99 protein-coding genes and 1 pseudogene (1 of these 100 only partly in view) are annotated in these 114,285 nt (G+C 73.0%); 60 read left to right on the top strand and 40 right to left on the bottom strand.

The window, feature by feature from the left end; genetic code table 11:
* Window positions 1-918 carry the 5' portion of an AraC family transcriptional regulator gene (locus IE272_RS12185; RefSeq protein ID WP_057666798.1) on the bottom strand. 93 nt of this gene lie to the left of the window's left edge, so 918 of the gene's 1,011 nt are visible here — the first part of the coding sequence; the start codon lies at window positions 916-918; its stop codon lies off the left edge, out of view.
* A 71-nt stretch (window positions 919-989) separates the two neighbouring features.
* On the bottom strand, window positions 990-1,367 hold the full coding sequence (locus tag IE272_RS12180) for a nuclear transport factor 2 family protein (RefSeq protein ID WP_024757633.1): 378 nt from the start codon (window positions 1,365-1,367) through the stop codon (window positions 990-992).
* A 191-nt stretch (window positions 1,368-1,558) separates the two neighbouring features.
* Here IE272_RS12180 and IE272_RS12175 point away from each other — a divergent pair, with 191 nt between their 5' ends.
* The gene (locus IE272_RS12175) at window positions 1,559-2,491 is read left to right on the top strand and encodes a Rossmann-fold NAD(P)-binding domain-containing protein (protein ID WP_050359124.1); all 933 of its coding nucleotides are present in this window, start codon (window positions 1,559-1,561) and stop codon (window positions 2,489-2,491) included.
* Window positions 2,492-2,608: 117 nt separating this feature from the next.
* Window positions 2,609-3,571, top strand: coding sequence for a LysR family transcriptional regulator (locus IE272_RS12170; protein WP_056705876.1), 963 nt, complete (start codon window positions 2,609-2,611; stop codon window positions 3,569-3,571).
* 61 nt (window positions 3,572-3,632) lie between these two features.
* Here the strand turns inward: IE272_RS12170 and IE272_RS12165 are convergent, their stop codons facing one another.
* On the bottom strand, window positions 3,633-3,938 hold the full coding sequence (locus IE272_RS12165) for a 4a-hydroxytetrahydrobiopterin dehydratase (protein WP_190006839.1): 306 nt from the start codon (window positions 3,936-3,938) through the stop codon (window positions 3,633-3,635).
* Between the two features lie 101 nt (window positions 3,939-4,039).
* Between IE272_RS12165 and IE272_RS12160 the strand changes: the two genes are divergently transcribed.
* Window positions 4,040-4,867, top strand: a complete 828-nt coding sequence (locus tag IE272_RS12160; protein WP_190006838.1) for a helix-turn-helix domain-containing protein — start codon at window positions 4,040-4,042, stop codon at window positions 4,865-4,867.
* A gap of 62 nt (window positions 4,868-4,929) precedes the next feature.
* Here the strand turns inward: IE272_RS12160 and secD are convergent, their stop codons facing one another.
* The 4 genes from secD to ligA form a co-directional block, all read right to left on the bottom strand.
* A complete protein-coding gene (secD, locus tag IE272_RS12155; protein WP_190006837.1) occupies window positions 4,930-7,305 on the bottom strand; it encodes a protein translocase subunit SecD in 2,376 nt (791 codons plus the stop codon).
* Between the two features lie 35 nt (window positions 7,306-7,340).
* Window positions 7,341-7,997, bottom strand: a complete 657-nt coding sequence (locus IE272_RS12150; protein WP_229897285.1) for a hypothetical protein — start codon at window positions 7,995-7,997, stop codon at window positions 7,341-7,343.
* Entirely contained in the window at window positions 7,991-8,707 is a 717-nt protein-coding gene (locus tag IE272_RS12145) for a rod shape-determining protein (protein WP_050359118.1), read from the bottom strand. The genes IE272_RS12150 and IE272_RS12145 overlap by 7 nt, the downstream gene beginning before the upstream one ends.
* 627 nt (window positions 8,708-9,334) lie before the next feature.
* Complete coding sequence (gene ligA / locus IE272_RS12140; protein WP_179890803.1) at window positions 9,335-11,461, bottom strand: NAD-dependent DNA ligase LigA; 2,127 nt, start codon at window positions 11,459-11,461, stop codon at window positions 9,335-9,337.
* Between the two features lie 217 nt (window positions 11,462-11,678).
* Here ligA and IE272_RS12135 point away from each other — a divergent pair, with 217 nt between their 5' ends.
* From IE272_RS12135 to IE272_RS12125, 3 genes are all read left to right on the top strand, one after another.
* Entirely contained in the window at window positions 11,679-12,617 is a 939-nt protein-coding gene (locus tag IE272_RS12135; RefSeq protein WP_190006836.1) for a DUF1996 domain-containing protein, read from the top strand.
* Between the two features lie 93 nt (window positions 12,618-12,710).
* Window positions 12,711-13,376, top strand: coding sequence for a DUF305 domain-containing protein (locus IE272_RS12130; protein WP_373304173.1), 666 nt, complete (start codon window positions 12,711-12,713; stop codon window positions 13,374-13,376).
* A gap of 34 nt (window positions 13,377-13,410) precedes the next feature.
* The gene (locus IE272_RS12125; protein WP_047179693.1) at window positions 13,411-14,463 is read left to right on the top strand and encodes a LacI family DNA-binding transcriptional regulator; all 1,053 of its coding nucleotides are present in this window, start codon (window positions 13,411-13,413) and stop codon (window positions 14,461-14,463) included.
* A 166-nt stretch (window positions 14,464-14,629) separates the two neighbouring features.
* On the opposite strand, the gene IE272_RS12120 is transcribed toward IE272_RS12125, so the two are convergent.
* Window positions 14,630-16,807 carry a phage holin family protein gene (locus IE272_RS12120; RefSeq protein ID WP_190006834.1) on the bottom strand — a complete coding sequence of 726 codons (2,178 nt, stop codon included), beginning with the start codon at window positions 16,805-16,807 and terminating at the stop codon, window positions 14,630-14,632.
* 297 nt (window positions 16,808-17,104) lie between these two features.
* Here IE272_RS12120 and IE272_RS12115 point away from each other — a divergent pair, with 297 nt between their 5' ends.
* Together IE272_RS12115 and IE272_RS12110 are read left to right on the top strand one after the other, a co-directional pair.
* A complete protein-coding gene (locus IE272_RS12115; RefSeq protein ID WP_190006833.1) occupies window positions 17,105-17,881 on the top strand; it encodes an MBL fold metallo-hydrolase in 777 nt (258 codons plus the stop codon).
* On the top strand, window positions 17,878-18,528 hold the full coding sequence (locus IE272_RS12110) for a DedA family protein (RefSeq protein ID WP_050359109.1): 651 nt from the start codon (window positions 17,878-17,880) through the stop codon (window positions 18,526-18,528). Before IE272_RS12115 ends, IE272_RS12110 begins: the two co-directional genes overlap by 4 nt.
* An 81-nt stretch (window positions 18,529-18,609) precedes the next feature.
* Here IE272_RS12110 and IE272_RS12105 read toward each other — a convergent pair whose 3' ends face one another.
* Complete coding sequence (locus IE272_RS12105; protein WP_190006832.1) at window positions 18,610-19,842, bottom strand: aminotransferase class I/II-fold pyridoxal phosphate-dependent enzyme; 1,233 nt, start codon at window positions 19,840-19,842, stop codon at window positions 18,610-18,612.
* Window positions 19,843-20,149: 307 nt separating this feature from the next.
* On the opposite strand from IE272_RS12105, the gene IE272_RS12100 reads away from it, so the two are divergent.
* The 3 genes from IE272_RS12100 to IE272_RS12090 all read left to right on the top strand — a co-directional run bounded on the left by IE272_RS12100 (window position 20,150) and on the right by IE272_RS12090 (window position 23,118).
* A complete protein-coding gene (locus tag IE272_RS12100) occupies window positions 20,150-21,670 on the top strand; it encodes a bifunctional phosphatase PAP2/diacylglycerol kinase family protein (RefSeq protein ID WP_078961266.1) in 1,521 nt (506 codons plus the stop codon).
* Window positions 21,671-21,800: 130 nt separating this feature from the next.
* Window positions 21,801-22,610, top strand: a complete 810-nt coding sequence (locus tag IE272_RS12095) for a class I SAM-dependent methyltransferase (protein WP_190006831.1) — start codon at window positions 21,801-21,803, stop codon at window positions 22,608-22,610.
* A gap of 154 nt (window positions 22,611-22,764) precedes the next feature.
* Window positions 22,765-23,118: a VOC family protein gene (locus IE272_RS12090; protein WP_030588922.1), complete on the top strand. Its 354-nt coding sequence runs from the start codon at window positions 22,765-22,767 to the stop codon at window positions 23,116-23,118.
* A gap of 27 nt (window positions 23,119-23,145) precedes the next feature.
* On the opposite strand, the gene IE272_RS12085 is transcribed toward IE272_RS12090, so the two are convergent.
* The 7 genes from IE272_RS12085 to IE272_RS12055 all read right to left on the bottom strand — a co-directional run bounded on the left by IE272_RS12085 (window position 23,146) and on the right by IE272_RS12055 (window position 32,798).
* Window positions 23,146-25,131, bottom strand: a complete 1,986-nt coding sequence (locus IE272_RS12085) for a DUF5107 domain-containing protein (protein ID WP_190006830.1) — start codon at window positions 25,129-25,131, stop codon at window positions 23,146-23,148.
* A gap of 169 nt (window positions 25,132-25,300) precedes the next feature.
* Window positions 25,301-25,540, bottom strand: coding sequence for a LapA family protein (locus IE272_RS12080; protein WP_050359104.1), 240 nt, complete (start codon window positions 25,538-25,540; stop codon window positions 25,301-25,303).
* 140 nt (window positions 25,541-25,680) lie between these two features.
* The gene (locus IE272_RS12075; protein ID WP_190006829.1) at window positions 25,681-27,438 is read right to left on the bottom strand and encodes a CocE/NonD family hydrolase; all 1,758 of its coding nucleotides are present in this window, start codon (window positions 27,436-27,438) and stop codon (window positions 25,681-25,683) included.
* 178 nt (window positions 27,439-27,616) lie between these two features.
* A complete protein-coding gene (locus IE272_RS12070) occupies window positions 27,617-28,579 on the bottom strand; it encodes a S66 peptidase family protein (RefSeq protein WP_190006828.1) in 963 nt (320 codons plus the stop codon).
* Window positions 28,576-30,591, bottom strand: a complete 2,016-nt coding sequence (locus IE272_RS12065) for a S9 family peptidase (RefSeq protein ID WP_098892734.1) — start codon at window positions 30,589-30,591, stop codon at window positions 28,576-28,578. Before IE272_RS12065 ends, IE272_RS12070 begins: the two co-directional genes overlap by 4 nt.
* Window positions 30,592-30,628: 37 nt before the next feature.
* Window positions 30,629-31,972: a M20/M25/M40 family metallo-hydrolase gene (locus IE272_RS12060; RefSeq protein ID WP_050359100.1), complete on the bottom strand. Its 1,344-nt coding sequence runs from the start codon at window positions 31,970-31,972 to the stop codon at window positions 30,629-30,631.
* Entirely contained in the window at window positions 31,965-32,798 is an 834-nt protein-coding gene (locus tag IE272_RS12055; RefSeq protein WP_057666770.1) for a M55 family metallopeptidase, read from the bottom strand. The genes IE272_RS12060 and IE272_RS12055 overlap by 8 nt, the downstream gene beginning before the upstream one ends.
* A gap of 267 nt (window positions 32,799-33,065) precedes the next feature.
* On the opposite strand from IE272_RS12055, the gene IE272_RS12050 reads away from it, so the two are divergent.
* The gene (locus IE272_RS12050; RefSeq protein WP_190006827.1) at window positions 33,066-34,538 is read left to right on the top strand and encodes an alpha/beta hydrolase; all 1,473 of its coding nucleotides are present in this window, start codon (window positions 33,066-33,068) and stop codon (window positions 34,536-34,538) included.
* Between the two features lie 129 nt (window positions 34,539-34,667).
* On the top strand, window positions 34,668-36,350 hold the full coding sequence (locus IE272_RS12045) for a purine-cytosine permease family protein (RefSeq protein ID WP_190006826.1): 1,683 nt from the start codon (window positions 34,668-34,670) through the stop codon (window positions 36,348-36,350).
* A gap of 6 nt (window positions 36,351-36,356) precedes the next feature.
* On the opposite strand, the gene IE272_RS12040 is transcribed toward IE272_RS12045, so the two are convergent.
* A complete protein-coding gene (locus IE272_RS12040) occupies window positions 36,357-37,361 on the bottom strand; it encodes an aldo/keto reductase (RefSeq protein WP_050359095.1) in 1,005 nt (334 codons plus the stop codon).
* Between the two features lie 130 nt (window positions 37,362-37,491).
* On the opposite strand from IE272_RS12040, the gene IE272_RS12035 reads away from it, so the two are divergent.
* Entirely contained in the window at window positions 37,492-38,397 is a 906-nt protein-coding gene (locus tag IE272_RS12035) for a LysR family transcriptional regulator (RefSeq protein WP_057666763.1), read from the top strand.
* A gap of 94 nt (window positions 38,398-38,491) precedes the next feature.
* Here the strand turns inward: IE272_RS12035 and IE272_RS12030 are convergent, their stop codons facing one another.
* The 4 genes from IE272_RS12030 to IE272_RS12015 all read right to left on the bottom strand — a co-directional run bounded on the left by IE272_RS12030 (window position 38,492) and on the right by IE272_RS12015 (window position 42,778).
* Entirely contained in the window at window positions 38,492-40,963 is a 2,472-nt protein-coding gene (locus IE272_RS12030) for an MFS transporter (RefSeq protein ID WP_050359092.1), read from the bottom strand.
* 242 nt (window positions 40,964-41,205) lie between these two features.
* Window positions 41,206-41,649 (bottom strand): SRPBCC family protein, encoded by a 444-nt coding sequence (locus IE272_RS12025; RefSeq protein ID WP_007459791.1) that lies wholly within the window; start codon window positions 41,647-41,649, stop codon window positions 41,206-41,208.
* 106 nt (window positions 41,650-41,755) lie between these two features.
* Complete coding sequence (locus IE272_RS12020) at window positions 41,756-41,899, bottom strand: hypothetical protein (RefSeq protein ID WP_157875702.1); 144 nt, start codon at window positions 41,897-41,899, stop codon at window positions 41,756-41,758.
* 486 nt (window positions 41,900-42,385) lie between these two features.
* Window positions 42,386-42,778, bottom strand: a complete 393-nt coding sequence (locus tag IE272_RS12015; protein ID WP_050359091.1) for a VOC family protein — start codon at window positions 42,776-42,778, stop codon at window positions 42,386-42,388.
* A 133-nt stretch (window positions 42,779-42,911) separates the two neighbouring features.
* On the opposite strand from IE272_RS12015, the gene IE272_RS12010 reads away from it, so the two are divergent.
* On the top strand, window positions 42,912-43,949 hold the full coding sequence (locus IE272_RS12010) for an Rv2578c family radical SAM protein (RefSeq protein WP_190006825.1): 1,038 nt from the start codon (window positions 42,912-42,914) through the stop codon (window positions 43,947-43,949).
* A 155-nt stretch (window positions 43,950-44,104) separates the two neighbouring features.
* Complete coding sequence (locus tag IE272_RS12005) at window positions 44,105-45,691, top strand: alpha/beta hydrolase (RefSeq protein ID WP_190006824.1); 1,587 nt, start codon at window positions 44,105-44,107, stop codon at window positions 45,689-45,691.
* A gap of 86 nt (window positions 45,692-45,777) precedes the next feature.
* Here IE272_RS12005 and IE272_RS12000 read toward each other — a convergent pair whose 3' ends face one another.
* Window positions 45,778-46,350: an adenylosuccinate lyase gene (locus IE272_RS12000; protein WP_250571355.1), complete on the bottom strand. Its 573-nt coding sequence runs from the start codon at window positions 46,348-46,350 to the stop codon at window positions 45,778-45,780.
* 357 nt (window positions 46,351-46,707) lie between these two features.
* Between IE272_RS12000 and IE272_RS11995 the strand changes: the two genes are divergently transcribed.
* The 10 genes from IE272_RS11995 to pssA all read left to right on the top strand — a co-directional run bounded on the left by IE272_RS11995 (window position 46,708) and on the right by pssA (window position 58,397).
* Window positions 46,708-48,489, top strand: a complete 1,782-nt coding sequence (locus tag IE272_RS11995; protein ID WP_190006823.1) for a 3-hydroxyacyl-CoA dehydrogenase family protein — start codon at window positions 46,708-46,710, stop codon at window positions 48,487-48,489.
* A gap of 91 nt (window positions 48,490-48,580) precedes the next feature.
* Complete coding sequence (locus IE272_RS11990) at window positions 48,581-49,399, top strand: TetR family transcriptional regulator (protein ID WP_050359086.1); 819 nt, start codon at window positions 48,581-48,583, stop codon at window positions 49,397-49,399.
* A 76-nt stretch (window positions 49,400-49,475) separates the two neighbouring features.
* Window positions 49,476-50,273 (top strand): GNAT family N-acetyltransferase, encoded by a 798-nt coding sequence (locus IE272_RS11985; protein ID WP_057666754.1) that lies wholly within the window; start codon window positions 49,476-49,478, stop codon window positions 50,271-50,273.
* Between the two features lie 354 nt (window positions 50,274-50,627).
* Window positions 50,628-51,965 carry a crotonyl-CoA carboxylase/reductase gene (ccrA, locus tag IE272_RS11980; protein ID WP_050359083.1) on the top strand — a complete coding sequence of 446 codons (1,338 nt, stop codon included), beginning with the start codon at window positions 50,628-50,630 and terminating at the stop codon, window positions 51,963-51,965.
* A 9-nt stretch (window positions 51,966-51,974) separates the two neighbouring features.
* Entirely contained in the window at window positions 51,975-53,987 is a 2,013-nt protein-coding gene (locus IE272_RS11975) for an ethylmalonyl-CoA mutase (protein WP_050359082.1), read from the top strand.
* Entirely contained in the window at window positions 53,984-54,958 is a 975-nt protein-coding gene (locus tag IE272_RS11970) for an HpcH/HpaI aldolase/citrate lyase family protein (RefSeq protein ID WP_050359081.1), read from the top strand. Before IE272_RS11975 ends, IE272_RS11970 begins: the two co-directional genes overlap by 4 nt.
* A gap of 2 nt (window positions 54,959-54,960) precedes the next feature.
* A complete protein-coding gene (locus IE272_RS11965; RefSeq protein ID WP_010058362.1) occupies window positions 54,961-55,464 on the top strand; it encodes a MaoC family dehydratase in 504 nt (167 codons plus the stop codon).
* Between the two features lie 49 nt (window positions 55,465-55,513).
* Window positions 55,514-56,719: an acyl-CoA dehydrogenase family protein gene (locus IE272_RS11960; RefSeq protein ID WP_050359080.1), complete on the top strand. Its 1,206-nt coding sequence runs from the start codon at window positions 55,514-55,516 to the stop codon at window positions 56,717-56,719.
* 180 nt (window positions 56,720-56,899) lie between these two features.
* A complete protein-coding gene (locus tag IE272_RS11955; protein WP_050359079.1) occupies window positions 56,900-57,547 on the top strand; it encodes a phosphatidylserine decarboxylase in 648 nt (215 codons plus the stop codon).
* Window positions 57,534-58,397 (top strand): CDP-diacylglycerol--serine O-phosphatidyltransferase, encoded by an 864-nt coding sequence (gene pssA, locus IE272_RS11950; protein WP_250571356.1) that lies wholly within the window; start codon window positions 57,534-57,536, stop codon window positions 58,395-58,397. Before IE272_RS11955 ends, pssA begins: the two co-directional genes overlap by 14 nt.
* Before the next feature lie 116 nt (window positions 58,398-58,513).
* Here pssA and IE272_RS11945 read toward each other — a convergent pair whose 3' ends face one another.
* The 3 genes from IE272_RS11945 to IE272_RS11935 are packed head-to-tail and all read right to left on the bottom strand — an operon-like array spanning window position 58,514 to window position 61,089.
* Window positions 58,514-59,266 (bottom strand): PIG-L deacetylase family protein, encoded by a 753-nt coding sequence (locus IE272_RS11945; RefSeq protein WP_190006822.1) that lies wholly within the window; start codon window positions 59,264-59,266, stop codon window positions 58,514-58,516.
* A 42-nt stretch (window positions 59,267-59,308) separates the two neighbouring features.
* Complete coding sequence (locus IE272_RS11940) at window positions 59,309-59,929, bottom strand: DUF1796 family putative cysteine peptidase (RefSeq protein ID WP_050359077.1); 621 nt, start codon at window positions 59,927-59,929, stop codon at window positions 59,309-59,311.
* Between the two features lie 11 nt (window positions 59,930-59,940).
* Window positions 59,941-61,089, bottom strand: a complete 1,149-nt coding sequence (locus tag IE272_RS11935; RefSeq protein WP_050359075.1) for a class I SAM-dependent methyltransferase — start codon at window positions 61,087-61,089, stop codon at window positions 59,941-59,943.
* A gap of 430 nt (window positions 61,090-61,519) precedes the next feature.
* On the opposite strand from IE272_RS11935, the gene IE272_RS11930 reads away from it, so the two are divergent.
* A complete protein-coding gene (locus tag IE272_RS11930; protein ID WP_056706141.1) occupies window positions 61,520-62,368 on the top strand; it encodes a hypothetical protein in 849 nt (282 codons plus the stop codon).
* Between the two features lie 31 nt (window positions 62,369-62,399).
* Window positions 62,400-64,601, top strand: a complete 2,202-nt coding sequence (locus IE272_RS11925) for a bifunctional serine/threonine-protein kinase/ABC transporter substrate-binding protein (protein ID WP_190006821.1) — start codon at window positions 62,400-62,402, stop codon at window positions 64,599-64,601.
* A gap of 33 nt (window positions 64,602-64,634) precedes the next feature.
* Here IE272_RS11925 and IE272_RS11920 read toward each other — a convergent pair whose 3' ends face one another.
* The 5 genes from IE272_RS11920 to IE272_RS11900 are packed head-to-tail and all read right to left on the bottom strand — an operon-like array spanning window position 64,635 to window position 69,513.
* Window positions 64,635-65,888, bottom strand: a complete 1,254-nt coding sequence (locus tag IE272_RS11920; RefSeq protein ID WP_056705937.1) for an ABC transporter substrate-binding protein — start codon at window positions 65,886-65,888, stop codon at window positions 64,635-64,637.
* On the bottom strand, window positions 65,885-67,039 hold the full coding sequence (locus IE272_RS11915) for a branched-chain amino acid ABC transporter permease (protein WP_190006820.1): 1,155 nt from the start codon (window positions 67,037-67,039) through the stop codon (window positions 65,885-65,887). The genes IE272_RS11920 and IE272_RS11915 overlap by 4 nt, the downstream gene beginning before the upstream one ends.
* Window positions 67,032-67,922 carry a branched-chain amino acid ABC transporter permease gene (locus tag IE272_RS11910; RefSeq protein ID WP_056705940.1) on the bottom strand — a complete coding sequence of 297 codons (891 nt, stop codon included), beginning with the start codon at window positions 67,920-67,922 and terminating at the stop codon, window positions 67,032-67,034. Before IE272_RS11910 ends, IE272_RS11915 begins: the two co-directional genes overlap by 8 nt.
* Window positions 67,919-68,719: an ABC transporter ATP-binding protein gene (locus IE272_RS11905; RefSeq protein WP_050359286.1), complete on the bottom strand. Its 801-nt coding sequence runs from the start codon at window positions 68,717-68,719 to the stop codon at window positions 67,919-67,921. The genes IE272_RS11910 and IE272_RS11905 overlap by 4 nt, the downstream gene beginning before the upstream one ends.
* Window positions 68,716-69,513 carry an ABC transporter ATP-binding protein gene (locus tag IE272_RS11900; RefSeq protein WP_050359070.1) on the bottom strand — a complete coding sequence of 266 codons (798 nt, stop codon included), beginning with the start codon at window positions 69,511-69,513 and terminating at the stop codon, window positions 68,716-68,718. The genes IE272_RS11905 and IE272_RS11900 overlap by 4 nt, the downstream gene beginning before the upstream one ends.
* 262 nt (window positions 69,514-69,775) lie before the next feature.
* Between IE272_RS11900 and IE272_RS11895 the strand changes: the two genes are divergently transcribed.
* Window positions 69,776-70,495, top strand: a complete 720-nt coding sequence (locus tag IE272_RS11895; RefSeq protein ID WP_056705943.1) for a PucR family transcriptional regulator — start codon at window positions 69,776-69,778, stop codon at window positions 70,493-70,495.
* Between the two features lie 370 nt (window positions 70,496-70,865).
* On the opposite strand, the gene IE272_RS11890 is transcribed toward IE272_RS11895, so the two are convergent.
* Window positions 70,866-71,984, bottom strand: a complete 1,119-nt coding sequence (locus tag IE272_RS11890) for a glycerate kinase (protein ID WP_050359067.1) — start codon at window positions 71,982-71,984, stop codon at window positions 70,866-70,868.
* Between the two features lie 138 nt (window positions 71,985-72,122).
* On the opposite strand from IE272_RS11890, the gene IE272_RS11885 reads away from it, so the two are divergent.
* The gene (locus tag IE272_RS11885) at window positions 72,123-72,620 is read left to right on the top strand and encodes an NUDIX domain-containing protein (protein WP_190006819.1); all 498 of its coding nucleotides are present in this window, start codon (window positions 72,123-72,125) and stop codon (window positions 72,618-72,620) included.
* Between the two features lie 92 nt (window positions 72,621-72,712).
* Here IE272_RS11885 and IE272_RS11880 read toward each other — a convergent pair whose 3' ends face one another.
* On the bottom strand, window positions 72,713-72,913 hold the full coding sequence (locus IE272_RS11880) for a type II toxin-antitoxin system VapB family antitoxin (protein ID WP_056705946.1): 201 nt from the start codon (window positions 72,911-72,913) through the stop codon (window positions 72,713-72,715).
* 174 nt (window positions 72,914-73,087) lie between these two features.
* Between IE272_RS11880 and IE272_RS11875 the strand changes: the two genes are divergently transcribed.
* From IE272_RS11875 to IE272_RS11845, 7 genes are all read left to right on the top strand, one after another.
* A complete protein-coding gene (locus IE272_RS11875) occupies window positions 73,088-73,870 on the top strand; it encodes a CoA transferase subunit A (RefSeq protein WP_050359064.1) in 783 nt (260 codons plus the stop codon).
* A 1-nt stretch (window position 73,871) separates the two neighbouring features.
* Window positions 73,872-74,525 carry a 3-oxoacid CoA-transferase subunit B gene (locus IE272_RS11870; RefSeq protein WP_056705954.1) on the top strand — a complete coding sequence of 218 codons (654 nt, stop codon included), beginning with the start codon at window positions 73,872-73,874 and terminating at the stop codon, window positions 74,523-74,525.
* Between the two features lie 203 nt (window positions 74,526-74,728).
* Window positions 74,729-76,039: an extracellular catalytic domain type 1 short-chain-length polyhydroxyalkanoate depolymerase gene (locus IE272_RS11865; protein WP_079045464.1), complete on the top strand. Its 1,311-nt coding sequence runs from the start codon at window positions 74,729-74,731 to the stop codon at window positions 76,037-76,039.
* A gap of 27 nt (window positions 76,040-76,066) precedes the next feature.
* On the top strand, window positions 76,067-77,536 hold the full coding sequence (locus IE272_RS11860) for a 3-hydroxybutyrate oligomer hydrolase family protein (RefSeq protein WP_229897284.1): 1,470 nt from the start codon (window positions 76,067-76,069) through the stop codon (window positions 77,534-77,536).
* Window positions 77,537-77,643: 107 nt separating this feature from the next.
* Complete coding sequence (locus tag IE272_RS11855) at window positions 77,644-78,441, top strand: 3-hydroxybutyrate dehydrogenase (protein ID WP_190006818.1); 798 nt, start codon at window positions 77,644-77,646, stop codon at window positions 78,439-78,441.
* A 155-nt stretch (window positions 78,442-78,596) separates the two neighbouring features.
* On the top strand, window positions 78,597-79,982 hold the full coding sequence (locus tag IE272_RS11850; RefSeq protein ID WP_190006817.1) for an MFS transporter: 1,386 nt from the start codon (window positions 78,597-78,599) through the stop codon (window positions 79,980-79,982).
* A gap of 114 nt (window positions 79,983-80,096) precedes the next feature.
* Window positions 80,097-82,001 carry a helix-turn-helix domain-containing protein gene (locus IE272_RS11845; RefSeq protein WP_057666735.1) on the top strand — a complete coding sequence of 635 codons (1,905 nt, stop codon included), beginning with the start codon at window positions 80,097-80,099 and terminating at the stop codon, window positions 81,999-82,001.
* 28 nt (window positions 82,002-82,029) lie between these two features.
* Here IE272_RS11845 and IE272_RS11840 read toward each other — a convergent pair whose 3' ends face one another.
* A complete protein-coding gene (locus IE272_RS11840; RefSeq protein ID WP_050359058.1) occupies window positions 82,030-82,434 on the bottom strand; it encodes a (2Fe-2S) ferredoxin domain-containing protein in 405 nt (134 codons plus the stop codon).
* Between the two features lie 366 nt (window positions 82,435-82,800).
* On the opposite strand from IE272_RS11840, the gene IE272_RS11835 reads away from it, so the two are divergent.
* Complete coding sequence (locus tag IE272_RS11835) at window positions 82,801-83,385, top strand: TMEM165/GDT1 family protein (protein ID WP_007456650.1); 585 nt, start codon at window positions 82,801-82,803, stop codon at window positions 83,383-83,385.
* A gap of 49 nt (window positions 83,386-83,434) precedes the next feature.
* Here IE272_RS11835 and IE272_RS11830 read toward each other — a convergent pair whose 3' ends face one another.
* The 5 genes from IE272_RS11830 to IE272_RS11810 all read right to left on the bottom strand — a co-directional run bounded on the left by IE272_RS11830 (window position 83,435) and on the right by IE272_RS11810 (window position 88,521).
* Window positions 83,435-83,971, bottom strand: a complete 537-nt coding sequence (locus tag IE272_RS11830; protein WP_098893100.1) for a methylated-DNA--[protein]-cysteine S-methyltransferase — start codon at window positions 83,969-83,971, stop codon at window positions 83,435-83,437.
* A 30-nt stretch (window positions 83,972-84,001) separates the two neighbouring features.
* Entirely contained in the window at window positions 84,002-85,474 is a 1,473-nt protein-coding gene (locus IE272_RS11825; protein ID WP_190006816.1) for an AlkA N-terminal domain-containing protein, read from the bottom strand.
* Window positions 85,475-85,584: 110 nt separating this feature from the next.
* The gene (locus IE272_RS11820) at window positions 85,585-86,118 is read right to left on the bottom strand and encodes an O-acetyl-ADP-ribose deacetylase (protein WP_073959651.1); all 534 of its coding nucleotides are present in this window, start codon (window positions 86,116-86,118) and stop codon (window positions 85,585-85,587) included.
* Window positions 86,119-86,163: 45 nt separating this feature from the next.
* Window positions 86,164-87,579, bottom strand: a complete 1,416-nt coding sequence (locus IE272_RS11815; RefSeq protein ID WP_056705972.1) for a phytoene desaturase family protein — start codon at window positions 87,577-87,579, stop codon at window positions 86,164-86,166.
* A 96-nt stretch (window positions 87,580-87,675) separates the two neighbouring features.
* Entirely contained in the window at window positions 87,676-88,521 is an 846-nt protein-coding gene (locus tag IE272_RS11810; RefSeq protein WP_190006815.1) for an inositol monophosphatase family protein, read from the bottom strand.
* A gap of 786 nt (window positions 88,522-89,307) precedes the next feature.
* Between IE272_RS11810 and IE272_RS11805 the strand changes: the two genes are divergently transcribed.
* From IE272_RS11805 to IE272_RS11705, 21 genes are all read left to right on the top strand, one after another.
* The gene (locus IE272_RS11805) at window positions 89,308-89,928 is read left to right on the top strand and encodes a response regulator transcription factor (RefSeq protein ID WP_050359052.1); all 621 of its coding nucleotides are present in this window, start codon (window positions 89,308-89,310) and stop codon (window positions 89,926-89,928) included.
* Entirely contained in the window at window positions 89,925-90,713 is a 789-nt protein-coding gene (locus tag IE272_RS11800; protein ID WP_056705980.1) for an enoyl-CoA hydratase/isomerase family protein, read from the top strand. The genes IE272_RS11805 and IE272_RS11800 overlap by 4 nt, the downstream gene beginning before the upstream one ends.
* Before the next feature lie 216 nt (window positions 90,714-90,929).
* Entirely contained in the window at window positions 90,930-91,886 is a 957-nt protein-coding gene (locus tag IE272_RS11795; protein WP_098893097.1) for an ABC transporter ATP-binding protein, read from the top strand.
* Window positions 91,887-91,959: 73 nt separating this feature from the next.
* Entirely contained in the window at window positions 91,960-92,766 is an 807-nt protein-coding gene (locus IE272_RS11790) for an efflux permease Rv1217c-related protein (RefSeq protein ID WP_190006814.1), read from the top strand.
* Window positions 92,767-92,966: 200 nt separating this feature from the next.
* Window positions 92,967-94,259, top strand: a complete 1,293-nt coding sequence (locus IE272_RS11785; RefSeq protein ID WP_190006813.1) for a beta-ketoacyl-[acyl-carrier-protein] synthase family protein — start codon at window positions 92,967-92,969, stop codon at window positions 94,257-94,259.
* Entirely contained in the window at window positions 94,256-96,031 is a 1,776-nt protein-coding gene (locus IE272_RS11780; RefSeq protein WP_190006812.1) for a CoA-transferase, read from the top strand. The genes IE272_RS11785 and IE272_RS11780 overlap by 4 nt, the downstream gene beginning before the upstream one ends.
* Window positions 96,028-97,071 carry a ketoacyl-ACP synthase III gene (locus IE272_RS11775; RefSeq protein WP_007456626.1) on the top strand — a complete coding sequence of 348 codons (1,044 nt, stop codon included), beginning with the start codon at window positions 96,028-96,030 and terminating at the stop codon, window positions 97,069-97,071. Before IE272_RS11780 ends, IE272_RS11775 begins: the two co-directional genes overlap by 4 nt.
* A gap of 65 nt (window positions 97,072-97,136) precedes the next feature.
* On the top strand, window positions 97,137-98,105 hold the full coding sequence (locus IE272_RS11770) for a ketoacyl-ACP synthase III (RefSeq protein WP_057666722.1): 969 nt from the start codon (window positions 97,137-97,139) through the stop codon (window positions 98,103-98,105).
* A gap of 16 nt (window positions 98,106-98,121) precedes the next feature.
* On the top strand, window positions 98,122-99,009 hold the full coding sequence (locus tag IE272_RS11765) for an SDR family NAD(P)-dependent oxidoreductase (protein ID WP_229897283.1): 888 nt from the start codon (window positions 98,122-98,124) through the stop codon (window positions 99,007-99,009).
* Window positions 99,006-99,830 (top strand): SDR family NAD(P)-dependent oxidoreductase, encoded by an 825-nt coding sequence (locus IE272_RS11760; protein ID WP_057666718.1) that lies wholly within the window; start codon window positions 99,006-99,008, stop codon window positions 99,828-99,830. The genes IE272_RS11765 and IE272_RS11760 overlap by 4 nt, the downstream gene beginning before the upstream one ends.
* Window positions 99,827-101,215 (top strand): beta-ketoacyl-[acyl-carrier-protein] synthase family protein, encoded by a 1,389-nt coding sequence (locus IE272_RS11755; protein WP_050359043.1) that lies wholly within the window; start codon window positions 99,827-99,829, stop codon window positions 101,213-101,215. Before IE272_RS11760 ends, IE272_RS11755 begins: the two co-directional genes overlap by 4 nt.
* Entirely contained in the window at window positions 101,205-102,485 is a 1,281-nt protein-coding gene (locus tag IE272_RS11750) for a beta-ketoacyl synthase (RefSeq protein WP_057668583.1), read from the top strand. Before IE272_RS11755 ends, IE272_RS11750 begins: the two co-directional genes overlap by 11 nt.
* Complete coding sequence (locus IE272_RS11745) at window positions 102,482-104,083, top strand: SDR family NAD(P)-dependent oxidoreductase (RefSeq protein WP_190006811.1); 1,602 nt, start codon at window positions 102,482-102,484, stop codon at window positions 104,081-104,083. Before IE272_RS11750 ends, IE272_RS11745 begins: the two co-directional genes overlap by 4 nt.
* Window positions 104,080-104,895 carry an SDR family oxidoreductase gene (locus tag IE272_RS11740; protein ID WP_190006810.1) on the top strand — a complete coding sequence of 272 codons (816 nt, stop codon included), beginning with the start codon at window positions 104,080-104,082 and terminating at the stop codon, window positions 104,893-104,895. The genes IE272_RS11745 and IE272_RS11740 overlap by 4 nt, the downstream gene beginning before the upstream one ends.
* The gene (locus IE272_RS11735; protein ID WP_190006809.1) at window positions 104,895-106,604 is read left to right on the top strand and encodes a CocE/NonD family hydrolase; all 1,710 of its coding nucleotides are present in this window, start codon (window positions 104,895-104,897) and stop codon (window positions 106,602-106,604) included. The genes IE272_RS11740 and IE272_RS11735 overlap by 1 nt, the downstream gene beginning before the upstream one ends.
* A complete protein-coding gene (locus tag IE272_RS11730) occupies window positions 106,601-108,268 on the top strand; it encodes an ATP-dependent acyl-CoA ligase (protein ID WP_190006808.1) in 1,668 nt (555 codons plus the stop codon). The genes IE272_RS11735 and IE272_RS11730 overlap by 4 nt, the downstream gene beginning before the upstream one ends.
* Entirely contained in the window at window positions 108,265-109,158 is an 894-nt protein-coding gene (locus IE272_RS11725) for an enoyl-CoA hydratase/isomerase family protein (protein WP_057666699.1), read from the top strand. The genes IE272_RS11730 and IE272_RS11725 overlap by 4 nt, the downstream gene beginning before the upstream one ends.
* Window positions 109,159-109,363: 205 nt before the next feature.
* Window positions 109,364-110,203 carry an alpha/beta fold hydrolase gene (locus IE272_RS11720; RefSeq protein WP_190006807.1) on the top strand — a complete coding sequence of 280 codons (840 nt, stop codon included), beginning with the start codon at window positions 109,364-109,366 and terminating at the stop codon, window positions 110,201-110,203.
* A gap of 15 nt (window positions 110,204-110,218) precedes the next feature.
* Complete coding sequence (locus IE272_RS11715) at window positions 110,219-110,725, top strand: GbsR/MarR family transcriptional regulator (RefSeq protein ID WP_050357425.1); 507 nt, start codon at window positions 110,219-110,221, stop codon at window positions 110,723-110,725.
* A gap of 98 nt (window positions 110,726-110,823) precedes the next feature.
* Window positions 110,824-111,867, top strand: coding sequence for an amidohydrolase family protein (locus tag IE272_RS11710; protein WP_229897282.1), 1,044 nt, complete (start codon window positions 110,824-110,826; stop codon window positions 111,865-111,867).
* Window positions 111,868-112,051: 184 nt separating this feature from the next.
* Window positions 112,052-112,747: a type 1 glutamine amidotransferase domain-containing protein gene (locus IE272_RS11705; RefSeq protein WP_050357813.1), complete on the top strand. Its 696-nt coding sequence runs from the start codon at window positions 112,052-112,054 to the stop codon at window positions 112,745-112,747.
* 40 nt (window positions 112,748-112,787) lie between these two features.
* Here IE272_RS11705 and IE272_RS11700 read toward each other — a convergent pair whose 3' ends face one another.
* Both IE272_RS11700 and IE272_RS11695 read right to left on the bottom strand, forming a co-directional pair.
* Window positions 112,788-113,156: a Zn-ribbon domain-containing OB-fold protein gene (locus IE272_RS11700; RefSeq protein WP_007456597.1), complete on the bottom strand. Its 369-nt coding sequence runs from the start codon at window positions 113,154-113,156 to the stop codon at window positions 112,788-112,790.
* Window positions 113,157-113,281: 125 nt separating this feature from the next.
* Window positions 113,282-113,974, bottom strand: a complete 693-nt coding sequence (locus IE272_RS11695; protein WP_057666696.1) for a TetR family transcriptional regulator — start codon at window positions 113,972-113,974, stop codon at window positions 113,282-113,284.
* A gap of 169 nt (window positions 113,975-114,143) precedes the next feature.
* Here IE272_RS11695 and IE272_RS11690 point away from each other — a divergent pair.
* Window positions 114,144-114,285: pseudogene (locus IE272_RS11690) on the top strand (electron transfer flavoprotein subunit beta); the annotation flags it as partial.

The following is a 114,285-nucleotide window of genomic DNA, read 5'->3' as shown; positions in this document are numbered from 1 at the left end:
TTCCTGCGGGCTGACGCCCCTGACCCGCTTGAACGCGGCGCTGAAGGCGAAGGGGGTGCTGTAGCCGACCTTCCGGGCCACGGCCTCCACGGTGGCGTCGCTCTCGCGCAGCAGGTCGGCCGCGACGTCGAGCCGCCAACCGGTCAGGTACGCCATCGGCGGCTCCCCGACCAGCTCGGTGAACCGGCGGGCGAGACCGGCCCGGGACACCCCGGCGCGGGCGGCGAGCGAGGCGACGGTCCAGGGGTGCGCCGGGTCGTGGCGGAGCAGCCGCAGCGCCGCGCCCACGACCGGGTCGCCCATCGCGCGGTACCAGCCGGGGGCGTCGGCCCCGGGCCGGGCGAACCAGGCGCGGAGCACGGCGATGAGCAGCAGGTCCAGCAGTCGGTCCAGGACCACGCGCTGGCCCGGCTCGTCCTGGGCGATCTCCGCGTCGAGCAGGTCCAGCAGCGGCCGGGTCCGCGTGTCGGCGGGGACCGTGAGCAGCGGGGGCAGGGCGTCCAGCAGACGGCGGCTGATCTCGCCGTCCAGCAGATAGGTGCCGACCAGGACCGCCGTGGCGCCGCCGGCCGCGTTCCCCCACGTCCGTACGTTCAGCACCATGTCCTGGGAGAGCGGCCGGCCGTGCAGCGTGGTGCAGACGCCGCCGGGACCGATGAGCGCGTGGGCTGTCGTCCCGGGTGCGTCGGCGACGGTGTACGGATCGGGGCCGCGGGCCACCGCGATGTCCCCGGGGCCGAGCCGGACCGGTTCGCCTCCGCCGGACGGGACGATGAAGGCCGTGCCGCGCCGGACCGACATGAGGCAGATCGGGGCCCGGTCCTCGATCCGTACCGCCCAGGGCGGCTCCATCACCATGCGGAGCAGAAACGCGCCCCGGGCGCGCGGTCCGTCCAGGAGTCCGGCGAGAGCGTCCATGGCCGCCAGCCTAGTGCTGTGACCGCACGGGTCGCCGGGTTGGTCGTCGTGGCGGTTGGCTGTGCGGTGACTCAGGAGGCGGACGGCTCGATCTCCCCCGCGAAGACGATGACCTGGTCGATGAGGCTCCGCCGCAGATGGACGACGTCCGTTCCCGCCAGGCGGGGGCCTCCGTCCGGCGTCGTGAAGACCCACTGGTACCGGGCCCACTCGTCCGGCATGTCCACCGCCGAACAGCGCACCATCGTGCCGGTCCCCGCGGGGTGGCGCCGGATGTCCAGCACGAACCGCTCGACCGCCTCGATCCCCTCACTGCGGCCCAACGGCCCCCAGAAGACCACGTCCGAGGTCAGGGCCTGGGAGAGCAGCGCAGTCACATAGCTGTCGTCCGAGGCGTTGAACGCGGAGATGAACGTGTCGATCGCGGACCGCGCGGTCTCTTCCTGCATGCACCAGTAATACCACTCGCCTCGCGGACCGTGCTCGTCCCGTGAACCCTCTCCCGACCACGGTGAATCATCCCGGTCACAGCACCGGTCACAGCACTGGCCGCGTTGCCGCGTGACCGCGTGGACGGAGAAGTAGGCGCCTGAGTCTTTGGAGCATGTCCGGGCGGTCGCGGTCCCGGGAGTCTGGAGTCATGACGGAGAACGCGTTCACACGACGAGACAACGACAACGGCGAAAGCAACGGCGAGGACGGCGGACGGGGCGTGGGACGGATGACGGAGCGGGGAGCGGGAGTGGCCGGGGGGACGGTTCTGGTGACGAGCGGCACGGGCAAGACCGGCCGCCGGGTGGTGGAGCGGCTGACGGCCCTCGGGGTGCCGGTCCGCTCGGGTTCACGCACCGGCGAGGTGCCGTTCGACTGGCAGGACGCATCGGGCTGGGCGGCGGCGCTGCGCGGGGCCCGGGCCGCCTATGTGGCGTACTACCCGGACCTGGCGGCGCCCGGGGCGGCGGAGGCCATGGCCGCCTTCGGGCGGACCGCCGAGGCGTGCGGGGTGCGCAGGGTGGTGCTGCTGTCGGGGCGCGGCGAACCGCGGGCGGTCGTCGCCGAGGAGGCGCTGCGCGGGGCCGCCGGGACGGTGGAGGTCACGGTCGTCCGGTCGGCGTTCTTCGCACAGAACTTCAACGAGGGCGCGCTGCTGGACGGCGTGCTCGGCGGCGAGGTGGTGTTCCCCGCGGGCACGACGGCGGAACCGTTCCTGGACCTCGACGACCTGGCCGACGTGGTGGTGGCCGCGCTGACCGGGGACGGGCACGCGGGGGCGGTGTACGAGCTGACGGGCCCCCGGAGCCTGACGTTCGCGGAGGCGGCCGGGGAGCTGGGCCGGGCGGCGGGCCGGCCGGTGCGGTACGTGCCGGTGACGGGACCCGTGTACGCGTCGCTGCTGGAGGAGTTCGGGGTGTCCGGACCGGAGGCGGGATTCCTGGCCGAGCTGTTCGCGACGCTGCTGGACGGTCACAACACGGCGACGACGGACGATGTGAAGCGGGTCCTGGGACGGGAGCCGAAGGACTTCTCCGCCTTCGCCCGCGAGGCCGCCGGGGACGGCGCCTGGCACGGCTGAACCGGAACGCCGTACCCCGCCCGCCCGGCCCGGCGGAGTACAACCCGCATACACCGACCGAACGGTAGGCGGAGCACACATATTGCCGGGGTGCCCTCGGGCCCATAACTTGCCCTTATGGAGCTCGAGTTGCGCCATCTGCGAACGGTCCGTGCCATTGCCGACACGGGCAGCCTCACCAAGGCCGCCGCCACACTGGGGCTTGCCCAGCCTGCCCTCAGCGCTCAGCTGCGGCGGATCGAAAAGGCCCTGGGCGGCGTGCTCTTCGACCGCGACCACACCGGAGCGCGGGCCACCCCGCTCGGCGAACTGGTGTTGGAGCGGGCCCGGGTGGTGCTGCCGGCGGTCAGTGAACTCCAGGCGGAAGCAGTGCGGTTCGCCAATGCCACGGGGTCGCTGGACCGGTTCCGGCTGGGTGGCACGCACGGTCCGCTGCTGGGCGGTCTGGTGGACCGGATGGCCGCCGCGCACCCGTCGGTGCCGGTGTCGACGTACACCTCGTGGTCGGTGGCCGAGATCGCCTCGCTGGTGATCGACGGCCGGCTGGACTTCGCGCTGATCGGGACGTGCGGCGAGAGTCCGCCGCCGCTGGCGGACCGGCTGGTCTGGGAGGTCGTCGGGGTGGACCCGGTCTTCGTGATGCTGCCGGAGGGCCACGCCCTGGCCGGTGAGGCGGAGCTGGACCTGGCCGCGCTCGCGGACGAGTGCTGGGCGGACGTGCCCGGCGACGGCTGCTTCGCCGACTGCTTCACCGCGGCCTGCGCGCGGTCGGGCTTCACCCCGGTGTCGGTGTACGAGACGGACACCTCCTCCGTCGTCCATCTGGTGCAGGTGGGACGGGCGATAGGGCTGTGCCGGGCGACGTTCCCACCGGCGCCCGGCCTGGTGACCAGACCGCTGGCCGGCGCGCCGCTCAGCTGGCGTCATCTGGTGGGCTGGCACCCGCACTCCCCCGCCGCGGACGCCGCGGCGAGGACGGTGGCAGGAGCGACCCGCGCGGCCTACGCGGAGGCGGTGTCGCGCAGCCCGAGCTACGCGCGGTGGCTCGGCGCGCACCCGAGGTTCGGCACGGTGGCCTGAGCCCGGGCGGTTCCGGGCCGCCCGCCGCGGCGCGGCCCCGCGGGCGGTTCGGGCCGCCGGACTACTCGGCTCCGTGAGCCGGGGCGGCGGACGCCACCCGGGCGGCGAGCGCGAGGTCCTTCTCGGTGACCGCGCCTCCCGCGTCGTGCGTGTGGACGGAGAGGGCCACCGTGTTGTACCCGAGCATCAGGTCGGAGTGATGGTTCAGCTCGTCCTGGATCCGCGCGATGTGGACCGTCAGCGCGGCGGCGGCGAAGTGGGAGGGCAGCCGGAAGGTCCGGGTGATCCGGTCTCCTTCCAGCGCCCAGCCGGGCAGGCTCTCCAGCCGGCGGTCGATCTCGGTCGGCGACAGCGGTTCTGCGCTCATGGAACGGCTCCCGTGGGTCTCGGTGGATCGGAGCATGCGTCAACATCGGGCCGGGGCGGCCCGTACCGGCCCCGGCCCGCCGGTGACGTTACGGTCTTGGCATGACGACTGTCTTGCCCGACACGGGAGTAGGGCCGCTGCTGCGGGACTGGCGGGAACAGCGGCGTATCAGCCAGTTGGAGCTGGCCCTGCGCGCGGACTCCTCGGCCCGCCACATCTCGTTCATCGAGACGGGCCGCGCCAGGCCCAGCGAGGACATGGTCCTGCGGCTGGCCGAACAGCTGGACGTCCCGGTCCGTGAACGCAACGCCCTCCTGGTGGTCGCCGGTTACGCGCCCCGCTACGCGCAGACCCCGCTCGACGACCCCGCGATGGCCTCCCTCCGCGAGAGCATCGACCGGCTGCTCACGGCGTACGAGCCGTATCCGGCGCTCGTGGTGGACGGCACCTACGGGGTGGTGGCGGCCAATCGGGGGATCGCCCTGCTGCTGGAAGGGGTGCCGGAGAAGCTGCTGACCCCGCCGGTGAACGCCATGCGGCTCACCCTCCACCCGGAGGGGCTCGCCCCGCGCATCGTGAATCTCCCGGAGTGGCGGGCGGACCTGCTGGCGCAGATGGACCGCCAGATCGCCCTCGTACGCTCGCCGGAGCTGCGTGCGCTGTACGACGAGGTGGCCGGCTACCCGGTCCCCGCACGGGCGGGCGGCGCGGACCGCGCCGCCGGGTCCGACGGTACGGGGCCGGAGCGCGCCGCCGCGTTCGCGCTGCCGATGCTGCTCGAACACGGGGGCCGGGTCCTGTCCTTCGTGTCGTCGATCGCGACGTTCAACACGCCGATGGACGTGACGGTGGCCGAGCTGGCCATCGAGACGTTCCTCCCCGCCGACCGGGAGACGGCCGCCTATCTGCACGCCCACGTCCCGTCCTGAACCCGGCCCCGGCGCCACGACCCGCCGGGCGGCCGGTCGTGGCGCCGGAGCGCGGGATCACCTCAGACGCGCGCTCCGTTGTCGAGCGGGTCGCGCCGGGACGCACCCTGGCGCCCGCGCGCCGAGCCCTTCCCCTTCCGCTTCCCGGGGGCGGGCGGCGGGGTCTTGGCGTTCCGCTCCAGGAGGATGGCCCCGGGCACGGCGGTGAACACCGAGGACCAGGTGCCGACGCAGATGCCGATGAGCAGGGCGAGCGCGAAGTCGGCCAGCGAATCGCCGCCGAGCACCGCGAGGGCGGCCAGGATGAACAGGGCGCCCATCCCGGTGTTCACCGTGCGCGGAACGGTCTGGAGCACGGCCCGGCGGGCGATGGTGTCCAGCGGTGTCCGCCGGTTCGCCCCCCACAGCTCCCGTACCCGGTCGAAGACCACCACCGAGTCGTTGACCGAGTAGCCGATGACGGTGAGCAGGGCGGCCAGGAAGATGCCGTCCACCGGCCGCCCCAGCCAGGCGAAGGCCCCGACCACGAGGATCACGTCGTGCACCATGGCCCCGACGGAGGCCACGGCGAACGTCCAGCGGAACCGGACCGCCAGATAGGCCAGCTGCACGGCCACCGCGACCCCCAGGGCGATCAGGGCGTTGCGCCGCAGTTCGTCGCCGAGACTCGGGCCGATCAGCTCGTCCCGTACCTTCGTCGTCTCACCGCCCTCCTCGGCGAGGGCCGTCCGCAGGGCGTGTTCGCCGTCGTTGTCGAGCTTCCCGGTGCGTACGGACAGGTCGCCGTCCCCGGCCGTGGTGACCTCGGCGTCGCCGAACCCCGCGGCGGCGAGCGTGTCCCGGGCCGTCTCGACGTCGACCGGCCGGCTGGTGGAGTACTCCACCAGCCGGCCCCCGGTGAACTCCACGCCCAGATCGATCCCGCGCACCACGATCCCGGACACCGCGACGGCGACCAGAGCCACCGAGACGACGAGCCAGCGGACCGGTTTCCGGAAGAGCTGCGGGTCCTTGCGGACCAGCCAGGTCCGTACGGCGCCGGGGCGCGCGATGCCGTTCACGCTCCGGTAGTCGCTGACGAAGCGGGTGCTCGCGGCGATCTCGGTGAGCGCGCGGGCGATGACCAGCGCGGAGAACATCGAGGCGATGACCCCGATGGCGAGCGTCACGCCGAAGCCCTTGACCGGACCCGAGCCCAGGAAGAAGAGCAGTCCGGCCGCGATCAGCGTGGTCGCGTTGGAGTCGGCGACCGCGCTCCACGCCTTCGTGAACCCGGTGGTCAGCGCGGAGCGCAGGGAGCGTTTCGGCCGTTCGGCGCACTCCTCCCTGGCCCGTTCGAAGACAAGGACGTTCGCGTCGACCGCCATCCCGATCGCGAGAACGAAACCGGCCAGCCCGGGGAGCGTCAGCGTGACGCCGAGGGCGACGAGAGCGGCGTAGGAGATCACCCCGTACGCGCCCAGCGCCACGGCGGCCAGCGCGCCGAAGAGGCGGTAGACGATGGTGATGAAGAGTGCGGTGGCGGCCGCGCCGATGAGGGCGGCCCGGGCGCTCGCGTCGATGGCCGCCGCGCCGAGCGTCGGGCCGACGGTCCGCTGCTCGACGATCTCGACGGGCACGGGCAGGGCCCCGCCCTTGATGAGCAGCGCCAGGTCACGCGCTTCGTCCGCGCTGAACGAGCCGGTGATCTGGGTGGCCCCGGACGGGAGTCCGACCTTGCAGCCGACCGAGGGGTCGACCTGCGGCGAGGAGATGACCTTCTCGTCGAGGACGATGGCGACCCTCCGGCGATCGTCCCCGGCGGGGTGGCAGGCGGCCTCGCCGGTCAACCGCTTCCAGTCCTGGCCGGCGTCCTTGCGGAATTCGAGCGAGACGCTCCAGCCCGCTCCCCCCTGCGCGTCGAAGCCCGCGGTGGCGTCCTCGACGCCCGCGCCGGAGAGCCGGGCGGGGCCGAGGGCGAGGGCGCGGCCCTGCTCGTCGGAGAGGGTCAGCCCGTCGGGGTCGGCGGTGGAACCGGGATCGGCGGTGGGGCTCGGGTCGGCGGTGGGATCGGAGCCCGAGGGCTTCTCGTCCGGCTCCTCGACCGCCGGGCCCTCGACCGCGTGGAAGGTGAGCTGAGCCGTCCGGCCGATCACTTCGGCGGCCTGGCGCGGATCCTGGACGTCGGGCAGTTCGACGATGATCCGGTCCTCGCCGGACCGGGTCAGGGTCGGCTCGGAGACGCCCAGCGAGTCGATGCGCTGCCGCAGCACCTCCAGGGTGCGGTCGGTGGTCTCCCGGTCCGCCTCGACGGTGGCGGTGTCCCGGGCCTGGAGCACGATACGGGTGCCGCCCTGGAGATCGAGGCCGAGTCTGGGCGACATGGTCAAGCTGATGTAGACGGATACGAGCAGCACGGCGACAGCCAGAACCGCTCGCACCGCGGTGGCGCGAGTCATGGAAATCCTCCGGTGGGGCGCCGAGCGCCCTCACCTCAGTGAGGACGCTGCGCCGGATCGGCAGAACAGGACGGATGACCGGTCGTGGGACCGGTGGTCCTGCCCGGAGGCCCCCGTACGCCGGGGAGCGCGCCCCTGCGGCTGCCGGGTGCGTCGAAGGAGTTCGCGGCGACGTGCGGGACGCCGCCACGCGGCTCGGCCGGCCCCGGCGGGGCGGGCGTCAGCGCGTCGTGCGGCGGCGGTGGCGCGTGAAGGAGCAGGTACGCCCGGCCGGTGCCCGCCCGGGGAGCCTGCGCCGGATCGGCCGCCGCCCTGGGCTGCTCGTGTCCGGCCTGCGCCACCGCTCCCGTGCCCGGGTCGGCCCCGACCCCGCTCGCGCGGTCCGGCCCCCCGCGCTCGGGTCCGGTGGCGTGCCCGGCGCGGTGCCGGAAGTCGTGTCCGGTGCTGTGCCGGGCATGGTGCCGGGAGTCACGCCCGGCGTGGTGCCCGGCGCTGTGGGTCTGCGGTGCGGCGGGGGCCTGGGCGGCGGCGGTGACGGCGGGCGCGAGGCTCCGGGACGTCGGGGCGGACGCGGCTGCGGTCGCCGAGGCGGCGCCGCCGACCAGGGTGAGGACGGTGAGGACCAGCGTGGCGAGCAGGCACCGCACCCGGGATCCGTACGGCCGGGACGGTCCCGGGTACGGCGTCACCACGGTCGGCCGGATTGCTCGGACGACGCCGTCCGATGGCGGAGCACGGAGCTGAGGATCTGTCCGGCACCGCGGACGACCGTGGTCGACGGGTCGTCGGCCAGGCGCACCCGGGTGCCGAGGCAGCGGGCGATGCGATCGGTGACGTCGGCGCGCAGCGCACCGCCGCCCGCGAGCACGGGGCCCTTGCGCAGGGCTCCGCGGATCGCGCCATGGCGGTCGTGCCGCCACATGGACGTGATCATGTCGAGCACCGTGCGGACGAGGACGGCCGGCAGCTTCGCCGGATCGAGGCGGTCGAGGTCGTCGAGCCCGCTCTCGGCCTGCCGGGCGTCGGCGACCAGCCCGTTGACGAGGAGCGTGACCTCGGTCAGCTCGGCTCCCATGTCGACGACGAGAAGAGGGCCCGTCTCCCTCGGTCCGGCGTACGCGGCGGCGGCCCGGGCGCTGCTGAGGACCACGACGCGCGTCGTCCCGAGCCCGGCGAGCAGAGCGCGCGCGGCGCTGCGGTGTTCGGCCCCGGCGAGTACGGGGTGGCTGAGAACGATCACGCTGTCGCTGCGGTCGGGGCCCAGGGCGGCGTCGGCGATGCGGCCGAGCACCCGGCCGCAGGACTCGGGGTCGACGATCCGCCCGCGCCGGACCGGCCGCTCGTCGCCGCCGTGGGGACCGGAGCCGGGGAACGGGTCGAGAACCAGTCCCCGTCCGGGCACCCAGGCCCGGGTGCGGGAGCTGCCCAGGTCCAGGGCCAGTCCCCGGGCGGCCGGGGCAACTCCCTGGGCGCCCGGTGCGACCTGGTGCTGGTGGTAGGCCCGGAGGCCCCCGTGGGAACGCCCCGCCCCGAATGCCCCGGCACCGCTCCCGTCACGAAGCGGTCCGGGGCCCTTCCCCCATGGGCCCGCACCCGGGCGGAGCGGCCCTCGCCACTCGCCGGGCGCGGAAGTGAGCGGGCCGCGAACGGCCGGGACCGGAGGGGTCGGGAGAGCAGTGGCCGGGAGAACAGTGGTCAGGAGATCCGTGGTCAGGGCAGGAACGGCCGGGGCGGGTTGCGCTCCGCCAGGTCCGCCGGAAACACCGACTCCGCCAGTAACGGGGAACCTTCGGCCCGGGCCGGCCTCCCCGGCGGACGACGGGGGGACGGCGCGACCCGGTCGCTGTCCGTCGTGCACAGAACGCATCGTCCCTCACCCCCGGCCGGCCATCGCAGCCGCCCACGCACCCGTCGGCCCACTGATAGCGAGGCACGACCGAGCCCTCACTATGCAATACGGGGTGGTGGAACGCCACTTCCTCGCTGATTCACAGGCGCACCATCGCGGCGCGCACCGCAGGCGACCGGCTCAGCCCTCCTCCCCCGCCGCCAGGAAGGCGCCGACCAGCTCCGCGAACTCCTCCGGCACCGCGATCCGGACCCCCAGGTCCTCCGCCTTGGTGCGCTTGGATCCGGCCTTCTCGCCGGCGACCAGCAGACTCGTGCGCTTGGAGACGCTGGAGGACGACTTGCCGCCCGCACGCTCGATCAGCTCGTTCATCTGGTTGCGCGACAGCTTCTCCAGCGCTCCCGACATCGCGCCCGTGACCACCACGGTCATCCCGGCCAGGGGCAGCGCGGAGCCGGTTCCGGCATCGCCACCGGCCTCCGCGTCCGGGCCGGCCGCCTCCTCCGTCCCGGGCTCCGGGGGCGGGGTCGCGCCCGGCTCCGTCATCGTCACCCCGGCCGCGACGAGCTTGTCGATCAGCGGCGCCAGCTCCACCAGCTCGGCGACCACCGCGGCCGCCTTCTCCTTGCCGATGCCGTCGACCCGCTGGAGCGTCTCGGCGTCGGCGGCGACGATCCGGTCCATCGTGGCGAAATACCGCGCGATGCGGCGCGACATGGAGCGCCCCGTGCCCCGTACGCCCAGGGCGCAGAAGACCCGGGACAGCGGCCGGGTCCGGGCGGTGTCGATGGCCGCCAGGAGATTGTCCGTGGAGGTCTCGCCCATCCGGTCGAGGGCGAGCAACTGCTCCCGCTCCAGCGTGAAGAGGTCCGCGAAGTCCGCGACGAGGCCCGCGTCGACGAGCTGGACGACCCGGGTGGAGCCGAGGCCCTCGATGTCGAGCTGATCGCGCCCCGCCGCATACGAGACGGAGGCGACGAGACGGCAGTCACGGCCCCGGGTGCAGCGCCAGCGCTGCTCGCTCGTGTCGATGTCGGAGCCGCACTGCGGGCAGCTCTCGGGGAAGGCGATGGGCGTCTCGTCGCCGGTGCGCAGGTGCACCACGGGGGCCTCGATGCGCGGGATGATGTCGCCGGCCTTGTAGACCATGACCTGGTCCCCCAGCCGCAGGTCGCGGCGGGTGATGTCGGCCGGGTTGTGCAGGGTGGCGTATCCGACGGTGGAGCCGTCGATCTCCACGGGCTCCAGAACGGCGCGCGGCGCGATGATGCCCGTGCGCCCGACGTTCCACTCGACGGCCAGCAGGCGGGTGATCTTCTCCACGGCGGGCAGCTTGTAGGCGATGGCCCAGCGGGGCGCGCGGGTGCCGGAGCCGGCCTCGCGCTGGTCGGCCGCGAGGTCGGCCTTGATCACGATCCCGTCGATGCCGAACGGCAGCGAGGCGCGCAGGGAACCTATCCCGTCCACCCGCGCCTGGACCTCCTCGACCGTGGTAGCCCGGAGCGGCGCGACGTCGGTGCCCGCGGCCGTGTGCACGCCGAGGCCGGCGACGTACGCCAGGACCTCGCTGTGGGGCAGTTCGGCGAGGGTCCCGGCGAGCTCCCCGGAATCGGGCAGCGGCAGCGCGCCGTAGGCGAAGAAGGTCGTCTCCACCCGGTAGGCGCGGTCCTTGGCGCGCAGGGTGCCCGCCGCCCCGTTGCGCGGGTTGGCGAAGGGGGCGCCGCCGTGTTCCGTACGGGTCGCGTTGCCCCGGTCGAACTGCTCGTTCGTCATGAGGATCTCGCCGCGCACCTCGATGGTGACCGGGGCGGCCAGCCGCTCCGGCAGGCCGACGACGGCGCCCGCCGCGTGCGAGACGTCCTCACCGGCCGTGCCGTCGCCCCGGGTGATGAGGCGCTCGAACCGGCCGTTCCGGTAGCGCGCGGCGACCGCCAGGCCGTCGAGCTTCGGCTCCACGCTCCACGCGGTCACCGGCCGGCCGATCCGCCGCTCCAGCGACGCGGTCCAGGTCACGAACTGCTCCGCCGAGAACACGTTGTCCAGGGAGAGCATGGGCACCGTGTGCGGCACGTCGCCGACGGCGGCCCCGCCCGCGACCTTGCCCGTCGGCGAGGCGGCGAGCACCTCCTCCGGGTGGTCCGCCTCGTACGCGGCTATGCCGCGGGCCAGCCGGTCGTAGGCGTCGTCGTCCAGCGCGCTCTCGCCCGTGGCGTAGTACGCGGCGGCGGCGACGGAGGCCTCTTCCACCGCGGCGGCATAGGCGGCGGCATCGGCGAGCACAGCAGCTGAGTTCGTCATGGCCACCATTCTTCCGCCCACCACTGACAACGGCCCCGGTTCCCCTCCTGCCCCGATCACGGGAGAGCGCTCTCCTGAGTGACGCCCCCAACTTGCCGTCGATCAGGCTTATTTGTTGAGGGCGCGCGCTCTCTTGACATGCACAGGAGGCAATTCTACGTTCCCCTGGAGAGAGCGCTCTCTCGCTTGATCAAGGAATCCCCCCACTTCTCCGGACAGGAGTGCCGTGCTCTTCCGTCATCGACGCAACCCCGACCACCGCCGCCAACGATCCCTGCCGTCCTGGCGGTACAGAATCGCCGGACTCGCCGCGGCCGCCCTCGCCCTCTCCTTCCTCCAGGCCAATGTGGGCAACGCGGCGGCCGAGCGGGCCGCCGCCGAAACCGCGCCGAAGGCCGCCGCGGACGTGGTGCGGGTGGCCGAGTTCCTCGCGGAATGCCCCTACACCCACCGGGCCCCCGACGACCCGATCGTCTTCCCCGGGCTGCCGGGCGCCTCCCACATGCACAGCTTCTTCGGCAACGACACCACCCACGCCGGCTCCGACCTGGCCTCCCTGGAACGGGGCCGTACGTCGTGCGCCCCCGAGACCGACCTGTCGTCGTACTGGGTGCCCACCCTCTACGACGGCGACAAGGAGGTGGAGCCCACCGGGACCACCTTCTACTACCTGGGCGAAGGCGTGAGCGACGACGTCATCCGCCGGATCCAGCCCTTCCCCAAGGGCCTGCGCATCGTGGCGGGAAACGCGAAGGCGACCGGCCCGCAGGACAACACGATCGCCCGCTGGTCGTGCCTGCACGCCGGTGAGGTGAACCCCTCGCAGAACTTCGTGCACTGTCCGCCCGGCACGATGATGGAGTCCTACCTGGACTTCCCGCAGTGCTGGAACGGCACGGACCTCGACTCGGCCGACCACAAGAGCCACATGGCCTACCCGGTGGCCGGGAACTGCCCGTCCACCCACCCGGTGCCGGTGCCCAAGCTCCGGCAGGTGCTGCGCTACCCGGTGAACGGCGACCCGGCCCGCTTCCGGCTGGCATCCGGGCCCGGCTACACGATGCACGGCGACTTCTTCAACGTATGGCCGGAGGAGCAGATGGCACAGCGCGTCCGCGACTGCATCAACGCGATCGTCAAGTGCGGCTTCGACGGCAGGCCCTGATTGGCCGTCACCGTCGCCCGACACCACGTCCGCCCCGGGGCCCGGCTCCGGGGCGGACGCCCCTTCCCCGTACGAGGACACCTCATGCGCCCCATGAACCTCCCGCCGCTCCACCGGGCCGCCGCCCTCGGTCCGCTGGCCGCACTGGGGCTCGGCGGCGTGGCCGGCTGCTCGTCGGCGGATTCCGCGCCCCGCACCGCGGAGGTGCGGAAGTCCGCCCCGGACGTCTCCCCCGCGCCGTCCGGCACCGCGTCCGCCACATCCACATCCACCTCCACCTCCACCTCCACCTCCACCTCCACCTCCACCGACATCGGCTGGGTCCAGCTGATGACCCCCATGAACCAGCAGGCGGTGAAGCTCCTGACGCTCGCCGCCGAGCGGGCCGCCGAACCGCGGGTGCGCGCCTTCGCCGTTCGGCTGCGCACCGGGCACGAGGCCGAACTCAACCGTCTGCGGCCCCTGTTGACCCGCATGGGGCTGCCCCTCACCGATGTGCACGCGGGTCACGACATGCCCGGCATGGTGACCGAACAGGACCTGGAGGCCGCCCACGCCGCCGAGGGACCCGCGCTCGACCGGCTCGTCCTCGCGCGGATCCGGGACCATCTGCGCCAGTCCGCGGAGGTGTCGCGTTCCGAGATAACCGCGGGCGGCCGGGCGGACGCCCGTGAACTGGCACGCGCCCTCGTGACGGCGCGCGAGGGCTTCCTCGCCGAGCTGGAACGGCTGCCGGGCGCGGTGCGGGCCCTCGGCTGAACGGGGCGGCCGGCCTGCGGGTATAAAGGGCTGCATGACAGCCGAAGTGCCGCAGCCCGTACGCCCCGCGACCTTGGAGGACGTGGCGGCCGTGGCCGGTGTGTCACGGGCGACGGTGTCCCGGGTGATCAACGGGGCGACCACCGTGGACCCCGCCCTGCGCACCGTGGTCGAGGAGGCGGTGGCGACCACCGGTTACGTGCCCAACCGGGCCGCCCGCTCGCTGGTGACCCGGCGCACCGACTCGGTGGCCCTGGTGGTCTCGGAGCGGGAACGTCGGCCGATGTCCGAGCCGTTCGTCGGCAGGATGTTCTCGGACCCGTACTTCGGGCGGGTCGTCAGCGGGCTGCTGGAGGTGCTGCGCCCGGCGGGCATCCAGATGGTCGTGATGCTGGCCGACGACGAGGCGTCCCGGGGCCAGTTGCTCTCCTACCTGCGCCACGGCCATGTCGACGGGGTCGTGCTGATCACCACGCACGCCGACGACCCGCTGCCCGGGCTGCTCCAGGAGACCCGGATGCCCGCCGTCCTCGCGGGCCGTCCCCACCGCCCGTCCCCGCTGGCCTATGTGGAGGTGGACCAGCACGCCGGGGCGCGGCTGGCGGCCGATCACCTGGCCTCGCTGGGGCGACGGCGCATCGGCACCATCTCGGGACCCCAGGACATGCCCGCGGGGCAGGTGCGGCTGACCGGTTTCCTGGAGGCCGTCGCCGCCCACGGCATCGACGACGTGGCCTGCGCCGAGGGGGACTTCACCCATCTGGGCGGGGCCGCGGCGATGCGGCGGCTGCTGGCGGACCGCCCCGACCTCGACGGGGTGTTCATCGCCTCCGACCTGATGGCCCTGGGCGCGCTCCCGGTCCTGCTCCGGGCCGGGCGCGACGTGCCGTCCGACGTGGCGGTGGTCGGCTTCGACGACAGCAGCGCGGCGGCCGCCTGCGACCCGCCCCTGACCACGGTCCGGCAGCCGGTGGAGGAGATGGCGGCGGAGATGGCCCGGCTGCTGCTGAAGCAGATCGGCGAACCGCGCGGCCCCTCGCCCTCCGTGCTCTTCCCGCCGACGCTGGTACGGCGGCAGTCGGCCTGATCCGCGGGACGGCCCGACCGGGAAGCGACCTGTCGGGGATGGGCCTGACCGGCTGCCGGCCCGCTCGCGGAGGACCATCTACCGGAGGACGATCTGCCGGAGGGCGATCTGCCGGAGAGCGATCCGCCGGAGGACGGCCGCCTGCCGGAGGACGGCCGCCTGCCGGTCAGGTCGTCGTGCCCGGCGCTTCCGGCACCGGGGCATCGCCCGGGAACGGCTCGTCCGCCAGGCCGGCCCCGCCGAAGCCCTCGGCCCGCACCGGTACCTGGGGCCCGGAGGACTCCTGGAGCCAGCGGGTCAGCACCCGGTGCACCGCCTCGGCGCCCACCAGCCCGCCGCCGGGCGGCACGGGTGCGCCCTCCGCGGTCTCGGCGGCCACGATGTCGAGCGGGTCCGTCAGTCCGCGCGGCCAGAGCAGGAACGGCCGGGACTGTTCGCCGCCGAGGCCGCCGTGCGAACCGATCTGCTCCTCGAAGGCGTGCACGGTCCCGGTGGCGGGGTCGTAACTGGAGTTGACCATCACGTCGGCGACGTGCGGGAAGGTGTCGGTGCGCCGTACGGCGGATGCCGCCCCGACGCCGAAGACCGCGAGCGGGCCCTCGCCGTCGGCCAGGTCGGCGACGGGCACTTCGGCCCCGCCGGGCCCGAGCACCACGGAGCCGCGCTCGCCGCAGCGGACGAGGAGGAAGCCGATCCCCGGGTGGTTGGCGAGCGTGGAGAGCAGCGCCGGATGGCGGCGCTCGATCTGTTCGCGGGAGGCGCGGCCCTCGATGTCGGGGAAGGAGATCAGCCCGAGGTTGCCGGAGGCCAGCACGATCGGGTCGGAGAGCTTGGCCGGGTGCTCGGCCTCCTGTCCCTCGACGGGGCGGTGCAGTGCGATCCGCACCGCGTCGCGGGCCTCGGAGGCGCTGCGGGTGCGCTGGGCCCGGCGGGGCACGGGCAGCCCGCAGCCCGCCCGGACGAGGTCCTTGAGCGTGAGCCCGTACTTTCCCGCGAACGTCTCGCCGGGGCTCTGGCCGTGGTCGGAGAGAAGCACGATCCGGTAGGTGCGCGGGGTGTGGTCGGCGATCTTGGCGATCAGGGCGAGGGAGCGGTCGAGGCGTACGAGGACCTTCTCGGCGTCGCGGCTGTGGGGTCCCGAGTGGTGGGCGACCTCGTCGTAGGCGACGAGGTCGGCGTAGACGGCGGTGCGTCCGGCGAACATGTCGCCGAGGACGGCGGCGGCGACCACGTCGCGCTCCACGACGGTGGCGAAGGCGCGGATGAACGGGTAGAGCCCGCCGCGCTTGATCCGCGGGGTGACCTTCCGGGCGCGGGCCCGGGTCGACTGGCCGATCTCGCGGAGGACCTCGGCGACGAAGGAGAGGGCTGTCCGGGTGGCGTTGGCCGGGTCGGAGAAGTAGGCGAAGTATCCGGCGCGGGAGCGGCGGCCCTTGCCGCGCCGGGCGGCCATGGAGAGCACCAGGGCGAGCTGTCCGGCTCCGCCGCTGAAGAGGTTGCCCCGGCTCGCGCCGTCGACGGTGAGCAGACCGCCGTCGCGGGTGCGCTCGATGGCCCGGCGCTGCATTTCGAGGGCGCTCGCGGGGCGGCTGGAGACCATGACGGTGCGGGTCTCCTTCTCGTACCAGCGGAACGCGGGCACGTCGTGGTTGCTGCCGTGCAGGATGGCGAGCTGGCTGGCGCCGGTCTGGCTGGACCAGTCGGTGCGCCAGGGGGTGAGCCGGTGCCCGGAGGAGTCGGCGAGCCAGCCGGCGACGGTCGGCATGAGCCCGTCGGCCGCGGCCTTCACCAGGACGTCGTGGCCGACCCCGTCGAGCTGGAGGAAGACGGTGCCGGGCGGTCCGTCGCGGCCCGGTTCCGGCGGGCCCGGCGAGCGGCCGCGCCGGCGGCGCCGGTCGGCGAGCCGGGACAGCCTGCGGCGGTAGGCCTCGTCGTCGCGGACGGCGAGGGCGGTGGAGGTGGCGGAGGCGACGGCGGACATCACGGCGGCGACGACGACCGCCGTCTCCGGGTTGGCATCGCCGCGCCCGTCCGGGATGAGGCGCAGCGCGATCAGCAGCAGCGAGCCGTTGAGGAAGAAGACCAGGGCGCCCAGGACGAGCGCGGGCACGATGAGCAGGGCCCGCACGAGGACGGGCCAGACCAGGGCCGACAGGAGGCCGAAGGCGCCCGCGCCCCAGGCGGCGGTGAAGGCCGTCTTGGTGACGGTGTCGCCGTCGTCGGCCTCCAGCTGGAAGTCGGGCAGGGCTCCGGCCAGCGCGAGCATCGTGAGGGTGGACACCGCCCAGACCGCGATCACCCGCATCAGGGCTCTGCCCGCCGTACGCCACTTCCCGTCACCCACGCCGGTCCACCTCACGCCCTCTCCGCCCCCGGGCCCCGTCCGTCCCGGGCCCGCCCTTCAGCTTTTCACAGCGCCGACGCCGGTCAGCGGCTTCGGCCGACCGTGCGAAGGGCGGCGGGACGGTACGGGGGGCGCATAGGCTCGTACCGGCAGCGCACCCGGGCACGGGCCGCGCGGGCCGCCGTACCGGGACCCGGAATCACGGGACCCGGAATCACGGGTTACGGATCACGGATCACGGATTACGGATCACGCGTCAGCGTGTGACGAGGATCGCGCGAGGAGGCCGAGGCGCCGGTGGAGGTCACCTGGTGGGGTCATGCCACCTGCACGATCGAGGACTCGGGGGTGCGGGTTCTGACCGACCCCCTGTTCGTACGGCGCTTCGCGCATCTGCGCCGCCGCCGGGGCGAGGTGCCGCCGCCCCGGGCCGCCGTCGCCGAGGTGGTGCTGGTCTCCCATCTGCACTCCGACCATCTGCATCTGCCGTCGCTGGCCCGGCTGGCTCCCGGGAGCCGGCTGATCGTGCCGAGCGGCGCGGTGGCGGCCGTGCCGGGACTGCGGATGCTGCGGCGGATGCGGCAGCTGCACATCACCGAGGTGGGGCCGGGCGACACGGTGCGGGTCGGCGAGGTGCGGGTGCGGGCGGTCCCCGCCCTGCACGACGGGCGGCGGCTGCCGGTCGGGCCGCACCGTGTGCCGGCCCTCGGCTATGTGGTCGAGGGCGAGGCGCGGACGTACTTCGCCGGGGACACCGGCCTCTTCGACGGGATGGCCGACGCGGTGGGGCCGGTGGACGTGGCGCTGCTGCCGGTGGGCGGCTGGGGACCCTACCTGGGGCACAGCCATCTGGACCCGGCCCGTGCCGCCGAGGCGCTGACCCGTCTCGCGCCGAGGTGCGCGGTGCCGGTGCACTACGGCACGTACTGGCCGATCGGTCTGGACGGGGTGCGCCCGCACGAGTTCCACTCACCGGGCGACGAGTTCGTACGGTACGCGGCGAAGCGGGCGCCCGAGGTGACGGTGCATCTGCTGGGGCACGGCGAACGCGTCAGGCCGGAGGCCGGCCGGTGATCCAGGAGATCCAGCAGGTGGTGCGGGAACTGCCCACCGAGTCGACCCAGCAGGCGGTCGGCTATCCGACCCTGTTCGCCCTGGTGGCGCTGGGGTCCTTGGTGCCGGTGGTGCCGACGGGGGCGCTGGTGAGTTCGGCGGCGGTGGTGGCCTTCCACCAGACGTCGCCGCTCACGCTGCTCTTCGTCTTCCTGACGGCGGCGGCCGCCGCGTTCCTCGGGGACGTCTGCCTGTACTGGCTGGGACAGCGCGGGGTCCGGTCGAAGAACGGCTCGAAGTGGCTGGAGGCCATCACCCGCAGGGCCGCGCCGGAGCGGCTGGCCCAGGCACAGGAGAAGCTGGCCGAGCACGGCGGGACGGTGCTGGTGCTGTCCCGTCTGGTGCCGGCCGGGCGGATCCCGGTCATGCTGGCGTGTCTGCTGGGCAGGATGCCGTTGCGGCAGTTCGCCAGGGGCGACGTTCCGGCCTGCCTCGCCTGGGCGGCGACGTACCAGTTGATCGGCATCCTGGGCGGTTCGCTGTTCCCGGAGCCGTGGCAGGGAGTGGTCGCGGCGGTCGCCCTGACGCTGCTGATCAGCGGGGCTCCGGCCGTGTGGCGCAGGCTGCGGTCGCGGTTCGGCCACGGGACGGGCGACGCGACGGGTTGAACGTTTTGCCACCGTCCGGGGGCGGCATGACGCGACGCGTACGGACCGCGCCCGGCATCTCCGGCTGCTCCCCGGCCGCACTCAGCGCAGTGCGCCGAACACCGCCGCGAAACCGTCCAGCGCCCGCGCCACATGTGCGAGCTCCAGGGGCTTCGCGGCGGCGAGGGACTCCGCCTGCTGCTGCGGCGTGGCCCCCAGCAGCGGTCCGGTGCCCAGGCGTACGCGCAGGGCGCCCAGCTCGTCCCCGAAGCGGTGTCCGCCCGGGGCGGGTGCGCCGAGCCGCTCGGTGAGGTACTCCTCCAGCTCCATGGAGTCCGTCACGCCCAGCTCCGCGAGCCGTGGGCGCAGTGGGCCCAGGTCGGCGTAGAGGTGGCGGCCCGCCTGCGGGGGGCGGGCCAGCGCGCCGGAGCCGAGGACCGCGCGGTGGGCGCCGGCGGCGACCTCGGCCTGGAGCGCCGCGGCCCGCCGGATCCGGTCGCGTACGGAATCCGGCTCCCGCAGTGCGTGGGCGGCCGCGTGGGCGACGGGAGCCGCGACGTGGGCGCCGAGCGCGGTGAGGATGTCCAGGGTGCGGGCATGCCGGACGGTGGCCCGGGCGGTGTCCGGGAAGCGGGCGACGGCGACCGGCCAGGCGGCCGGTACGAGGGCCCCGGACAGGTCGCTGATCACCGTGACGTCGTCCGGGCACATCTCGGCGGGGCTGAGCAGGACGGTGTCCCTCGGCCGGTGCACGGTGTCGCGCCAGGTCTCGTCGCTGATGATGTGCAGCCCTTCGCCGACCGCCGCCTCGCAGGCCTCGCGGACCAGTTCGGGCGGGGCGACGGTGGCCGTGGGGTCGTCCACGACGGACAGCAGCAGCAGCTTCGGCCGGCCGCCCTCCGCGCGGACCCGGCGGACGGTCTCCAGCAGAGCGTACGGGTCGGGCACGCCGCCGCATTCGGCCGGGGTCGGCACGTGGTAGGCGGGACGGCCGAGCAGCCGGGCCTGCGGCATCCAGGCGGCCGGGCAGGGGCGCGGCATGAGGACGTCGCCGCCGTGTGCGCCGATCAGGGCCAGGAGGAGCGGCTGGGCGCCGGGGGCGGCGGCGATGCCGCCCGCCGTGCCGTGCAGTCCGCGCCGGTCCCAGTAGCCGCGGGCCGCCTCGCGCAGCACCGCGCCTCCGCCGGGGGGTTCCGGGCGGGTCCGGTCGGCGGCGGCGGCGAGGACGGCGGCCAGTTCGGGGAGGACCGGGAGGCCGGGGTCGGGGGCGGGCGGCCCGTAGCGGACGGGGCCGTGGTCCTCGTGCGCGGGTGCGTGCTCCTCGGTCCCGTGCATCCGGCCCTCCTCCGCCACTCTGCGCTCCGCGTCCCCGGCGTGTCCGCCGCGCCGCCCGGACCGGCGGCACCTGCTCCGGGCCCGGGTTTCGCCGGCTTCGTTCTCCGGGCCGACGGCCACCGGCTTCTCCGGCCGACGGCCACTGGTCTTCTTTATACGGAGGTTCCCGGCGGCTCGCCCGCCCAGTCGCGCGCCCGCGCCGGGGGGCCTCGCCGCGTGGGCTGTTCCGCCGGTCGGTGGCGACGCGTGGCCAGGGTCTCAGCGCGCCTGCTGGTTCAGCGTGGCCCGGCCGGGTATTCGCTGATCCATGTCCTCACCGAGAACCTCATCCGCCACTGTCAAGACCACGGCTCCCGCCGTCGCCCGGTTGCGCGGCTGGCTGCAGGAGCAGGACCTGGCCGTCTTCCGGAGTGTCGCGGACCGGCACTGGCCGGGCGCCGATCCGCTGCTGCCGAGGCTGAGCCGGAGCGCCAACCACGGGCTGCTCTGGTTCGGGGCGGCGGCCGGGATCGCGGCGCTGGGCAGCAGTGCGCGCTCGCGCCGGGCCGCGCTGCGCGGGGTGGCGTCCCTCGCCGTGGCCTCGGCGGCGATCAACACGGTCGGCAAGGGCGCGGTGCGCCGCGAGCGGCCGATAGCGGACCTGGTGCCGGTGGTGCGGCAGCTCAAGCGCCAGCCGATCACCACCTCCTTCCCCTCGGGCCACGCGGCGTCGGCGGCGGCCTTCGCCACCGGGGTGGCCCTGGAGTCCAAGGGCTGGGGCGCGGTGGTGGCCCCGGTCGCGGTGGCCGTGGCCGCCTCACGCGTCTACACCGGGGTCCACTATCCGAGCGATGTGCTGGCGGGTGCGGCGCTCGGCATAGGAGCCGCGTTCGCCCTGCGCGGGGTGGTGCCCACCCGGGGCCAGCTGCCCGCTCCCGGCCGGCCGCCCGGCGAGGCCCCGGCGCTGCCCGCCGGGAAGGACCTCGTCGTGGTGGTGAACCAGGAGTCGGGCACGGCCACCGCGACCGCGTCGCTGGTGCGCGAGGCGCTGCCCGCCGCGGAGGTGGTGGAGGTTCCTCCCGAGGAGCTGTCGGCCGCGCTGGAGAGGGCGGCGGGCCGGGGCCGGGCGCTGGGCGTCTGCGGGGGCGACGGCACGGTGAATCTGGCGGCCTCGGTGGCGGCGACGCACGGGATGCCGCTGGCGGTCTTCCCGGGCGGCACGCTCAACCACTTCGCCTACGACCTGGGCATCGAGACCGTCCACGACACCGCCGCCGCCCTCACCGCGGGCGATGCCATCCGGGTGGACCTCGGCCGCTTCCGGCCGGGGCCCGAGGGCGAGGAGGGGGCGGACGGGTACTTCCTCAACGCCTTCTCCCTGGGTGTCTATCCGGAACTGGTGCGCACCCGGGAACACTGGTCGCCCCGGATCGGCGGCTGGCCGGCGGGTGTGCTCGCGGCGTTCCACGTGCTGCGCGGCCGGCGACCGCTGGAGGCCGAACTCCAGGGTCGCAGGCGGCCGTTGTGGCTGCTCTTCGTCGGCAACGGGCTCTTCCAGCGGGTGGGCCCCGCCCCGGGCCGCCGGCACAATCTGGCGGACGGGCTGCTGGACGTCCGGGTGGTGCACGGCGGCCGGACGCCCGCGTTGCGCCTGCTGGCGGCGGCGGTGGCGGGGCCGCTGACCCGCTCCCCCGCCCATGCCGCGGTGCGGCGCCGCCGGGTGCGGATCGGCGATCTCGCACCGGGGACGCCGTACGCGTACGACGGTGAAGTGGCCCACTCCGGAACGGAACTGACGATCGACAAGCTTCCGGAGGCGCTGACCGTCTACTGCCCGCTGCCGGCCTGACCCCCAGGACGCCACCCAGGAGCACCGTCCGCATATCAAGACGCCTGTCTCACCATGCGGCCCGACGGCGTACGGTGGCTCCTGTCGCCGCGCCCGTCGGGGCGAGGTATTCGGGAGAGGACGCAACGCCATGCCGAAGGAGACCGCCGTGTACACGCACGGCCACCACGAGTCGGTCCTGCGCTCGCACCGCTGGCGGACCGCCGCCAACTCGGCGGCGTATCTCCTCGACGAACTCCGCCCCGGCCAGGCCGTCCTGGACGTCGGCTGCGGCCCCGGAACGATCACCGCCGACCTCGCCGCTCTGGTCGCGCCGGGCCGGGTCACCGCGGTGGACACCACCCGTGACATTCTCGGCCAGGCCGCCGCGGTGGCCGCCGAACGGGGCCTGGAGAACGTCGAGTTCACGGTGGCCGACGTGCACGCCCTGGACTTCCCCGACGACGCGTTCGACGTGGTCCACGCCCACCAGGTGCTCCAGCACGTGGGCGATCCGGTCCAGGCGCTGCGCGAGATGCGGCGCGTCTGCCGCCCCGGCGGGGTGGTCGCGGTGCGCGACAGCGACTACGCGGCGATGACCTGGTACCCGGAGACCCCCGGTCTCGGCGCGTGGCAGGAGATGTACGGCCGGGTGGCCCGAGGCAACGGCGGCGAGCCCGACGCCGGCCGCAGGCTCCTCTCCTGGGCGCGGCGGGCCGGCTTCACCGACATCACCCCCACCGCGGCCGCCTGGTGCTTCGCCACCCCGGAGAGCCGCGCCTGGTGGAGCGGTCTGTGGGCGGACCGTACGACGGACTCGGTCTACGCCGAGCTGGCCGTACGGGGCGGGCATGCGAGCGCCGAGCAGCTCGCGGCCGTCGCCGGGGCGTGGCGCGCCTGGGGCGAGGAGGCCGACGGCTGGTTCATGGTCCCGCACGGCGAGGTGCTGTGCCGGGTGTGAGAGCGAGGAGAGCCCGGCGTGAGGTGAGGCGTTGTCGGCATGAGGTGAGGAGAGCCCGGCGCGGGGCGGGAAGGGGCCGGCGTGAGGTGAAGAGGGGTTCCGGCCCGCACGGAATCGATCACACCGGCGGCGGCCGCCAACTACCCTCGTACGCATGGAGATCCTCGGAACCACGCTGCGTATCTGCGTCGACGACCTGGAGGCCTCGGTGGCCTTCTACGAGGGGCTGACGGGCACGTCGGCCCTGCGCTTCGAGCGCGGTGGGGTGTCGGTGGCCGCGATCGGCTGCTTCCTGTTGATGAGCGGGCCCGAGTCGGAGCTGGAGGTGCTGCGCAAGGTGGGCGCGACCATCGCCGTCAAGGACGTCGACGAGGCGAACGCGGCGCTGACCCGGGCGGGTGCGCGGGTCATCGCGGGGCCGGTGCCGACCCCGGCGGGCCGCAACCTCATCGCGCTGCACCCGGACGGCTCGGTCTTCGAGTACGTGGACCGCAACGTCACCGTCTGACCGGCCGCCCGGGGCGCGTCGGTCGGGTCACCCCTCGGGCGGGCTCATGCGGAAGTCGTAGGCGTCGGGCAGCGGCTCGTCGCTGACGGACACCCACAGCTCGCCGAGGATTCCGGCCCCTTCGCGCAGGTCGGCGACCTCGAACCCGGCGTCGAAGATCTCCCTGGCCGCCCCGGTGTCGCCCTCGGCGACCAAGGTCCGGGCGAGCAGCAGCCGGAAGCGTCCGCGCTCACGGATCTCCCCCGGCAGTCCGGCGAGCAGCGCCCGGGCCGCCCCGGCCCGCCCGGCGGACAGGTGCGCCTCGACGGTCTCGCGGGCCAGGGCGACGAGAAGGGCGGCGCCCTCCTCCGACGCCGCGAGGTCCCCCTCTCCCGGAGTCCCGAGGTCCGCGAAGGCCTCGGCGTACAGCTCGGCGGCGTGGTCCGGCCTGCCGCTCTCCTCGGCGGCGACGGCGAGGCAGCGCAGCAGCGGCCAGCGTGGCGCGGGGCCGCACTCCAGGCCGCGTTCCCAGCTGCGGACGGCCTGGGCCCGGTCGTCGGCGTGCCACTGCGCGATGCCGAGGTGGTATTCGGTGTGCGGGTCGGCGTCGGCGGTCTCCAGCATGTCGCGCCAGGGCGGCGAGACCGGTGTCGGGCCGGGTATGCCGTCCGGGGCCGGCTTCGGCAGTGTGCCGTGCTCCAGCAGCTCCCGCCACGGGGTCTGCTGGGCGCCGATGGCGGCGGCGGGGAACGGGGTGCCGGGCAGCAGGTGGCCGCCCCGCAGCACCTCCAGCGCGCCCCAGCCGGAGCCGACGGCGAGCATGTCGCCCGGTTCGGTGTCGGCGTGCGGCAGCCAGGCCGCGTACGCCTCCTCCACCGTGCCGCGCGGGAGGGCCTCCTCCAGCCGTGCGGCGGCCTCCTCGGTGGCGGCGGCCCAGTCCCCGCCGTGCACGGCTGCCGGGTCGGCGGACAGCGGACCGTAGGACTCCAGCCAGCTGAAAGCGGCGCCCGCCTCCAGCGGGACGTGCTCCAGCTGGGTGCGGGCAAGACCGGCCTGGATCTCCGCGTAGCCGCCGTCCCCCGGCCCGTTCAGCCACTCCTGCCAGCGGCGGCCGCCCCTCCCGTGGCCCCAGCGGAACAGTTTGCGGCCGCGCAGCAGGTCGGTGGAGGTCTGGGCGAGTCCGTGGCCGTCCTCGTCGAGCGCGGCGATCCAGCGCCGGGCGTCGTCGGGCAGCTCGTAGAAGTGGTCGGCGGGGTACTCGGAGCGCAGCGGATAGGTGTGGTCGAGGCCGCCCGACTCCGGGACGCCGACCCGGGTGAGGGTGTGGTCGTAGCCGAAGTGCCAGGCCTCGTCGGCCGGGACCAGGACGCGGGTGTCCGGGGTCTCGGGGACGGCGATGTTGGACCACCAGTAGACCGGTGCGGGCTGTTCGTGCGGGTTGCGTATCCGTACGCCGACGTGCAGGAAGTCGGAGTCGTCGGGGAGCCAGAGGTCCACCTGGAAGGGCAGGTCGCGCAGCCGCTCCCATTCCCAGAGCCGGACCATCGTGGAGCCGTCGGGGGCGGGCACGAGCGCGGCGTGGAGGGGTGCGCAGGACAGGGCCGTGTGGCCGGTGGCGCCGATGTTCCACTCGATCCCGCCGGAGAACCAGGCCCCGTTGAGGGCGAAGGCGGCGGGCTGGAGGACCGGGTTGCGGTGGAGCAGTTCGCGGCCGGTGGGTTTGTGGTGCAGGGAGTGGATCCGGCCGCCGAGTCCGGGCAGCACGGTGACGCGCAGCCGGGCGTTCTCGATGACGACGGCGTCGATGTCGGTGGGGGTGCGCTCGCGCCCGTAACCGTCGAGCAGCCGGGTGGGCAGGACGGTGCGCAGCGGCCGGTGTCCCAGTTGCCGGGCCATGTCCCGGGGCAGGACCGCCCGTTCACGGGGGTCGAGCACGGGCGGCGGGGCGGGCGTCCGCAGGGGCGGGAGCGGGTTCTCCGGCCCGAGCGGCGCTGCGGGCAGGTTCAGTACGGCACGTCGTACGGTCGTGGCCAAGGCACCCTCGTTCCCTCGCGGCGGGCCGCCGCAGGTCCGGGCGCCCCCGGTGACCATGGAACACGCAGGTGGCCGCGGGGACCAGAGCCCCGTCGGTCGGATTTCCGCGCACCCGGCCGCGCCGCCGCGGTCCGGGACCTCGGACGGGTGCGCGGAATTCCGGTCTCCGTCACTTGCCCTTCCGACGGAAGAGGTAGCCGCCGCAGCCGAGGCCGATCAGGAACATGGCCAGCAGCGCGGACCACAGGGGCATCGTCACCTCGGGGATCAGCACCCGGATGGTGACGTCCTTCGTGTTCACGCAGATGAACACAATGACGAGCACGACGACCACGGCGACCACGATGCGCCCCGGAGTGAGCCATCCCGCGCCGCGCCCGCTGCCGCTCGATACGTCCTTGGGGCTCATGGTCCGGCCCTTCCGCTCGCTCCTCGCCGTCCGGCCCGCCGTCGTGCGCGCGACCGCCCCCCGGGGTCCCAGCATGTCCGGCTGCCGGGTTCGGGGGGCGGTGTTGTACCGCCGTTCGGGTGAACGGGGGCGGGGTGGCCTCAGCCGGCCGGGACCACCGGGAGTTCCAGTACGCCGGTGTCCTCGGGGGCGTGGACGACGGTGACGGGCTTGACGCCCCGGTTGCCGAAGTATGCGGTGTCGCTGGCGGCGATCACGAACTCCAGGCGGTGCCCCTTCTCGTACCGGTGGACGATGCCGGGCAGCTCCACCGTGAAGGGCCGGGTGACGTCGGGGACCCGGACCGGGGAGACGAGCCGGTTCACGAGCGTACGGCCGCCGTCGGGCGCGACGTCGTAGACCTTGGCGAACAGGACGAGCTTGTCGGAGGCGTCGCCGCTGTTCTGGACCCGTTCCGTCTTCGGCGAGACGACCTTCAGGGTGGCCTTCGGCGCGCCGACGACGTCGAGGGGCTCGGCGAGGGGTTCGCTGCGCCAGCCGAGGTAGGTGCCCCTGGTGTCGTACGGCTTGGGGTCGGGCAGTCCGATCAGCGGGGCGATGGAGCTCTCGGAGTGGCTCGTCGGCACGAGCCAGTTGGTGTACTGGCGGCTGCCGCGCGCCACCTTGGAGCGGTTGTCGACGAGTTTGCCGTCGCCGGAGAGGTACAGGGACCGCGAGAGGGCGGGAACGTCGGAGGCGGATCCGTAGCCGCTCTGCCAGTCGCGGTAGTAGGAGAAGGCGGGTCCGGTGTCGGTGTCCGTCTTCTTGTGGAGGTAGCGGTCGAACCAGGCCAGTACCCGCTGTCCGACGTGGCTGGTCTCCAGATTGCCCTGACTCAGGTCGAGTTCGCCGGGGACTTGGCCGCCGCTGTGCCCCCAGGACTGCCAGATCATCTTGGTCTCGGTGCCCTGCGCCTTGAGCGTCCGATAGGTGGCGGTGGCCTCGTTGAGGTTGAACAGGCTGTCGGCCTGGCCCTGGACGATGAGCGTGGGGGCCTTGACCCGGTCGAGGTAGGAGACGGGCGAGACGCTGCGCGCGTAGGCGAGCATCTCCTCGGTCCGGTCGGCGGGGTAGCGGCCCGAGTTGAGCAGCCGGATGGTCTCGCAGGCACGGGTCGCGAAGTGCAGGCAGTCGAGGCCGTTGATACGGGAGGGGTCCAGGCTCGGGTTGAGGAGCGGCTGGCCCTCGCCGATCAGGTAGAAGCCGTTGGTCCACTGCCACTTGAAGACGCCGGGGGTGTCGGAGGTGACGCCGGTGTGTGCCCCGGTGTTGTTGGGGGCCAGGGCGTAGCCGAGGTCGTTCCAGGTGATCAGCGGGACGAGGGCGTCGATGCGGGGGTCGACCGCGGCGGTCGCCAGTTGGATCGCGCCGCCGTAGGAGCCGCCGATCATGCCGACCCTCGGGTCGCCGTCGGCGTCCCGGGTGACGAAGTCGGCCTCGGTCCCGTCGTCGGCCGCGCGAACTCCCCCGAGGAAGTCGAGGAGTTCACCGGCGGCCTTGCCGTCGATGGCGGGGTCGTCGAGGGTGATCAGACAGCCGGACCCGCCGAAGCCGAGGCCCGAGTAGACGAGCCCGACGTAGCCGCGCTCGGCGAAGGCCTTGCCGATGGCGTCGGTGGAGCCGTCGGACTTGCTGCCGCCGAAACCGTTGGTGGCGAGGACCGCGGGGGCGGGGCGGTCCGCGTCGGCCCCGGCGGGCCGGTAGAGATCGGCGTCCACCGTGCAGGTGCGGCCGCCCGCCTCGACGGTGAACCTCAGCGGGGTGACGGTGTACGGATCGGCCTCGGCACGGGCCGGGCCGGCGAGGACGAGGGGGGCGACGAGGGCCGCCCCGGCGACCGCCACGAGCGGGCCGCGCACTCTGGAAACAGCACCTGACACGAAGACCTCCACACCGAGGACACCTTACCGACCGGTAAGTATTGGGCCGCGCTCATGCTGTGACACAGCTCACGACCGTGTCAACGTATCGGTCAGCGGTTCTTGACGGATATTCACGTTCCGTGCGTGAAAGACACATCCGGGCGGACCGGAAGGGTCAGCGCAGGGCGGGGGCCTCGACGGTCAGCGTGCAACGCCCGCCGTCGGCCGGTGCGTCGAGCGTCGCGGGCACGCCCAGGGGAATCGTCAGCGCGGTCGGTCCGTGCCCGAAGCCCAGCTCCTCGACCACGGGTATGCCCAGCGGACCGAGCCGGTCGGCGAGCACGGCGCGGATCTTCTCGTACGGGCCGCACTCCTGCCAGGAGCCGCAGGCCACCCCGGCGACTCCGTCCAGGGCTCCGGACCGCAGGAGCCGGGTGAGGATGCCGTCCAGCCGGTAGGGCTCCTCCCCGGTGTCCTCGATCACCAGCAGTCCGCCCCGGGCATGGGTCCGGCCGCCCGGGGCGCCGGTTCCGGCGGCGAGCAGGCTGACGCAACCGCCGTACAGGACGCCCCGCGCCCGGCCGGGGACCAGGGCGCCCGCCGATTCCAGGCCGAGGGTGGTGACGGTCTCCGGCGCGAAGAGCGTGGCGCGCAGGTGCTCACGGGTCGCCGCGTCCTTCAGGAAGGCCTCGGTGGCGACCATCGGCCCGTGCAGGGTCGCGAACCCGGCGCGCAGGGCGAGCGCCTCGTGCAGCACCGTGATGTCGCTGTAGCCGACGAACACCTTGGGCCCGGCGGCCCGGACCGCCGCCCAGTCGACCAGGTCGACCATCCGGTGGGCGCCGTATCCTCCCCTGGCGCAGAGCACGGCCTCCACGGACGGGTCGCACCACGCCCGCTCAATGTCCTCCGCGCGGCCGGCGTCCGACCCGGCGAGGTAGTCCAACTCGGGGTGCACCGTGCGGACATGGGCGCCGACGACGGGTTCGAGGCCCCAGCCGCGCAGGAAGGCGAGGCCTTCCTCCAGCCGGTCGGCGGGGACGGGGCCGCTGGGCGCGACGACGGCGACCCGGGAGCCGGGGCGCAGCCGGGGAGGCCGGGCGAGGGCCGCCGCCGGGCCGTGGTCCTCCCGGATCACCTGGTCAGCTCCAGGGGCGGTACGTCGGGGCGGTCGATTCCGAACGTCTGCGCGTAGAGGGAGAGTTCGGCTTCGAGTGCGCGGACCAGGGTCTCCACGCGCCGGAAGCCGTGGCTCTCCCCCTCGAAGGCGATGTAGGCGTGGGCGACGCCCCGTCCGGCGAGGGCGGCGAGGAACCGCTCGCACTGGGCGGGCGGGCAGATCACGTCGTCCAGGCCCTGGAGCAGCAGGAAGGGGGTGTTCAGCCGGTCGGTGCGGTGGAGCGGCGAACGTTCCCGGTAGCGCTCGGGCACCTCGGCGAAGGGACCCACGAGGGACTCCAGATACTGCGACTCGAAGTCGTGGGTCTCGTCCGTGGCCCACCCTTCGAGGTCCAGGATCGGGTAGAGAATCGTCCCGCAGGCGTAGATGTCCGTGCTGGTCAGCGATGCCGCGGTGGTCCAGCCGCCCGCGCTGCCGCCCCGCACGGCGAGTTTGTCCGGGTCGGCGGCGCCCTCCGCGACCAGGGCCGAGGCGACGGCCGCGCAGTCGTCCACGTCCACCACGCCCCACTGGCCGCGCAGGAGTTCGCGGTAGCCGCGGCCGTAGCCGGTGGAGCCGCCGTAGTTGACCTCGGCCACGCCGATGCCGCGCGAGGTGAAGTAGGCGATCTCCAGGTCGAGGACGAGCGGGGCGTGGCCGGTGGGCCCGCCGTGCGCCCAGACGACGTACGGGGGCTTCTCGCCCTCGGGTCCGGTGCGGTCGGGGCTGTGCGGCGGGTAGATGTGGGCGTGGATCCCGCGGCCGTCGGGGCCGGTGAAGGTGCGGTCCTCGGGCACCGGGTAGTACGCGGGGTCGACCGCGTCGTGGTGGGGTGCGCCGATGACGCGGGTGTGCCCGGTCGCGGTGTCCAGCTCGACGACCTCGGGCCCGCTGCGGGGGCTCGCCGCGACGCCGACGACCCGGCTGCCGTGGACGGCGAGCGTGTCGGCCCAGGAGGTCCAGGGGCCCGGTACGTCGGCGAGTTCGCCGGTCTCCGGGTCGAGGATGCCGAGCCGCATACCGCCCCTGCCGTGCAGGACGGCGATCAGCCCGTTGTCCAGCGGATGGAACCAGCGCAGCCCGATCTTCCAGAGCGGACCGCCGAACTCCTCGCCCCGGGGCGGCAGAAGGCGGCTGCTGGGGACCGCGCCGCCCGGAGCCGCGTCGGGGCGGATGCGCTGGAGCTCCCACCAGTCGGCGAGGTCGGAGACGAACAGGAGGCTGCCGTCGCGGTCCCACTCCACCTGGCAGACCGATTCGTCGAGGTCGCCGACGAGGGGCCGTACGCCGGTGAACCCACCCGCTTCGTCGATCTCCGCCAGCATGACCACCGTGCCGTCCCACGGCATCCGGGGGTGGTCCCAGGCGATCCAGGCCGCCCGCCGCCCGTCGTGGGAGACCTTGGGGCCGGTGACGAACCGGTGCCGGTCGTCGGAGAGTTCACGGACCGCCGCCCGGTCGTCGGCCGCCGACCCGTCGAGCGGCACGGCGGCGACGACGCGCCGTACGTCGGTGGGCGCGGGCCCGGTGAACTCCTCCAGCACACACCAGACCTCGCCCGCCGCCCCGTGTTCCGGGCGCACCTGCGGGTCCACCCAGCGCAGCCCGCCGCCGACGTCCCGGACGGGGGTGAGCGGCCACGGCTCGTCGGGCCCGTCGGGGGCGTAGGCGTACAGCCGCTGGTCGGTGAAGTGGACGAACACCACGAGGAGTTCGCCGTCCTCGCGCACGGTGCCCGCCCAGGGCTGCCCGCCGTACTCGATCACCCGGCTGCGGGTGTTCCAGGGGGCGGGCAGCACCGGGGCGACGGTGCCGTCGGCGCGTCGGCGCATCAGGGCGCGCCGGCCGTCCTCGGCGGGGCGCGGCTCGGTCCACCACACCTCGTCCCCGACGGTGCCGAGGTGGTCGGGGCGGCCGTCGTGCGAGGCGGCGAGTGCCGCGTCGACCGGCGACGGCCAGGTTCCGTACGGAGCTGCTGGCACGGTGTTCACGTAGGTCCCCCCGGGGCGCGGATCGGTCGGCGGTCGGTCAGGCGGTGCGCAGGTAGTGGTCGAGCACACGGACGCCGAAGTGGAGGGCGTCGACGGGGACGCGCTCGTCGACGCCGTGGAAGAGCCGCTGGTAGTCGAAGCCGACCGGCAGCTTCAGCGGGGTGAAGCCGTAGCCGGTGATCCCGAGGCGGGCGAACTGCTTGGCGTCGGTGCCGCCCGACATGCAGTACGGGACGGTGTGGGCGTCCGGGTCGAACCGCTCGACGGCGGCGCGCAGCTTGGCGTACGTCGGTGAGTCGACCGGGGCCGTCAGGGCCTGCTCGCGGTGGTAGAACTCCCAGGAGACCGAGGGGCCGGTGAGCCGGTCCAGGGTCGCGTGGAACTCGTCGTCGCCGCCGGGGACCATCCGCCCGTCGATGAAGGCGGTGGCGTGGCCGGGGATCACGTTGACCTTGTAACCGGCGTCCATCATCGTCGGGTTGCTGCTGTTGCGGACGGTGTTCTCGACCAGGGACGCGGCCGGGCCGAGCTTGCCGAGGAGTTGGGCGACGTCGAAGCCGGGGTCGTCCAGATCGGCGGTGATGCCGTGCAGGGCGGCGATCTCGGTGATCGCGGCCCGGACGGTCGGGGTGAGCCGGATGGGCCACTCGTGCTCGCCGATCCGGGCGACGGCGGCGGCCAGGGAGCTCACCGCGTTCTCCCGGTTGACCTTGGAGCCGTGCCCGGCCCGGCCCTCGGCGGTCAGCTTCAGCCAGCCGGTGCCGCGCTCGCCCGCCGCGATCGGGTACAGCGAGAGGCCGTCGCCCGCGTGGAAGGTGAAGGCGCCCGACTCGCTGATGCCCTCCGTGCAGCCCTCGAACAGCTCCGGGTGCTGATCGGCGAGGAAGCCGGAGCCGTCGGCGGCGCTGTCCTCCTCGTCCGCGGTGTACGCGATGACGATGTCGCGCCGGGGGCGGAAGCCCTCGCGGGCCCAGCCCCGTACGACGGAGAGGACCATCGCGTCCATGTTCTTCATGTCGACGGCGCCCCTCCCCCACACGACTCCGTCGCTCACCTCGCCGGAGAAGGGGTGCACGCTCCAGTCGGCGGGCTCGGCGGGCACCACGTCGAGGTGGCCGTGGACGAGCAGCGCGTCGGCCGTCGGGTCGGTGCCGGGGATCCGGGCGACCACGTTGGTCCGGCCGGGGGTCCGCTCCAGCAGCGTCGGCTCGATTCCGGCGTCGGCGAGCCGTTGGGCGACGTACTCGGCGGCCGGGCGCTCCCGGCAGTCGCCGCCGCCCCGGTTGGTGGTGTCGATGCGGATGAGTTCGGAGGTGAACGTCACCACTTCGTCGAGGGCCTGCCGGTCGACGGGTCCGAGCAGGTCGGGGGCCTCAGCCATACTGTTCCTCCACAGCGGCCGACACGATCGTCGTCACCGCCTTGAACGTGCGAATTCCTTCGTACATCGTCGCGCTGGTGTACGCGACGCGCCTCTCTCCGCTCGCCGCCACGCCGGGGACCACGGTCGCCGCGGCCGCCAGATGTTCGGCGTCGAACTCCAGCTCCACGGTGAACGCGGACCCGGTGACGGGCTCCCGCCGGCCCGCGAGGGCACAGGCGGCCTTCGCCGCCGCCCTGATGTCGGCGGCGGTACGGGCCGGGGTGCGGCACACCGCGGCGTAGCGGGATACGTAGTCCTTGACGGCGACCTTCCGGGCGTCGGGGGCGTATCCCTCGGCGTCCAGGCAGGTCAGATCGTCGCCGGTGACGAGGACGACGGGCACGCCGTACTCGGCGGCGACATGCGCGTTGAGCAGCCCCTCGCTCGCCCGGACGCCGTTCAGCCAGACGCCGGTGATGGAGTTGGCGAGGTAGGTGTGGGCGAGGACGCCCTCCGTGCCGGCACCGGTGTGGTAGCCGACGAAGGCCACCGCGTCCACGTCGCCGTGCTGGATGCCCTCCACCATGGACAGCGACTTGTGCTTGCCGGTGAGCATCTGGACCCGTTCGTCCATGTGCTCCAGCAGCAGGTTCCGCATCGACCAGTGGGCCTCGTTGACCAGGACCTCGTCGGCGCCGCCGTCCAGGAAGCCGAGCGCGGCCGCGTTCACGTCGGAGGTGAACATCGACCGGCAGCGCTCCCACTGCGGCGTCCCCGGCAGCACGTCGGCCGGCCAGGTCACTCCGGTGGCGCCTTCCATGTCCGCGCTGATGAGGATCTTCATGCCGCCACACCGTACGCGCCGTGAGCGGCGCGGGCCAGGGAGGGGCGGCCTGTCAGAGGTCCAGTCCGCCGAAGGTCCCTCCAGTGGTCCCGTCGGTGGCCTGTCGATGGCCCCGTCGTCGCTCCCTCGCGGTGGCACGCGTCGGGCGCCCGGGACGAACACTATGAACGCAATGCGCGCGGGGCTTCTCCCCCGGGTGCGGCGCTTCCTAGCATCCCGGCATCCCGGCGCACACCCGCGCCGGGCAGACAGCCAGGAGCCGCCCCCGTGAACTCCCCCCACGCGCCCACCCCCGCACTGCCGCTGTACCGCCGCCACCGGCTGCGCTCCGCCGCGCTGGCCGCGACGGTCGCGGCCCTGCTCCTCGGCACGGCCGGCGAGGCTCCCGCGGCCGCCGCGTCGCCCGCCCCGTCCGCGGCCCCGGTCGTCGCCGACTGCCCGGCGGAGCTGGCCGGGAAGGCGCGGTGCTACACGGGTCAGGACGGGAACGGGGCGCACTACGCGCTCGCCGTCCCGGTCCGCTGGAACGGCTCGCTGGTGGTGCACGCGCACGGCGGGCCCGACCTGGGCGACGCCTCGGACCCGGCCCGCTCCACCGAGGACCTGGAGCGCTGGGCCGTCATGGTCGAGGAGGGGTACGCCTGGGCCGGCTCCTCGTACCGGCGCGGCGGCTACGGGACCCGGATGGCGGCGGCCGACACCGAGAGCGTCCGCCGGGTGTTCCTCGGCCGGTTCGGGAAGCCGGAGCGGACCTATGTGCACGGCCAGTCCTGGGGCGGCAACGTGGCCGCGAAGGTCGCGGAGACGTACGGCACGGAGCCGGGCGCGTACGACGGGGTGCTGCTGACCAACGGCGTCCTGGGCGGCGGCTCGCGCGGCTACGACTACCGGGTCGACCTGCGCGTGGTCTACCAGTACTACTGCGGCAACCATCCGCGCCCCACCGAGCAGCGGTATCCGCTGTGGCAGGGGCTGCGTCCGGGCTCCACGATGACGTCGGCCGGGCTGAGCGCCCGGCTGCGGGAGTGCACGGGTTTCGACGCCGAACCGGCGGAGCGGACCGCGCTCCAGCAGCGCAACCTCGACGACATCCTGGCCGTCACCGGGATCCCGGAGCGGTCCCTGGAGTCGCATCTGCGGTTTGCGACGTTCACCTTCCGCGACATCGTCGCGACGCGGCTGGGCGGCCGCAACCCCTTCTCCAACCGGGGTGTCCGGTACGCGGGTTCGCACGACGACCGGGCGCTGAACGCGGGCGTGGAACGGTTCTCGGCGGACCCCGCCGCGCGTCGGGACCTCTCGTGGGACAGCGACCTCACCGGGCGGGTGTCCCTGCCCGTCCTCACGCTGCACGCGATCGGGGACCCCACGGCGTTCGTCGAGCACGAGTCCGCCTACCGGGCCGCGCTGCGGGGCGCGGGCCGGGAGCACCGTCTCGTGCAGACCTTCACCCGGGAGAGCGAGCACAGCGGGCTGAGCAGTGCCGAGTACGCCAACTCCATCGCCGCGCTGGACCGTTGGGCCCGCACCGGCCGCAAGCCGACCCCGCGCTCGCTGGCCGCGTCGTGCGCCGCCTTCGACCGGGGTCGCGGCACGGGCTGCTTCTACGATCCGGCGTTCCGGCCGTCCCCGTACGCCTCCCGGGTCCTGCCCCGGCCGGGCGGGCTCGCCTGGCCCGCCATGACCGCCGAGCAGGAGCGGGCCTGGGGCCGGATCGACGGGGTGGGCATCGCCCCCTGACGCCACCTCCTGACGCCACCTCCTGACGCCGCCTTCTGACGCGACGTCAGCACCCTGTGAGCGCGCCGAAACTCCCCCGTCACACCGGCCGTACGCGAGGGTAACGGCGGCTGCCTACCGTCGCCCGCCATGGACACCCGCATACAGCTCGCCGAACCGGCCCCACCGGACCCCGCACCGCCCGCCGAACCGGACAACGGTCAGGCGGTGCGGGAGACGCTGGAGGACTACACCCTCCGCTTCGCGCCGCGCAGTTACCGCCGCTGGACCCCGATGGTCGTGGCCACCACCGCGCTGGGCGGCATCGCGTACATGGCCGACTTCTCCATCGGCGCGGGCATCGCCATGGCCCACGGCACCGGCAACGCCCTGGTCGCGATCACCGTAGCCGCGACCCTCATCTTCATCACCGGATTCCCGCTCGCCTACTACGCCGCCCGCTACAACATCGACCTGGACCTGATCACCCGGGGCTCCGGCTTCGGCTACTACGGCTCGGTCCTCACCGGCGTCATCTTCGCCAGCTTCACCGTCATCTTCTTCGCCCTCGAAGGCGCGATCATGGCCCAGGGCCTCGAACTCGGCTTCGGGCTGCCGCTGTGGCTGGGTTACGCCGTCTCGACGCTCATGGTCATCCCGCTCGTCATCTACGGGATGAAGGCCCTCAGCAAGCTCCAGGTGTGGACCACGCCGATCTGGCTGCTGCTCATGGTCGGGCCGCTGGTCTATCTGGTCGCCACCGAACCGGGCACCGTCGACAGCTTCCTCGCCTACGCGGGCACCGACGGCGAGGGCGGGGTCAACACCGCTTCCGTGCTCCTCGGCGCGGGCGTCTGCCTCTCCCTCATCGCGCAGATCGGTGAGCAGATCGACTATCTGCGCTTCATGCCGCCGAAGACCGGTGCGAACAGGCGCAGTTGGTGGACTGCGGTGGTCATGGCCGGGCCCGGCTGGGTGGTGCTCGGCGCGCTGAAGCAGGCCATCGGCGTCTTCCTCGCCGTCTACATCCTCTCCGAGGTGGGACCGGCCGCGGCGACCGAGCCGATCCAGCAGTTCCGCGGGGCGTTCGACGCGATGATGCCGTCCTGGCTGGTGGTCCCGCTGGCCGTGGTCCTGGTCGTCATCAGCCAGATCAAGATCAACGTCACGAACGCCTACTCCGGTTCGCTGGCGTGGACGAACTCCTTCACCCGCGTCACCAGGCACTACCCGGGCCGCATGGTCTTCGTCCTGGTCAACCTGGCGTTCGCGCTGGTGCTGATGGAGGCCGACATGTTCAGCTTCCTCAACAGCGTCCTGGGCTTCTACGCGAACTGCGCCATCGCCTGGGTGGTCACCGTCGCCACGGACATCGGGGTGAACAAGTACCTGCTGAAGCTGTCCCCGCACGCGCCGGAGTTCCGCCGGGGCATGCTCTACGCGGTCAACCCGGTCGGCGTGACCTCGTTCACCGCCGCCTCCGGGCTGTCCATCGCGATGTACTTCCACGCCTTCGGGGACACGCTCCAGCCGTACTCCCCGGTGGCCGCCGTCGTGATCGCCTTCGTCCTCACCCCGGTCATGGCCGTCGTCACCCGGGGCAAGTACTACCTGCGCCGGAGCGACGACGGCATCCCGGTGCCGCTGCTCGACGCCGAGGGCAACCCGAGCGCGGTCACCTACGACTGCCATGTCTGCCGTCAGTCGTACGAACGCCCCGACCTGGCCGCCTGCCGGGCGCACGACGCCATGGTCTGCTCGCTGTGCCTCAGCACGGACAAGGCCGGCGAGCACGTCCTGCCGGCCGCGCCGCCCGCCCGCTCCGTCACCTGACCCGAGTCAGGCGCTCTTCGCGTCCCGCAGCAGTTCCTCGATCCGGGACAGCTCGTCCTCGGTGAACTCCAGGTTCCGGGCGGCCTCGACGCTGTTCTCCAGCTGGGCGACGCTGCTCGCGCCGACGACGGCGGAGGTGAGCCGGCCGCCGCGCAGCACCCACGCCAGGGCCAGCTGCGCGAGCGACTGGCCACGCTCCTTCGCCAGGGCGTCCAGCGCGCGCAGCCGCTCCACCAGCTCCGGGGTGACGGCGTCGGCGGACAGGAAGGGGCTGGTGCCCGCCGCCCGGGACCCGGCCGGAATGCCGTTCAGATAGCGGTCGGTCAGGATCCCCTGCTCCAGCGGCGAGTAGGCGATGGACCCGGCGCCCAGCTCGTCCAGGACGTCCGGCAGCCCGTCGTCCTCGATCCGGCGGTCGAGCATCGAGTAGCGGGGCTGGTGGATGAGCAGCGGCGTTCCGAGGTCCTTGAGGATCGCGGCGGCCTCGCGGGTCTGCGCGGCGGAGTAGTTGGAGAGACCGACGTACAACGCCTTGCCCTGCCGTACGGCGGAGTCGAGCGCGCCCATCGTCTCTTCGAGGGGGGTCTCCGGGTCGGGCCGGTGGGAGTAGAAGATGTCGACGTACTCGATACCGAGGCGCTTGAGGCTCTGGTCGAGGGAGGAGCGCAGGTACTTGCGCGAGCCCCACTCCCCGTACGGCCCTTCCCACATGTGGTAGCCGGCCTTGGTGGAGATGACGATCTCGTCGCGCAGGTGGGCGAAGTCGGTCGCCAGGGCGCGGCCCAGGGTGAGTTCGGCGGAGCCGGGCGGCGGGCCGTAGTTGTTGGCCAGGTCGAAGTGGGTGATGCCGAGGTCGAAGGCGCGGCGCAGGATGGCGCCCTGCGCCTCGGGGGTCCGGTCTCCCCCGAAGTTGTGCCAGAGGCCGAGGGAGAGCGCGGGCAGCAGCAGACCGCTGCGGCCGGTGCGCCGGTAGGGCATGGCGGAGTAGCGGTCGGCGGACGGCAGGTACATACGGGGCTCCGCGGGAGGGGTACGGGGGTGGCGCACCGGGACCGGCGCGCACCCGGTCCAGGTTTCCGCACATGGATCCAGCAGTCCAACAGGAGATTCCGCTCGGATTCATCGCCTAGATTGCTCAATCATGGAATTGCGTCAGCTGGAGCACTTCGTCGCCGTCGCCGAGGAGCAGCACTTCACCCGCGCCGCCGAGCGCCTCGCCGTGTCGCAGTCCGGGCTCTCCGCCTCCGTACGGGCGCTGGAGCAGGAGCTGCGGACCCCGTTGTTCAGCCGCACCACGCGCACGGTCCGGCTCACCGAGGCCGGGCGTGCGCTGCTGGTGGAGGCGGAGCGCACGCTGGCGGGCGCGCGGGCGGCGCGGGACGCGGTCGACGCCGTACGGGGGCTGCTGCGCGGGACGCTGACGGTCGGGGTCGAGCAGTGCGTGGCGGGGGTGAGCCCGGCGCGGCTGCTGGCGGCGTTCCACCGGGAGCATCCGCAGATGGAGCTGAGGCTGCGGCAGGAGGGCACCAGCAGCCTGCTGGACGGGGTGGCCGGCGGACGCCTCGACCTGGCGTTCGCCGCGACGGTCGGCCCGGCGGAGTGGCGCGGGGAGCTGGTGCCGCTGGCCCGGGAGCCGATGGTGCTGCTGTGCGCGGCGGGGCACGCGTTCGCCGGGCGGCCGGAGGTGGGGTGGGAGGAGCTGCCGGGGGCGTCGTTCATCGACTTCCATCCGGACTGGGGTCCCAGGCGGGCCGCCGACGAGGCGTTCGCGGCGGCGGGGGTGCGCCGGACGGTGGGCCTGGAGGTCAACGATGTGCACAGCCTGCTGGAGCTGGTGCAGGAGGGGCTGGGGATCGCGGTGGTGCCGCACCACTTCTCCCGCAAGCCGGAGGCGGCCCGGCTGGTCGCCGTGGAGCTGACGGGGGCCCGCCGGCCGGTGTACGAGAGCGTGGTGGTGCTTCCGGCGGCGCGGAGTCTGAGCCCGGGGGCCCGGGCGCTGATGCGGCTGGTGCGGGAGGACCCGGTACGGGAGCCGGTGCGGGGCTGAGCCCCGGAGCCTCACCGGCCCCGGGCGCTCGGCCCCGTCCCCGTACGCCTCGGTCCCGTACGTCTCGGTCCCGTACGTCTCAGTCCCGTACGTCTCAGTCCTCGTGGCCCAGTTGGAGATCGCGCTCGGTGCGGCCGCCGCCCGCGACCTGGAGGACGGTGGCGACCGGCGGGTACCCGGCGGCGATCACGGTGTACTCGCCGGACGACAGGTCGACGAACCGGAACGATCCGTCGGGTCCGGTGGTGAGGGTGTCCACCACGTTGCCCGCCGCGTCGAGCAGGGTGACCCGGGCGTCCTCGACGGGGCGGCCGCCGGTGGCCCGGACGACGCCGCGCAGGACGGCCCCGCCCGCCAGCTCGATGTCCTGCCGGGTCTCCCGCGCGGCCTGCACGCTGACCGGGAGGGCGGCGGGGCGGAAGGCGGGGGCGCTGGCGGCGAGGGTGTACTCGCCGGCGACCAGTTCGCCGATGACGTAACCGCCCTCGCGCCCGGTACGGGTGGAGGCGACGACCTCGCCGCGAACATCGGTCAGGGTGACGGCCGCGTCGCCCACGGGCGCCCCGTCGGGGGTGAGGACGGACCCGGCGAGGCGTCCGGCGCCGCCGAGCACCACGTCCAGCTCGACGGGACGCTCGCCCACGGTGACGCTGACGGCCTGCGGCTGGTGCCCGCCCGCTGCGGCGATCAGGACGTAGGAGCCGGCGCCGGGGACGCTCAGCGCGTACCGCCCGTCCTCGCCGCTGGCCCCGCGCCCGATCTGCTGCCCCTGGACGTCGATGAGGGTGAGGGCGGCACGGGGGACGGAGGTGCCGTCGGGGTGCTGGACGCTCCCGTGGACCGGGACCCCGGAGAGGTAGCCGAAGGCGGGCCGGCCGGAGTCGGCGCGGGCGGCGGGAATCCGGGAGGGCGTGGTCTCGGCGGCGGCTTCGGGGCTGTGGTGGGACACCAGCGGTTTCTCCTTGAGGAAGAAGGCGAGGATCAGGCCGAGCACGAGCACCGGCACGAGGTAGAGGAAGATGCGCGGCATCGCGTCGACGTACGCCTGGATGTAGGCGTCGCGCAGCGCGGGCTCCATCGCGTGGACGATCTGCGGGGTGATCGACTCGGGGTCGGGCAGCTCCGCACCGGCGGGCAGCCGTACGCCGAGCGCGTCGGAGAGCCGCCCGGCGAACAGGGTGCCGAAGATCGCCGCGCCGACGCTGCCGCCGATCTGCCGGAAGTAGTTGTTGGCACTCGTGGCGGTGCCGAGGTCCGAGGGGCGTACGGAGTTCTGCACGGCGAGCACGAGGACGGACATGACCAGTCCGATGCCGATGCCGAGGACGGCCTGGTAGAAGCTGTACGCCAGGGGGGAGGTGTCCGCCTCCAGCAGGGACAGCAGCCACATGCCGACCACCGAGACGGCGCTGCCGAGGATCGGGTAGATCCGGTAGCGGCCGGTGCGGGTGATGAGCTGGCCGGAGACGATGGAGCCGCCGACGATGCCCATCATCATCGGGAGCATCAGCAGCCCGGACTCGGTGGCGCTGGCCCCGTCGACCATCTGGAGGTAGGTGGGGAGGTAGCTGGCGGCCCCGAAGAGCGCGATGCCGACGACCGCGCCGACCAGGCCGGTGACGTTGAAGACGGAGTCGCGGAACAGCCGCAGCGGAATGATCGGTTCTGCGGCCCGGTGTTCGGCGGCGACGAAGAGCACCGTCGTGACGACCGCGCCCGCCGCGAGCCCGAGGATGGTGGTCGAGCCCCAGGCGTACTCGGTGCCGCCCCAGCTGGTGACCAGCACCAGACAGGTGGAGGCGACGGCGAGGAGCACCGCGCCCAGGACGTCGAGCCGGGGCCGGACGGCGGGCCTGGGCAGTTTGAGGACGACGGCGATGACGGCAAGGGTGACCAGGCCGAAGGGGACGTTGATGTAGAAGCACCAGCGCCAGGAGGCGTGGTCGGTGAAGAACCCGCCGAGCAGGGGGCCGGCGACCGAGGCGAGGCCGAAGACCGCGCCGATGAGGCCCATGTAGCGGCCGCGCTCCCGGGCCGGGACGATGTCCGCGATGATCGCCTGGACGCCGATCATGAGGCCGCCGCCGCCGATGCCCTGGACGGCGCGGAAGGCGATCAGCTCGTCCATGGTGCGCGACCAGCCCGCCAGCGCGGAGCCGATGATGAAGACGACGATGGCGAACTGGAAGACGCCCTTGCGGCCGAAGAGGTCGCCGAGCTTGCCGTAGAGCGGCAGGACGATGGTGGAGGCGAGGAGGTAGGCGGTGACCGCCCAGGACATCTTCTCCAGGCCGTGCAGCTCGCCGACGATCTTCGGCAGGGCGGTGGCGACGATCATCTGGTCGAGCGCCGCGAGCAGCAGGGTGAGCATCAGCCCGAGGAAGACCATGCGGACCTTGCGCGGGCTGATCTCCGCCGCGTCCGGGCCGGGTGCGGGTCCCGCCGGAGGAGGTGGCGGGGGCGGAGCGGCGGGGAGTTCGACCGTCGCCGCCGTGCCGTCCGGAGTCGTGCCGTCCGGTCCCGGGCCGTCCGGCTCGTCCTTCACCAGCGTGATACCACCCACCACGTAACGCTCCCCTCGTCGCACCTGCGCCGCCCATTTCTCGCATCGCGCGGCAAGGCGGGGCAAACGTGACGAGGGGCGTACGCGGCGCGCACAGAGGGCTTATGCGCCGGTGGGAGGCACTACGGCGCACAACCGGCCGCCCCGGAAAACCACCCGTTCCGGTGAGGCCGGCCGTCCCGCCGAGGCCGGCCGCGTCCGGCCTCCGGTGCGGGGAGGGGCACTCGGAACGCCCCAGCGGGGTCCTACTTCTCGACCTCGGTGGCGAGGTTCTGGAGCAGCTCGTCGTAGATCCGGCCGAGGCCCTTGGGCGCGAAGGTCCGCTCGAAGAACCCGCCGATGCCGCCCGCGCCGTCCCAGACCGTGGTCACGACGGCCTTGGACTTCCCCTCACCGGCCGGGGTGACGGTCCAGGTGGTGACCATGGAGGAGTTGCGGTCCTTCTCGACGAGCTGCCCGTCGGTCGGCTCGCTGACCTCCAGCAGGCAGTCGCGGACGCGCTTGCTGGTCGCCTGGAGCTTCCAGTGCACGAGGCTGCCCTCGCCGTCGCCGCCCTCCCGGACCTCGTACTCGCTGAAGTGCCCGGTCAGCACCTTGCCGCGGACGTCCTTGTAGTCGGCCAGCGCGTCGAACACCGCCTCTGCGTCCGCCGCGATGATCCGCTCCGTCGTGGCCTCGACCTGCGCCATGGCTGTTCCTCCAGCAGTCGGTTGTTCGGTGGGTGAGCTGAGCCAACCACCTCGGGCACAGCCGCTCAAAATCCCGATCGGTCGTGACCGGTTCCGCGCACCCGGGTCACAGGGACGTGAACCATGCGGCGAGCACGCTTCCCACGGCGGTGGCGACGGCTGTCACCAGCCATCCGGGGATGCGCTGGACGGTCAAGTGGACTTCGCCTATGCGTAGTTCGAACGCGGGACGGGTGGGTGTGGACGGCATGGCGCTCTCCCTGCTCGACGAGATGAAGCGACGTACTCGGATGGTGCCCACGTGGCGCTACGGATCATAACTATCCGTGCCTACGCATCGATCGGTGCACGCCAGCACGAGGGGCGCACGGAGGCGAGCCGGCACGTCGCTGACCTGGGGATTCCTCTCCCGAGCCTCGCTTGCGGGCGGGCAGCCCGCGCGCCTACCGCCACCTTTCGGCAGGTCACGAAGTCGGCTCCGGTGCAGGTCACGAGTCGGCTCCCGTGTAGTAGAGCCCTACCCGTCGGTTCTGGATCAGCGCTGGCAGCAACCGACGAAGTGGCCGTACGACGGTGGTGCTTTGCCGTCCCGTGACGGGTACAGAGCGCGCGTCTTCGCTGTGGGTGGTCGGAGGTCCGACTGTCAGTTCCGCGACCCGCACGGCCGCGCCGTGCGTGCGGATCATGATGCGGTAACGCATCCTGCACCACCACCCGGGATCGAGGCCGCCCGGATTCAGGGGCGGCGGTCCCCGAGGACGCAGAACTCGTTGCCCTCCGGGTCGGTGAGCACGATCCAGCTCGCGTCGCCCTGGCCGACGTCGGCGCGACGGGCGCCCAGGGCGATCAGCCGGCGGACCTCGTCGCCCTGTTCCCGGTCGCTGGGACTGACGTCGATGTGGAGCCGGTTCTTGACGCTCTTGCCCTCGGGCACCCGCGCGAAGGTCAGCACCGGCGGCACGGGGCCGGGGCGGTCCTCCGCTTCGGGTGCGGCGCGCGGGCCGATGGTGACGACGCCTTCCTCCGCGTCCTCGTCCCGCACCTCGTAGTCGAGGACCGAGCACCAGAACCGGGCGAGGCCGGCGGGATCCGCGCAGTCGATCGCGAGCTCGGTGAACTTACTGGCCACGGTCGGTACCTCCCGGTCGGATACAGCGGGTCTGCCAGGGGCCACACGCTAGTGCGTGCCCCGAAAGCCCTGCCTCGCACGATCAAGGGAACAAGTGTTCTATTCTGCGGTAAGTGCTACCGAGGAGGCGTCCATGCGCTGGGACAATCTGGTCGAGAAGAACTCGACGGCCGGGGACAGCGCGCTCTTCGCCGCGGACGCGGTGACCACGCGCACGTTCGACACCCCGGAATTCCGGGGCATCACCTTCCACGAGATCCGGGCCCGTTCGATCCTGAACCGGGTGCCCGGGGCCTCGCGGATGCCGTTCGAATGGACGGTGAACCCGTACCGGGGCTGCACGCACGCCTGTGTGTACTGCTTCGCCCGCAAGACCCACAGCTATCTGGACCTGGACACCGGCATCGGCTTCGACTCCCAGATCGTCGTCAAGGTCAACGCCGCCGAGCTGCTCCAGCGGGAGCTGGCCTCCCGGCACTGGCGGGGCGAGCACATCGCCATGGGCACGAACGTCGACTGCTACCAGAGGGCGGAGGGACGATACGGGCTCATGCCGGGCATCATCACCGCCCTGCGCGACCGGGCCAACCCCTTCTCCATCCTCACCAAGGGCACGCTGATCCTGCGGGACCTGGAGCTGCTGCGGCAGTCCGCGGAGGTCACCGAGGTCGGCGTCTCGGTCTCCGTCGGCTTCACCGACCGGGAGCTGTGGCGGACGGTCGAGCCGGGCACCCCCTCCCCCGAACGCCGGCTGGACGTGGTGCGCGCGCTCACCGACGCGGGGATCGGCTGCTCGGTCCTGATGGCCCCGGTCATCCCGTTCCTCGGCGACCGTCCGGAGCAGTTGCGCGCCACCGTGGCCGCCGTCGCGGACGCGGGGGCAGCCTCGGTGACCCCGCTGGTACTGCATCTGCGCCCCGGCGCGCGCGAGTGGTACCTGCACTGGCTGGGGCAGCACCATCCGCATCTGGTGCCACGCTACGAGCGGATGTACGCGGACGGAGCGTACGCCCCCACCTGGTACCAGCGCCGGATCACGCGTCAGGTGCACGAGCTGGCGGACGAGTTCGGGATCGGCCCGGCGCACCGGGGTGGGGCCCGGCGGATCGGCCCGGATCCGGCGCCGGCCACCGCACCGGAGCCGGGCCCCACCCAGCTGACCCTGCTGTGAGGTCGGCGGCGGGGTACGGGAAGCCGCCCGCAGGGCCGATGGCGTGACCGTACGGGCCGGCTCCGCGCGGAACAGGTCCTTCTGCGGGGGTATTCGGGAAGCATGCGGCGGGGACCGGTGATCCCGCGCCGGGTCCCGTCACCCCGGGAGGCCCCATGACGAAACGTGCAGGAATTCTGGTCGCCGTCGGTGCGACCGTCGCCGGTCTGCTGACCGCCGCGCCCGCGCCGGCCGCCGCCACCGCGGCGAGCACGCCGCCCGCCCCGAAGCCGAAGTGGACCGACTGCCCGACCGACAGCTACCCGACGCTCCAGTGCGCGAAGGTCCGCGCCCCGCTGGACCACCGCCGCCCGTCGGGCCGTCAGATCACGCTCGCCCTGTCCCGCGTCCCGCACACCGCGAAGACCTTCCAGGGCCCGCTGCTGGTCAACCCGGGCGGTCCCGGCGGCAGCGGCCTGTCGATGGCCGGGTTCGTGGCGTCCTCGCTGCCGAAGAAGGTGGCCGCGCAGTACGACGTGATCGGCTTCGACCCGCGCGGCGTCGGAAAGAGCACCCCGGCCCTGGACTGCCTGCCCGGCCACTTCGACCCGGTGCGCCCCGACACGGTGCCGGACTCCGCCCGCTCGGAGCGGATCAACCGCGACCGGGCCGAGTCCTTCGCCCGGGCCTGCGGCGAGAAGCACGGCGACGTGCTGCCGTACATGGACACCGTGAGCGCCGCGAAGGACCTCGACGTGATCCGCCGGGCGCTGGGCTCCCGGCAGATCAACTACTTCGGCTACTCCTACGGCACCTACCTCGGCGCGGTCTACGCCAAGCTGTACCCGGAGCGCGTGCGCCGCCTGGTCCTGGACTCGGTCGTCGACCCGGACGACGTCTGGTACGAGGGCAACCTGGGCCAGGACCAACCGTTCGACGACCGCCACAAGGCCTTCGCCGCCTGGGTCGCGAAGAACGACGCCGCGTACGGCCTGGGCACGGACCCGGCCGAGGTCGAGGCCGCCTGGTACCGGATGCGGGCGGCCCTGGCGCGGAAGCCGGCGGGCGGCACCGTCGGCGCGAGCGAACTGGAGGACACCTTCATCCCCGGCGGGTACTACAACGGCTACTGGCCCTACCTCGCCGAGGCGTTCGCCGCGTACGTGAAGCACCGTGACGCCGAGGCGCTGGTCGAGGTGTACGAGAACTTCGGCGCGGTCGACGCGAGCGGCGACAACGGCTACTCGGTCTACACGGCCGTCCAGTGCCGTGACGCCGGCTGGCCCGAGCACTGGAGCACCTGGCGCAACGACAGCCGCCGGATCCACAAGAAGGCGCCGTTCATGACCTGGAACAACACCTGGTACAACGCGCCGTGCGCGAGCTGGCCGGTGGCGCCGCTGGAGCCGGTCCCGGTGAACAACCGTCAGCTGCCCCCGGCGCTCATCCTCCAGGCCACGGACGACGCGGCGACCCCGTACGGCGGTGCGGTCAGCATGCACCGCAAGCTCAAGGGCTCCAGCCTCGTCGTGGAGGAGGGCGGCGGCAACCACGGCATCACGCTGAGCGGCAACGACTGCCTGGACGAGCACCTGGCGGCGTATCTGACCGACGGAACGGTCCCGCGCGGCCGGGGCGAGGCGGACGCGGTCTGCGCCGCCCTCCCGGATCCGAAGCCGCTGCCCGCCGAGAAGGCGGCGGCCCAGTCGGTGGACAACAGCGAGGGCAGCCGTCTGCACGGCCTGCTCGGCTTCCGCCGCTGAGCGGCACGGACCGCCCGCGCACCCGACGTAAAGCGGGCGCGCGGGCGGTCCGGCGGCGCAGCACGGCACGACCGCCGAGCGGACGCTCACTCCCCCGGCAACCGCCTGAGCGCCTCCGCCGCGGCCGTGCCGAGGCGCGGGTGCGGCAGGGCCGCCGTGAGGACCGGGCGGGCCTGTTCGTCGGCGAGGCGGCCCAGGCCCTCGACGCAGGCCAGGGCGACGCGCCAGTGCGGTTCGCCGGGGGCCAGCAGGCGCTGGAGGGTGGCGACCAGGGCGGGGACCGACTCGGGAGCCCGCAGGTCGGTCAGCAGGCGCACCGGGTGCAGGGCGTAGGCGGTGCGCAGGGCGTTGGTGGCGAGGGCCGCGGCCGCCCTCGGGGTGCGGGGGTCGTCCAGCCGGGCCAGGGCGTGGGCCGCGGAGACGCAGCGCTCGGGGTCACGGTGGTTGAGCAGGAGCACCAGCGCTTCGAAGGCCCGCCGGTCGCCCGCGCAGCCGAGCCGGAAGGCGGCTATCTCGCGGGCCCACAGGGGGCGGCGCGGCTCCACGAGGACCCGGGCCAGCTCCTCGGGGTCCTCGACGCCGACGAGCAGGGCGTACTGCGGCGACCCGGCCGCCTCGGGTTCCAGCCGGTCCATGAGTGAACGGAACTCCTCATCCATGACGCTCAGCGTATCGACGGACACGCTCCGTACGGGGCGGCATCGGGGAGTTCATGTGGTCCAGCGCACAAGGATCCAGGGGTGGCGCGCTCGTTACTCGCCGGTTACTCTCATCTGAGCGGGACACACTCCCCGCAGGCTCCGGTGGCCTGGTGACGCAGCCATCCGGAGTGCTTGTCGGTTCGGCTTTTCCGTGCGACGTGACCCGGGACAGGGTCCGTCACCCCCACGGCCGGGCGCGCCTCCCGCGCGTCGGCCCCGTGCTCCACGACACGCAGCTTCCGTACGCCACGCGCCGCTCCCTCATCGCCGCGCGTTCCGTGCTCCCACAGTCGTCACTCACCCTGGAGTCCCCTGATGGACACCTCTCTCTCCACCATCGCCGTCGTCGGCCTCGGCACCATGGGCACCGGCATCGCCGAGGTCCTGGCCCTGGCGGGCCGCGAGGTCATCGGCATCGACATCAGCGAGGCGGCCGCCCTCGGGGCCGTCGCCTCCCTCGAAGCGTCCACCGCGCGGGCCGTGGGCCGTGGACGGATCACCGAGCAGGAGCGGACCGAGGCACTGGCCCGGTTCCGTACCTCCGACGACCTGCGCACCGCCGCCGATGCCGAACTGGTCATCGAGGTGGTGCCCGAGACGTACGAGATCAAGCAGCAGGTGTTCCGGGAGCTCGACGCGATCGTCTCCCCCACCGCGATCCTGGCCACCGGCACCAACGCCCTGTCGGTGACCCGGCTGGCCGCCGAGTCCCAGCACCCCGAGCGCGTTCTCGGACTGCACTTCTTCAACCCGGCGCCCGCGATGAAGCTGGTCGAGGTGGTCTCCTCGGTGCTGACCGCGCCGCCCGCCGTCGAGGCCGTCACCGCGCTGGCCCGGGAGCTGGGCAAGGAGCCCGTCGCGGTCGGCGACCGGCCGGGGTTCGTCGCGGACGGGCTGCTCTTCGGCTACCTCAACCAGGCCGCCGCGATGTACGAGGCGAACTACGCCTCCCGCGAGGACATCGACGCCGCGATGAAGCTGGGCTGCGGGCTGCCGATGGGTCCCCTCGCCCTGCTGGACCTGATCGGCATCGACACCGCCCGCACCGTCCTGGAGGCCATGTACTCCGCGTCCCACGACCGGCTGCACGCCCCGGCGCCCGTCCTCGGCCAGCTCAGCAGCGCGGGCCTGACCGGCCGCAAGGCCGGGCGCGGCTTCTACACGTACGACGCCCCGGGCGGCCAGGCCGTGGTGCCCGACGCGCTGACCCCGGCGGCGGACGCCGTCTCCGGGGCCGGGCGCGATGTGGCGTCCGTCGGCGTCGCGGGCTCCGGGACGATGGCCTCCGGGATCGCGGAGGTCTTCGCGAAGGCCGGTTACGACGTGGTGCTCGCGGCCAGGTCCCAGGAGAAGGCCGACGTCGCCAAGGGCCGGATCGCGAAGTCGCTGGAGCGCTCGGTGACCAAGGGGCGGCTCACCGCCGAGGCCCGGGACGAGACGCTGGCGCGGATCACGGCGGCCGGTTCGCTGGACGCGTTCGCCGAGGTCGACCTCGCGGTCGAGGCGGTCGCCGAGGACCTGGAGATCAAGCAGCAGCTGTTCGCCTCGCTGGACAAGGTCTGCCGGCCGGGCGCGGTGCTCGCCACCACCACCTCCTCGCTGCCGGTCGTCGCCATCGCCCGGGCGACCGCGCGCCCCGAGGACGTCATCGGGATGCACTTCTTCAACCCGGCGCCCGCGATGAAGCTGGTCGAGGTGGTCCGTACCGTCCTGACCGCCGACGCCGTGCACGCCACGGTCCGCGCGGTGTGCGCGAGGATCCGCAAGCACCCGGTGGACTGCGGGGACCGGGCCGGGTTCATCGTGAACGCGCTGCTGTTCCCGTACCTCAACAACGCGATCAAGATGGTCGAGGAGCACTACGCCTCGCTGGACGACATCGACGCGGCGATGAAGCTGGGCGGCGGCTACCCGATGGGCCCGTTCGAACTGCTCGACGTGGTCGGCCTGGACGTCTCGCTGGCCATCGAGAAGGTGCTGCACAAGGAGTTCCGCGATCCGGGCCTGGCCCCCGCGCCTTTGCTGGAGCACCTGGTCGCCGCGGGGTGCCTCGGCCGGAAGACGGGGCGCGGCTTCCGCGAATATGCCCGTCGCTGACCCGGGAGCCGGGTGGGGCGGGCTGCTGGGACCCTCCGGCGGTCCGCCCCCGCAGGCGCGCTCTCCTGCACCGATGCGTTACGTTCATGCCATGTCCCAGCCCGCCAAGTCACCCCGTGCCACCGCCGCGTCCGACGCCCCGGAGACCACCACCGCGGGGACGCGTGCCGCCGCCCAACGGCTCAAGATGCGCCGTGAACTGGCCGCCGCCGCGATGGAGCTCTTCGCCACGAAGGGCTACGAGGCGACCACCGTCGACGAGATCGCGGGTGCCGCGGGCGTCGCCCGGCGGACCTTTTTCCGCCACTTCCGCTCCAAGGAAGAGGCCATCTTCCCGGACCACGACGACACCCTCGTCAGGGCCGAGGCCGTCCTGAACGCCGCCCCCGCGCACGAGCACCCGCTCGACACCGTCTGCCGCGGCATCAAGGAAGTCATGAAGATGTACGCGGCCAAGCCCGCCGTCTCCGTGGCCCGCTACAAACTGACCCGCGAGGTGCCGACCCTCAGGGAGGCCGAGATCGCGTCGGTGGCCCGCTACGAGCGGCTGTTCACCCGCTATCTCCTGGGCCACTTCGACGAGCGCGACCACCATGTGGGCAACGACGATCCGCTGCTCGCGGAGGTCGCCGCGTCCGCCGTGGTCACCGCGCACAACCATGTGCTGCGCCGCTGGCTGCGGGCGGGCGGCCAGGGCGATGTGGAGGCCCAGCTCGACCGCGCCTTCGCCATCGTGCGCGACACCTTCGGCACGGGCATCGGAGCGGGCCGTACCGCCGGGGCCGAGCCCGAGCGCGCCCCGGCGGCGACGGTGGCCGCGGACGGCGAGGTGCTCGTCGCGGTGGCGCGCACCGACGCCCCCCTCGACGAGGTCATGCGGACGATCCAGCAGGCGCTCAAGGACCGCTGAGAGCCTGCTGAGGGCCTGCCAGGGCCGGTGCGTAAACCCGTTCGCGGTGGCCCCGGGCCCGTGGTGTGGTTCGCCCATGCGAACCGATGAAGTACGCGACCTGTACGACCGCGCGATGCGCGAGCACGCCCGCCCCGAGGGCCCCGGGGTCGAGGTCGAGCGCGCCGGGCCCCTGGTGCGCCAGGTCGGCGGTCCCGACGACTGGAACGGGATCGTCTGGTCGGACCCGGAGCTGGACGCCGAAGGGGCCGACGCGGCGATCAGGGCCCAGATCGGGCACTACACCGCGCTCGGCCACGGGGAATTCGAGTGGAAGCTCTACTCCCATGACCGGCCCGCCGACCTGGGCGACCGGCTGCGGGCGGCCGGATTCGCGCCCGAGCCGCCGGAGACTCTGCTGGTCGCCCCGGTCGAGGCGCTGACCTCCCTGCCCGGGGCCGAGCTGCCCGAGGGCGTCGTCCTGCGCCCGGTGACCGACGCGGCCGGGGCCGAGCTGATGGCGCTGGCCCACGAGCGGGCGTTCGGCACGGACGCGGGCCGGCTGCGCCACCAGGTGCTGACGCGGCTGGAGCGGGCTCCGGACGACTTCGTGGCGCTGGTGGCGATGGCCGGCGGGGAGCCGGTCAGCTCGGCCCGCATGGAGCTGTACCCCGGCACCGCGTTCGCCGGGCTCTGGGGCGGCGGAACGGTCGCCGAGTGGCGCGGCAGGGGCCTGTACCGGGCCCTGGTCGCCCACCGGGCCGCCGTGGCCGCCGAGCGCGGCTACCGCTACCTCCAGGTCGACGCGACGGACATGTCGGCCCCGATCCTGACCCGGCTCGGCTTCACGGCGCTCGGCACGACGACGCCGTATGTGTACCGCCCGGCCGGGTAACCGCCTGCCAGCAGGACAGAACGTCCCGTAACACCCATCGTGTTGCTCATGCGTGCCCACGGGATGACAAGTGAGAGAAATTGTTGGCACTGGGTGCCTTGTCAGGTGTCACGGAGTGCCATACGTTGAAGGTGTCCGGGCGGCCGGCGTGCTGAGACCTCACACGTACGCCGGCTGTCCCCGCAACCACCGTGCTGCGCGCCCGGACGCCTGCGTCACAGGCACCTTCTTGCTCCACCGGGCAAAGCCAAAGATCTACTCGCCGAACCGACGGCAACACCTCCAGAACCGCCCCTCCCTGCCAGCAGGGCCCCTCAAGCGTTCCCTCGACGCCGCATCACCGGAGGCAACACCGTGAAGGAAATCCTGGACGCGATCCAATCGCAGGACAGCACCGCCGCGGACTTCGCGGCCCTGTCCCTCCCCGAGTCCTACCGTGCGATCACCGTGCACAAGGACGAGGCGGAGATGTTCGCGGGACTCGAATCCCGCGACAAGGACCCCCGCAAGTCGCTCCACCTGGACGAGGTCCCGGTCCCCGAACTCGGCCCCGGCGAGGCTCTCGTCGCCGTGATGGCCAGCTCGGTGAACTACAACTCCGTCTGGACCTCCATCTTCGAGCCGGTGTCCACCTTCGGCTTCCTGGAGCGGTACGGGCGGCTCAGCGAGCTCACCAAGCGCCACGACCTGCCGTACCACGTCATCGGCTCCGACCTCGCGGGCGTCGTCCTGCGCACCGGCCCCGGCGTGAACGCCTGGAACCCGGGCGACGAGGTCGTCGCCCACTGCCTCTCCGTCGAGCTGGAGTCCTCCGACGGCCACAACGACACGATGCTCGACCCCGAGCAGCGGATCTGGGGCTTCGAGACGAACTTCGGCGGCCTCGCCGAGATCGCCCTCGTCAAGTCCAACCAGCTGATGCCCAAGCCCCAGCACCTCAGCTGGGAGGAGGCCGCCGCCCCCGGCCTGGTCAACTCCACCGCGTACCGCCAGCTCGTCTCGCGCAACGGCGCGGGCATGAAGCAGGGCGACAACGTGCTGATCTGGGGCGCCAGCGGCGGACTCGGCTCGTACGCCACCCAGTTCGCACTGGCCGGCGGCGCCAACCCGATCTGTGTCGTCTCCAGCCCGGAGAAGGCCGACATCTGCCGTGCCATGGGCGCCGAGGCGGTCATCGACCGCAACGCGGACGGCTACAAGTTCTGGAAGGACGAGCGCACCCAGGACCCCAAGGAGTGGAAGCGCTTCGGCAAGCGCATCCGGGAGTACACCGGCGGCGAGGACATCGACATCGTCTTCGAGCACCCCGGCCGCGAGACCTTCGGCGCCTCGGTCTACGTCACCCGCAAGGGCGGCACCATCACCACCTGCGCCTCCACCTCCGGCTACATGCACGAGTACGACAACCGCTACCTGTGGATGTCGCTCAAGCGGATCATCGGCTCCCACTTCGCCAACTACCGCGAGGCGTGGGAGGCCAACCGCCTGATCGCCAAGGGCAAGATCCACCCGACGCTCTCCAAGACGTACACCCTGGAGGAGACCGGCCAGGCCGCCCACGACGTCCACCGCAACGCCCACCAGGGCAAGGTCGGCGTCCTCGCCCTGGCCCCCCGCGAGGGCCTGGGCGTGCGCGACCAGGAAATGCGCGAGCAGCACATCGACGCCATCAACCGCTTCCGCAACGTCTGAGGTTCTCCGATGAACGAACGTCAGAAGGACCGGCCCTGGCTCATGCGGACGTACGCCGGTCACTCGACCGCCGAGGCGTCCAACGAGCTGTACCGCCGCAACCTCGCCAAGGGCCAGACGGGTCTCTCGGTCGCCTTCGATCTGCCCACGCAGACCGGATACGACCCGGACCACATTCTCGCCCGCGGCGAGGTGGGCCGTGTCGGTGTTCCCGTCTCGCACCTCGGTGACATGCGGCGGCTGTTCCAGGACATCCCCCTGGAGCAGATGAACACCTCGATGACGATCAACGCGACCGCCATGTGGCTGCTGGCGCTCTACCAGGTGGTCGCGGAGGAGCAGGGGGCCGACCCCGACAAGCTCCAGGGGACCACGCAGAACGACATCGTGAAGGAGTACCTCTCGCGCGGGACGCACGTCTTCCCGCCGGTGCCCTCCCTGCGGCTGACCACGGACATGATCACGTACACGGTCAACCGCATCCCCAAGTGGAACCCGATCAACATCTGCAGCTACCACCTCCAGGAGGCGGGGGCCACCCCGGTCCAGGAGATCGCGTACGCCATGTCGACCGCCATCGCGGTGCTCGACGCGGTCCGCGACTCGGGCCAGGTGCCCGAGGAGAAGTTCGGTGACGTGGTCGCCCGCATCTCGTTCTTCGTGAACGCCGGCGTCCGCTTCATCGAGGAGATGTGCAAGATGCGCGCCTTCGGCCGTATCTGGGACCGCGTCACCCGCGAGCGGTACGGCATCGCGAACGCGAAGCAGCGCCGTTTCCGCTACGGCGTCCAGGTCAACTCCCTCGGCCTGACCGAGGCCCAGCCGGAGAACAACGTCCAGCGCATCGTCCTGGAGATGCTGGCCGTCACGCTCTCCAAGGACGCCCGCGCCCGCGCCGTACAGCTGCCGGCCTGGAACGAGGCGCTGGGGCTGCCCCGGCCCTGGGACCAGCAGTGGTCGCTGCGGATCCAGCAGGTGCTGGCGCACGAGAGCGATCTGCTGGAGTACGAGGACATCTTCGCCGGTTCGCACGTCATCGAGGCCAAGGTGGACTCGCTGGTCGAGGAGTCGCTGGCGGAGATCGACCGGATCCAGCAGATGGGCGGCGCGATGGCGGCCGTCGAATCCGGCTACCTCAAATCGGAGCTGGTCTCCTCGCACGCGACACGGCGGGCCCGGATCGAGGGCGGCGAGGAGAAGATCGTCGGCGTCAACATCTACGAGACGACCGAACCCAACCCGCTCACCGCCGACCTCGACGGCGCGATCATGACGGTCGACCCCGAGAACGAGGCGCGGGTCGTGGCCGCCCTGCACGAGTGGCGGGACAACCGCGACGAGACGCGCGCCTCCGAGGCGCTGGCCGCGCTGAAGAAGGCCGCCGCGGGCACCGAGAACATGATGGAGGCCACCGTCGAGTGCGCCCGCGCGGGCGTCACCACCGGCGAGTGGTCCTGGGCGCTGCGGGACGTCTTCGGCGAGTTCCGCGCGCCCACCGGGGTCTCCTCGGCCCCGGTGGCGGTCACCGCCGAACCGGGCAGCACGCTGGCCCTGGTCCGCGAGAAGGTCACCCGCACCTCCGCCGACCTGGGCGTGGGACGGCTGCGGCTGCTGGTCGGCAAGCCGGGCCTGGACGGGCACTCCAACGGGGCCGAGCAGATCGCCGTACGGGCCAGGGACGCCGGGTTCGAGGTGGTCTACCAGGGCATCCGGCTGACCCCCGAGCAGATCACCGACGCGGCGATCGCCGAGGACGTGCACTGCGTGGGCCTGTCGATCCTGTCCGGCTCGCACGCCGAGCTGGTGCCCGACGTCCTGCACCGGCTGCGCGAGGCCGGAGCCCCGGACATCCCGGTGATCGCGGGCGGCATCATCCCGCCGGCCGACGCCGCCGCACTCATCGAAGCCGGTGTGGCCGCCGTCTTCACCCCGAAGGACTTCGGCATCACCGAGATCATCGGCCGTATCGTCGACGAGATCCGGAAAGCGAACAAGCTCGACCCTCTGGAGGTCCCCGCATGACCACGCCCACCACCCCCGTGAACCGGCTGCGCCCGCGCCGCTCGTGCCTGGCCGTGCCGGGCTCGAACCCGCGCTTCCTGGAGAAGGCTCAGGGCCTCCCGGCCGACCAGGTCTTCCTGGACCTGGAGGACGCCTGCGCGCCGCTCGCCAAGGAGGGCGCGCGCCACACCATCGTGGACGCGCTGAACAACGGTGACTGGAGCGGCAAGACCCGGGTCGTGCGGGTCAACGACTGGACGACGCACTGGACCTACCGGGACGTCATCACGGTCGTCGAGGGCGCGGGGCCGAACCTCGACTGCATCATGCTGCCGAAGGTCCAGGACGCCCAGCAGGTCGTGGCGCTGGACCTGCTGCTGACCCAGATCGAGAAGACGATGGGCTTCGAGGTCGGGAGGATCGGCATCGAGGCGCAGATCGAGAACGCCAAGGGCCTGGTGAACATCGACGACATCGCCGCCGCCTCGCCCCGCCTGGAGACGCTGATCTTCGGCCCGGCCGACTTCATGGCCTCGATCAACATGAAGACCCTGGTCGTCGGCCAGCAGCCGCCCGGCTACCCGGCGGACGCCTACCACTACATCCTGATGCGCATTCTGATGGCGGCCCGTACGCACGACCTCCAGGCGATCGACGGCCCGTTCCTCCAGATCCGTGACGTGGACGCCTACCGCGAGGTGGCCGGCCGCGCCGCCGCCCTCGGCTTCGACGGCAAGTGGGTGCTGCACCCGGGTCAGGTCGACGCGGCGAACGAGGTGTTCTCGCCCTCGCAGGAGGACTACGACCACGCCGAGCTGATCCTCGACGCCTACGACTGGTGCACCTCCGAGGAGGGCGGCAAGAAGGGCTCCGCGATGCTCGGCGACGAGATGATCGACGAGGCCAGCCGCAAGATGGCGCTGGTGATCGCCGGCAAGGGCCGGGCCGCCGGCATGCAGCGCACCTCCAAGTTCGAAGCCCCGGAGGCCTGATCATGCAGTTCGGACGCACCTTTGAGGAGTTCGAGGTCGGTGCCGTCTACAAGCACTGGCCCGGAAAGACGGTCACGGAGTACGACGACCACCTCTTCTGCCTGCTGACCATGAATCACCACCCGCTGCACATGGACAGCAATTACGCGGAGAAGACGACCGACTTCGGGAAGAACGTCGTCGTCGGCAACTACATCTACTCGCTGCTGCTCGGCATGTCGGTGCCGGACGTCTCCGGAAAGGCCATCGCCAATCTGGAGGTCGAATCGCTGAAGCACATCGCGCCGACCTTCCACGGCGACACGATCTACGGCGAGACGACCGTGCTGGACAAGACCCCGTCGAAGTCCAAGAACGACCGCGGGATCGTGTACGTGGAGACCAAGGGCTACAAGCAGGACGGCACGGTCGTCTGCGTGTTCCGCCGCAAGGTGATGGTCCCCACCGAGACGTACATCAAGGAGCGCGGCGGAGAGCAGCCCGGCCGCCCGACGCCCGCCAAGTAACTGTGTGAAGCCTTAAGGCCATCCGCGTGAAGCCACAGGAGAAGCAGCCATGACGCGACTCGCCCAGACCGCCGGTCTGAACGACATCCAGCGGGAAATCCTTTCCACGGTCCGGGATTTCGTCGACAAGGAGATCATTCCGGTCGCGACCCGGCTGGAGCACCGCGACGAGTACCCCACGGAAATCGTCGAGGGGCTCAAGGAACTCGGCCTGTTCGGGCTGATGATCCCCGAGGAGTACGGGGGTCTGGGTGAGTCGCTGCTCACCTACGCGCTGTGCGTGGAGGAGATCGCGCGCGGCTGGATGAGTGTGTCGGGCATCATCAACACGCATTTCATCGTGGCCTACATGCTCAAGCAGCACGGCACCCAGGAGCAGAAGGACACCTTCCTGCCGCGGATGGCGCTCGGCGAGGTGCGCGGGGCTTTCTCGATGTCCGAGCCGGCGCTCGGCTCGGACGTCTCGGCGATCTCGTCGAAGGGTGTGAAGGACGGCGACGAGTACGTTCTCAACGGCCAGAAGATGTGGCTGACGAACGGCGGAACCTCCACTCTGGTGGCCGTTCTCTGCCGAAGTGACGAAGGCCACCCGGAGGGCACCGCGCCGCACAAGTCGATGACGACCTTCCTCGTCGAGAAGGAGCCCGGCTTCGGAGAGGTCCGGCCCGGCCTGACCATCCCCGGGAAGATCGACAAGATGGGCTACAAGGGCGTCGACACGACCGAGCTCATCATGGACGACCTGCGCATTCCGGCCAATCGCGTCCTGGGGGGCGCGACCGGCCGAGGGTTTTACCAAATGATGGACGGCGTCGAGGTCGGGCGGGTGAATGTCGCCGCGCGTGGTTGCGGTGTCGCACAACGTGCATTCGAACTGGGCGTTTCGTACGCGCAGCAGCGCCACACCTTCGGCAAACCGATCGCCCAGCACCAGGCGATCCAGTTCAAACTGGCTGAAATGGCCACCAAGGTCGAAGCCGCTCATGCGATGATGGTCAATGCAGCACGCAAAAAGGACTCCGGGGAACGAAACGACCTGGAGGCAGGGATGGCGAAGTACCTCGCCTCCGAGTACTGCAAGGAAGTCGTCGAGGACGCCTTCCGTATCCACGGCGGTTACGGCTTCTCCAAGGAGTACGAGATCGAGCGCCTCTACCGTGAGGCACCGATGCTGCTGATCGGTGAAGGTACCGCCGAGATCCAGAAAATGATCATTGGCCGGCGCCTCTTGGAGGAGTACCGATTCCAGGGCTGATTGTCCCTTTCGAGGTGATTTGGTGGCGAAGAACATCACACCGGGTCACCCTCGGCGGGTGCCTTTCCGCCGTCCGACTCGGCTGCTGGCTTGCCCAGTTGCGCCCGGCAACCGATAGCATCGCCGGAAAGCCGCCGTCCCCCGTTGCCAGCGCGGCATCATCCGCTACGAAGGTCATTCATGCCCGACAGCACTTCCTCCGCATCCCGCGGCGGGGTCCGCATCGCCCGCGGAGCATCGCCGTGGCTCCTGCCGACCGTCGCCACCGCAGCCCTCAGCCTGGCCCGCGCCCGCAAGTCGGGGCGCTGGGCAGCAGTGGCCGTGCCCACCACCGCGCTCGCGGCGGGCATGCTGTGGTTCTTCCGTGACCCCGAGCGCGAGATCACTGAGGGCCGGGTCATCTCCCCGGCCGACGGTGTGGTGCAGAGCATCATGCCGTGGAAGGACGGGCGCACCCGCGTCGCGATCTTCATGAGCCCGCTCAACGTCCACGTGAACCGCGCTCCGCTGGCGGGCACCGTGACGTCGGTCGAGCACATCCCGGGCGGCTTCGTTCCGGCGTTCAACAAGGAGAGCGAGAACAACGAGCGCGTTGTCTGGCACTTCGACACCGAGCTCGGCGACATCGAGATGGTGCAGATCGCGGGAGCGGTCGCCCGTCGGATCGTGCCGTACCTCCCCCAGGGCACGAAGGTGGAGCAGGGCGAGCGCATCGGCCTGATCCGCTTCGGCTCGCGCGTGGACATCTACCTCCCGGAGGGTATCGATGTCGCGGTCGAGGTCGGTCAGGCCACCACCGCGGGGGTGACTCGAATTGACCGTGATTGATCCTGATACCAAGGCCGGCTGGGTGCCGGAGGCCGACGACGAGAGCGAGGTCGACGGCGCGGAGGAGATGCCGCTCTCGATGCGGCTGTCGATAGCGGACACGCTCACGCTCGGTAACGCGACGTGCGGATTCATGGCGGTGTACTTCACCACCACGGGCATTCTGATCCCGCACCTCACGGGCAGCGACGAGACGGGCATGGCCCGGCACTCGGCCGCCACCGCCGTGATCCTCATGCTGATGGCCGCGATCTTCGACCTGTTCGACGGTCTCGTGGCGCGCAAGCTGCGTTCCTCGCCGATGGGTGCCGAGCTGGACAACCTCTCGGACCTGATCAGCTTCGGGCTCGCACCGGCCTACTTCGTGCTCGTGTACGGCATGGTCGCCGACGACGCCCATCAGCGGGTGTCGGCGCTGGCGGCGATCGTGGTGTTGCTGGCGGTGGTGCTCAGGCTTGCCAGATTCTCCTGCGTGACGCTCAAGGACGGCATGTTCCAGGGCATGCCGAGCCCCTTCGGCGCGCTGACGGTCGTCTCGATCGTGCTCCTGGAGCTGCCCTTCATCCCGACGCTGCTCGCGATCGTCGGTGTGGCGTGGCTGATGGTGAGCCGGGTGGAGTACCCCAAGCCGCGGGGCATCCTCGCGGTGGCGATGCTCGGCTGGATCGTGGCCGCGATGGGCCTGCTCGCCGCATGGGCGTTCGACGCGCCCGGCGGTCAGCTGCTGCTCCAGACGGGCTGCGCGCTCCAGGTGGTGCTCGGCGCGGTGATACCGCTGTTCGCCACGGCGCGACGGGTGAACACGTTCCGTGACAACCGGCGCGAGGCGCGGGCGGCACAGCTGCCGTAGCGGCGGACGAACGAACCAGGGCGAGGGCCCCGGATGCTCCCCGGCATCCGGGGCCCTCGTGCGTTCCCGCCACGCTCAGGCTTTCCCCGGCGCTCGTACGTTCCCCGGCGCGCGGGTCACTCGCGGTCGCGGGGGTCCGGGCTCCAGATCAGCTCGGCGCGCAGCGGGCCCCTGCGGGCCAGGACCGCTCCGTGCACGGGGGCGAGCGCGGCGAGCTGGGAGGCGTGGCACAGGACCGCCTCGCGCTTGGCCGCCCACTGCTCGTCGGAGAGCACCAGCTCATGGCGGACGGTGAGCCGGCGGGTGCGGTTCAGCTCCTGGTAGGCGGGCCCCCAGTCCTCGCTCGCGGCCAGTGCCTCGCCCGCCCCGGGGGTGCCCCATTCCGGGAGGTGTCCGGTGTAGGGCAGGTCGGCGTAGACCCAGGGCTCGGGTGCCCCGGCGGCGGCGAGGACCCGCTGGGTGCGCAGGCGGACGGCCGCGTGGTCGGGCTGGTTGGTGCCGAGCGGTACGAGGACCCGGGTGCCGGGGGCCAGCGAGCGCAGCAGGGGGTCCAGGCCGGAGGGCTCGTCGCCCTCGCCCACGTACGGGCCGTCGGGGTGGTCGACGAGGACCTGCTCGACCCCGAGGAGCGCGCAGGAGCGGGCGTCCTCGGCCCGGCGCGCCCGGTACGCCTCGACGGCGGAGCTGAACCCGCAGAGGGCGTCCCAGTCCGAGACCGGGAGGCCGGGGGCCGGGGAGCCGCCGTGGACGGTGACCACCGCGAGGGGGCCGGGGAGGGTGGGCAGCAGTCCCGCGAGGGAGAGCGCGGCGTCGTCGAAGTGCGGCGAGATGACGACGGTGCGCCAGGGCGGGGGTACGGCGATGGGCACGGTTCCTCCGGAGGGGTTGCGGGCGGCTCGGCGGGCGGGTGTTCAGGGCCCGGCGCGGCGGGGGATGTCCAGCGGGGCCAGGGCGGCGTCCCAGGCGGCGTCGTCGCCCTCCCAGCGGCCCGGGTCGAGCGCGGCCGTGCCCCACAGGACGCCGGGCGGCAGGGCGTCGGTGTCCGTCGGGGGCGTACGGCGCAGCCACAGCAGGTCGAAGTCGTGGTCCGGGTAGCGGGTGCGCAACAGCCGGTGCAGGTCGGCCAGTTCCGGGGCGCCGCTCTCGTCGAAGGCGTCCTGGTGGACGTACAGGACCCGGGACCGGGAGGCGGTCAGCTCCCGCCAGCGGTCGGCGAGGTGGGTGAACTTGGCCCGGACCGCCGGATACTGCTCGGCGATGAGGGCCGGGGTCAGCGGGGTTCCCTCCGGGGCGTGGAACTCGTGGAAGAAGCGGATGTTCGAGCCCCGGTCCCGTACGCAGGCGCCGTCGCTGAACGGTTCGCCGAGGCCGGGGCGGAGGACGTTGGCGAAGTCGGCCTCGATGGTCTCCTTCACGGCGGTGAGGTCGAGGTCGAGCCAGTCGAAGAAGTGGGCCCGCTCGACGCCGGTGATCCGGCGGAGCTGGTAGGTCGACTCGCAGTGGTAGCCGAGCCCGACGCAGACGTCGTACATCGCGGGCCCCGTCAGACGCCGGTGCGCCGCAGCAGGACGCCGATGCTGCCGCGCTTGCTCAGATAGGCGCGGCCACCGCAGACGGCTTCCAGCGCGGGGGCGACGAGCGGTGTCTCGTCGGCCTTCTCCCAGTGCGGGGTGCGCTCCAGCCAGGGGGTGAGCCGGGCGGCGAGCGTCTCCGGTTCCAGGGCGACGAGGACCAGGTCGGCGGGGAGGCGGTCGAGCAGGCCGAGATCCTGGCCGTAGTACAGCATCTCGATCAGGAGGTAGGCCGCGCCCGGGAGTTCCGGGCGGGCGGCCAGGTCCTCCAGGGACTCCGCGTGGATGTGCGCGGTGTCCCCGGCGTGGGTGGCCAGTCGGTGGCGGAAGACCGGGTTGGGTTCGGTCGCGTGGACGGTGAAGCCCTTGTCCACGAGCCGGGTGGTGAGGGCCCCTTCGCAGGCCCCGACCTCGACGAGGGGCCCGCTGCCGGGCGGGCAGTGCCCGGCGACCCACGCGACGGTGGCGTCCAGCCGCTCCGCCTCGTAGGCGGACGTGGCGAATTCCCAGGGGTCGGGCACCGAGGCGGCGTCCTCGTCGAGGCTGGCCAGGAGCGCGAACAGCCGCTCGCGTTCGTCGGGTCCGGCCGCGAAGAAGCGTTCGGTGGCGTGGACCCGGCCGGTCCGGACGACGTGCTCCTCCGAGGCGGTGCGCAGCAGGTGTCCGCAGTGCCGGTTGACGAAGGCGAGCTTGGCGGCGACCTCGGCCCGGTCCAGGGGACGGTCCAGGTCGCTGATGAACTGGAGGTAGGGCGAGTGGCCGACGGCGTGCAGGACGGGCCGTTCCCCGGCGGCGAGGGCGGCGTCCCGGCCGAGCCGGCCGCGGCTGCGCCGGGTGTCGGCGGGCGAGTGGGTCCAGAGGCGGGCCGGGCCTCCCTGGGCCGAGGCCTCGACGAGGGCGGCCAGCGCCTCGGGTCCGGGCGATGCGGCGTGCTCGTCGACCGGCCCGACCAGCGGGGCCAGGGCGTCGAGCCGTTCGGCGAGCGGGCGGCCCGCCGGGAGCACCAGGCGCTCGCCGGTGTCGCCGCACAGGACGTGGACCTCGCCCTCCTCGCCGCCGATCACGGAAAGGAAGTCCAGAGCGGCGTCCTCGGCCCTGAGCACCGCCACGATGTCGATCACGGATGGATCCCCTCAGCAGAACTCGGCAGGACAGGGTCACAAGCTGGGCGGACCCGGCCCGGGGGCGCGGAGTCCGGAATGAGCTAATCACCGGCGACCCATGTGGTCCAGACCAATTTTCCGCCGATCATGACGTCCCTGGGAGCGGTCGCGCGGCGGGCGGACCTCCCCTGCCGCCGCGCCGGAACCGGCTTTCCGCTCCCGTCGACGGTTGAGTTCCGGCCAACTCCGGTCGTCCTTCATGTGCGGCGCTTACCATCCCGCGCGTCGGGCCGCCAGAGGCGAAACCCCGCTGTCTGCTGAGCCGTTCCGCCGCCCGGTTGAGTACCGGCTTCCCGTCACCGGGCGCTGTCCGCTTCTAGAATCGCCTCGCTGCCGACGCCCGGACTGTTCGGCCGGGGTGCGGAGCGGGGACCAGGGGGGTCCGATGATGAAGCTGATGCTGGTGGGAACACGCGTGGTGGCGGTCGCGGCGGCGGGGGTGCTGCTGGCCGGGTGCGGCGGGTCGGCGTCGAAGGGCGGGGACGGGCCGGCCCCGGAGCCGAGCGGATCGGCGAAGCAGGGCGGCCGCGCGGCCGACGGCAGGAAGACCGACGCGACGGGCAAGCCGGACGCGAAGGAGTCCACGCTGCCGGGGGCGCTGCCCAGCGCCTACGAGTTCACGCCGAACCCGGCGCGGGTGCCGAAGGACGCGGACCGGGCGCGGAAGCTGACCCGTGGCGCCGCGCTCGGGGAGACCGACTGGACCGCCGGGATGGTCCGGCACACACCGTACGAGAGCGGCGGCACCTGGCCCGTGCTGGCGGACTCCTGCGTCTGGAGCCGCTCCGCACTGCCCGCCGGGGTGCTGGACAGCTTCACCCGGCGGCTCGACGTACCGGCGCGGGACGGCAGGGGCCGCGTCCAGGGGGCGGTGACCGTGACCGTGCACCGGAGCGTGGCGGGCGCCGAGAAGGAGATCGAGGACACCGTCCAGGAGAGCTTCCGCTGCCCGCAGCAGGAGCTGGGCGGCGGGCAGCGCCTCAGCGGTCTGATGTCCCTCCGGTTCGACCAGAAGGACGTGCGCAACGCGGACGCCTCGCTGTTCGAGGCGGGGAAGTACACCGGCCCGGAATCGGGCGGGATCCAGGACTACGTGTGGACCAAGTCCCGGATCGGTCCGGTGACGACGGCCGTGTCGGTCAAGGGCGCGAAGGGCTACAAGAACAGCGACCTGCTGCGGATCGCCGCCGAGGGCGGCGCCAAGGTGCTCTACCGCGTCGAGCTGGAACTGAAGTGACCGCGGGCCCGGACGAAAGGCACTGACCCTGATGGAACCGCTCCGTTCCGCCGACCCGGCACGGATCGCCGGGTACCGCGTCCTCGGCCGGCTCGGCGCCGGGGGCATGGGCGTGGTGCTGCTGGGCCGGTCGCCCGGCGGCGCGCTGGTGGCGATCAAGCTGATCCGCGCGGAGTACGCCGACGACGCCGCCTTCCGCGCCCGCTTCCGGCGGGAGGTGGCCATCGCCCGGCAGGTACGCAACCGGTGGGCGGTGCCGGTGGTCGACGCCGACACCGAGGCGCCGGCCCCGTGGCTGGCCACCGAGTTCGTGCCGGGGCCCGCGCTGAGCGAGGCGGTCGGCAGCGGGGGGCCGCTGCCGGAACGCGGGGTGCGGGCGCTGGGCTCGATGCTCGCGGAGGCGCTGGAGGCCGTCCACGCGGCGGGGCTCGTGCACCGGGACGTGAAGCCCGGCAACGTCCTGCTGGGTCTGGACGGACCCCGGCTGATCGACTTCGGGATCGCGCGGGCCCTGGACGACACCGTCCTCACGGCGACGGACGTGATCGTCGGCTCCCCCGGCTTCCTCTCGCCCGAGCAGGCGCAGGGGCGGCGGATCGGCCCGGCGAGCGACGTCTTCTCGTTGGGCTGCGTCCTGGTGTACGCGGCCACCGGCGGGCGGCCGTTCGGCAGCGGCCCGGTGGAGGCGATGCTGTTCCGCACCGTGCACGACACGGCGGACCTGAGCGCGCTGCCGCCCGGACTGGTCCCGGTCGTCGAGGCGTGCCTGTCCAAGGACCCCGAGGACCGTCCGGCGGCGGCGGACATCCGCCGGGCGTTCGCCGAGGACGTGTCGGGCGGCAGCTGGCTGCCCGGTCCGGTCACCCATCTGATCGCCGAGCGCTCGGCGCGGATGCTCGCCCTGCCCGACATCGACGCGACGAGCCTGGACGCCGGCACGGCGGGCGGCCCGGGCACCGAATCGGGCACCGGCACGGGCGCAACCACCGGAACGGGGACCGGAACCGGCGGCCGGGACACGGCCGCCCTGCCGGCCTCCCCCGCCCGTCGCCGTTTCCTCGCGTACGTCGCCGGCGGCGCGGCGCTCGCGGCGACGGGCGGTACCGCCGCCTGGCTGGTCTCCTCCGGCGACGGCAAGGGCACGGGCGGCGGCGAGGGGGACGACGGGAAGACGGCCCGCCCGGAGCTGCACATCGGGCTCCAGGCCGACCTCAGCGGCCCGTCGGCGGCCCTCGGCACGGGACAGGACCGGGCGGCGCGGCTCGCGGTGGCGGAGCACAACGCGCGCAGGGACGCGCCGTTCACGCTGCGGCTGACCACGATCGACGACGGGGGCGACGAGGAGCGGGCGAGGGCGGCGGTGCGCCGGTTCGCCGAGGACCCGCTGCTGGTGGCCGCCCTGGGCGCGACCGGCACGGACGCGGCGCGGGAGGCACTGGTCGCGTACGACGAGGCGGCGCTGCCGCTGCTCAGCGTGGTCGACGGGGACATCCGGCACCTGAACCGGATCTTCCTGTGCGCCAGGCCGCGCAACGACATGCAGATGCTGCCGGTGGCCCAGTTCCTCGGGGCGTACGAGATCGACCGGATCGCGCTGGTCGACGACGGCACCGAGTACGGCCGGCAGACCACCCGCTTCCTCGACACGGGGCTGCGCGGCAACGGCCGCACGGTGCTCGCGGAGACCGTGCGGGAGGGCGCCCGCGACCTGGACGCGGAGGCCGTGCGGATCGCCGCGAAGCGGCCGGGCGCGGTGGTGTACGGGGGCGGGTGGCGGGACGCCGGACGGTTCGCCAAGTCGCTGACCAGGGCCGGGTTCCTCGGGCCGAAGATCGCCACCCAGGCCGTGCACGACCCCCGGTTCCTGGCGGAGGCGGGCGAGGACGCGGCGGGCTGGCTGGTCGTCTCGACGGCCGCCGACCCCGCTTCGGTGCCCTCGGTGCACCCGTTCGCCGCCGCCTACCGCAAGCGGTTCGACGGCGCGCCGCCGCTGTTCGCGGCGGAGGCGTACGACGCGGTCGGACTGATCGCCGCCTGCGCGCGGGGACTGGGCCGGGAGCGGATCAGCCGCCAGGACCTGCTGCCCGCGCTGCGGACCACCTCGTACAAGGGGGTGTCCAAGAGCTACGCCTTCGAGCCCGCCAACGGGATGTACACCGGGACCGGGGTCTTCGTCTACCGCGTGGAGCGGGGGCGCTTCCGGTACATCGGGATGGACGGCCGGGAGGTCTGACCGGGCGTGCCCGGTCGGACCTCCCGGCAGCGGTCAGGAACCGGCGGTGAAGGACTCGGCCGCCGCGGCGACCTCGGCCGGCCGGACCACCTTCAGTCCGCCGGCGGCGCCGGCGTCCGGCTTCATGATGACGCTCTCCCGGGTGGACGGGGCCTTCGGGTCCGAGAAGTCGTGCGACACCCCGAACTCGCTCCCGTACCCCTTGATCGTGAGCAGTGCCTTGTCGATGCCCTCGCGGGTGAGGTCCTTGTCGTCGCACGCCTTCGACAGGGCCTCGCCGAACAGGGAGGCCGCCGTGTAACCGGCGACGACGCCGTTGTCGAGCACGTCCTTCGGGTACTGGGCGGCGTACTCCTTCGCGAGCTTGGCGGGGCCGTCGCCCGGGTCCCCGATGGGCAGCGTGGAGGCGGCGACGTAGTAGTCCTTGAGCAGCGCGGGGCCCGCCTGGGTCTTCAACAGCTGCGGGGCGAAAGCCGAGTTGTTGCCGACGACCGGGACGTCGAAGCCGGTGGCCGCCGCGACGCCGACGAGCGAGGCCGCCTGGCGCGGGCCAGCGCTGACGATCACGGCCTTGACCCCGGCCTGCTTGAGGGCGGCGACCTGGGCCGTCATGTCGTTGTCGGTCGGCTTGATCTTCTGCTCGACGACGGTGAGACCGGCCTCCTTCGCCGCGTGCTTCGAGCCGACGAGCGCGTTCTCGCCGTAGTCGCCCTCGAAGTACACATGACCGATCTTGTCGCCCTTGGCGATGCGCTTCTCGGCCAGGAGATAGTCGATGAGGTTGATCGTCTCGACGTCGTAGGTGGCGCCGATGACCCGGACGTACGGGGAGCCCAGCAGATTCGCCGACCAGGCCTGCGGCAGCACGAGGCCCTTGTCCTGGCCGTCGATGCGCTGCTCGACGGCGGCGACGAACGGGGAGCCGATGAACTGGGCGAAGCCCACCACCTCCGGCTCCAGTTCGGTGTACGCGGCGATGGCCTTCTGCGGGTCGTATCCGTGGTCGCGGACCGTCAGTTCGATCTTCCGGTCGCAGATGCCGCCCTCGTCGTTCGTCTGCTTGACCCACAGCTGCTGCGCCTGGGTGACGCTCTTGCCCAGCGAGGCGTAGACGCCGGTCATGTCGGTCAGCACGCCGAGGGAGATCGTCGAGGAGGAGACCCCGGGGCCCGTCTTGATCCCGCCCTCGCCCTCCTCGGTCGCCTTTCCGTCGGTCGCCTTGCCGCTGCACCCGACGAGGGTGACGGCGAGGGTCGCGACCACGGCCGTGAGCACTCTGAGTTTCATGACTTCTCCCCTGGATTCTTCGGAGCCGCGGGCTTCTTCGCGCGTGCGAGGCCCAGGCGGGCGAGGCCGCCGGGCAGGAACAGGACCACCGCGACCACCGCGGCGCCGTACAGATAGCGGGACGCCTCACCGGGAGCCAGCCCGCCCGTGCCGGGGGCGGAGACCAGCGGCAGGGAGTCGCTGTAGTGCGTGAACACCTGCGGGAGCAGGGTGACGAAGGCCGCGCCGATCACGGCTCCGGCGACGCTGCCGAGCCCGCCGATGACGATCATGGCGAGGTATTCGAGGGACAGGATCATGCCGAAGTACTCGGGGACGGTCCGCTGGAAGACCAGGGCGAGCAGGACGCCCGCGAGGCCCGCGTACATCGAGGACAGGACGAAGACGCCGGCCCGGTAGCGGGCCACCGGCACGCCCATCACCCCGGCCGCGATCCGGTGGTCGCGGATGGCGTTCATCGCCCGGCCCGGCCGGCCGCGCAGCACCCCCCGGGCGAACAGCGCGCTCAGCAGGAGCGCGACCAGGCCCGCGTACCAGAGCTTCTCCGAGGAGCCGAACGGCACGGCGGCGACGACGACTTCGGTGTCGTCGAAGGTGAAGCCGAGCAGCGACAGCGGCGGTACGGCCCGGCCGTTGTAGCCGCCGGTCAGCGAGCCCGCGTTGAACAGGACGTGCTGCCCGATGAAGATCAGCGCGAGGGTCGCGATGCCGAGGTAGGCGCCGCGCAGCCGGCCGGCGATGGGGCTGAACAGCCCGCCCGCCGCTCCGGCGAGCAGTACGGCGAGGATCGCGGCCAGCCAGGTGGGCAGCCCGAGTCCGGTCAGCGTGTGCCCGTTCTCGGTGCTGCTCTCGCCCGCCAGGACGCAGTAGCCGTACGCGCCGACGGCGAGGAAGAACGCGTGGCCCATGGAGAGCTGCCCGGTGGCGCCGGTGAGCATGTTGAGCCCGATGGCGCCGATCGCCGCCGCCATCGCGAACAGTCCGGCCTGGAGCCAGAAGCGGTCCAGGTAGAAGGGGAGGACGAGGAGCAGGAGGGAGCCGATGAGGACGGCGTACGTACGGGGGCGGCGCAGCCGGTCGGTGAAGCTCTCCGCGCCGCCGCCGGGTGCGGTGGCGGGTGCGGCAGGGGCTTCGGGGGTGGTGTCAGACACGGGCCAGCTCCTTCGTGCCGAAGAGTCCCGCGGGCCGGATGAGCAGGACCGCCACCATCACCAGGTAGGGCGCCAGGTCGCCGATGCCCCGGCCGAGGAAGGAGAGGTCGCTCTGGTAGCCGGTGGCGAGCGACTCGGTGACGCCGACGATGAGTCCCCCGGCGAGCGCCCCGGTGGTGGAGTCGAGTCCGCCGAGGATCGCGGCGGGGAACGCCTTGAGCGCGGCGAGCGACGTGGCGCGCTCCAGGCCCGGGGTCGGGAACACGGTGAGGAAGAGGGCGGCGACGGCGGCAAGGGCTCCGGCGACCGCCCAGGCGGCGAGCGAGACCCGCCCCAGCTTGATGCCCATGAGCGCCGCCGTCTGCGGGTTCTCGGCGGCTGCCCGCATCGACACGCCCCACGAGGTGTAGCGGAAGGCGAGCAGGAACACCGTGATCAGCAGCCCGGCGGCGAGGAACGCGGCGATCCGGGTCTGGGCGAGGGTGATGCCTCCGACGGAGACGACCTCGTTGCCCCAGGGGTCTCCGAGGGCGAGCACGTCCGTGCCCATCCGGCGGGTGAGTTCGGTGATCAGGAGGATGTCGACGCCGATGGTGACGATGGCCAGGACGCTCTGGTCGCTGCCCCGGTAGCGGCGCATCACGAAGAACTCGATGCCCGCCCCGACGGTCGCCGCGCCCGCGATCCCGACGAGCAGCGCGGGCCAGAACCCGATGTCGTCGTGGAGCACGGCGGTGACGTAGCCGCCCGCCAACAGCAGGGACGCGTGGGCGAAGTTGACGACCTCGGTGGCCTTGAAGATGACGACGAACCCGAGCGCGATGAGTGCGTAGACCGAGCCGATCGACAGGCCGCCGAGGAGGAGTTCGACGAACGTGGTCATTGAGGTGCTCCCAAGTAGGCCTGGACGACGGCCGGGTCGTTCTGGACCTCGGCGGGGGTGCCCCCGGCTATCCGTCGTCCGAAGTCGAGTACGGTCACCGCGTCCGCGAGCCGCATCACCACTCCCATGTCGTGCTCGACCAGCACGATGGAGATGCCGAGGCTGTCGCGCACATCGGCCACGACGGCCGCGGTGCGACGGCGCTCAACCGCGGTCATCCCGGCGATCGGTTCGTCCAGCAGCAGGACCTTCGGCTCCATGCACAGGGCGCGGCCCAGCTCGACGAGCTTCTGCTGTCCGTACGGCAGTGATCCGGCCGGTCGCTCCAACTCCTTGTCGAGGCCGATGAATTCGGCGATCTCCCGGACCCGGTCGCGGTGGCGCCGTTCCTCCCGGGCGGCGGAGGGCAGCCGCAGGCCTGTGGCGACGAACCCGGAGCGGGTCAGCCGGTGGCGGCCGAGCAGGAGGCTGTCGGCGACGGTCGCCTGCGGCGGCAGCGCCAGGTTCTGGAAGGTGCGCGCGACCCCGAGGTCCGCGATGGAGTGCGGCGGGAGTCCGGTCAGCTCGGTGTCGCCGAGGCGGACGTGCCCGGAAGTGGCGCGGTAGACGCCGGACAGGACGTTGAAGCAGGTGGACTTGCCCGCGCCGTTGGGCCCGATGACGGCGTGCACACTGCCGGGCTCGACGGTGAAGGAGACGCCGTCCAAGGCCGTGAGCCCCGAGAAGCGGACGGTGACGTCCTCGACGGCGAGTGCGGCCGTGGTGCTGTGCGCGGAGGCCGTGGCGGTGGTGGTCACGCGGACCACCTGCTCAGGGTGCGGCGGTTCCGGGCGGCCGGGTCGGCGTCCGCCGCCGCGTCCTCGTCGACGACGCCGAGGTAGCGGCGGCGGACCTCGTCGGACGCGGCGAGTTCGTCGGCGGGCCCGGACAGGGCGACCTCGCCGACGTCGAGGACGTACGCCGTGGAGGCGAGCCGCAGGGCGATGGCCGCGTTCTGCTCGACGAGCATGACGGAGGTGCCGCTCGCGTTGATCTCCCGCACGGTCTCGGCGATCCTGGCCGCCATCAGCGGGGCGAGGCCGAGCGAGGGCTCGTCCAGCAGGAGCAGCCGGGGTCCCGCCATCAGGGCGCGGCCCATCGCCAGCATCTGCTGCTCGCCGCCGGACAGCAGTCCGGCACGCTGGTGCGCGCGGTCGGCGAGCACCGGGAACAGCTCGTGGACCCGGGCCAGCGCCGCGCTCGTCCCCTTGCGCCCGCCACGTGCCCCGAGGGCTCCCGCCCGCAGGTTGTCGGCCACCGTCATCCGGGCGAAGACCTGCCGGCCCTCCGGCACCTGGACCACTCCGGCGGCCACCACCTGGGCGGGCCGCAGCCCCTCCAGGGGGCGGCCGTCGAACCGGATGGTTCCGGTGCCCGTCCCGCGGTGGAAGCCGAGGGTCCGCGACACGGCCCGCAGCAGTGTGGTCTTGCCCGCGCCGTTACCGCCGAGTACGGCGGTGATCCCGCCGTCCGGCACGTCGACGGAGATGTCGCGCAGCGCCCGGACCGGGCCGTAGCCGACGGAAAGCCCGCGGATCTCTAGCGTTGCCATGCGTCCTCCTCCTTCCGCCTTGTCGTCCCGTGTTCACCTGTCGTGCTCATCGGTGAAGTCATGGCGTCGTGTGTGGTGCCACAGACCAGCACCGGGCGGGACGTGCGTCCACGGCGCGGGACCGACTCGATGCGGGCGACCAGCGAACGAAGGGCCTCGTTGTGCACGCGCACAGACGCGGTGACGGGCGGGCGCCCGCGCGCACGGCCGCTGGCATCCTCATCGGTCATCAGGAACGCCCGGACCGGGGACGGAGCGGCGGATGCGGCGTGGAACGCGGTACGGGGCGCTGCTCGGCCCGCTGCTGGCGGGCGGGGCGCCGCCGGACCTGGTGGAGCGTGCGGCACGCGGCCTCGGGCTGCCGGAGCGGGGGCGTTACGCGGTGGTGGTGCTGGGCGCGCCCGTACCGGAGGCCGCGGTGGCGGAGGGCCCGGACGGGGACGGGGCGCGCTGGTGGTGGTGCGGCGCGGGGGACGGGGACGTCGCGGTGGTGTTACTGGGCGCGGAGGGCCCGGCCGGGGCGGTGGCGCGGCTCGGGGAGCACGGTGCGGGGCCGGGAGGCATGAGTCCGGTGGTGGGCTCGCCGGCGGAGCTGGGCACGGCGCGGCGGCTCGCGGGCACGGCGCTGCTGACGTGTGCGCCCGGCAGCAGGGAGGTCGTACGGCTCGACGAGCGGCTGCCGACGGCCCTGCTGGTGAGCGGGCCGGAGCTGTCGGCCCGGCTCCTCGCGGAGGTGTTCGGTCCGCTGCTGGCGCTGGTCCCGGCGGAACGTGCGGTGCTGGTCGGAACGCTGGAGGCGTGGCTGGAGTGCGGGGGTTCGGTGGGGCGGGCCTCGGTACGGCTGCGGTGTCATCGCAACACGGTGTTCAACCGGCTGCGGCGCCTGGAGCGGCTGACCGCGCGCTCACTGTCACGGCCGCGTGAGCTGGTCGACCTGGTGCTGGCGCTGGACGTGCTGAGGCTGTGGTCCGCGGTGCCGTGAGGGCGGGAGCGGGGGCCCGTGCGGGGCCGGGGGCGGGCGCGGCGGTGCGGTGCGGCACGCGGGGCGGCGCGGCGGGTGCGGGGCCCGTGCGGGGTGCGGGCCAGGGCAGGGGCGGCAAGTGCGGGGCCGGGGCGGAAACGCGGCGTGGAGTGGGAGCGGGCAGGGCGGGGTGCGGCACAGGGCGCGACGGTGCGAGGCGCGGGAGGAGTCGGCGTACGGGAGGGGCCCGGCGTCTGTCCCCGGGCCCCTCCCCCGCGCTCTCCCCGTACGCCTGCCGCGTACGCCTGCGCTGCGTATGCCTGCTGCGCTGCGTATGCCTGCTGCGCTGCGTATGCCTGCTCCGCGTACGTCCGCCCGCCGTACGCCCGCGTCAGCGCAGCAGGAAGTCCCGGGCGATCGACTCCGCCGCCCGTTCCAGCAGCGGTCCGGCCTGGGCCATGGACACGGCCGGGTCCGGTTCCAGCTCGGCCAGGGCGTAGGCGCGGCGGATGCCCGCCTTCTCCAGGGCCTCCGGGGGCAGGGCGAGCCGGCCGCAGACCGCGACGACCTCGATCCCGGCCGCGCGGGCGGCGGCGGCGACCCCGGCCGGGGCCTTGCCGTGCAGCGTCTGCTCGTCCAGCGAGCCCTCGCCCGTGATGACCAGCGTGGCGCGGGCGAGCGCGGGGGCGAAGCCCAGCACGTCGAGCATCACCTCGATGCCGGGGCGGAAGCGGGCGCCGAGGGCGACGAGCGCCCCGTAGCCGATGCCTCCGGCCGCGCCCGCGCCGGGCAGGGCCGCCTGGTCCGGGCCCAGGATCGAGGCGTAGTGCGCCAGGGCCGCGTCGAGGACCGCGATGTCCTCCTCGCTCGCGCCCTTCTGGCGGCCGTACACCTCGGGAGCGCCCTTCGGCCCCGTCAGCGGGTTGTCCACATCGCTGGCCAGGACCAGGTCGATGTCGGCCAGCCGGGGGTCGAGCCCCGAGAGGTCGGCCTCGGCCAGCTCCGCGAGCGGGCCCCCGCCGGGGCCCACGGGCTTGCCGTCCGCGTCCAGGAAGCGTGCCCCGAGGGCGGCGAGCATGCCCGCGCCGCCGTCCGTGGTGGCGCTGCCGCCGACCCCGAACACGATCGTCGTCGCCCCCGCCCCCAGGGCGGCCAGCAGCAGTTCGCCCGAGCCGTACGTGGTGGCCGTGAGCGGGGCGAACACCCCGTCGGGCAGGTGCTGGAGGCCCGAGGCCTCGGCCATCTCCACCACGGCGGTGGACCCGCGCAGCGCGTACGCCGCCGTCACCGGGTCCCCGAGAGGACCGGTCACCCGCGCCTCGCGGCGCTCGAATCCGGCGGCCACCGCGGCCGCGACCGTTCCGTCGCCGCCGTCCGCGACCGGCAGGGTCTCCACCCGCACGCCGGGGACGACGCGCCGCAGCCCGGCCGTCACCCGCTCCGCGACCTGCACGGCCGTGAGCGAGCCCTTGAACTTGTCCGCCGCCACGAGCACGCGGGCGGTCTCCACATCTGCTCCGTCCGTCACCTTGCATCCCTTGCTTTCGAACAGGCAGTCGCGCCGCCCCGACCTTATCCGCACGCCCCCTGATCTGCCCATGGCTGTCCACGGCCGTGCGGTCCGGCCCGCCCCACTACGCTGTCGGCCGTGACGACTCCCGATGCCGACTACGCCGTGTACATCGCCGGGCTCCCCCGGGTCCTTTCCGCCGCCGCCTCGCTCTTCCGTGACGCGGAGGGAAGGCTCCTCCTCGTCGAGCCGAACTACCGCAAGGGCTGGGCCCTGCCCGGCGGGACGGTCGAGTCGGAGGCGGGTGAGGGGCCCCGGCACGCCGCGCGACGCGAGACGGCGGAGGAGATCGGCCTCGACCTCGCGCCGGGACGGCTGCTCGCCGTGGACTGGGCGCGGGGCGCCGGCCGCCCGCCGATCGTGGCGTACCTGTACGACGGCGGGGTGCTCACCGCGGACCAGCTGGCGGCGATCCGGCTCCAGGAGGAGGAACTGCTGTCCTGGCGCCTGGTGGCGCCCGCCGATCTGGACGGCTTTCTGCTCGGCCCGCTCGGCAGCCGGGTCCGGGCGGCGCTGGAGGTCCTGGCGTCCGGCGGCGGGACCGCGGAGCTGGAGGACGGCGCGCCGGTCGCGTAGGGCCGTTCGCGAAGGGGGCCAGGGAGTGTCCGGAAAGTATCGTCGTCCGCCCTCGGGCCAGACGAGACTTTGCGGACACGACCTAGGGGTGATCAGCCCTGCTGCGCCTCGGGCTTGACCTCCGTGTCGCGCACCGCCCCCTCGCGGTCGGCGACGAGGGCCTCCGTGCGGTGGCCGCGCGCGATGTAGTCGCGTACCACGAGTTCGACGGCGTCCTGCGGGTTGCCGACCCCCGCGAGCACCATCACTTCGACGACGAGTTCGGCATCCAGACTGACGGTCACCTTGGCCATGCGCGGACCCTACCCCGGCGTGTTCCGCACGCGGGCCGGATTCCCCGAGGAGCACCGCTCCGGACGGTCGCAACCACCATCCGGACCGGCCCCGCTATGGGGTCGGCCGCCATCGCCGCGAGCCGTCACCGGTTCCTAGTCTCGTGCGCAGTCGATGAGGCGAGAGGTGGACGGATGAGCAGGGACAAGGTGGTCGCCGACGCGGCGGACGCGGTCGCGGACGTCGAGCGCGGGGCGTCGCTGGCGGTGGGCGGATTCGGGCTGTGCGGCATTCCCAGTGTGCTGATCCACGCTCTGCTGGAGCGGGGCGCCGGTGACCTGAGGGTGGTGTCCAACAACTGCGGGGTGGACGACTGGGGCCTGGGCCTCCTGCTGCGGGAGGGGCTGATCTCGCGGATGACCAGCTCCTACGTGGGGGAGAACAAGGAGTTCGCGCGCCAGTACCTCCAGGGTGAGCTGGAGGTGGAACTCGTCCCCCAGGGCACTCTCGCGGAACGGTTGCGGGCCGGCGGTTCGGGCATCCCGGCGTTCTACACGCCGGCCGGCGCGGGCACCATGATCGCGGAGGGCGGTCTGGCCTGGCGCCACGGTACGGACGGCTCCGTCGCGGTGGCCTCGCCGCCCAAGGAGAGCAGGACCTTCGGCGGACGCGAGCACATCCTGGAGGAGGGCATCACGACCGACTTCGCGCTGGTGCGCGCGGCCGTGGGCGACCGGCACGGGAACCTCCGGTTCGACTCCTCCGCCCGCAACTTCAACCCGCAGGCCGCGATGGCCGGGCGCATCACCGTGGCGGAGGTGGAGGAGCTCGTCGAGCCCGGCGAACTCGCCCCCGACGACGTCCATCTGCCCGGGATCTTCGTCCAGCGGGTCGTCCTCGTCGGGAGCGCCGACCCGCGTGCGGAGAAGCGCGTCGAGCGCCGTACCGTCCGCCCCGCCCACGAAGGGAACCGCTGAGATGCCGCTGACGCGTACGCAGATGGCGGCCCGCGCCGCCCGGGAGCTGAAGGACGGCGCCTACGTCAACCTCGGCATCGGTCTGCCGACGCTGATCCCCGACCAGTTGCCGGGCGGCGTCGAGGTGGTGTTCCACTCGGAGAACGGCCTACTCGGCGTCGGCCCCTACCCCGTCGCGTCCGAGGTCCGGCCCGACCTGATCAACGCAGGCAAGGAGACGGTGACGCTGCTGCCCGGGGCGTCCTGTGTCGACTCCGCGCTCTCCTTCGCGATGATCCGCGGCGGGCACATCGACGTCGCGGTCCTGGGGGCGATGCAGGTGTCCGCCTCCGGCGACCTGGCCAACTGGGTGATCCCCGGCGCGATGGTCAAGGGCATGGGCGGCGCCATGGACCTCGTCCACGGCGCCCGGCACGTCATCGTGTTGACGGAGCACACAGCGCGCGACGGTTCCCCCAAGCTGCTCGGGGAGTGCACCCTGCCCCTCACCGGCCGGGGCGTGGTGCACCGGATCATCACCGATCTCGCGGTGCTCGACGTCACCCCCGGCGGCTTCCTGCTGCGGGAAGTGGCCGACGAGGTGACGGTGGATCAGGTGCGTGCCGCGACCGGGGCGGAGCTGACCGTGGCGCCCGACCTCGCACCGGCGGCCTGAGCACCGGCGGCCCCGGACGCCGTCCCGTAGCAGCAGGGCACGCTCCCGGCAACGGGCGGCGGCCCCCGGCTGCCGGGCGGGTTGTGGAGGGCGCCGCCATTCCCCGGCCGCCCGCCCGCTTCCTACGGTGACCGCACCCCGGCGGCACGGCCGGGGGCACGGGATCACGGGCGATCCCGTGCGCCGTCCCACGGGAGGTCACCATGCCGTACGTCATGCCGTCGCACCCCGCCCCGCCCGGGGCCCCGCCGCCGAGGACCGGACGCGGTGGGCGCTGGAGCCGTGGCGCCCGCCGCCTCGCCGCCGTCGTCGCCCTGGTCACGGGGGCGGCGCTGGCGGGACCGGGGACGGCCGGCGCCGCACCGGCGGGACCGATGGCCGCCGAGGCACGGACGGCCGCCGCCCTGGAGCGCGTCACCGCCTTCGGGGCCAACCCCGGCAACCTGAACATGTACGTGCACCGGCCCCCGGCCCTGCCGGCGAACGCACCCGTGGTCGTCGCCCTGCACGGCTGCACCCAGAGCGCGCAGGTGTACTCCGACAACTCCGGGCTCGACACCTTCGCCGACCGCCACGGGTTCCTCGTCGTCTACGCCGAGACCACCACCGCCAACAACGCCAACAAGTGCTTCAACTGGTTCCAGCCGGGCGACACCCGGCGCGGCCAGGGCGAGGCCGCGTCGATCCGGCAGATGGTCGCGCACGCAGCGACCGCCTACGGAACCGACGTCGACCAGGTCCATGTCACGGGTCTCTCGGCGGGTGGGGCGATGACGTCGGTGATGCTCGCCGCCTACCCGGAGGTGTTCGCCGCGGGCGCGGTCGTCGCCGGAATCCCGTACGGCTGCGGGGTCGACGTCGTCTCCGCGTTCGGCTGCATGAGCCCCGGGACGGACCGCACCCCGGCGGCGTGGGCGCAGGCGGTCCGGGACGCGCACCCCGGTTTCACGGGCCCCTGGCCCCGGGTGGCGATCTGGCACGGGGACAACGACCCGACCGTCGTGCCGAGGAACGCCGATGAGCTGCGCGACCAGTGGACCGCGGTGCACGGTCTCGGCCAGTCACCGGACCGGACCTCCACCGTCGGCCCCAACAGCACCCGCAGGAGCGAGTACCTGTCGGCCGGGGGCGGGAGCGTCGTCGAGGTCAACCGGGTGCCGGGGATCGCTCACGGCACTCCGGTCGATCCGGGAACCGGCGGCGAACAGTGCGGCGCCACCGGCACCCAGCACTTCATCGACTCGATCTGCTCCAGCTACTGGATCACCCGCTTCTTCGGCCTGGACGGCGGCACGACCCCCGAACCGCCCGTGGACCCGCCCACCGAGCCCACCGCCTGCTGGACGGCCGACAACTACGAGCACGTGCGCGCGGGCCGGGCCACCACCACCGGCGGACACGTGTACGCGAAGGGCTCCGGCCAGCACCTGGGGCTCTACAACACCTTCGTGACCCACACCCTCAAGGAGTCCCCGGCGGGCCACTACGTCCTCGCCGACGGCACCTGCCCCTGACCCCTCTCACCCGACGGAGGCACAGCCATGCCAGACGCCCCATCGACCGTCCGGCCCACCGGATCACGACACGACGCTCCGCGTGGACCGGCCCGCGGCCGGTGGCTGCGCGGCACGGCCGTCGCCGCGGCCGTCCTGACGGCCTGGACGGCGGCCCCGTCCGCCGCCGCCCCGCTGCCGCCGGAAGCCGTACGGCCCGGTCACTGCTCAGGCGTCGAGCTGATCAGGGTGCCCGGAGCCGCCCATCAACAGGCCGACTGCCTGGAGGAGTTGACGACGGCCGGGACGGTGGCCTCCGGGCACACCGATCCGGCCGACTGGGCGGGCCTCACCCCGAAGGACCTGGCCACCCCCAGCGGCGTGCCGGGCATCCAGATCGACGGGTACTTCCCCGACACCTCGACCGGCAACACCAACCACGGCTGGAACCACGACTCCCAGTTCGTCATCCGCCTCCCCGACCGGTGGAACGGCGGCCTCGTCGTCGCCGGTTCGCCCGGCGTGCGCGAGCAGTACGCCAACGACCGGGCCTTCGGCGACTGGGCGCTCGCCCGGGGCTACGCGTACGCCGCCACCGACAAGGGCAACACCTCGGCCGCGTTCCACCGGGACGGCACGGCCCCCGGCGACGCCATCGCCGAGTGGAACACCCGGGTCACCCAGCTCACCCGTGCGGCCCGCCGGGTCGTCGCCCGGCGCTACCACCGCCTCCCCGCCCGCACACTGGCGATGGGCATGTCCAACGGCGGCTATCTGGTGCGCTGGCAGCTGGAGAACCATCCCGGGCTGTACGACGGCGGTGTTGACTGGGAAGGCGCGCTCTGGCGCGCGGACGGGCCGAACCTCCTCACCTTCCTGCCGCCCGCCCTCCGCGCCTACCCCCGCTACGCGGCCGGGGGCGCGGACGCCGAGGACGCCCACCGGACCATGACGGCCGCCGGCTACCCGGCCGGTTCGGAGTTCCTCTGGCCGTACCACCACCAGTACTACTGGGACCTCACCCAGCGGATCTACCGGGAGGAGATCGACCCGGAGTTCGACGGCGCGGCCGAGGCGGGCACTCCGTTCTGTGCACCGGGAACCCCCGCGTGCGACGCCGACTACGACTACGCGGGACGGCCGGCCGAGGTGCGCGACGCCGTGTCGGGGATCGCCCTGACCGGCCGCATCGGGAAGCCGCTGATCAGCTTCCACGGCACCCTGGACGTCCTGCTCCCGATCTCCAGGACCTCGGACGCGTACGCGCGGATGGTGCGGCGGGAGGGGCGCGGCGCGCTCCACCGCTACTACCGCGTCGAGGGCGGCACCCACGTGGACTCGCTCGTCGACACCTTCCCCGACCGGCTGCGTCCGCTCGTGCCGTGCCACCGTTCGGCGGCCGCGGCACTGGAACGGTGGCTGGACGACGGCCGACGGCCCCCGTCGAGCCGCACTCTGGAGCTGCCCGAAGGGGCCGGCCCCGCCGAGCTGCTCGGCCGCTGCCCGCTGGACGGGTAGCGGGCTCCGACCGGTCGCCGGGTGGCGGATCCCCCCACTCCTCCGCCGCTCACTGTGGAGATCCGCACCATGGGATGTCCGGCCGGGTGTCTCTAGCGTTTCCGGCCATGACGAGCCAATTTCACGCAGCTTCCGGTTACTCCGCGCCGGACGCCGGAGCCGTGGACCTCAGGGGGCGCACCGCCCTGGTCACCGGCGGCGGCAGCGGCATCGGCCGGGCCACCGCCGAGGCGCTCGCCGGGGCCGGCGCCCTCGTTCACGTGGTCGACCGCGAGGCCGGGAGCGCCAAGTCCGTCGCCGCCGCGATCGGCGGTGTGGCCCACGTCGTGGACCTGGCGGACCCCGAGGCGATCAGGACGCTGCCGAGTGGTGCGGACATCCTGGTGAACAACGCCGGTCTGCAGCACGTGGCCGCCATCGAGGACTTCCCGCCGGACCGCTTCGAGCTGATCCAGAAGGTGATGGTGACCGCCCCGTTCCTGCTGATGCGGCACTGCCTCCCGCACATGTACGCCGGGGGGTGGGGCCGGATCGTCAACGTCTCCAGCATGCACGGACTGCGGGCCAGCGCCTTCAAGTCCGCCTACGTCGCGGCCAAGCACGGCCTGGAGGGGCTGAGCAAGGTGGCCGCTCTGGAGGGCGCCCCGCACGGGGTGACCAGCAACTGCGTCAACCCCGGTTATGTGCGCACGCCCCTGGTGGAGGGCCAGATCGCGGGCCAGGCCGCCGCGCACGGGATCCCGCCGGAGGAGGTCGTCACCGACATCCTCCTGGACCGGTCCGCGATCAAGCGGCTGATCGAGCCCGAAGAGGTCGCCGCGGTCTGCCGCTGGCTCTGCGGACCCCACACCGGCTACATCACCGGCGTCTCGCTCCCCGTCGACGGGGGCTGGGGCGCCCACTGACCCCACACGCGCCGCGGCCCCCCACCGTCGGCGACGGCTCCACCCGCTCGTACCGCTCCACCCGCCGGAACCGCTCGTACCGCTCGCGACCCCGCTCCCCCGACCCCGCACCCCCGTCCCTGACAGCCCTGCCAATGAAACGCGGTGACTCCACCATGGGTTCCCCCAGCTCCGTCCAGCCCCCCAGGGGCAAGATCGGCCGCATCGTCGCGGCCAGCCTCGTCGGCACCACCATCGAGTGGTACGACTTCTTCCTCTACGGCTCGGCTGCCGCGCTCGTGTTCAACACGCTCTTCTTCCCCAGCAGCGATCCGCTGGTCGGCACACTGCTGGCCTTCCTGACGTACGCGGTCGGCTTCGCCGCCCGTCCGCTCGGCGGCGTCGTCTTCGGCCACTACGGCGACAAGATCGGCCGCAAGAAGCTCCTCGTGCTCAGCCTGCTCATGATGGGCGGCGCCACCTTCGCCATGGGGCTGCTCCCCACCCATGCGAGCATCGGCGTCTGGGCGCCGATCCTGCTCACCGTCCTGCGCCTGGTCCAGGGCTTCGCCCTCGGCGGGGAATGGGGCGGAGCGGTGCTGCTCGTCTCCGAACACGGCGGCGACGAGCGCCGCGGCTTCTGGGCCTCCTGGCCGCAGTCCGGTGCGCCCGGCGGCAATCTGCTGGCGACCGGCGTCCTCGCACTGCTGGCCGCCGTCCAGTCCGACGAGGCGTTCCTCGCCTGGGGCTGGCGCATCCCGTTCCTGCTCTCCGGCGTCCTCGTCATGATCGGCCTGTGGATCCGGATCTCGGTCGAGGAGTCCCCGGTCTTCCTGGAGGCGCAGCAGCGGTCGGCCGCCGCGGCCGCGCAGGGCGTCAAGGAACAGGCCCCGGTCGTCCAGGTGTTCCGCAAGAGCTGGCGCGAGGTGCTCCTCGCGATCGGCACGCGCTTCGGCGAGAACATCTCGTACTACATCCTCACCGCGTTCCTGCTGGTCTACGTGACCGTGCACCTGGAGATGTCCAAGAGCGACGCCCTCAACGCCGTCCTGATCGGCTCCGCGGTGCACTTCGTCACCATCCCGATGTGGGGCGCGCTCTCGGACCGGCTGGGACGCCGCCCGGTCACGCTGATCGGTGCGGTCGGCATGGCGTTCTGGGCGTTCGGCTTCTTCGCGCTCCTGGACACCAAGTCCTTCCCTGTCATCGTTTTCGCGGTCACCCTCGGACTGCTGCTGCACGGTGCGATGTACGGTCCGCAGGCGGCCTTCATCTCGGAGATGTTCGACACGAAGGTCCGCTACTCCGGCGCCTCGATGGGCTCCCAGCTCGCCTCGATCATCGGCGGCGCCCTCGCCCCGCTCATCGCGGTCGAACTGCTCAAGGACTACGAGTCGTCCGTCCCGATCTCCGTCTACCTCTGCTTCGCCTCCCTGGTCACCGCGGTGACGGTCTGGGTGGCCAAGGAGACCCGCGGCCGCGACCTCACCAAGGACGGCGTCGACGCCTCCGTCCCGGCCGCACCGGCCGGGGACCGCGAGGACGCCGTGTCCCACGGCTGAGGACGAGGCACTTCACGGGCCCGGCCGCGGGCCGCGCCGCCCCGGAGGCCGGTGCGGCCCGCGGGCGCGCCTCACCCCCCACTGCCCCACCGGCCCCCGGGAGGCGGTCACCGTATGCTCACCGGCGTGACACCACCGGCCGCCCAGCACTCCGCGCCCGCCCTGCGCCGGCTCCTCGACCTGCTGGCGCAGGGTGCGGCGGTCGAGGAGTTCGACCGGCCGGCAGCCGCCGCCCGGCAGGCGGGGGCGTCCGAGGCCGAACTGGCCGAGATCGCCGAGGCCGCGGCCGTGGCGCTGCGCATTCGGCGGACCCTCGGCCAGCACCGGGTGCGCGAGGCGCAGCTCACCGCCCTGTTCGACACGGCCAGCGACCTGGCGGCCCTGCGCGATCTGGACGCCGTCCTGCGGGCCATCGTCCATCGGGCGAAACTGCTGCTCGGCACCGACGTCACCTACCTCTCGCTCAACGACGACACCGCGGGCGACACGTACATGCGGGTCACCGACGGGTCGGTGGCCGAGGACTTCCAGCGGCTGAGGCTCGGCATGGGCGAGGGCCTGGGCGGACTGGTCGCCCAGACCGCCCGCCCGTACGCCACCGGGGACTACCAGGCCGACCCCCGGTTCCACCACACCACCACCATCGACAGCGCCGTCCTGAACGAGGGCCTGCGGGCGATCCTCGGTGTGCCGCTGCGCCTGGGCGCCCGCGTCATCGGGGTGCTGTACGCGGCCGACCGGGCCCCCCGTGAGTTCACCGCCTCGGAGGTGGCGCTGCTCTCGTCCCTGGCCGACCACGCCGCCATCGCCATCGACGGGGCGCGGCTGCTGGAGGAGACCCGGGCCGCGCTGGTCGACCTCAACGCCGCGTCGGAGACCATCCGGACGCACAGCGAGGCGATGCGCCGCGCCGAGGAAGCGCACGACCAGCTCACCGACCTCGTCCTGCAGGGCGGCGGCGCCGACGACGTGGCGGCGGCCCTCGCCGACATCCTGGACGGCGGGATCCTGATCCATGACGCGGACGGCGCCGAACTGGCCCGCGCCCGCACCGAGCCGCTGCCGCAGCCGATCCCGGCGGTGGCCGCCTCCCGGGCCAGGGGCCGGGCCGTTCCCCTGGCGGGCACCTGGGTCTGCGCCGTCCTCGCGGGCCCCGAGCTCCTCGGCTCCATCGCGCTGACCGGCCGGGCGGGGCTCGCGGACGCCGACCGGCTCCTGTTCGAGCGCGCCAGCGTCGTCACCGCGCTGCTCATGCTGTTGCGCCGCTCGGTCGCCGAGACGGAGGACCGGGTACGGGGTGAGCTGCTGGGCGACCTGCTCTCGCGCACCGGCGACCCGGGCACCCTGGCGGCCCGCGCACGCCGGCTGGGCGTCAACCTGAACCGGCGGCACAGCGTGTTCGTCGCGCACAGCGAGGTGGCCCCCCGCCACCGGCTGCTGGCCGCGACCGCCCGGAGCGCGCAGGCCCGTAACGGTCTGGCCGGGCTGCACCACGACCACATCGTCCTGGTGGCGCCGTCCGACGCACCGGGGCCGGCCGCCCAGGCGCTCGCCGCCGAGCTGGGCCAGGCGGTCGGCTTCCCCGTCACGGTCGGTTCGGCGGGTCCCGCCACCGGTCCGGCCGAGCTGCCGCACGCGCACAGCGAGGCCGACCGCTGTCTCTCCGCGCTGCGCGCCCTCGGCCGCACCGGGAGCGGCGGGGCCGTCGGCGACCTCGGGTTCATCGGCGTACTGCTGGGCGACCAGGCGGACCTGGGAGGCTATGTGCACCGGACGCTGGGGCCGGTGCTCGACTACGACAGCCGGCGCGGCACCGATCTCGTCACCACGCTGGACGCCTATTTCGCCCAGGGGGCGAGCCTCACCCGGACCAAGGACCTGCTCCATGTCCATGTGAACACGGTGGTGCAGCGGCTGGAGCGCATCGGACGGCTCCTCGGCGAGGACTGGAACACGCCTGCCCGCACCCTGGAGATCCAGCTGGCACTGCGGCTCCACCGCCTGACGCAGGGCCTGTGACGGGAGACTCCTGCCGGCGGGAGGGCCCTCAGTCGTCCAGCCCCGCCCGGACCCGGCGGGAGGGCTGGAAGACGTACAGGTCGAGGATGTCCGGGGCGTCCGCGAGCCCCGGGCCGCCCGCCGCCGCCCAGGTCACGATGTCCTGCTCGGCGTGCTGGTCGTTGACCAGGCCCAGCCAGACCGGCCGGCCCCCGGCACGGCGGCCCTCGGCGGAGGGCTGCACGACGATCACGTTGCCCTGTTCGCAGGCGTCCAGGCACTCGACCGCCCGTACGGTGGCGGCGCCCGCCAGACCGGTGCGCAGCCGTGCCAGCTGGCCCGCGTGGTCGACGCCCGGGATCTTTTCGGTGCCGCAGCAGCAGCCCCGGCAGACGCTGACGGTGGGCCGGGGGACGCCCTGGGCGGGCACGTCCTTGCGGGGGCGGCGGCTCATGGGGCACTTCCCGTCGCGGTGGGGATGGCAGCGACCACCACCGGTCGGGTGATCATCACGACTCTACCGAGGCGCCGACGGTTCGAACACCAGCCCCCGAGGCCGGCCGATTGGGGTAGTGTTGACGGCTGCGAAGGGGAGTAGCCCCGCAAACCGGTCGTCGACATACTGGAGCCTTCGGGTTCCCGGTGGCCGGGCTCGTGTGTCCTGCAGAGGATTCCCACGGGCGGGCGAGACCTTCGGTCCTGTATGACACGCCCACGTCCTGTGGGCGGAGCCGTCATGCCGGGCCGAGTGGTCCTCCGAACAGCCCGAGCGGCGCTTCGCGAAGATCCGGGGCCCGGCTCGAACAGAAAGCCACCCGGAATGCATCTCGATCCTCTGGCGATCATCACCGCCTTCGGGCTGATCTTCCTCGCGGAGCTCCCCGACAAGACGATGTTCGCGTCGCTGGCCATGGGCACGCGGATGCGCCCGCTGTACGTGTGGTTCGGCACCTCGTCCGCGTTCGTCGTGCACGTCGCCATCGCCGTCGGCGCGGGCAGCCTCATCGGACTGCTGCCCGACTGGATCGTCAAGCTCGTCTCGGCCTCGCTCTTCGCGTTCGGCGCGTTCATGCTGCTGCGCGGCAGCGGCGGGGACGACGACGAGGACGCCGAGGTGAAGACCGTGACCGGGTTCTGGCCGGTCTACACGACCGCGTTCATGGCGGTCTTCATCAGCGAGTGGGGCGACCTGACGCAGATCACCACCGCCAACCTCGCGGCGAGCAACGGCACCTGGTCCACGGCGATCGGCGCGGCCGCCGCCCTGATGTCGGTCTCGGCGCTGGCGCTGCTCGCGGGGAAGTTCATCGCGAAGCGCGTACCGCTGAAGACCGTGCAGCGCATCGGCGGGATCTGCATGCTGGGCCTCGCCCTCTGGACGGCCGTGGAGATCTTCACCGGCTGAGGAGCGCGGGACCGGGGCGTACCGGCTTCGGCACGCCCCCGGTCCGCTCTCAGAACAGCGCCGGCACCCCGTCGTCCGTCCCACCGCTCTCGAAGGCGAGCAGCCGCTGCTTGCGGTCCAGGCCGCCGCCGTAGCCGGTGAGGCTCCCGGAGGCTCCGATCACCCGGTGGCACGGCACGATGATCCCGACGGGGTTCTTGCCGTTGGCCAGTCCTACCGCCCGCGAGGCGCCCGGTTTGCCGAGCTCCTCGGCCAGCTCGCCGTACGTACGGGTCTCGCCGTACGGGATCTTCAGCAGCTCCGCCCACACCCTCCGCTGGAACGGTGTGCCCGCCAGGTCCAGCGGGAGGTCGAAGGCGGTGCGGTCCCCGGCGAAGTACTCGGTGAGCTGCTGGATCACCTCGCCGAAGGGCTCCGGGTCCGGGACGCCGAAGGTCTCCTCGGGCGGGCGGTGGCGCTGGTCGGTCATGTAGAGGGCCGAGAGGACGCCGTCGGTGGCGACGAGCGTCAGCGGACCGTAGGGGCTGTCGAGGACCGTGTGCTGCTTGGTCACCGGGGAGGCGGGGGTGGTGGAGGTCGTGGTCATGGGAGCGGTGTCCTTGTCTCCGTGTCCGCGTCAGGCGGGCAGGTGGTTGATGGGGTGGTCGTCCACCGTCCAGAGGTACTGCACGGCGTAGGCCCGCCAGGGGCGCCAGTCGGCGGCCCGTGCGGTGAGGGCGGCGGGGGTGGCCGGCAGGCCCAGCCGCTCGGCCGCCCGGCGGATGCCGAGGTCGGTGGGGAGGAAGGCGTCGGGGTCCCCGAGGGCCCGCATGGCGATGGACTCGACCGTCCAGGGGCCGAAGCCGGGCAGTGCGGCCAGTTCGGCGCGGGCCCGCTCCCACTCGGTGTCGGTGTCGAGCCGCAGCCGGTCCTCCGCGAGGGCGGCGACGAGGGTGGTGAGCGTGGTGCGGCGGGTGCGCGGCAGCGCGAGGGCCTCCGGGTCGAGGCCCGCCAGCGCCCCGGCGGTCGGGAAGAGGTGCGTCAGCCCGCCCTCGGGGTCCTCGACCGGGACGCCGTGGGCGGTGACCAGCCGGGCCGCGTGGGTGCGGGCGGCGGCGGTGGAGACCTGCTGGCCGAGCACCGCGCGTACGGCGAACTCCGCGCCGTCCACGGTGCGGGGCACCCGCCGGCCGGGGCCCGCGTCGACCAGCGGGGCCAGCAGCGGGTCGGTGCGCAGTTGCGCGTCGACGGCGACCGGGTCCGCGTCCAGGTCCAGGAGCCAGCGGCAGCGGCTGATGGCCCGGGTGAGGTCGCGGGGGTCGGTGAGGGAGAGCCGGCAGGCGACGTGGTCGGACTTCGGGGTCAGGGCGACGATTCCGTGCCCGTACGGGAGGGTGAGGGTGCGCCGGTACGCGCCGTCCCGCCACTCCTCCACGCCGGGGACGGCGGTCGCGGCGAGGTGGCCGAAGAGGTTGCTGGGGTTGAGCGGGGCCCGGTAAGGGAGGCGGAGCGCGATGACGCCCGGTACGGCGGCGGGCCGGGGGCCCCGGGCGGCCCGGGTGCGCAGTTCGCCGGGGGCCAGGCCGAAGACCTCGCGGACCGTCTCGTTGAAGGTGCGGATCGAGGAGAAGCCGGCGGCGAACGCGACCTCGGCCATGGGCAGCGCGGTCGTCTCGATGAGGAGGCGGGCGGTCTGCGCCCGCTGGGCGCGGGCCAGGGCGAGCGGGCCGGCGCCCAGCTCGGCCAGCAGCTGGCGTTCGATCTGCCGTGCGGAGTAGCCGAGCCGTGAGGCGAGCCCGGGCACGCCCTCGCGGTCGACGACCCCGTCCCGGATCAGGCGCATGGCGCGGGCGACGGAGTCGGCGCGGGCGTTCCACTCGGGGGATCCGGGGCTGGTGTCGGGGCGGCACCGCTTGCAGGCCCGGAATCCGGCCTGCTGGCAGGCGGCGGCGCTCGGGTAGAAGGTCATGTTGCGGACCTTGGGCGGTACGACGGGGCAGCTGGGGCGGCAGTAGATCCGGGTGGTGAGGACCGCGGTGAAGAACCAGCCGTCGAACCGGGCGTCCTTGGACTGGACGGCTCGCACGCAGCGCTCGGTGTCGGTGTGCATGGTTCCAGGATGGTGCACCGGTCAGGGGCTTGGCTGGCGGAAATCCGACAGGGCCCTCGCGCGGAAATCCGACAGGCGACCGAACCCTCCCGGTGGCCGGGGGCGCGGTCTCAGCGCATCGCGAGGACTTCCTCGAACTCCACGTACGCGTGGGCGTCGAAGAGCACGAAGCGCACCTCTTCGACCGGCTCCACGGTCTCCGCCAGGACCGTGCGTACGGCGATCCGGGCACCGTCGTCCATCGGCCAGCCGTAGATGCCGGTGGAGATCGCCGGGAACGCGATGGACCTGGCACCCAACTCCGCTGCCAGGCGCAGGGATTCGCGGTAGCAGGAGGCGAGCAGGGCGGAGCGGTCCTGGGCGCCGGAGAAGACCGGGCCGACCGTGTGCACGATCCACCGGGCGTCGAGGCGCCCCGCGGTGGTGGCGACGGCCTGCCCGGTGGGCAGTCCCTTTCCGTAGTGCGAGGCGCGCAGTTCACGGCAGGCGGCGAGGATGTCGGGTCCGCCGTGCCGGTGGATGGCGCCGTCGACTCCGCCGCCGCCGAGCAGCGAGGAGTTCGCCGCGTTGACGATGACGTCGACGGACTGGTCGGTGATGTCGCCGCGGACCAGCCGTACGACGGGGGAGACAGAGGTGCTCATGCGGACATCATGCCGCGCGCCGGGGGCCTTCGCCGCCCGGTCCGTTCAGGAGGCCCGCAGCCTTCGCCATACGGCCTTGGCGGCGTGGTGGCCGGACATGCCGTGGACCCCGGGTCCGGGCGGGGTGGCCGAGGAGCAGAGGAAGACCGCGGGGTGCGCGGTGGCGTAGGGGACGCGGGCGAGCTTGGGGCGGATCAGCGTCTGGAGACCGGCGAAAGCCCCGCACGCGATGTCGCCGCCGACGTAATTGGCGTTGCGCGCGGCGAGTTGGGGCGGGCCCGCGAGGGCGCGGGCGAGCACGAGATCGCGGAACCCGGGGGCGAAACGCTCCAGCTGGCGTTCGATGACGTCGGTGGCGTCGCCCTCCCAGCCCGCCGGCACGTGCCCGTACGCCCAGAAGACATGGCGCCCTTCGGGGGCCCGGGAGGGGTCGATCACGCTGGGCTGCGCGGTGATGAGGAAGGGGACGTCGGGGTCGCGGCCCGCGACGGCCGCCGTCAGTGCGGCGTCGATCGTTCCGGCGTCGGGGCCGATGTGGACGGTGCCCGCGCGGCGGGCCTGGGGCGCGGTCCAGGGGACGGGGCCCGACAGCGCGTAGTCGATCTTGAAGGCGGAGGCGCCGTAGCGGTAGCGGTGGTACGCGGAGCCGAGGCCCGCGATCCGGGCGAGGGCGGAGGGCGAGGTGTCGAAGATGTAGGCGCGGGCGGGCGGGAGATCGTCCAGGCGCTTGACCTCGCTGCCGGTGCGGATCGTGCCGCCCTGTTCGCGGAGGTAGGAGGCGAGGGCGTCCGAGATGGACTGGGAGCCGCCGCGCGGCACCGGCCAGCCGTTCTCGTGGGCGGCGAGCGCGAAGACGAGGGCGATGGCCGCGGTGGCGAATCCGCTGGTGGGAGCTATGGCGTGGGCGGCGAGCCCGGCGAAGAGGCCGGGGGCCTTCTCACCGGAGAAGCGGCGGGAGAGCCAGGTGGCGGGCTGGAGGCCGAGCAGACCGAAGCGGGCCAGCCGGTAGGGGTCGCGGGGCAGGCCGTCCCAGGGGGTGCGCAGGAAGTCGGCGGCCAGGGTGTCCCAGCGGCCGACGAAGGGGGCCATCAGGCGGCGGTAGGCCCCGGCGTCGGCGGCCCCCAGTGACATCGCGCTCTCCCCCACCGAGCGGGTGAGCGTGGCGGCGGTGCCGTCCGGGAAGGGGTGCGCGAGGTCGATCTCGGGGTGCAGCCACTGGAGGCCGTGGCGGTCCAGCGGCATGCCCCGGAACGCGGGCGAGCCGATCGCGAGGGGGTGCACGGCGGAACAGGGGTCGTGCCGGAACCCCGGGAGGGTCAGCTCCTCGGTGCGGGCTCCCCCGCCGATGGTGTCGTGCGCCTCGTGGACCTCCACCGAGCAGCCCCGGCGGGCCAGTTCGACTGCGGCGGTCAGTCCGTTGGGCCCCGCGCCCACCACGACCGCATCGAGCATCGACGGCACCTTGGGACTCCATTCGTCGGCCGGCAGTCGGACCCCCAGGATATTCGCCGCCACCGACCGTGTGTACGCGGGTACCCCGGGTTCGGTCGTGGCGGGTCAGCCGCCCGTGCGCAGGGCGGCCAGGACGCGCTGGGCGGTGGCCTCGTCGCGGGCGGCCGTGAACGGCAGGTCGTTGCCGCCCGCGATGCGGAACGGGGCGCCGGACAGGGTCGACTGGGCGCCGCCCGCCTCGGTGACCAGGAGCAGGCCCGCGGCGTGGTCCCAGGCGTACTCCCAGTTGAAGGCGACGGCGTCCAGGGAGCCGCGGGCGACGGCGAGGTACTCGAGTCCGGCCGAGCCGCAGGGGCGGGCCGCGATGGATTCGGTGCGCAGGCCGAGCAGGGCCCGCTTCTGGGCCTCGGTGGTGTAGTCGGGGTGCGACATCGCCACCTTCAGCACGGCGCCGGGTGCGGGCGCCCCGGAGCGTATCGGCGCCCCGTTGAGCGTGGCGCCCCGTCCGCGTACGGCTATGGCCATCTCGCCCCGGACCGGTGCGTACGTCCAGGAGGCGTGCACCTCGCCGTGGAGGGCGAGGGCGACCAGGGTGCAGAAGCCGGCCTCGCCCCGGACGAACTGGCGGGTGCCGTCGACCGGGTCGACGATCCAGACCGGGGCGTCGCCGTCGAGGGCCTCGTAGACCGCCGGGTCGGCATGCACGGACTCCTCACCGACGACGACCGAGCCGGGCAGCAGTTTCGTGAGGGCGGCGGTGAGGTGCTCCTCGGCCAGCCGGTCGGCGGCGGTGACCAGGTCGTGCGGGCCGCTCTTCTCGATGATCTCGTGGGCGGCGAGCTTCCGATGGCGCGGCATGATCTCGGCCGCGGCGGCGGCGCGCACGGCGGCCTCGACCTCGGCCGGCGGTCCGGTGTGCCCGGCGGTCCCGTACAGGAAGTCATCGATCATGGCTCCAGCTAAGCATGGCCGGACGAGCCCTCACCCCCCGGGTGAATACGGACATCTCCGGCGCAGGGTCGGATGCCGGACAGTTTCCGCGAAGTACAACCGTGAACAAAGGACGCGTCAATTTCCGGCGCATATTCTTGACCCCGGGGAAAAAACCACTACGTGACAAGCGGAGGCTCTGCGGTTACTGTTGGCGTGGATTCGGGGCCCGAACTCTCGTATTGGTTCACCCCGCACGGCCTTGAACGGCCACCGGGCTGGAACGCACAACCAGGGGGGAAGCCGTGCCTCAGCCAGCTAACCCCTCGGGGTTACGCCATCCCTGCCGGACCAGGCAGTGTTTCCCGCCGCGCCACCGCGATCCGGTCCGGCCGCGGCCGCCGCGTCACGGTGCACACACCCGGACCCACTGTTCCCATGGATGTCACAGAGCCTTAACGTGCACACCGAAACCTGGAATCAAAGGTACGCGAGAGTGGAACCGAACATGGGGCGGATGCGTCTTGCTCGGGGAATCCCATTCCCGCGCGGGATATCTACGCTCCAGTAATAACCGCCGGTAAGGAATTCCTCCCCCGCCTGAATACACGGCGGCATCCCGGCAACAATACGATCGTGCGCCGACGGGCGCCGCCATCCCGCTTTCCGCCGCCCCGGGGGGCCACACCGGAGCGGACTCCCACCTGGCGGGAGGGCATCACCCCGCGAACGCGGTTCAACACATTCACAACATGCCGAACGACACGCGGCGCCAGCCGTCGCTGTTGGAGTACGAGGGGTTCTGGTATGGCCGAGAAGGGCAGACGCGGACTGATGGTCCTGCACTCGTCACCTTTGATACGCAAGGCGATTCTCGATCTGTTCCGGGGCGATCCCGGCGTCACCGTACTGGGCGGCTGTCCGCACCCGACCGCTGTCGGCAGCCTCCCCGGACGCCGGCCCGACGTCGCGCTCGTGGAGTACGAGCAGTGGCAGGAGGTGCTCGGCAATCTGGCGTACTGGAGCGGCACCCGGGTCATCCTCTACAGCAGGGACAACACCCCCCGCAGCGTGGTGGATTGCATCAGGGGCGGGGCCGCCGGGTTCGTGCACGAGTCGTGCCCGCCCGAGTCCATCGTCAAGGGGCTGCACGATGTGCTGAGCGGGCGCGGCTTCTGGCACCTGGGGGCCGACGAGCCCGAGGGCGTACCGGTGACCCGGCACGCCGCAGCGGGCGGGAAGTGGAAACTGAGCGGACGCGAGGAGGAGATCCTCGGGCTCTTACTCCGCAGACGCTCGAACGAGGAGATCGCGGATGAGCTGTGCCTCACCCAGCAGACCGTCAAGAACTACGCGAGCCGGGTCTTCCACAAGGTGGGCGTGTCCGGGCGCAAGGAGCTCTTCAGGATGCTGAGGCCCTGCGGATGACCCCACAGGAGACGGCGCCCGAGGGGGAGCCGAGCCCCCTGCTGGTCGAGCGGCACGGGCGGGTGGCCACCCTCACCCTGAACCGGCCGCACCGCCGCAACGCGATGTCCACCGCGATGCTGGCCCGACTCGACCACGCGTTGGGGAAGCTGACGGATCAGGGCGGGGAGGCGCCGGGGGCGCTGGTGCTCACCGGCGCCGGCGGGACCTTCTCCAGCGGCGCGGACACCCGCGAGCCCGACTGGCGCGACCTGTCGCGCCGCGCGGTGCGGCGGGCCCATTTCCGTACGGTGTTCGCGATGTTGCACGAGGCCCCCTTCCCGGTGGTCGCGGCCGTCGAGGGGTACGCGCTCGGCGGCGGCCTCGAACTGGCCCTGGCCTGCGACCTGGTGGTGGCGGGCGAGGGTGCGCTGTTCGGCCTTCCCGAGCTGGGGGTCGGCGCCGTTCCGGGCGGCGGCGCGGTCCACTCGCTGGTGCGCCGGGCCGGTCGCGGAGTGGCGGCCCGGATGCTGCTGATCCCCGGGGAGCGCGTGCGGGCGGACGAACTCGCCCGACTGGGCGCGGTGGAGCGCACCGTGCCCGACGGCGGTGCGCTCGCCGAGGCGCAGGCGCTGGCGGCTTCCGTGGCCGCCGGGGATCCGGCGCTCCTGGAGGCGGGCGTCCGGCTGTTGCGGGACTCCGGGCACCTGGACCGCACGGCGGCGCTCGGCGTGGAGAACGGCTACTGGTGGCAGGCCGCGTCCGCCGCGAACCGGGACCCCTCGCCCTCCTCCGGACGACCCTAGGGCCGATGCCTTCGCGCCACGGATGGCAGGCGCTTCGTTGCAGCGGGTGAGCTGCGCCGTTAGGCTTGTTGATCAGATTCAGTAATCACTGAATCTACTGTCCGTGCCGTACGGCGGACCTGACGCCCCATCCCCCCACCCCCGATGCCCGCCGGACGACCCCGGCCGACCGTGGACGCACGAGCCGTGGACGCAAGAGGAGAGAGCAGAAGAGACGTGACCCCTCTCATCGAATGTACCGACGTCACCAAGAAGTTCGGTGACTTCACCGCGCTGAGCCGGCTGAACCTGACCGTCCCCCAGGGCGTGGTCTACGGATATCTGGGCCCCAACGGAGCGGGCAAGAGCACCACGATCCGTATGCTCATGGGCCTCTCCCGGCCCACATCCGGCCAGGTCCGGGTGCTCGGACAGGACCCGACCGACCCCGAGGTCCGGCGGCGCATCGGCTATCTGCCGGGTGAGCTGCGCCTGGACGAGCGGCTGACCATCGGTCAGACGCTGGCCTCCTGGGGGCGGCTGCGAGGACTGACGGACACCGCCTACCGGGACGAGCTGGTCCAGCGGTTCGGCATCGACCCGTCCCGGCGGGTGCGCGGGCTCTCCACCGGCAACCGCCGCAAGGTCGGCCTGGTCGGCGCCTTCATGGCCAAGCCGGAGCTGCTGATCCTCGACGAACCGACCAACGGGCTCGACCCGTTGATGCAGCAGGTGTTCCTCGCCACCGTCGAGGAGGCCCGGGACAACGGGCAGAGCGTGCTGCTCTCCTCGCACATCCTCTCCGAGGTCGAGCGGGTCGCCGACCTGGTCGCGGTGCTCCAGGGCGGCAGGCTCGCCGCCTCCGGTCCGACACAGGAACTGCGCCGCCGGGCCTCACAGCGTTTCCACATCACCTTCGCGGAGGGCGAGGACGTCCCGCTCGCCGCACTGGCCGGCCTGGAGGGCGCGTCGGACGTGGAGCGGCGCAGTCCGGAGGGCCAGGTGGTCTCCCTGGCCTGGGCCGGCTCGCCCGACGCACTGCTGAAGTTCCTGGCGGGCCGCCGGATCACGACGCTCACCGCGCCCGAACCGGACCTGGAGGAGGCGTTCCTGGAGTACTACCAGAGGGATGTCCCGGGCAGCCGCGACGCCGAGGCCGAAGAGCCCTCCGCGGCCGCAGGCCCGGTGCGGTAGCGACCGCCGGACACCACCGCCACGGGTCTCAGTCATCAAGGCCGCTCCCCCGGGCCGGCCGGAAGGGATACACATGTCATCGCCCAGCTCGGAGATCTTCCGGCGCGGAGTACAGATCCAGAAGCGCACCCTGATCGCCTGGTCGGCCGCGCTGGTCCTGCTCGCAATCTCCGTCGTCGGCGCCTGGCCCTCGATGGAGGAGTCCGACGCCCTGGAGGACTTCTCCTCCGGCATATCGCCGGAGATGGCCGCCGCCTTCGGAATCGACCAGATCAGCAGCGCGAGCGGCTACCTGAAGGGGAACCTGTACGCGGTACTGCTGCCGCTGCTCCTCGGCCTGATGGCCGTGACCGCGACCGCCGCCCTGACCGGCGGCGACGAGGAGGCCGGGCGGCTCGAACTGCTGCTCGCGCTGCCGGTCGCCCGCCGCACGGTCTTTCTGGTGCGCTTCCTCTGCGTGACCTTCGGCCTGGCCCTCACCAGCATCCTGGTCTGGCTGTCGGTGTACGGCTCGGTCGTCTCCTTCGATATGGACGTCTCCGGAGGCGGGGTCGCCGCCGTGACGCTGACCGTCGGTCTGCTGGCCGTGCTGCACGCGGGTGTCGCGTACGCCGTCGTCGGGTTCGGCTTCGGGCGCGGTCCCGCACTCGGCGTGGCGGCCGGTGTGCTCGTCGTCGGGTATCTGCTGCACGCCATCGCGCCGATGTCCGACTCCCTGGAACCGCTGGCGAACATCTCCCCGTGGGAGTGGGCGCTGGGCAGCGACCCGCTGCTCAACGGCGTTCCCTGGGGCGGGGTCGCGCTGCTGGTGGTCCTCTCGGCCGCGATCGTCGCCGCCGGTACGTACGCCGTGGACCGACGCGACGTCAAGAACGCCTGAGCCCCACGCCCGCGCCTACGCCGAGCGGCCCGGCGCCTCCCTCACGGAGGCGGCGGGCCGCTTCCGTGCGTGCGGGCGCGGATACCGTACGGCGTTGACGCCCGGTGCTCATATTCGAGTACTGGTAGTCACCAAATAAGACGCGCATGAGTACTTGACGGCCATATCGAGGCTCATGTAAGGGCAGCTAGCTTCGATCCATGGACAGCAGCCGATCCCCTTCCCCGGACCCCTCCGATCCCATCGTGCTGACCGGCATCGGATGCGTGCTGCCCGGCACCCCCGATGTCCATTCCTTCTGGAGCCATGTCTCCACCGGTACCTCACAGGTGAGCCGGCTGGAGTCGCCGGCGTTCGCCGCCGCCGGGCTGCCGGTCCACGCGGCCGCGCAGCTCGGCGCCTTCGACACCGGGGCCCGGCTGCCGGACCTCCTGCCGGCGCACGCCGCGAAGTACAACCGCGACATCCTGGCGACCATGGCCGCCGTGGGCGACGCCCTGGAGGACGCCGGGATCGCCCGGGGCCAGATCGCCCCGGAGCGCATGAGCATCGTCCAGTCCTCGTCCCGCGGCCCGCTGTCCTGGTGGGCCGAGACCATCGCGGCGGCCCCGGAGCAGAACCCGTACGGGGGCAGGGCGACGGCCATGTTCCGCGGTCTGGCCGGCTGTCCGGCCACCCTCGCCGCCATCGGCGTCGGCGCGAAGGGCCTGGTCACCACGGTCAGCAGTGCCTGTGTCGGCGGCCACCACGCGATCGGTCTCGCTCTGCGCGAGCTGCGTTCGGGCAGTGCCGACGTGGTCCTCGCCGGTGGGCACGAGTTCCCGATCGCCCCCGAGGTCGCCCGCTGCTACCTGGCGCTCGGGGACGGGGTGCTCTCGCCCGAGAGCGACGACCCCGCCACCGCCGTACGCCCCTACGACCGGGACCGGCGCGGATTCGCCCTGGGCGAGGGCGCCATGACGCTCTGCCTGGAGCGCGAGTCGTCCGCCCGGGCGCGCGGCGCCCGGATCTACGCACGGATCCTGGGCCACCGCGCCCTCAACGAGGCCAACCACGCCACCAGCATGGACCTGGTCGGGGACGTCACCGCCTCGGTCGTCGCGGGCGTGCTCGACGACGCCGGGCGCAAGCCGGAGGAGATCGGCTACGTCTGCGGCCACGGCACCGCCACCCGGTACAACGACATCGCCGAGAGCCGGGCCCTGCGCCGCCTGCTGCCGCGCCACGACGACGCGGACCTGCCGCCGCACGGCTCCAACAAACCCATCTACGGCCACACGTTCGGCATGGCCGGGATCATCAACGTCGCCGCCACCTCGCTGATGCTCCATCACCAGCGGCTGGCCCCGACCGCCAACCACGTCACGCCGGACCCCGAGTGCGACTACGACCACGTCGCCGAGGGGCCGCGCGACACCGAGATCGACCTCGCGGTCTCGCTGTCCTTCGCCTTCGGCTCGCAGACCTCCGTCATGGCCCTGGAGCACGCATGACCACAGCCCTCGAACGCCCCTCCACCACCGGCCCCTACCTGGCCACCGGCCCCGACGACCTGATACGCCGCTTCGTCCGCGAGGGCGACCACGTGCACGCCGCGGCGACGATGTCGCGGCCCAACGCCCTGCTGAACGCGGTGTGCCGGACCTTCGCCGGGAGCGGCAGCATGACGGTGAGCACCACCGCCGTGCACTCCAGCGCCCATGCGCTGGCCCTCTCCGGCGCCGTACGCAAGGTGATCACCGGGTTCGTCGGCGACACCTACCCCTCACCGCGCCCCAACCGCCTCTACCGCGAGCTGGCCGAGGGCCGGCCGTTCGAGGTGGAGATGTGGTCGCTGCTGAGCTACACGCAGCGGCTGATGGCCGCGGCGCTCGGCCAGCCCTTCGCCACCACCGGCTCGATGCTCGCCGAGACCGACCTCCGGCACGGCAAGGAGGGCAGGCTCCACCTGGTGCCGCACCCCGAGGACCCGGAGCGCACCGTCACCCTGCTCAGCCCGCTGCGCCCGCGCTTCACCCTCTTCCACGGTGTCGCCGCCGACCGCCGGGGCAACGTCGTGGCCTGCCCCCCGCTGGGCGAGGGCGCCTGGGCCGCGTACGCCGCCACCGAGGGGGTCCTCGCCTCCGTGGAGGCGATCGTCGACGACGAGGTGATCGCCGCGATGCCGGACCGGGTGGTGATCCCCGCCGCCCGCGTCCTCGGCCTGTGCGAGGCGCCGCTCGGCGCCCACCCGCAGTCACTGCGCACGGGTGGACTGGCCGGAGTCGACGGCTACCTGGACGACTACGGCTTCCTCACCGACATCGTGGCCGCCTGCAAGGACCCGGAGTCCGCCGCCGCCTGGTACGAGAAGTGGGTCGGCGGGGCGGGCAGCCACGCCGACTACCTGGAGCAGCTGGGTGGGACCCGCCGCGCCGCGCTGGTGTTCCCCGCTCCCCCGGGCGTCCCGGTCGCCGTGGAGAAGGACCGGAGCCCGGCGGACGGGTCCGCCGCCCCCACCGAGCAGGAGCAGCTCATCGTGCTCGGCGCCCGCGCGATCGTCGACCTGGTCCGGGAGCGCGGCTACGACACGCTGCTCGCCGGGATCGGCACCTCGCACATGTCCGCGTGGCTGGCGGCCCGGCTGCTGGGACGCGACGGCGTCCAGGTGCAGGTGGCCGCCGAGCTGGGCCTCCAGTCGATGGACCCCGAACCCGGCGACGTCTTCCTCTTCAGCCAACGGCACGCCGAGCGCTCGCAGATGCTGGCGGGCGTCGCGGAGACGCTGGGCGGCGCGGTCGCCGCCAACCCGCGCTGCCTGGGCGTGCTCTCCGCCGCGGAGATCGACCCGGACGCCAACATCAACACGACGCTGCTGCCCGACGGCCGCTGGATCACCGGCTCCGGCGGGGCCAACGACATCGCCTCGTCCGTGGACTGCGTGGTGATCGCGGTCGCCTCGGCCCGCCGCTACGTACCCCGGCTGACCCACCTCACCAGTCCGGGCCTGCGGGTCCGCGACGTGGTCAGCCAGTTCGGGCGCTTCACCCGCGCCGGGGCCGGCGACGCCTTCGAGCTGGCGAGCTGGCTGCCGCCCGTTCCGGGCCGCGGCCGCGCCGGGAAGGACCTCCCCGACGGGCCGGAGGCGGCGGTGCGCGACCTCACCGGCTGGGAGTTCCCCGCGGCCTCCACCGGGGTCAGCGGCTTCCTGACCGACGAGAAGGCCGTCACCACCGAAGAACTCGTCCTCCTGCGCACCATGGACCCGGAAGGTTTCTACCGATGACCACCACCGCCGACACCGTCCCCGACCCGGCGACGGCACATCTGCGCCCGCTGCCGCCCACCGCGATCGCCCCCGTGCGGCTCGCCGGGATCGGCCACTACTTCCCCGGCGAGCCGATCACCAACGCCCACTTCGAGCAGATCGAGGCGCTGGGCATCGACGACGCCTGGATCCGCGAGAACACCGGGATCGTCAGCCGCCACTGGCCGGCCGACGAGAAGGAACGCGCGGTGGAGATGGCGGCCAAGGCGGTGGACGACGCCCTGAACGCCGCCGGTCTGGGGCCCGACGACATCGATCTCGTCATCGGCACGACGTCCACCACCCGGCCGCGGGTCAACCCCTCCAGCGCCACCAACAACTACATGGACATCTCGCTGCCGCTCCAGAAGCAGGTCGGGCTGCGCCACGCCACCTGCTTCGACGTCACCTCGGTGGCCTGCGCCGGCTTCATGTACGGCACCGCGACGGCCGCCGCGATGCTTCCGGCGCTCGGCATGCGCAACGCGCTGGTCGTCTGCGCGGAGAACCCGCGCCCGATCCTGAACTTCGACTACCGCTACTCGGCGCTGTTCGGGGCGGGGGCCGCCGCGGCGGTCTGGTCGGCGGACACCGAGGAGCACGGGCTGCTGGACGTGGCGCTGCACGCGGACGGCTCGTACTTCGACGCCTTCGACATCGACGAGAACGACAAGATGCTGATGCGCGGCCGGGAGGTCGGCGCGGTCGGTCCGAAGCTGCTCTCCCACGTGGGCCTGGAGATCCTGGAGCGCAACGGCCTGACGGTGGACGACATCGACTGGTTCGTGCCGCACCAGGGCAACCTGAACATGATCAACCAGGTGTGCCGGACGCTGGAGATCCCGCGCGAGAAGCTCCTCACCAACATCCAGGAACGCGGCAACACCTCCAGCGTCTCCATCCCCAGCTGCCTCTCCGAGAACCTCGGTTCCGGGAAGATCCGCTCCGGCGATCTCGTCGCGACGATCGGCATCGGCCGCGGCTTCAGCTGGGGCGCGATGCTCCTGCGGATTCCGTGAGCCCGGCCGATTCCCCAGCCGCCGGGCGTCCCCCGGCCCCACCGCACAGTACGGGAAGACGAGAGATGCACGACGAGACCTCCCTGTGGCGCGAGAGCGGACTGCGCCTGTCCGGATTCGGGCACTACTACCCACGTCTCCAGGTGGAGAACGAGAGCGCCGAGGACCCCGCGGGCAACGCGGTGGACGAGGCCGTCATCGGCCGGCTCGACGTCCGCAGCCGCCATGTGGCGGACGAGGAGGAGACCCCCGCGTACATGGGGGTGCGCGCCGCCCGTGCGGCCATGGAGCAGGCGGGCATCACCGCCGACGAGGTGGACCTGCTGATCCTCAGCAACTGGACGGACCGTCAGTTCGTCCCCGAGTGGGCCCCGCACACCGCGCACCTGCTGGGTGCGGACCGGGCGCTCGCCTTCGACGTGTGCGGCGCCTGCACGGGGTTCGTGCACGGGGTCCAGACGGCGGCGGCGCATCTCGGGACACACGCCACCTGGCGCCACGCGCTGGTCGTCTCCAGCGAGCGGTTCTCGCGCCGGGTGCGCCCGGGCAGCAAGGGCGAGCTGATCGTGGGCGACGCGGCCGGCGCGGCCGTGGTGTCGCGCGGCGCCGGGCAGGGCGCCGGCCTGTGGGACTCGCTGCTGATCAGCGACGGCTCCGGCCGGGAGACGGTCACCGTGTACCCGCCCAACGGATGGATCAGGAGCAGCCGCGAGCTGGTCTCCATCGCCGCCGACTCCCACGCCGATCTGGCCGCCCGGATGCTGGCCCGCTCGGGCACGAAGATGGACGAGATCGACTGGGTGGTGCCGCACCCCGGAACGGGCCAGCTGCACACCGCCGTACGGGAACGTCTCGGCATCCCGGAGGAACGCTTCGTCACCAACTACGAGACCCGGGCGAACACCGGCAGCGCCTCGGTGCCGATCGTGCTCTCCGAGATGGCGCGCGAGGGCCGGCTGAAGGCCGGGGACCTCTGCTACACGCCCACGGTGGGTTCGGGCTGGTACTACGGGGGGCTGCTCTTCCGTGTCTGAGCAGTCATCAACAGCTATGCCACGCACGGGTGTTCGCGGCACCGCCCTGGTCACCGGCGGCAGCCGGGGACTCGGCGCCGCCATCGCCCGAAAGCTGGCCGCCGTCGGCTGGCACACCGTGATCTGCGGGCGCGACCCGGAGAGCCTGGACGCCGGGGTGAAGGCGGCGGCCGACGACGGGCTCGTCCTGCACGCCGTGCGGGCGGACGTCACCGACGAGCGGTCGGTGGCCGCCCTCTTCGAGCGGCTGGCCGAGGACGCCCCACCGCTCGGGCTCTGCGTCAACAACGCGGGGAACAACTTCTCCCGCCGCCTGGTGAGCGTCAAGGAACGGAGCGACGGCCCGCCGCTGCTCTCCCCACACCCGCTGGAGGACTTCGAGCGGGTGGTGACGTCCCTGCTCACCGGCACCTTCCTCGTCGGCCGCCACGCGGCGCAGGCGATGCTGACCGCCGGCACGCCCGGGGCGATCGTCAACATCTCCTCCACGGTCCGGCACGGCGCGTACGGGCAGTCGGCGTACTGCGCGGCCAAGTCCGGGGTGGAGGCGCTGACCCGCACCTGGGCGACCGAGCTGGGCGAGTACGGCATCCGGGTCAGCGCGGTGGCGCCCGGAGTCATCGACGGCGAGGCGCTGCGCCGCCGTTCGGCGGCGAACGAGCGGCACGCGGCCTATATGACCGACCTCCGGCGCCATGTGCCGCTGCGCCGCTGGTGCGACGAGAGGGACGTGGCCGAGGCGGTCGCCTTCGCCGCCGACAACCCCTCGGTGACCGGCACCGTGCTGGAGGTCGACGCGGGCGGACTGCCCGCCCGCGTCCTGCCCCCGGCCGACCGGACCACCGCACCACGTACGACAGCCGCGACGGCGGACCTCCCCGAGAAAGCGGAGAAAACAGCATGACCAGCGGCTTCGCACCCACCCTGCTCCAGGGCAGGACCACCTTTCTGACCGGCGCCAGCAGCGGGATCGGCGCCGTCCTGGCGACGATGCTCGCCGCCCACGGCTCCAGCGTGGCGCTCATGGCCCGCAGCGAGAAGGAGCTCCGGCTGCTGGCCGAGCGGATCGAGGCGGACGGCGGGCGGGCGGTGGCGGTCCCCGGTGACCTCACCGACGGCGACAGTGTGCGCGCCGCCGTCCGCGAGGCCGAGGAACAGCTCGGCCCGATCGACCGGCTGGTGCACTGCGCGGGCGAGGCCCGCAACCAGGCGTTCCTGTGCGACCAGGACGAGGAGCAGTGGACGGCCACCCTCGACATCAACCTGCTGGGGGCCTTCCGGGTCGCCCGTGCGGTGGTGCCGGGGATGATGGAGCGCCGCGAGGGCAACATCGTGATGGTCTCCTCCATCGCCGGGAAGCGCGGGCTGCCCGCCAACACCTCATACTGCGCCTCGAAGTTCGGGCTCAACGGCATGACGCAGGCGCTCGCCTCCGAGCTGGGCTCCTTCGGCGTGCGGGTCAACGCGGTCTGCCCCGGGCTCACCGACAGCCCCGCCGCCACGGACGGCGGACGGTACGGCGACGCCTTCATGGCCGCCATCGCCAAGCACCACGGCCCCCCGGACCTGACCTGGGAGCGGTACCTCAGGCGCGCGGTCAACAGCACCATCCTGCGGCGCCTGGTGCGCCCCGAGGAGATCGCCGCCCAGGTCCTGTTCCTGCTCTCCGACCTCTCCGGCGGGATGACCGGACAGGCCGTCAACGTGGACGCGGGGGCTCTGTGAGCAAGGAGCACGGCCCGGGGAAGGGCGAACCGCCCCTGCCGGAACAGCTGCTCGCCCCCGCGGCGCGCCCCTGGGCCCCCGGCCCCCGGGACGCGCTGGTCACCGGGATGGGCTTCTGCCTGCCCGGTGCGGGCGACGAGCCGGTGCGCACGGCCGAGCAGGTCTGGGCGGCCGCCTCCACCGGGACCAGTCATGTCGAACGCGACGGCTTCCACCACGGGACCGTACGCGGTGCCCGCGAGGCGTTCGGAGAGCTGCTGCCGGACATACCGGCCCGCTATCTGCGCAGCTACGCCGACGTCCACCTCTACGGGCTGATCTCGCTGGCCGAGGCCTGCCGGGACGCCGGACTCGATTACGGGATAGGCGAGTTGAGAGGGGCGGACGTGCTGACCGCCCGGGCCGGGGTGGACAGCAACTACGACAGCTACCGCGCCTGGCACGACGCCGATCCGACGACGGTCACTCCCTCGGACGCCAAGTCCCTCTTCGTACGGCTCCTGGTGGCGGGCACCTCCAGCGACGTCGGCCCCGTCCAGGCCGCGCTGCTCGGTTCCACCGGCGCCAACTACACGGTGAGCTGCGGCTGCGCCTCCTCCTCGGTGCTGCTCGGCATCGCCCGCATGATGATCGCCTCCGGCCAGAGCGACCTGGTCGTGGTCACCGGGGTGGACCGCTTCGACACCGAACGGGTGCTGCACGGCCACCGGTTGCGCGAGGTCGTCGAGCGCGAGGGCGTGACGGTGCGGCACAACAGCGATCCGCCGGCAGCACCCCGTCACGACCGGCCGATGCGCCCGTACGACGCGGCGGGCGACTGCATGAACTACGGCGACGGGTCGGTGACCCTGATCCTGGAGAGCCGCGAACACGCCGCCGCGCGGGGCGCCCGGACGCACGGGGCGGTCCTCGGCCAGGCCACCACGCGCGGGGGCCTGAACAGCGCCGTCGCCATCGACACCGGCGGTACGGGGCTGGCCGAGGCGGCCCGCCGCGCCCTGGGCGACCACACCTCGCTGGGGCGGATCCCCTACGTCAACGGGGGCGGCGAGGGCGACGCGCTGTTCACCCGGATCGAGTCCAACGCCGTCCGCGCCCTGTGGGGCGACCGGTCCGAGCAGGTGCTGGTGAGTTCGCAGGAGGCGTGCTTCGGGCACAGCGGCGCGCCGCTCGGCAATCTGGGCACGGCGCTGACGCTGATGATGATGCGCGAGGGAGAGGTCTGCCCCACGGCCAACTGCGCGACCCCGTCGCCCGTCTGCACATTCGACCCGGTCCCCGGCACCAGGACGCGTGCGCTGGGCTTCGACCGGGCCCTGAGCTTCAACTACCAGGTGGGCGGGGTCAACAGCGCACTGCTGCTGGGAGGTGGCGATGTCTGCTGAGCTGCCTCTGCTGCGGCTTTCCGGCGCCGGGTTCGTCCTGCCGGGGCCGGACGGCCGCGCCTGCACCGACCTGGACACCTTCTGGGGTGTGGTGCGCGACGGGGCGAGCTGCCTCTCCCCGTACGCCCATCCCGAACTCCCCCTCCGTATCGCCGGGACCGTGAACGGCTGGGACCCGGAGACCGAACTCCCGCTGTCGGAACGGCAGATACGCCGTTCCTCGCGCGCCGGGCTGATGGCCACGGGTGCGGTGCACCGGGCGCTGGAGCACGCCGGGCTGAGCGCGGACGACCTCGATCCGGGGCGTACCGCGCTCGTCGCCTGCTCGCTCCAGTTCGCGTTCCCGGAGACCGAGCGCTACTACGCCCTGGCCCGGGACGAGGGGGTCGCCGCCCTCGGCATGGAGTACTGGCTCAACGGGACCCCGCCCAGTGTGGTGGGCACCGTGGCCTCCGGCCTCCGGCTGCCCTGCCAGACGCTGAGCGTGGCGGGCTCCTGCAATGTGGCGCTGCGGACGCTCCACCTCGTCCAGCAGATGTTCCGGTGCGGGGACATCGACCGCGCGATCGTCGTCGGCGTGGACACCACGGTGGACCCGGTCTTCGTGGCGGGCACCAGCCACACCGGACGCAGCGGCTACCGCGCGTCCTCGCTCTCCGACGACCCCGCCGACGTCCGGCCGCACGACGAGATCCAGACCGGCAACGCCACCGGGGAGGGCGCGCTCGCCGTGGTCCTGGAGAACCCGGCGGCGACCGGGGACCGCCCGGGGCTGCTGCACCGCGCGCATCTGCGCACCTCGCGCTCCAACGGCCCCTCCACCGTGGCCACCGGACCGCCCGCCAACGTGGTGGGCGACGTACTGGCCACGCTGGCTTCGGCCCGGCGCGGCCTGGGCGATCTGGCGTTCGTCAACGACTACGCGGACGGCAACCGGTTCGTCGAGGACCACCTGTGCCAGGCGCTCGCCGGGGTGAAGGAGGCGGCCGGGTACGGCGGGGAGCTGCGGCTCACCAACCAGGAGGCGGTCTTCGGGCATGTCGCCGGAACCGGCGGCCTGGTCAAACTCCTCGGCAGCCTCCTCATGCTGCGCCACGGCCATATCGCCCCCAGCGCCAACACCCTGGTCCCGTACGCGGGTCTGCCGGGCGACCCGGTGCTCGCGGGCGGCCTGGCGACCGGCGGAGACAGCGCGCTGGTGCTCGCCTCCGGGGCGGGCGGCGACGCCACGAGCATGGTCATCGAATACGAAGGCGGCGACTTGCCATGACCCACGTTCACAGCACGGCGACGCGGCCCGGGACGGCCGCGGGAGGGGACCCGTCGCGGGCGCCGGTCAGCACCCGCGTGGTCGTCGACGCCGCCGGGGGCGACGGTCCTGCCGCCGGGGCCCTCTCCGACGCGCTCACCGCGCTCGGCCTCGCCCCCGAGGCCCCGGACACCGAGGCCCCGGACACCGGCCGCGCCGATTCCGGCGGCCCCGCCCCGGCCGCCTACTGCGCTCTGCTGCTCGGCGAGGAGGCGTACGGCGCCGGACGCTCGGCGGGCCTGGACCGCGCACGCGTCCGGGCCGCCGCGCTGGCGATGGCGGCGGTGGGCCGGGGACGGCTCGTCCTGGTGACCGACGCGACGGGCGAGACCCACGCCGGAACCGACCCCGACCGGTACGCGCGGCTCGCCGCCGACCGGGCCTGGTGGCAGCACCTGGTCACCGAGGTGGCCGGGCGCGGCGTCACCGGCAACACCGTGGTCACGGGCTACTCCCCCGGCCTGGGCCACCGGCTGTCCGCCGAGGCCGAGGCCGGGCTGCTGCGCTGTCTCGTGCAGCGCCGGCCCACCACGGCCGCCGATGTCGCGGCCACCGTCGCCTTCCTGGTCTCCGAGGGGTGTTCGTACCTGGTCGGCGAGACCGTGCCGGTCGACGGGGGCGCGGGCCTCGGCCAGATCCCGTCCCTGCCCGCCGGCCCGCCGACGACGGCCCCCGCACCGCGCCGCGGTGCTCCGCGGGAGCAGCCGCCGCCGGAGCCGGTGAGCGGTCAGGACCTCCTGGGCCACAAGGTCCTGGTGGCGGGCGCGAGCAGCGGCATCGGCCGGGCCGCGGCCCTGCACCTGGCCGGACGCGGGGCCGACGTGATCCTGGCCGCCCGCCGGACGCAGGCGCTGGAGGAGGTGGCCGCCGAGATCGAGGCCCGGGGCCGGCAGGCCTGGACCCTGCGCTGCGACCTCTCCGACGCCGAGGACGCCGCCTCCCTGGGCGAACGGGCCTGGAAGGCGGCCGACGGCGTCACCGCCCTGCTGTACGCGGCGGGGCACCTGGGCTTCAGCGCGGTCGGCGGCGACCCCGCTTCCGCCGCCCGGACCTTCGCGGTGAACCTGCACAGCTTCGTCGCCGTCACCGAGTACCTGGCGGCCCGCTGGCGGGACGAGAGGATGCCCGGAGCGGTGGTCGGGGTCTCCTCGGTCAGCTCCACGCTCAGCCCGGTGGCGGGCCTGGAGTACTACGGGGCGAGCAAGGCCGCGATGGCGCAGTACATCCGCTGTCTCGCGGTCTCGGTGGGCCGCCACGGCATCCGCGCCAACTGCGTGGCTCCCGGCATCATCGAGACGCCGATGGGCGACGCGGCGGGGCCCGACCACCGGCGCGGCTGGATCAGCCGGATACCGGCCGGGCGGGTCGGCGACCCGCACGAGGTGGCGGCGGTCCTCGGCTATCTGCTGAGCGGATCGGCCTCCCGGGTGACCGGTGCCGTGCTGCGCGCGGACGGCGGCTTCGGCCTCGGTGACGTGGCTCCGCTGCGGCCGGGATACCCGGAGCGGGCCTTCCCTGCACCGGCGCTCCCGGAGCGGGCGGAGGGGGAGAACCGATGACCGCCACCGCGCAAGCAGGCCGCCACCCGGTCGCCCTCGTCGCCGGCGCCTCCTCCGGGATCGGGGCCGCCGTCGCCCGCCGACTGGCCGCGCGCGGCAGCGCCGTGGCGCTGGTCGGGCGGCGGGAGGCCGAACTGAAGGAGGTCGCGGAGTCGATCCGCGCGGCCGGCGGAACCGCGCTGTCGCTCGCCCTGGACCTGGCCGAGCCGGGTGCCCCCGCCGAGGCGGTCGCCGCCACCGCGGCCGGGCTGGGGCCGGTCGGGCTGCTGGTGTGCAGCGCGGGCGCCATCCGGCTGGCCGCCGTCCACGAGACCGAGGAGCGGCACTGGGAACGGCAGTTGCGGGTGAACCTCACGGTGCCGTTCCTGCTGGCCCGTGAGGTGCTGCCCGGCATGCGGGAGCGCGGCTTCGGCTGGGTCGTGAACATCGGCTCCGGTGTGGGCTCGGAGGTGGTGCCGGGCAGCGGCGGCTACGGCGTCAGCAAGCACGCCGTGCACCGGCTCACCGAGCTGATCCACGAGGAGAACCGCGACCTCGGGATCCGCGCGGTCACCGTCGCCCCGGGCTGGGTCTCCACCCGGCTCGCGGCCCGGCCCGCCGATCTCGGGGTGCCCGAGGAGGAGGTGCTGGACGCGGAGGACATCGCGGACACCGTCGCGTGGCTGCTGGACCGTCCGGCCCGGATGAGCGTCGGCCCGCTGGTCCGCGTCGAGCCCTCGGCGAGCCGGGCCGCCGCCGGTGACGCCATGACCCGCCATCTGACCCGTTCCCGCGCCGAGGGCGCCGGACCGGATGCTGAGGAGACCCGCTGATGGGCAGGACCACCCTCATCGAGCACGACGTGCCGGTGGAGATGCGCGACGGGACGGTGCTGCGGGCCGACGTGTGGCGCCCCGCCGAAGGACCGACCTCGCCCGCCGTGCTCTTCCGCACCCCGTACGGCAAGTCCCCGCTGGGTCTCGCCACCCTGACCCCGGCACAGTGCGTGGACCGGGGGTACGCGGCGGTCGTGCAGGACACCCGGGGCCGGTTCGGCTCGGAGGGCGAGTGGGCGCCGCTGGACTGGTCCCAGGAGGGGCCCGACGGGTACGACACCGTCGAGTGGACCGCCGAACAGCCTTGGTGCGACGGGAACGTGGCCATGGCGGGCACCTCGTACCAGGCGATCGTCCAGTGGCTGGCCGCCATGGAGAAGCCGCCGCACCTGCGGGCCATCGCGCCCACGATGTCCACCTCGGCCCCCTTCGACGCCGAGCAGCTCGGCGGTTTCCTGCGGCTGGACCACCTCACGAGCTGGCTCGGCCTGACCGCGCTGGAGTGGGTGCAGCGCCGGGCGGCGGCGGGCGATCCGGTGGACGGGGCGGTCGTCGCCGAGGTCGTGCAGCTGCTCACCGCACCCGAAGTGCCGCTGCGCCGCTGGCCGTTGTCGACCATCCTCGACTTCGATGGGTTTCCCGGCCGGCTGCGGGACATTTTCGCGGGGCACGTGGCGACGGTGGCCGACTACCGCCTCGGGGAGGTCGGGGTGCCCACCTTCTCGGTCGGCGGCTGGTACGACGTGTTCTCCCACGGCACGATCGAGCTGCACCGCGCCGTGCGCGCCCTGGACCCGGTGGCGGGACGGCACGAGCTGGTCGTCGGACCCTGGGTGCACTCGGGTCAACTGCCGCAGGTGCAGGGCGAGGTGAACACGGGGCCCTACGGTTCGGCGCAGGGCGCACGGCTGGCCGATCTGCACCTGGACTTCTTCGACCGCCATCTACGGCCGGCCGGGGGGACGACGGGCCGGGACTCCGGCGGGGACGTGCGGTATTTCCTCTTCGGCGATGACGCCTGGCACCGGGCCGCGAGCTGGCCGCCGCCCGAGGCCGTCGACGCGCCCTGGTACCTGGCGGGTCCGGCCGACGGCGAGGAGGGCAGCAGGCTGCTGCCCGCCCCGCCCCGGGAGGCCCCGGGCCACGACGCGTTCACCTACGACCCGGAGGACCCGGTGCCCTCGCACGGGGGGCGGGTGCTCCAGCTCGGCAGACTGGCGGCGGGCCCGCTCAACCAGGCGCATCTGGAGGACAGGCCGGACGTGCTCTGCTACACCTCCGAGCCGCTCACCGAGCCGCTGGACGCCGTCGGCCGGCAGCGGCTGCGGCTCCGCTTCGGCTCGGACGCACCCGCCACCGCCGTGGTCGCCAAACTCACCGACGTACACCCGGACGGGCGTTCGCTGCTCGTGGCCGAGGCCAGCCTCCGGCTGGAGGCCGAGGGGGACGGCCCGCGGGACGAGCCGTACGACGCCGATCTGCTGCTCGGGGACACCGCGTGGCGCTTCGCCCCCGGGCACCGGCTGCGGATCCACGTCACCAGCAGCAACTTCCCCCATCTGGACCGGCACCCCAACATCCCGGGCCCGGTCGGCGAGGCGGAGCACTGCCGCACCGCCCGTCAGTCGGTCTGGTACGGCGGCCCGTACGAGAGCGTGCTGCGGCTGAGCACCCTGCCCGCGCCGAGCGCCGGGGAGACCGCGTGATCGACGATGTGCTCGATCCGGCGTCCGCCGCCGTGCCCACGGCGGAGCAGTGCGTGCTGGGTCCCCTGCTCAGGCGACGTGCCGCCGCCGCCCCGGCGGCGCCGTACGCGTTGATGCCGGACGGTGACCTCTGGACGTACGCGCGCACCCTCCGGGAGACCGAGGAGACGGCCGCCGCGCTCCAGGCGCTGGGCGTCGTCCCGGGCGAACTGGTGCTGAGCTGGCTGCCCAACGGACCCGACGCGCTGCGCGCCTGGTACGGGGTCAACCTGGCGGGCGCGGTCCTGGTGCCGCTCAACATCGCCTACCGGGGCGCGATCCTGCGTCAGGTGATCGCCGACAGCGGGGCCGAGGTGCTGATCTGCCGGCCGTCGCTGGCGGCCCGGCTGGAGGATTCGGACGACGCGGTGGGGGCGGTGCGCACGGTGGTCCTGCTGCCGGGGCCCGAGGACGCGGCCCAGGACGTGGAGGCGCTCGCCGGGCGGCTGGCCACGCGCTTCCGGGTGGAGACCGCACTGCGCGCGGACCGGGCGGAGTTCGCGGAGCCGGTGCCCGCCCCCCGGCCGTGGGACCCGCAGACCGTCATCTACACCTCCGGGACGACCGGTCCGTCCAAGGGCGTCGTCTCCTCCTACGCGCACCTGTACAGCAGTTGCACCGCCGCGTTCCACGGCATGGCCGGACCGGAGGACCGCTATCTGCTGCAACTGCCGCTGTTCCACGCGGGCGGCACGATCGGCGCGTACGGGATGCTGGTGCACGGCGGTTCGGTGACGGTCGTGCCCGCGTTCACCACCGGCGAGTTCTGGCCGCTGATCCGGCGGACGGGGACGACCCTGTGCACGCTGCTCGGCGTGATGGCGACCTATCTGCTCAAGCAGCCGCCGCTGCCGCAGGACACCGCGCACCCGCTGCGGGCGGCCTACGTCATCCCGTTCACCGAGGGGGCGACGGAGTTCTCCAAGCGGTTCGGGGTCCCGGTCCGCGCGCTGTTCAACATGACCGAGGTGTCGTGTCCGGTGCAATCCGCGCCGGACCACCACCCGGGCGTCCCGATGCACTGCGGGGAGCCCCGGCCGGGCATCGCCGCGCGGGTCGTCGACGACCACGACCGGGAGGTCGCGGACGGCGAGGCGGGCGAACTGGTGCTGCGCGCGGACCGTCCGTGGTCGTTCCTGAGCGGCTACCTCGGCCGGCCCGCCGAGACGGCCGCCGTCTGGCGCAACGGCTGGTTCCACACCGGGGACACCTTCCGCCGGGCCCCGGACGGCGGGCTGGTCTTCGTGGACCGCAAGAAGGACGCCATCCGCAGGCGCGGCGAGAACATCTCCTCCTTCGAGGTGGAGGCGCAGGCGGTGGCCCACCCGGGGGTGCTGGAGGCGGCGGCGGTGGCGGTGCCCGGCGACGAGGGCGAGGACGAGGTGCTGCTGGTGGTGGCGGACCGCGACCCCTCGGCCCCGGTCGACCCGGCGGCGCTGCTGGAGTTCCTGCGGGAGCGGCTGGCCCACTTCATGCTGCCGCGCTACATCCGGGTGCTGCCCGAGCTCCCGAAGACCCCCACCGGCAAGCCGACCAAGCACACGCTGCGCGCCGAGGGCGTGGTGGCGGGGACGTGGGACCGCGAGGCCGCGGGCATCCGGATACGCAGGGAGAAGATCGTATGAACCAGGAAGCATTCCGGGCGGGCCAGGAACCCCCGGCCGAGTGGGCGGGGGCGGCGACCGAGTCGTTCGCGGACTTCGCCGACCGGGTGGACGGCAAGGAGGACGTACCGCTGCGGGCCTCGCTGGCGGGCGGGGTCGCCACCCTGACGCTGGACCGGCCGCACCGCCGCAACAGCCTCGACCTGACGCTCTCCCGCCATCTGCTGCTCGGCCTGATGTGCGCGGGCGACGACCCCCGGGTGCGTACGGTCGTGATCACCGGGAACGGCGGGGCGTTCTGCGCGGGCGACGACGTCGGGAGCGTACGGCGGTGGCGGCTGGGCGACCGGGCGGACACCCCCTTCGACCCGATCACCTCGGACGCCCACTACCTGCGGGTCTGCGAGGCGATCCTGCATCTGCCGAAGCCGGTGGTCGTGGGGCTGACCGGGGCGGCGGCGGGCGCCGGGGCGGAGATCGCCTGCGCCGCCGACTTCCGGCTGGCGGACACCCGTGCCTCGATCGGCAGTTGTCTGGCCGGGGTCGGGCATGTGGGGAACGTGGTCCTGATGTCCCGGCTGACCGGTCCGGCGCGGGCGACGGAGATCTACCTCACCGGGCGGATGGTCTCCGGGGACGAGGCGGTGCGCCTGGGGCTGTTCGACCGGCTCTGCGAACCGGAGGATTTCGACCGCGAACTGGCCGATCTGGCGGGCCGGTTCGCGGCACTGCCGACCGCTTCGGTGGGGCTGTTCAAGGAGTTGCGGGAGCGGAGCTGGGGGCAGCCGGCCGAGTACGGGCTGCGGCTCCAGGACACGTACCACCTGAAGACGCACGCGACGGTGGCCGACGCCCGGGAGGGGATGGCCGCGTTCGCGGAGAAGCGGCCGCCCCGCTTCACCGGCGCCTGACCGGTGCCGGGCGGGGTCTCCGTCCGGTGCCGCGACCCGTCGGGGCCGCCTCCCTTTGCGGCTGCGACGGAGAGAGTATTCTGATTCTGATGAACGAAGCACTCCGACACCGCCGCCCGGCGGCCTCGCCGCCTCCGCCTCCGCCTCCGCCCCTGTCCGCGCCCCTGTCCGCGTTCACCGCCGGCCCCGCCGAGGAGGCCCCCCGATGACCGGCGCCGACGGCCGAACCGTCACCGGGGCCCGCGTCGAGGAGACGGCGCACAGCATCGACGTCTCCGGCGCCCGGCTGCACTACTGGACCGCCGGAGCTGCGGACCGCCCGGGGATCGCGCTGACCCACGGCGCCGGGGCCGACCACCGCATGTTCGATCCGCAGATCCCGGCACTGGTCGGCGCGGGCTACCGCACCCTGCGCTGGGACGTGCGCTACCACGGGGCGTCCGTCTCCGGCACGGGCAGATTCCGTACGGTCTACGCGGCGCGGGACCTGGCAGCGCTGCTGGACGCGGCCGGGATGCCCCGGCCCGTGGTGCTGCTGGGCCAGTCGATGGGCGGCAACATCGCGCAGGAGTATCTGCGCCGACGGCCCGACGAGGTCGCCGCACTCGTGGTGATCGGCTCCACGTCCAACACCCTGCCCATCACCCGGGCCGAGCGGCGCGGCCTGGCGCTCTCCCGCGCCTTCATGCGGCTGGTGCCCTACCGTCGGCTGACCCGGTCGATGGCCACGGCGTCGGCCGAGGACCCCGGTGCGCGGACGTATCTGCGCGAGACCTTCCTGGCCAACGGGAGGCGCTCCTTCCTCACCACCTGGGACGGCATGACCCGCGCGATCGACCCGTCCCCCGACTACCGGGTCGAGAAGCCCGAACTTCTCCTCTGCGGTGAACACGACAGCACGGGTAACATCCGCTCGGCGATGGAACGGTGGAGCGAACGCGATCCCCACAGCGAGTTCCATGTGATCCCCGGTGCCGGACATGTCGCCAATCTGGACCGTCCCGACGAGGTCAACCGGCTGACCGTCGCCTTCCTGAAGGCCTGAGACCCCAGCGAGACCATGACTGACCACGACATCACGCCCGACGCGGGACCCCTCCCGATGCCCGGCTCCGACGGGTTCAGCGACGCGGAAGCCGCCTTCATCAGCGAGATGGGTTCGCTGATGGAGCGCTGGGGCCTCCCGCAGGCCACCGGCCGCCTCTTCGGCTACCTCCTGCTGCGCAACAAGCCGGTGGACCTCGACACCATGACCCGCGAACTCGGCCAGGCCAAGAGCGGGCTGAGTGTGGCCGCCCGCCAACTGGAGGCCTGGTCCCTGGTGCGGCGCTCGACCAGGGCCGGCAGCAGGCGGATCGACTACGAGGCGGTGGGCGACCTCCAGCACCTACTGCTGGTGAACAACGCCCATATGCGCAAGTTCACCGAGACGCTGAGCTCGGGAATCCCGGTGGCGCGCGGCGAGGCCCGGGACCGACTGGCCTCGCTCGCCGGCCTGTTCAACGGGTACGTGGAGCAGACCGAGGCACTGGTGGCCGCCTGGGAGGCCCGGCGCGCCGCCACCTGAGCCCGGCCGTTCCCTTCTCCCTTCTGAGCCCGGCCGTTCTCTTCTCCCTCCTTCTCCGCTTCCTCGTCCTTCCCCTTCCTGCTTCCGATGGAGTGACCGTGAACGTGTCGTCCGTCCCCGCGCCGGGCAACGGAACAACGGTGGCCACCGCCGTGGCGGACCCCGGAGTCCGGATCCGCCCGCCGGTCGTGGACGCCTGCTCGCTGGTGTACGACGACGCGGGCTGGCGGGCGTACCTGAACCGGCTGGGCGAGAACGCCCCTGAGTACCTGGATGTCTTCTCCGCCTCGTTCTGCCGGCACTTCGGCGCCTCGCACACCGCGTACCGCGACGCGCTCGCCGTCCGCCGGCAGGACGCGATCGACGTGCTCCTGCCACCGGACCGGCCGCCGTTCGATCTGGCCGGGCATCTCGCGGACCGGGAACGGCAGGGCGTGACGGGCGAGTTCGCCATGGGCTCGGCGGAACGGCTGCCGGACGGCCGTACGGTCAACGAGTGGCTGCTGGAGACCGTACGGGACGTGCGCGACCGGATCCACGTCTGGGCCGGGATCTCCCTGCGCGACCCCGCCGCCGCGCTGCGGGAGCTGGAACGGTCGCTGGCGGCCGGGGCGACCGGGCTGTGCGTCATCCCCTTCCTGGACGGCACCGACCCGGCCGACCCGAGGTTCGCCCCGGTCTGGGACGCCGCGGCCGAGGCGCGGCTGCCGGTCTGGCTGCACACCGGCCACCACTTCGCCCGGAGCCACCCCAGCGGCCTGGGCAGCTGGCGTACGGTCGAGACGCTCGCGGGCCGCCACCGCGCGCTGCTGCTCGTCGCCGGGCACGCGGGCTGGCCCGATGTGCAGGAGATGCTGCTCACGGCCGCCCGGCACCCCGGGGTCTTCCTGGAGTTCTCCTCGCACCGGCCCCGGCACATGTCCAAGCCCGGCTCGGGCTGGGAGCCCCTGCTGCACCACGCCCGGGGGATGGCCCGCGACCGGGTCATGTTCGGCACCTCGACCTGGGTCAATCCGGGGCCGACGGGACCGCTGGCCGATGAGCTGGCCGCGCTCCCGCTCCCCGCCGACGTGGTCGCCGCCTGGCTCTCGGGCAACGCGGAGGCGCTGGTCGCCCGTGCGGCCGGGACCCACCGGGGCTGAGCCGCGCCGGGAGCCCTCCGGATGATGCGGACCCGTCGCCGGGGGCAGGGGATCCGCCGGACGGCCGAAAGCCGCAGCCCCGTCGGAAGCCTCTTTCCGGCACACGTGGGCAGGAGGCGGATCCTGGCCGGGCCGGGCCTACCGTCGGCCTGGTCAGCCACCCCGACCAACGGAGATGTACGACATGGCAAAGATCCTTTTCGTGGTGTCCGGCGCGGACCACTGGACCCTGGCGGACGGCACGGCCCACCCCACGGGCTTCTGGGCCGAGGAGGCCGTGGCGCCGTACCGGGCGTTCACCGACGCCGGGCACGAGGTGGTCGTCGCCACCCCGGGCGGCGTCGTCCCGACCGTGGACCGGGGCAGCCTGGCGCCCGACGTCAACGGCGGGCAGGAGGGCGCCGACGCGGTGGCGGCCGGTCTTGAGGCGTTCGAGGAGCTGCGGCGGCCGGTCGCCCTGGAGGACGTGGACCCGGACGCGTACGACGCCGTCTTCTACCCCGGCGGCCACGGCCCGATGGAGGACCTCGCGGTGGACCCCGTCTCCGGGCGGCTGCTCGCCCGGGTGCTGGCTTCGGGCAAGCCGCTCGGCGTGGTCTGCCACGGCCCGGCGGCGCTGCTGGCCGCGACCGGACCCGACGGCCGGTCCGCGTTCGCCGGGTATCGGCTGACGGGCTTCACCAACGCCGAGGAGGCCCAGGCGGGCTTCGCGGACAAGGCGAAGTGGCTGCTCCAGGACCGGCTGGTGGCGCTGGGCGCGGACTTCCAGGAAGGTGAGCCCTGGGCGCCGTTCGTCATCACCGACCGGAACCTGATCACAGGTCAGAATCCGGCCTCCTCCGTCCCGTTGGCCGCAGAACTGCTCAACCGGCTCGGCTGACCGGCCGATCGGCGGTTCGCCGCCCGGCCGGCCGGGCTGTTCAGACCCAGTCCCGCCGCGCGGGCGGCTCGCAGAGCTCCAGCACCACCGCGCCCGTCTCGGGCTCGTCCCCGGAGACGGGCCGGACGCGCGCACCGACCGTCACCAGGTGCGGAGCCGCCCCCACGATCTGGCAGCGGAAGACGAACCCTTCCGAGAACCGCACCAGGGACTCGTTGCGCGCAGCCTCGGTATAGCGGTGGACCACGGCGGTCCGGACGACCACGCCGTGGCCGGTGGTGCGTTCGGGCTCCAGTTCGCTCGACGCGCACACCGGGCACAGCAGCCGCCGGAACGAGGCGGTGCCGCACCAGCGGCAGCGATTGTAGGAGAGGCCGCACTCCTCGTGCGCCTTCTGGACGGTGCCCATTGCTGTCTGGGACACGGCTCGACCCCCTGCGCTCGACTCGGACGCGCCGCACCTGCACTGCGGGCGCGTCCGCACCATATGGCACTCAGTGCCGGACCGTAAAGGCACTGAGTGCCCATTGGTACTCAGTTCTCGCCGACGGCTGCCTCGATCTGCTGCACGACACGCCACATCGGGGTGCCCTTCCGCGCGACCATCACGATCACCTCCCCTTTCCCGCCGCCGTCGCCGGAGACCGGAAAGGGGGTGGCCGGTGTGGGGACGGCGGGCCGCCCCCACACCTCTCGGACCAGGGCGAGCGCATGATCCACAGCCGCCTCGGGGTCGCCCGCCCCGCCCGAACGCAGCCACAGCCGAAGCCCGTTGTTGTGCGCGGCGACCACCGAAGCGGCGATCACCTCGGCCCGCAGCTCCCCGTCGCGACCCTCGCCGAAGCGGCGCCGCAGATGTCCGGCGAGAGTCTGTTCGTAACGGCGCACCACCGACAGTTCGTACGTCCGCAGCCCCGGCACCTCCCGAGTGAGGCGGTAGCGCTGCACGGAGAACTCGGGGTTGGCCGCGTACATCCGCAGCACGATGCGCGCGGCGTCGCACACCGCGCCGACCGGGTCGCTGTCGTCGACGGCGGCCAGGAACTCGGTCGTCTCGGCGAGGCAGCGCTCGTGGTCCGGGAAGACCGCGTCCTCCTTGGACGGGAAGTAGCGGAAGAACGAACGCCGGCCCACCCCGGCCAGCGCCACGATGTCGTCCACGGTCGTCCGCTCGAAGCCCCGCTCCAGGAAGAGCCGGAAGGCCGCCTGTGCGAGCACCTCCCGCATGGGTGCCTTCTTCTCGGATCCTCGCGCCTCGCTCATGCGGCGAAACGTAGCACCGCGAGGAGGATTTTGGCACTGCGTACCTTTACAGAGGGTACTGAGTGCCATAATCTCTCCATCAGTACGAATGACACCCAGGTGGGACCACACCCAGGTAGGCAGGAGAGCCGGCGTGAGCTTGAGGATCGTTGTCTGTGTGAAGTACGTGCCCGACGCGACCGGTGACCGGCGTTTCGCCGATGACCTGACGCTGGACCGTGAGGATGTCGACGGTCTGTTGTCGGAGCTGGACGAGTACGCGGTCGAGCAGGCGT

Source organism: Streptomyces anulatus, from assembly GCF_014650675.1.
Classification (GTDB): Bacteria; Actinomycetota; Actinomycetes; order Streptomycetales; family Streptomycetaceae; genus Streptomyces; species Streptomyces anulatus.
The sequence above is the reverse complement of the archived record's forward strand: the minus strand, read 5'-3'. Positions and strand labels throughout refer to the sequence as shown.

Bases quoted from the DNA above. Each gene is read 5' to 3' on its own strand.
- IE272_RS11985 (WP_057666754.1), top strand. From the start codon at position 49,476: ATGCGAACCGATGAAGTACGCGACCTGTACGACCGCGCGATGCGCGAG.
- IE272_RS11735 (WP_190006809.1), top strand. From the start codon at position 104,895: ATGGGCAGGACCACCCTCATCGAGCACGACGTGCCGGTGGAGATGCGC.
- IE272_RS11900 (WP_050359070.1), bottom strand. From the start codon at position 69,513: ATGGCAACGCTAGAGATCCGCGGGCTTTCCGTCGGCTACGGCCCGGTC.
- IE272_RS11835 (WP_007456650.1), top strand. From the start codon at position 82,801: ATGCATCTCGATCCTCTGGCGATCATCACCGCCTTCGGGCTGATCTTC.
- IE272_RS11715 (WP_050357425.1), top strand. From the start codon at position 110,219: ATGACTGACCACGACATCACGCCCGACGCGGGACCCCTCCCGATGCCC.
- IE272_RS12060 (WP_050359100.1), bottom strand. From the start codon at position 31,972: ATGGCTGAGGCCCCCGACCTGCTCGGACCCGTCGACCGGCAGGCCCTC.
- IE272_RS12170 (WP_056705876.1), top strand. From the start codon at position 2,609: ATGGAGCTCGAGTTGCGCCATCTGCGAACGGTCCGTGCCATTGCCGAC.
- IE272_RS12160 (WP_190006838.1), top strand. From the start codon at position 4,040: ATGACGACTGTCTTGCCCGACACGGGAGTAGGGCCGCTGCTGCGGGAC.
- IE272_RS11825 (WP_190006816.1), bottom strand. From the start codon at position 85,474: ATGCACACCGACACCGAGCGCTGCGTGCGAGCCGTCCAGTCCAAGGAC.
- IE272_RS12165 (WP_190006839.1), bottom strand. From the start codon at position 3,938: ATGAGCGCAGAACCGCTGTCGCCGACCGAGATCGACCGCCGGCTGGAG.
- IE272_RS12045 (WP_190006826.1), top strand. From the start codon at position 34,668: ATGGACACCCGCATACAGCTCGCCGAACCGGCCCCACCGGACCCCGCA.
- IE272_RS11960 (WP_050359080.1), top strand. From the start codon at position 55,514: ATGACGCGACTCGCCCAGACCGCCGGTCTGAACGACATCCAGCGGGAA.
- IE272_RS12130 (WP_373304173.1), top strand. From the start codon at position 12,711: ATGAACCTCCCGCCGCTCCACCGGGCCGCCGCCCTCGGTCCGCTGGCC.
- IE272_RS11875 (WP_050359064.1), top strand. From the start codon at position 73,088: ATGAGCAGGGACAAGGTGGTCGCCGACGCGGCGGACGCGGTCGCGGAC.
- IE272_RS12175 (WP_050359124.1), top strand. From the start codon at position 1,559: ATGACGGAGAACGCGTTCACACGACGAGACAACGACAACGGCGAAAGC.
- IE272_RS11865 (WP_079045464.1), top strand. From the start codon at position 74,729: ATGCCGTACGTCATGCCGTCGCACCCCGCCCCGCCCGGGGCCCCGCCG.
- IE272_RS11770 (WP_057666722.1), top strand. From the start codon at position 97,137: ATGCACGACGAGACCTCCCTGTGGCGCGAGAGCGGACTGCGCCTGTCC.
- IE272_RS11930 (WP_056706141.1), top strand. From the start codon at position 61,520: ATGAAGCTGATGCTGGTGGGAACACGCGTGGTGGCGGTCGCGGCGGCG.
- IE272_RS11805 (WP_050359052.1), top strand. From the start codon at position 89,308: ATGGCCGAGAAGGGCAGACGCGGACTGATGGTCCTGCACTCGTCACCT.
- IE272_RS12100 (WP_078961266.1), top strand. From the start codon at position 20,150: ATGTCCTCACCGAGAACCTCATCCGCCACTGTCAAGACCACGGCTCCC.
- IE272_RS11695 (WP_057666696.1), bottom strand. From the start codon at position 113,974: ATGCGGGAGGTGCTCGCACAGGCGGCCTTCCGGCTCTTCCTGGAGCGG.
- IE272_RS12040 (WP_050359095.1), bottom strand. From the start codon at position 37,361: ATGTACCTGCCGTCCGCCGACCGCTACTCCGCCATGCCCTACCGGCGC.
- IE272_RS11810 (WP_190006815.1), bottom strand. From the start codon at position 88,521: ATGATCGATGACTTCCTGTACGGGACCGCCGGGCACACCGGACCGCCG.
- IE272_RS11940 (WP_050359077.1), bottom strand. From the start codon at position 59,929: ATGTACGACGTCTGCGTCGGGCTCGGCTACCACTGCGAGTCGACCTAC.
- secD (WP_190006837.1), bottom strand. From the start codon at position 7,305: ATGACTCGCGCCACCGCGGTGCGAGCGGTTCTGGCTGTCGCCGTGCTG.
- IE272_RS11910 (WP_056705940.1), bottom strand. From the start codon at position 67,922: ATGACCACGTTCGTCGAACTCCTCCTCGGCGGCCTGTCGATCGGCTCG.
- IE272_RS12010 (WP_190006825.1), top strand. From the start codon at position 42,912: ATGCGCTGGGACAATCTGGTCGAGAAGAACTCGACGGCCGGGGACAGC.
- IE272_RS11830 (WP_098893100.1), bottom strand. From the start codon at position 83,971: ATGACCACGACCTCCACCACCCCCGCCTCCCCGGTGACCAAGCAGCAC.
- IE272_RS11965 (WP_010058362.1), top strand. From the start codon at position 54,961: ATGCAGTTCGGACGCACCTTTGAGGAGTTCGAGGTCGGTGCCGTCTAC.
- IE272_RS11725 (WP_057666699.1), top strand. From the start codon at position 108,265: ATGAACCAGGAAGCATTCCGGGCGGGCCAGGAACCCCCGGCCGAGTGG.
- IE272_RS11880 (WP_056705946.1), bottom strand. From the start codon at position 72,913: ATGGCCAAGGTGACCGTCAGTCTGGATGCCGAACTCGTCGTCGAAGTG.
- IE272_RS12025 (WP_007459791.1), bottom strand. From the start codon at position 41,649: ATGGCGCAGGTCGAGGCCACGACGGAGCGGATCATCGCGGCGGACGCA.
- IE272_RS12055 (WP_057666770.1), bottom strand. From the start codon at position 32,798: ATGAAGATCCTCATCAGCGCGGACATGGAAGGCGCCACCGGAGTGACC.
- IE272_RS11745 (WP_190006811.1), top strand. From the start codon at position 102,482: ATGACCCACGTTCACAGCACGGCGACGCGGCCCGGGACGGCCGCGGGA.
- IE272_RS11775 (WP_007456626.1), top strand. From the start codon at position 96,028: ATGACCACCACCGCCGACACCGTCCCCGACCCGGCGACGGCACATCTG.
- IE272_RS11925 (WP_190006821.1), top strand. From the start codon at position 62,400: ATGGAACCGCTCCGTTCCGCCGACCCGGCACGGATCGCCGGGTACCGC.
- IE272_RS11975 (WP_050359082.1), top strand. From the start codon at position 51,975: ATGAACGAACGTCAGAAGGACCGGCCCTGGCTCATGCGGACGTACGCC.
- IE272_RS12080 (WP_050359104.1), bottom strand. From the start codon at position 25,540: ATGAGCCCCAAGGACGTATCGAGCGGCAGCGGGCGCGGCGCGGGATGG.
- IE272_RS11850 (WP_190006817.1), top strand. From the start codon at position 78,597: ATGGGTTCCCCCAGCTCCGTCCAGCCCCCCAGGGGCAAGATCGGCCGC.
- IE272_RS11785 (WP_190006813.1), top strand. From the start codon at position 92,967: ATGGACAGCAGCCGATCCCCTTCCCCGGACCCCTCCGATCCCATCGTG.
- IE272_RS11870 (WP_056705954.1), top strand. From the start codon at position 73,872: ATGCCGCTGACGCGTACGCAGATGGCGGCCCGCGCCGCCCGGGAGCTG.
- IE272_RS11705 (WP_050357813.1), top strand. From the start codon at position 112,052: ATGGCAAAGATCCTTTTCGTGGTGTCCGGCGCGGACCACTGGACCCTG.
- ligA (WP_179890803.1), bottom strand. From the start codon at position 11,461: ATGGTGGCCATGACGAACTCAGCTGCTGTGCTCGCCGATGCCGCCGCC.
- IE272_RS12020 (WP_157875702.1), bottom strand. From the start codon at position 41,899: ATGCCGTCCACACCCACCCGTCCCGCGTTCGAACTACGCATAGGCGAA.
- IE272_RS11720 (WP_190006807.1), top strand. From the start codon at position 109,364: ATGACCGGCGCCGACGGCCGAACCGTCACCGGGGCCCGCGTCGAGGAG.
- IE272_RS12095 (WP_190006831.1), top strand. From the start codon at position 21,801: ATGCCGAAGGAGACCGCCGTGTACACGCACGGCCACCACGAGTCGGTC.
- IE272_RS11790 (WP_190006814.1), top strand. From the start codon at position 91,960: ATGTCATCGCCCAGCTCGGAGATCTTCCGGCGCGGAGTACAGATCCAG.
- IE272_RS11990 (WP_050359086.1), top strand. From the start codon at position 48,581: ATGTCCCAGCCCGCCAAGTCACCCCGTGCCACCGCCGCGTCCGACGCC.
- IE272_RS11970 (WP_050359081.1), top strand. From the start codon at position 53,984: ATGACCACGCCCACCACCCCCGTGAACCGGCTGCGCCCGCGCCGCTCG.
- IE272_RS11860 (WP_229897284.1), top strand. From the start codon at position 76,067: ATGCCAGACGCCCCATCGACCGTCCGGCCCACCGGATCACGACACGAC.
- IE272_RS11820 (WP_073959651.1), bottom strand. From the start codon at position 86,118: ATGAGCACCTCTGTCTCCCCCGTCGTACGGCTGGTCCGCGGCGACATC.
- IE272_RS11800 (WP_056705980.1), top strand. From the start codon at position 89,925: ATGACCCCACAGGAGACGGCGCCCGAGGGGGAGCCGAGCCCCCTGCTG.
- IE272_RS12000 (WP_250571355.1), bottom strand. From the start codon at position 46,350: ATGGATGAGGAGTTCCGTTCACTCATGGACCGGCTGGAACCCGAGGCG.
- IE272_RS12125 (WP_047179693.1), top strand. From the start codon at position 13,411: ATGACAGCCGAAGTGCCGCAGCCCGTACGCCCCGCGACCTTGGAGGAC.
- IE272_RS11700 (WP_007456597.1), bottom strand. From the start codon at position 113,156: ATGGGCACCGTCCAGAAGGCGCACGAGGAGTGCGGCCTCTCCTACAAT.
- IE272_RS12090 (WP_030588922.1), top strand. From the start codon at position 22,765: ATGGAGATCCTCGGAACCACGCTGCGTATCTGCGTCGACGACCTGGAG.
- IE272_RS11840 (WP_050359058.1), bottom strand. From the start codon at position 82,434: ATGAGCCGCCGCCCCCGCAAGGACGTGCCCGCCCAGGGCGTCCCCCGG.
- IE272_RS11895 (WP_056705943.1), top strand. From the start codon at position 69,776: ATGCGGCGTGGAACGCGGTACGGGGCGCTGCTCGGCCCGCTGCTGGCG.
- IE272_RS12180 (WP_024757633.1), bottom strand. From the start codon at position 1,367: ATGCAGGAAGAGACCGCGCGGTCCGCGATCGACACGTTCATCTCCGCG.
- IE272_RS11780 (WP_190006812.1), top strand. From the start codon at position 94,256: ATGACCACAGCCCTCGAACGCCCCTCCACCACCGGCCCCTACCTGGCC.
- IE272_RS11845 (WP_057666735.1), top strand. From the start codon at position 80,097: ATGCTCACCGGCGTGACACCACCGGCCGCCCAGCACTCCGCGCCCGCC.
- IE272_RS11750 (WP_057668583.1), top strand. From the start codon at position 101,205: ATGTCTGCTGAGCTGCCTCTGCTGCGGCTTTCCGGCGCCGGGTTCGTC.
- IE272_RS11995 (WP_190006823.1), top strand. From the start codon at position 46,708: ATGGACACCTCTCTCTCCACCATCGCCGTCGTCGGCCTCGGCACCATG.
- IE272_RS11920 (WP_056705937.1), bottom strand. From the start codon at position 65,888: ATGAAACTCAGAGTGCTCACGGCCGTGGTCGCGACCCTCGCCGTCACC.
- IE272_RS11760 (WP_057666718.1), top strand. From the start codon at position 99,006: ATGACCAGCGGCTTCGCACCCACCCTGCTCCAGGGCAGGACCACCTTT.
- IE272_RS11740 (WP_190006810.1), top strand. From the start codon at position 104,080: ATGACCGCCACCGCGCAAGCAGGCCGCCACCCGGTCGCCCTCGTCGCC.
- IE272_RS12005 (WP_190006824.1), top strand. From the start codon at position 44,105: ATGACGAAACGTGCAGGAATTCTGGTCGCCGTCGGTGCGACCGTCGCC.
- IE272_RS11855 (WP_190006818.1), top strand. From the start codon at position 77,644: ATGACGAGCCAATTTCACGCAGCTTCCGGTTACTCCGCGCCGGACGCC.
- IE272_RS12105 (WP_190006832.1), bottom strand. From the start codon at position 19,842: ATGCACGGGACCGAGGAGCACGCACCCGCGCACGAGGACCACGGCCCC.
- IE272_RS11955 (WP_050359079.1), top strand. From the start codon at position 56,900: ATGCCCGACAGCACTTCCTCCGCATCCCGCGGCGGGGTCCGCATCGCC.
- IE272_RS12035 (WP_057666763.1), top strand. From the start codon at position 37,492: ATGGAATTGCGTCAGCTGGAGCACTTCGTCGCCGTCGCCGAGGAGCAG.
- IE272_RS11765 (WP_229897283.1), top strand. From the start codon at position 98,122: ATGCCACGCACGGGTGTTCGCGGCACCGCCCTGGTCACCGGCGGCAGC.